This window comes from Pseudomonas sp. COR18, from assembly GCF_048568395.1.
In the GTDB taxonomy this organism is placed as follows: Bacteria; Pseudomonadota; Gammaproteobacteria; order Pseudomonadales; family Pseudomonadaceae; genus Aquipseudomonas; species Aquipseudomonas fuscovaginae_B.
Map to the genome: position 1 here is coordinate 1,481,796 of NZ_CP183808.1, position 113,889 is coordinate 1,595,684.

The 113,889-nt window shown below is 63.3% G+C and carries 96 protein-coding genes, 1 other RNA gene, 2 pseudogenes and 1 riboswitch (1 of these 100 cut by a window edge); of the genes and pseudogenes, 44 read left to right on the forward strand and 55 right to left on the reverse strand.

The window, feature by feature from the left end; genetic code table 11:
- The 6 genes from ACM62G_RS06895 to rsmI form a co-directional block, all read right to left on the reverse strand.
- On the reverse strand, window positions 1-171 hold the start of the coding sequence (locus ACM62G_RS06895; protein WP_192842759.1) for a peptidoglycan D,D-transpeptidase FtsI family protein. The gene continues 1,566 nt to the left of window position 1, outside the view; the window shows 171 of its 1,737 coding nt (coding positions 1-171); its start codon is at window positions 169-171; its stop codon lies off the left edge, out of view.
- Entirely contained in the window at window positions 171-464 is a 294-nt protein-coding gene (gene ftsL / locus ACM62G_RS06900) for a cell division protein FtsL (RefSeq protein WP_017904835.1), read from the reverse strand. Before ftsL ends, ACM62G_RS06895 begins: the two co-directional genes overlap by 1 nt.
- The gene (gene rsmH / locus ACM62G_RS06905) at window positions 461-1,408 is read right to left on the reverse strand and encodes a 16S rRNA (cytosine(1402)-N(4))-methyltransferase RsmH (protein WP_054059868.1); all 948 of its coding nucleotides are present in this window, start codon (window positions 1,406-1,408) and stop codon (window positions 461-463) included. The genes ftsL and rsmH overlap by 4 nt, the downstream gene beginning before the upstream one ends.
- Complete coding sequence (mraZ, locus tag ACM62G_RS06910; RefSeq protein ID WP_054059869.1) at window positions 1,405-1,860, reverse strand: division/cell wall cluster transcriptional repressor MraZ; 456 nt, start codon at window positions 1,858-1,860, stop codon at window positions 1,405-1,407. The genes rsmH and mraZ overlap by 4 nt, the downstream gene beginning before the upstream one ends.
- A gap of 310 nt (window positions 1,861-2,170) precedes the next feature.
- An RNA gene (gene rnpB / locus ACM62G_RS06915) (RNase P RNA component class A) lies at window positions 2,171-2,524 on the reverse strand.
- Window positions 2,525-2,657: 133 nt separating this feature from the next.
- Window positions 2,658-3,500, reverse strand: coding sequence for a 16S rRNA (cytidine(1402)-2'-O)-methyltransferase (gene rsmI, locus ACM62G_RS06920; protein ID WP_192842758.1), 843 nt, complete (start codon window positions 3,498-3,500; stop codon window positions 2,658-2,660).
- Between the two features lie 249 nt (window positions 3,501-3,749).
- Between rsmI and ACM62G_RS06925 the strand changes: the two genes are divergently transcribed.
- The 4 genes from ACM62G_RS06925 to ACM62G_RS06940 all read left to right on the forward strand — a co-directional run bounded on the left by ACM62G_RS06925 (window position 3,750) and on the right by ACM62G_RS06940 (window position 7,244).
- Window positions 3,750-5,561, forward strand: coding sequence for a penicillin-binding protein activator (locus ACM62G_RS06925; protein ID WP_419736920.1), 1,812 nt, complete (start codon window positions 3,750-3,752; stop codon window positions 5,559-5,561).
- Window positions 5,561-5,932, forward strand: coding sequence for a YraN family protein (locus ACM62G_RS06930; RefSeq protein ID WP_273825723.1), 372 nt, complete (start codon window positions 5,561-5,563; stop codon window positions 5,930-5,932). The genes ACM62G_RS06925 and ACM62G_RS06930 overlap by 1 nt, the downstream gene beginning before the upstream one ends.
- A gap of 143 nt (window positions 5,933-6,075) precedes the next feature.
- On the forward strand, window positions 6,076-6,669 hold the full coding sequence (locus ACM62G_RS06935; RefSeq protein ID WP_054059873.1) for a phosphoheptose isomerase: 594 nt from the start codon (window positions 6,076-6,078) through the stop codon (window positions 6,667-6,669).
- Window positions 6,666-7,244 carry a BON domain-containing protein gene (locus ACM62G_RS06940; RefSeq protein ID WP_054059874.1) on the forward strand — a complete coding sequence of 193 codons (579 nt, stop codon included), beginning with the start codon at window positions 6,666-6,668 and terminating at the stop codon, window positions 7,242-7,244. Before ACM62G_RS06935 ends, ACM62G_RS06940 begins: the two co-directional genes overlap by 4 nt.
- 76 nt (window positions 7,245-7,320) lie before the next feature.
- Here ACM62G_RS06940 and ACM62G_RS06945 read toward each other — a convergent pair whose 3' ends face one another.
- The 7 genes from ACM62G_RS06945 to rplM all read right to left on the reverse strand — a co-directional run bounded on the left by ACM62G_RS06945 (window position 7,321) and on the right by rplM (window position 12,216).
- Window positions 7,321-7,725, reverse strand: a complete 405-nt coding sequence (locus ACM62G_RS06945; RefSeq protein WP_054059875.1) for a ClpXP protease specificity-enhancing factor — start codon at window positions 7,723-7,725, stop codon at window positions 7,321-7,323.
- Complete coding sequence (locus ACM62G_RS06950) at window positions 7,725-8,354, reverse strand: glutathione S-transferase N-terminal domain-containing protein (RefSeq protein WP_054059876.1); 630 nt, start codon at window positions 8,352-8,354, stop codon at window positions 7,725-7,727. Before ACM62G_RS06950 ends, ACM62G_RS06945 begins: the two co-directional genes overlap by 1 nt.
- A gap of 189 nt (window positions 8,355-8,543) precedes the next feature.
- The gene (locus ACM62G_RS06955; RefSeq protein WP_054059877.1) at window positions 8,544-9,326 is read right to left on the reverse strand and encodes a cytochrome c1; all 783 of its coding nucleotides are present in this window, start codon (window positions 9,324-9,326) and stop codon (window positions 8,544-8,546) included.
- Entirely contained in the window at window positions 9,326-10,537 is a 1,212-nt protein-coding gene (locus ACM62G_RS06960) for a cytochrome b (protein ID WP_054059878.1), read from the reverse strand. The genes ACM62G_RS06955 and ACM62G_RS06960 overlap by 1 nt, the downstream gene beginning before the upstream one ends.
- Entirely contained in the window at window positions 10,537-11,130 is a 594-nt protein-coding gene (gene petA, locus ACM62G_RS06965; RefSeq protein WP_026145298.1) for a ubiquinol-cytochrome c reductase iron-sulfur subunit, read from the reverse strand. The genes ACM62G_RS06960 and petA overlap by 1 nt, the downstream gene beginning before the upstream one ends.
- A gap of 250 nt (window positions 11,131-11,380) precedes the next feature.
- Window positions 11,381-11,773 carry a 30S ribosomal protein S9 gene (gene rpsI / locus ACM62G_RS06970; RefSeq protein ID WP_054059879.1) on the reverse strand — a complete coding sequence of 131 codons (393 nt, stop codon included), beginning with the start codon at window positions 11,771-11,773 and terminating at the stop codon, window positions 11,381-11,383.
- Window positions 11,774-11,787: 14 nt separating this feature from the next.
- Window positions 11,788-12,216 (reverse strand): 50S ribosomal protein L13, encoded by a 429-nt coding sequence (gene rplM, locus ACM62G_RS06975; RefSeq protein WP_017904821.1) that lies wholly within the window; start codon window positions 12,214-12,216, stop codon window positions 11,788-11,790.
- A gap of 245 nt (window positions 12,217-12,461) precedes the next feature.
- Between rplM and ACM62G_RS06980 the strand changes: the two genes are divergently transcribed.
- Window positions 12,462-13,538, forward strand: coding sequence for an NADP(H)-dependent aldo-keto reductase (locus tag ACM62G_RS06980; RefSeq protein ID WP_419736921.1), 1,077 nt, complete (start codon window positions 12,462-12,464; stop codon window positions 13,536-13,538).
- Window positions 13,539-13,764: 226 nt separating this feature from the next.
- Here ACM62G_RS06980 and ACM62G_RS06985 read toward each other — a convergent pair whose 3' ends face one another.
- Window positions 13,765-14,901, reverse strand: a complete 1,137-nt coding sequence (locus ACM62G_RS06985; protein ID WP_054064176.1) for an acyl-CoA dehydrogenase family protein — start codon at window positions 14,899-14,901, stop codon at window positions 13,765-13,767.
- A gap of 221 nt (window positions 14,902-15,122) precedes the next feature.
- On the opposite strand from ACM62G_RS06985, the gene ACM62G_RS06990 reads away from it, so the two are divergent.
- From ACM62G_RS06990 to ACM62G_RS07010, 5 genes are all read left to right on the forward strand, one after another.
- On the forward strand, window positions 15,123-16,043 hold the full coding sequence (locus ACM62G_RS06990) for a GlxA family transcriptional regulator (RefSeq protein WP_419737492.1): 921 nt from the start codon (window positions 15,123-15,125) through the stop codon (window positions 16,041-16,043).
- 137 nt (window positions 16,044-16,180) lie between these two features.
- The gene (locus tag ACM62G_RS06995; RefSeq protein ID WP_419736922.1) at window positions 16,181-18,187 is read left to right on the forward strand and encodes a flavin monoamine oxidase family protein; all 2,007 of its coding nucleotides are present in this window, start codon (window positions 16,181-16,183) and stop codon (window positions 18,185-18,187) included.
- Window positions 18,188-18,258: 71 nt separating this feature from the next.
- A complete protein-coding gene (locus ACM62G_RS07000; RefSeq protein WP_054064174.1) occupies window positions 18,259-19,155 on the forward strand; it encodes a nitrilase family protein in 897 nt (298 codons plus the stop codon).
- 13 nt (window positions 19,156-19,168) lie between these two features.
- Window positions 19,169-20,353, forward strand: coding sequence for a hypothetical protein (locus ACM62G_RS07005; protein WP_054064173.1), 1,185 nt, complete (start codon window positions 19,169-19,171; stop codon window positions 20,351-20,353).
- Window positions 20,354-20,462: 109 nt separating this feature from the next.
- A complete protein-coding gene (locus ACM62G_RS07010; RefSeq protein WP_419736923.1) occupies window positions 20,463-21,449 on the forward strand; it encodes an asparaginase in 987 nt (328 codons plus the stop codon).
- Window positions 21,450-21,484: 35 nt separating this feature from the next.
- On the opposite strand, the gene zapE is transcribed toward ACM62G_RS07010, so the two are convergent.
- The 3 genes from zapE to ACM62G_RS07025 form a co-directional block, all read right to left on the reverse strand.
- A complete protein-coding gene (gene zapE, locus ACM62G_RS07015) occupies window positions 21,485-22,579 on the reverse strand; it encodes a cell division protein ZapE (RefSeq protein WP_026145296.1) in 1,095 nt (364 codons plus the stop codon).
- Between the two features lie 91 nt (window positions 22,580-22,670).
- Window positions 22,671-24,023, reverse strand: coding sequence for a tryptophan--tRNA ligase (locus ACM62G_RS07020; RefSeq protein WP_419736924.1), 1,353 nt, complete (start codon window positions 24,021-24,023; stop codon window positions 22,671-22,673).
- A 25-nt stretch (window positions 24,024-24,048) separates the two neighbouring features.
- A complete protein-coding gene (locus ACM62G_RS07025) occupies window positions 24,049-24,678 on the reverse strand; it encodes an alpha/beta hydrolase (RefSeq protein WP_273825721.1) in 630 nt (209 codons plus the stop codon).
- A gap of 148 nt (window positions 24,679-24,826) precedes the next feature.
- On the opposite strand from ACM62G_RS07025, the gene ACM62G_RS07030 reads away from it, so the two are divergent.
- Entirely contained in the window at window positions 24,827-25,264 is a 438-nt protein-coding gene (locus tag ACM62G_RS07030) for a YhcB family protein (RefSeq protein WP_054059888.1), read from the forward strand.
- Between the two features lie 84 nt (window positions 25,265-25,348).
- Here the strand turns inward: ACM62G_RS07030 and ACM62G_RS07035 are convergent, their stop codons facing one another.
- The 9 genes from ACM62G_RS07035 to ACM62G_RS07075 form a co-directional block, all read right to left on the reverse strand.
- Window positions 25,349-26,152: an OmpA family protein gene (locus ACM62G_RS07035; protein WP_054059889.1), complete on the reverse strand. Its 804-nt coding sequence runs from the start codon at window positions 26,150-26,152 to the stop codon at window positions 25,349-25,351.
- Window positions 26,153-26,249: 97 nt separating this feature from the next.
- Window positions 26,250-26,894 carry an MBL fold metallo-hydrolase gene (locus tag ACM62G_RS07040; RefSeq protein WP_273825720.1) on the reverse strand — a complete coding sequence of 215 codons (645 nt, stop codon included), beginning with the start codon at window positions 26,892-26,894 and terminating at the stop codon, window positions 26,250-26,252.
- A 108-nt stretch (window positions 26,895-27,002) separates the two neighbouring features.
- Complete coding sequence (locus tag ACM62G_RS07045) at window positions 27,003-31,328, reverse strand: PAS domain S-box protein (protein ID WP_419736925.1); 4,326 nt, start codon at window positions 31,326-31,328, stop codon at window positions 27,003-27,005.
- 55 nt (window positions 31,329-31,383) lie between these two features.
- Window positions 31,384-33,078: a putative bifunctional diguanylate cyclase/phosphodiesterase gene (locus ACM62G_RS07050; RefSeq protein WP_054059892.1), complete on the reverse strand. Its 1,695-nt coding sequence runs from the start codon at window positions 33,076-33,078 to the stop codon at window positions 31,384-31,386.
- Window positions 33,079-33,255: 177 nt separating this feature from the next.
- Window positions 33,256-35,979, reverse strand: a complete 2,724-nt coding sequence (locus ACM62G_RS07055) for a LuxR C-terminal-related transcriptional regulator (RefSeq protein ID WP_419736926.1) — start codon at window positions 35,977-35,979, stop codon at window positions 33,256-33,258.
- Window positions 35,980-36,184: 205 nt separating this feature from the next.
- Window positions 36,185-37,549 (reverse strand): DUF1329 domain-containing protein, encoded by a 1,365-nt coding sequence (locus ACM62G_RS07060; protein WP_419736927.1) that lies wholly within the window; start codon window positions 37,547-37,549, stop codon window positions 36,185-36,187.
- 29 nt (window positions 37,550-37,578) lie between these two features.
- Complete coding sequence (locus ACM62G_RS07065) at window positions 37,579-39,447, reverse strand: DUF1302 domain-containing protein (RefSeq protein ID WP_054061454.1); 1,869 nt, start codon at window positions 39,445-39,447, stop codon at window positions 37,579-37,581.
- A gap of 333 nt (window positions 39,448-39,780) precedes the next feature.
- Window positions 39,781-41,463: a fatty acid--CoA ligase gene (locus ACM62G_RS07070; RefSeq protein WP_054061453.1), complete on the reverse strand. Its 1,683-nt coding sequence runs from the start codon at window positions 41,461-41,463 to the stop codon at window positions 39,781-39,783.
- A 148-nt stretch (window positions 41,464-41,611) separates the two neighbouring features.
- Window positions 41,612-42,796 (reverse strand): MFS transporter, encoded by a 1,185-nt coding sequence (locus ACM62G_RS07075; protein WP_419736928.1) that lies wholly within the window; start codon window positions 42,794-42,796, stop codon window positions 41,612-41,614.
- 106 nt (window positions 42,797-42,902) lie between these two features.
- Between ACM62G_RS07075 and ACM62G_RS07080 the strand changes: the two genes are divergently transcribed.
- Window positions 42,903-43,676 carry an AraC family transcriptional regulator gene (locus ACM62G_RS07080; protein ID WP_419737493.1) on the forward strand — a complete coding sequence of 258 codons (774 nt, stop codon included), beginning with the start codon at window positions 42,903-42,905 and terminating at the stop codon, window positions 43,674-43,676.
- Here the strand turns inward: ACM62G_RS07080 and ACM62G_RS07085 are convergent.
- Complete coding sequence (locus ACM62G_RS07085) at window positions 43,660-44,289, reverse strand: LysE family translocator (protein WP_419737494.1); 630 nt, start codon at window positions 44,287-44,289, stop codon at window positions 43,660-43,662. The genes ACM62G_RS07080 and ACM62G_RS07085 overlap by 17 nt on opposite strands.
- Window positions 44,290-44,544: 255 nt before the next feature.
- Between ACM62G_RS07085 and ACM62G_RS07090 the strand changes: the two genes are divergently transcribed.
- The 3 genes from ACM62G_RS07090 (at window position 44,545) to ACM62G_RS07100 (ending at window position 47,376) form a co-directional block, all read left to right on the forward strand.
- Window positions 44,545-45,510 carry a 2-hydroxyacid dehydrogenase gene (locus tag ACM62G_RS07090; RefSeq protein WP_273825716.1) on the forward strand — a complete coding sequence of 322 codons (966 nt, stop codon included), beginning with the start codon at window positions 44,545-44,547 and terminating at the stop codon, window positions 45,508-45,510.
- 33 nt (window positions 45,511-45,543) lie between these two features.
- Entirely contained in the window at window positions 45,544-46,542 is a 999-nt protein-coding gene (locus tag ACM62G_RS07095) for a methyltransferase (protein ID WP_419736929.1), read from the forward strand.
- Between the two features lie 41 nt (window positions 46,543-46,583).
- Window positions 46,584-46,703: riboswitch (yybP-ykoY riboswitch) on the forward strand.
- Window positions 46,704-46,791: 88 nt separating this feature from the next.
- Complete coding sequence (locus ACM62G_RS07100) at window positions 46,792-47,376, forward strand: TMEM165/GDT1 family protein (RefSeq protein ID WP_273825715.1); 585 nt, start codon at window positions 46,792-46,794, stop codon at window positions 47,374-47,376.
- 63 nt (window positions 47,377-47,439) lie between these two features.
- On the opposite strand, the gene ACM62G_RS07105 is transcribed toward ACM62G_RS07100, so the two are convergent.
- Window positions 47,440-48,258: a M48 family metallopeptidase gene (locus tag ACM62G_RS07105; RefSeq protein ID WP_054058555.1), complete on the reverse strand. Its 819-nt coding sequence runs from the start codon at window positions 48,256-48,258 to the stop codon at window positions 47,440-47,442.
- Window positions 48,259-49,612: 1,354 nt separating this feature from the next.
- Here ACM62G_RS07105 and ACM62G_RS07110 point away from each other — a divergent pair.
- Both ACM62G_RS07110 and ACM62G_RS07115 read left to right on the forward strand, forming a co-directional pair.
- Window positions 49,613-49,813 (forward strand): annotated as a pseudogene (locus ACM62G_RS07110) (HAMP domain-containing protein); the annotation flags it as partial.
- A 114-nt stretch (window positions 49,814-49,927) separates the two neighbouring features.
- Window positions 49,928-50,671: a methyl-accepting chemotaxis protein gene (locus tag ACM62G_RS07115; RefSeq protein ID WP_419737495.1), complete on the forward strand. Its 744-nt coding sequence runs from the start codon at window positions 49,928-49,930 to the stop codon at window positions 50,669-50,671.
- A 150-nt stretch (window positions 50,672-50,821) separates the two neighbouring features.
- On the opposite strand, the gene ACM62G_RS07120 is transcribed toward ACM62G_RS07115, so the two are convergent.
- The 3 genes from ACM62G_RS07120 to ACM62G_RS07130 are packed head-to-tail and all read right to left on the reverse strand — an operon-like array spanning window position 50,822 to window position 51,938.
- Window positions 50,822-51,442 (reverse strand): SOS response-associated peptidase, encoded by a 621-nt coding sequence (locus tag ACM62G_RS07120; protein ID WP_054058553.1) that lies wholly within the window; start codon window positions 51,440-51,442, stop codon window positions 50,822-50,824.
- A gap of 38 nt (window positions 51,443-51,480) precedes the next feature.
- Window positions 51,481-51,741: a putative signal transducing protein gene (locus ACM62G_RS07125; RefSeq protein WP_054058560.1), complete on the reverse strand. Its 261-nt coding sequence runs from the start codon at window positions 51,739-51,741 to the stop codon at window positions 51,481-51,483.
- Between the two features lie 14 nt (window positions 51,742-51,755).
- Window positions 51,756-51,938, reverse strand: a complete 183-nt coding sequence (locus ACM62G_RS07130) for a CPXCG motif-containing cysteine-rich protein (protein WP_054064161.1) — start codon at window positions 51,936-51,938, stop codon at window positions 51,756-51,758.
- 142 nt (window positions 51,939-52,080) lie between these two features.
- On the opposite strand from ACM62G_RS07130, the gene ACM62G_RS07135 reads away from it, so the two are divergent.
- Entirely contained in the window at window positions 52,081-53,247 is a 1,167-nt protein-coding gene (locus ACM62G_RS07135) for a 1-acyl-sn-glycerol-3-phosphate acyltransferase (protein WP_419736930.1), read from the forward strand.
- Between the two features lie 177 nt (window positions 53,248-53,424).
- Here the strand turns inward: ACM62G_RS07135 and ACM62G_RS07140 are convergent, their stop codons facing one another.
- Window positions 53,425-53,712: a hypothetical protein gene (locus ACM62G_RS07140; protein ID WP_192842709.1), complete on the reverse strand. Its 288-nt coding sequence runs from the start codon at window positions 53,710-53,712 to the stop codon at window positions 53,425-53,427.
- A gap of 203 nt (window positions 53,713-53,915) precedes the next feature.
- On the opposite strand from ACM62G_RS07140, the gene ACM62G_RS07145 reads away from it, so the two are divergent.
- A complete protein-coding gene (locus tag ACM62G_RS07145) occupies window positions 53,916-54,122 on the forward strand; it encodes a hypothetical protein (protein WP_017904795.1) in 207 nt (68 codons plus the stop codon).
- A 76-nt stretch (window positions 54,123-54,198) separates the two neighbouring features.
- Here the strand turns inward: ACM62G_RS07145 and ACM62G_RS07150 are convergent, their stop codons facing one another.
- Window positions 54,199-54,783 carry a YajG family lipoprotein gene (locus tag ACM62G_RS07150; RefSeq protein WP_054058558.1) on the reverse strand — a complete coding sequence of 195 codons (585 nt, stop codon included), beginning with the start codon at window positions 54,781-54,783 and terminating at the stop codon, window positions 54,199-54,201.
- 202 nt (window positions 54,784-54,985) lie between these two features.
- Here ACM62G_RS07150 and ACM62G_RS07155 point away from each other — a divergent pair, with 202 nt between their 5' ends.
- Together ACM62G_RS07155 and mqo are read left to right on the forward strand one after the other, a co-directional pair.
- Window positions 54,986-55,219, forward strand: a complete 234-nt coding sequence (locus ACM62G_RS07155) for a hypothetical protein (RefSeq protein WP_054058550.1) — start codon at window positions 54,986-54,988, stop codon at window positions 55,217-55,219.
- A 731-nt stretch (window positions 55,220-55,950) separates the two neighbouring features.
- Window positions 55,951-57,459 carry a malate dehydrogenase (quinone) gene (mqo, locus tag ACM62G_RS07160; RefSeq protein WP_054058549.1) on the forward strand — a complete coding sequence of 503 codons (1,509 nt, stop codon included), beginning with the start codon at window positions 55,951-55,953 and terminating at the stop codon, window positions 57,457-57,459.
- Window positions 57,460-57,529: 70 nt separating this feature from the next.
- Here the strand turns inward: mqo and ACM62G_RS07165 are convergent, their stop codons facing one another.
- Together ACM62G_RS07165 and ACM62G_RS07170 are read right to left on the reverse strand one after the other, a co-directional pair.
- Window positions 57,530-57,817 carry a PA4642 family protein gene (locus ACM62G_RS07165; RefSeq protein WP_054058548.1) on the reverse strand — a complete coding sequence of 96 codons (288 nt, stop codon included), beginning with the start codon at window positions 57,815-57,817 and terminating at the stop codon, window positions 57,530-57,532.
- 62 nt (window positions 57,818-57,879) lie between these two features.
- Window positions 57,880-58,374 (reverse strand): hypothetical protein, encoded by a 495-nt coding sequence (locus ACM62G_RS07170; RefSeq protein ID WP_054058547.1) that lies wholly within the window; start codon window positions 58,372-58,374, stop codon window positions 57,880-57,882.
- A 145-nt stretch (window positions 58,375-58,519) separates the two neighbouring features.
- On the opposite strand from ACM62G_RS07170, the gene glsB reads away from it, so the two are divergent.
- The 3 genes from glsB to ACM62G_RS07185 all read left to right on the forward strand — a co-directional run bounded on the left by glsB (window position 58,520) and on the right by ACM62G_RS07185 (window position 61,481).
- Window positions 58,520-59,428, forward strand: a complete 909-nt coding sequence (glsB, locus tag ACM62G_RS07175) for a glutaminase B (protein ID WP_054058546.1) — start codon at window positions 58,520-58,522, stop codon at window positions 59,426-59,428.
- A gap of 188 nt (window positions 59,429-59,616) precedes the next feature.
- Window positions 59,617-61,266: a phospholipase gene (locus tag ACM62G_RS07180; protein WP_419736931.1), complete on the forward strand. Its 1,650-nt coding sequence runs from the start codon at window positions 59,617-59,619 to the stop codon at window positions 61,264-61,266.
- A 14-nt stretch (window positions 61,267-61,280) separates the two neighbouring features.
- The gene (locus tag ACM62G_RS07185) at window positions 61,281-61,481 is read left to right on the forward strand and encodes a hypothetical protein (protein WP_273826273.1); all 201 of its coding nucleotides are present in this window, start codon (window positions 61,281-61,283) and stop codon (window positions 61,479-61,481) included.
- Window positions 61,482-61,561: 80 nt separating this feature from the next.
- On the opposite strand, the gene ACM62G_RS07190 is transcribed toward ACM62G_RS07185, so the two are convergent.
- From ACM62G_RS07190 to ACM62G_RS07205, 4 genes are all read right to left on the reverse strand, one after another.
- Entirely contained in the window at window positions 61,562-62,311 is a 750-nt protein-coding gene (locus ACM62G_RS07190) for a FadR/GntR family transcriptional regulator (protein WP_054058543.1), read from the reverse strand.
- 71 nt (window positions 62,312-62,382) lie between these two features.
- Window positions 62,383-64,113, reverse strand: coding sequence for an ABC transporter ATP-binding protein/permease (locus ACM62G_RS07195; RefSeq protein ID WP_419736932.1), 1,731 nt, complete (start codon window positions 64,111-64,113; stop codon window positions 62,383-62,385).
- Window positions 64,114-64,209: 96 nt separating this feature from the next.
- Window positions 64,210-64,770 carry a response regulator transcription factor gene (locus tag ACM62G_RS07200; protein ID WP_017904783.1) on the reverse strand — a complete coding sequence of 187 codons (561 nt, stop codon included), beginning with the start codon at window positions 64,768-64,770 and terminating at the stop codon, window positions 64,210-64,212.
- Window positions 64,767-66,026: an ATP-binding protein gene (locus tag ACM62G_RS07205; protein WP_273826275.1), complete on the reverse strand. Its 1,260-nt coding sequence runs from the start codon at window positions 66,024-66,026 to the stop codon at window positions 64,767-64,769. Before ACM62G_RS07205 ends, ACM62G_RS07200 begins: the two co-directional genes overlap by 4 nt.
- A gap of 221 nt (window positions 66,027-66,247) precedes the next feature.
- Here ACM62G_RS07205 and ACM62G_RS07210 point away from each other — a divergent pair, with 221 nt between their 5' ends.
- From ACM62G_RS07210 to ACM62G_RS07255, 10 genes are all read left to right on the forward strand, one after another.
- Window positions 66,248-66,958 (forward strand): SIMPL domain-containing protein, encoded by a 711-nt coding sequence (locus ACM62G_RS07210; RefSeq protein ID WP_054058540.1) that lies wholly within the window; start codon window positions 66,248-66,250, stop codon window positions 66,956-66,958.
- 105 nt (window positions 66,959-67,063) lie between these two features.
- Complete coding sequence (locus ACM62G_RS07215; protein ID WP_054064154.1) at window positions 67,064-68,665, forward strand: ABC transporter substrate-binding protein; 1,602 nt, start codon at window positions 67,064-67,066, stop codon at window positions 68,663-68,665.
- A 259-nt stretch (window positions 68,666-68,924) separates the two neighbouring features.
- Window positions 68,925-70,550 (forward strand): ABC transporter substrate-binding protein, encoded by a 1,626-nt coding sequence (locus tag ACM62G_RS07220; protein ID WP_054064153.1) that lies wholly within the window; start codon window positions 68,925-68,927, stop codon window positions 70,548-70,550.
- A 298-nt stretch (window positions 70,551-70,848) separates the two neighbouring features.
- Window positions 70,849-72,447 (forward strand): ABC transporter substrate-binding protein, encoded by a 1,599-nt coding sequence (locus tag ACM62G_RS07225; RefSeq protein WP_054058537.1) that lies wholly within the window; start codon window positions 70,849-70,851, stop codon window positions 72,445-72,447.
- Between the two features lie 169 nt (window positions 72,448-72,616).
- Window positions 72,617-73,996, forward strand: a complete 1,380-nt coding sequence (locus tag ACM62G_RS07230; protein WP_054058536.1) for an OprD family porin — start codon at window positions 72,617-72,619, stop codon at window positions 73,994-73,996.
- A gap of 91 nt (window positions 73,997-74,087) precedes the next feature.
- Window positions 74,088-75,683, forward strand: a complete 1,596-nt coding sequence (locus ACM62G_RS07235; RefSeq protein WP_419736933.1) for an ABC transporter substrate-binding protein — start codon at window positions 74,088-74,090, stop codon at window positions 75,681-75,683.
- 73 nt (window positions 75,684-75,756) lie between these two features.
- Window positions 75,757-76,767, forward strand: a complete 1,011-nt coding sequence (locus ACM62G_RS07240; protein ID WP_054058534.1) for an ABC transporter permease subunit — start codon at window positions 75,757-75,759, stop codon at window positions 76,765-76,767.
- A gap of 10 nt (window positions 76,768-76,777) precedes the next feature.
- On the forward strand, window positions 76,778-77,689 hold the full coding sequence (locus ACM62G_RS07245; RefSeq protein ID WP_054058533.1) for an ABC transporter permease subunit: 912 nt from the start codon (window positions 76,778-76,780) through the stop codon (window positions 77,687-77,689).
- Window positions 77,690-77,699: 10 nt separating this feature from the next.
- Window positions 77,700-78,668, forward strand: a complete 969-nt coding sequence (locus ACM62G_RS07250; protein WP_273826277.1) for an ABC transporter ATP-binding protein — start codon at window positions 77,700-77,702, stop codon at window positions 78,666-78,668.
- Complete coding sequence (locus ACM62G_RS07255; protein ID WP_054058532.1) at window positions 78,668-79,636, forward strand: peptide ABC transporter ATP-binding protein; 969 nt, start codon at window positions 78,668-78,670, stop codon at window positions 79,634-79,636. Before ACM62G_RS07250 ends, ACM62G_RS07255 begins: the two co-directional genes overlap by 1 nt.
- Before the next feature lie 183 nt (window positions 79,637-79,819).
- On the opposite strand, the gene ACM62G_RS07260 is transcribed toward ACM62G_RS07255, so the two are convergent.
- Complete coding sequence (locus ACM62G_RS07260; RefSeq protein ID WP_273826278.1) at window positions 79,820-81,403, reverse strand: peptide chain release factor 3; 1,584 nt, start codon at window positions 81,401-81,403, stop codon at window positions 79,820-79,822.
- A gap of 378 nt (window positions 81,404-81,781) precedes the next feature.
- On the opposite strand from ACM62G_RS07260, the gene ACM62G_RS07265 reads away from it, so the two are divergent.
- From ACM62G_RS07265 to ACM62G_RS07285, 5 genes are all read left to right on the forward strand, one after another.
- Window positions 81,782-82,471, forward strand: a complete 690-nt coding sequence (locus tag ACM62G_RS07265) for an ABC transporter permease (protein ID WP_192842710.1) — start codon at window positions 81,782-81,784, stop codon at window positions 82,469-82,471.
- A gap of 14 nt (window positions 82,472-82,485) precedes the next feature.
- Window positions 82,486-83,379, forward strand: coding sequence for a glycine betaine ABC transporter substrate-binding protein (locus tag ACM62G_RS07270; RefSeq protein WP_419736934.1), 894 nt, complete (start codon window positions 82,486-82,488; stop codon window positions 83,377-83,379).
- A gap of 9 nt (window positions 83,380-83,388) precedes the next feature.
- Window positions 83,389-84,042 carry an ABC transporter permease gene (locus tag ACM62G_RS07275; RefSeq protein ID WP_054058525.1) on the forward strand — a complete coding sequence of 218 codons (654 nt, stop codon included), beginning with the start codon at window positions 83,389-83,391 and terminating at the stop codon, window positions 84,040-84,042.
- Entirely contained in the window at window positions 84,039-85,196 is a 1,158-nt protein-coding gene (locus ACM62G_RS07280; RefSeq protein ID WP_273826279.1) for a betaine/proline/choline family ABC transporter ATP-binding protein, read from the forward strand. Before ACM62G_RS07275 ends, ACM62G_RS07280 begins: the two co-directional genes overlap by 4 nt.
- A gap of 477 nt (window positions 85,197-85,673) precedes the next feature.
- Entirely contained in the window at window positions 85,674-86,837 is a 1,164-nt protein-coding gene (locus tag ACM62G_RS07285; RefSeq protein ID WP_054058523.1) for a type III PLP-dependent enzyme, read from the forward strand.
- A 191-nt stretch (window positions 86,838-87,028) separates the two neighbouring features.
- Here ACM62G_RS07285 and ACM62G_RS07290 read toward each other — a convergent pair whose 3' ends face one another.
- Window positions 87,029-87,817 (reverse strand): tetratricopeptide repeat protein, encoded by a 789-nt coding sequence (locus ACM62G_RS07290; protein WP_419736935.1) that lies wholly within the window; start codon window positions 87,815-87,817, stop codon window positions 87,029-87,031.
- A 3-nt stretch (window positions 87,818-87,820) separates the two neighbouring features.
- Complete coding sequence (locus ACM62G_RS07295; protein ID WP_054058521.1) at window positions 87,821-88,501, reverse strand: Fe2+-dependent dioxygenase; 681 nt, start codon at window positions 88,499-88,501, stop codon at window positions 87,821-87,823.
- 218 nt (window positions 88,502-88,719) lie between these two features.
- Between ACM62G_RS07295 and ACM62G_RS07300 the strand changes: the two genes are divergently transcribed.
- Both ACM62G_RS07300 and ACM62G_RS07305 read left to right on the forward strand, forming a co-directional pair.
- On the forward strand, window positions 88,720-90,999 hold the full coding sequence (locus tag ACM62G_RS07300; RefSeq protein ID WP_419736936.1) for a TonB-dependent receptor: 2,280 nt from the start codon (window positions 88,720-88,722) through the stop codon (window positions 90,997-90,999).
- A gap of 180 nt (window positions 91,000-91,179) precedes the next feature.
- Window positions 91,180-93,705, forward strand: coding sequence for a PepSY domain-containing protein (locus ACM62G_RS07305; RefSeq protein WP_419736937.1), 2,526 nt, complete (start codon window positions 91,180-91,182; stop codon window positions 93,703-93,705).
- A 41-nt stretch (window positions 93,706-93,746) separates the two neighbouring features.
- Here the strand turns inward: ACM62G_RS07305 and ACM62G_RS07310 are convergent, their stop codons facing one another.
- The 5 genes from ACM62G_RS07310 to ACM62G_RS07330 all read right to left on the reverse strand — a co-directional run bounded on the left by ACM62G_RS07310 (window position 93,747) and on the right by ACM62G_RS07330 (window position 101,860).
- Window positions 93,747-95,288: an alkaline phosphatase D family protein gene (locus ACM62G_RS07310; protein ID WP_419736938.1), complete on the reverse strand. Its 1,542-nt coding sequence runs from the start codon at window positions 95,286-95,288 to the stop codon at window positions 93,747-93,749.
- Window positions 95,289-95,409: 121 nt separating this feature from the next.
- The gene (locus tag ACM62G_RS07315) at window positions 95,410-97,152 is read right to left on the reverse strand and encodes a PTS fructose-like transporter subunit IIB (RefSeq protein ID WP_419736939.1); all 1,743 of its coding nucleotides are present in this window, start codon (window positions 97,150-97,152) and stop codon (window positions 95,410-95,412) included.
- Between the two features lie 11 nt (window positions 97,153-97,163).
- Window positions 97,164-98,105, reverse strand: coding sequence for a 1-phosphofructokinase (pfkB, locus tag ACM62G_RS07320; protein WP_416771806.1), 942 nt, complete (start codon window positions 98,103-98,105; stop codon window positions 97,164-97,166).
- The gene (gene ptsP, locus ACM62G_RS07325) at window positions 98,105-100,969 is read right to left on the reverse strand and encodes a phosphoenolpyruvate--protein phosphotransferase (protein ID WP_416771804.1); all 2,865 of its coding nucleotides are present in this window, start codon (window positions 100,967-100,969) and stop codon (window positions 98,105-98,107) included. The genes pfkB and ptsP overlap by 1 nt, the downstream gene beginning before the upstream one ends.
- Before the next feature lie 549 nt (window positions 100,970-101,518).
- Window positions 101,519-101,860: a hypothetical protein gene (locus tag ACM62G_RS07330; RefSeq protein WP_419736940.1), complete on the reverse strand. Its 342-nt coding sequence runs from the start codon at window positions 101,858-101,860 to the stop codon at window positions 101,519-101,521.
- Window positions 101,861-102,353: 493 nt separating this feature from the next.
- Here ACM62G_RS07330 and cra point away from each other — a divergent pair, with 493 nt between their 5' ends.
- Window positions 102,354-103,349: a catabolite repressor/activator gene (gene cra, locus ACM62G_RS07335; RefSeq protein ID WP_054058034.1), complete on the forward strand. Its 996-nt coding sequence runs from the start codon at window positions 102,354-102,356 to the stop codon at window positions 103,347-103,349.
- Between the two features lie 2 nt (window positions 103,350-103,351).
- Window positions 103,352-104,143 (forward strand): TatD family hydrolase, encoded by a 792-nt coding sequence (locus ACM62G_RS07340; RefSeq protein ID WP_419736941.1) that lies wholly within the window; start codon window positions 103,352-103,354, stop codon window positions 104,141-104,143.
- Here ACM62G_RS07340 and ACM62G_RS07345 read toward each other — a convergent pair.
- The 6 genes and pseudogenes from ACM62G_RS07345 to ACM62G_RS07370 form a co-directional block, all read right to left on the reverse strand.
- Window positions 104,118-104,501 (reverse strand): hypothetical protein, encoded by a 384-nt coding sequence (locus ACM62G_RS07345; RefSeq protein ID WP_419736942.1) that lies wholly within the window; start codon window positions 104,499-104,501, stop codon window positions 104,118-104,120. The genes ACM62G_RS07340 and ACM62G_RS07345 overlap by 26 nt on opposite strands.
- Before the next feature lie 150 nt (window positions 104,502-104,651).
- A complete protein-coding gene (locus ACM62G_RS07350; protein WP_419737496.1) occupies window positions 104,652-105,365 on the reverse strand; it encodes a methyl-accepting chemotaxis protein in 714 nt (237 codons plus the stop codon).
- Window positions 105,366-105,509: 144 nt separating this feature from the next.
- A pseudogene (locus ACM62G_RS07355) lies at window positions 105,510-106,649 on the reverse strand (HAMP domain-containing protein); the annotation flags it as partial.
- Between the two features lie 194 nt (window positions 106,650-106,843).
- Complete coding sequence (gene ampE, locus ACM62G_RS07360) at window positions 106,844-107,686, reverse strand: regulatory signaling modulator protein AmpE (protein WP_273824759.1); 843 nt, start codon at window positions 107,684-107,686, stop codon at window positions 106,844-106,846.
- The gene (gene ampD / locus ACM62G_RS07365) at window positions 107,683-108,246 is read right to left on the reverse strand and encodes a 1,6-anhydro-N-acetylmuramyl-L-alanine amidase AmpD (RefSeq protein WP_054058029.1); all 564 of its coding nucleotides are present in this window, start codon (window positions 108,244-108,246) and stop codon (window positions 107,683-107,685) included. Before ampD ends, ampE begins: the two co-directional genes overlap by 4 nt.
- A gap of 82 nt (window positions 108,247-108,328) precedes the next feature.
- Window positions 108,329-110,551 carry a DUF1631 domain-containing protein gene (locus ACM62G_RS07370; RefSeq protein WP_419736943.1) on the reverse strand — a complete coding sequence of 741 codons (2,223 nt, stop codon included), beginning with the start codon at window positions 110,549-110,551 and terminating at the stop codon, window positions 108,329-108,331.
- A 369-nt stretch (window positions 110,552-110,920) separates the two neighbouring features.
- Here ACM62G_RS07370 and nadC point away from each other — a divergent pair, with 369 nt between their 5' ends.
- Complete coding sequence (gene nadC / locus ACM62G_RS07375) at window positions 110,921-111,769, forward strand: carboxylating nicotinate-nucleotide diphosphorylase (RefSeq protein ID WP_054058027.1); 849 nt, start codon at window positions 110,921-110,923, stop codon at window positions 111,767-111,769.
- A 104-nt stretch (window positions 111,770-111,873) separates the two neighbouring features.
- Here nadC and ACM62G_RS07380 read toward each other — a convergent pair whose 3' ends face one another.
- Entirely contained in the window at window positions 111,874-112,371 is a 498-nt protein-coding gene (locus ACM62G_RS07380; RefSeq protein WP_054058026.1) for a methylated-DNA--[protein]-cysteine S-methyltransferase, read from the reverse strand.
- Window positions 112,368-113,864 carry an AlkA N-terminal domain-containing protein gene (locus tag ACM62G_RS07385; protein ID WP_419736944.1) on the reverse strand — a complete coding sequence of 499 codons (1,497 nt, stop codon included), beginning with the start codon at window positions 113,862-113,864 and terminating at the stop codon, window positions 112,368-112,370. The genes ACM62G_RS07380 and ACM62G_RS07385 overlap by 4 nt, the downstream gene beginning before the upstream one ends.
- Window positions 113,865-113,889 lie beyond the last annotated feature (25 nt).

A 113,889-nucleotide genomic window follows, 5' to 3' on the forward strand; every position in this document is an offset into this window, starting at 1 on the left:
GGCGGGAATCGGAATGTGCCGCATGCTGCGCGCGTCGCCCTGGCCGATCAGGAACGCACGATCGATGACCTGCAGGTCGACGATCTTCCAGCTGATATAGCCGACCATGAGCGCCAGCGCGCCGAGCACGACGCGGAAACGCCACGGATAGAGCGCGCCTTCGAGCTTCATCATGGCGCCACCATCCTGACCTCGGACGGGCTGGGAATGCGCATCTTCAGTTGCTCGGTGGCCAGGGTCTCGATACGGCTATGGGCGGTCCAGGTGCTCTGCTCGAGGATCAGTCGCCCCCACTCGGCCTGGGCCTTGTCCCGCACGCTCAGCTCGTTGTAGAGCGAGTTGAGCAGTTGGCGGTTCCAGTGCGCGCTATAGGACACGCCGATGGCGGACACCAGTACGGCGACAAATAGCAGGAACATGAAAAAGCTTCCGCCCGGAAGTGGCTTGGCGTAGAGCTTGCTCACCGCAATTTCTCCGCGACACGCATGACGGCACTACGGGCACGCGGGTTGGCCTTGAGCTCGGCATCGGAGGCGAACCGGGCCTTGCCGTGCACCTTGATGCGCGGTTCGAATGCCTGGTGGCGGACCGGCAGGTTACGCGGCAGGTTGTCTTCCTCGCCCTTGACCAGGCGGCGCATGAACAGCTTGACGATGCGGTCTTCCAGCGAGTGGAAGCTGATCACCACCAGGCGACCGCCGACTTCGAGGGCGTCCAGCGCTGCTTCGAGGCCGGCTTCGAGATCGCCCAGCTCATTGTTGACGTGAATGCGCAGGCCCTGGAACGCCCGGGTCGCCGGGTTCTTGCCCTTCTCCCAGGCCGGGTTGGCGACCTTGAGCACCTCGGCCAGATCGGCCGTGCGCTCGAAAGGCCTGATTTCACGACGCTCGACCACGGCACGGGCCATGCGACCGGCGAAACGCTCCTCGCCGTACTCCTTGAAGACCCGGGCAATTTCCTCCACCGGCGCGGTGGCGATGAACTCGGCGGCACTGATCCCCCGCGAAGGGTCCATGCGCATGTCCAGCGGACCGTCATTCATGAAGCTGAAGCCGCGCTGCGGGTCATCCAGCTGTGGCGAGGAAACGCCCAGGTCGAGCAGGATGCCATTGACCTTGCCCGCCATCTGCCGCTCGGCGACCTCCGCCCCCAGCTCGGCAAAGCTGCGCTGCACAACGACAAAGCGGCCGTCTTCGGCCGCTAGCGCTTGCCCGGTGGCAATCGCCTGGGGATCCTTGTCGAAACCCAGAAGTCGGCCATCAGGTCCGAGTCGGCTGAGAATCAGGCGGCTATGCCCGCCCCGACCGAAGGTGCCATCCAGATAGCAGCCATCAGGGCGTACGGCGAGAGCCTCGACGGCTTCGTCAAGCAGTACGGTGATGTGGTTAAAGCCGCTATCAATAGTCACAGGATCAGATCACGCAGTTCATCAGGCATCGCGCCCGGTTGTTGAATGGCCGCCAGGTCCGCTGCAGCAACAGCATTCCAGGCGTCCTCGTCCCACAGTTGAAACTTGTTCAGTTGGCCCACCAGCATCGCGCGCTTGTCCAGCTTCGCGTACTCACGCAGGCGCGGCGGCACCAGAAAACGACCACTGCCATCGAGTTCGAGATCGACGGCATTACCAATCAGCAAACGCTGCAGACGGCGGTTCTCTTCCCGCAACGACGGCAGCGCACGCAACTTGGTCTCAATCAGTTCCCACTCGTCGAGTGGATATACACATAAGCAGGGATCGACCGCATCGATGGTGACGATCAGTTGTCCGGAACTACGCGAATCGAGCTCGTCACGGTACCGACTCGGCATGGCGAGACGGCCCTTGGCATCGAGACTGATAGCGTTGGCTCCGCGAAACACAGCTGCGTTTCTCCAAATATTAGCGTTTTACGTCCAAAAAACCCACTTCATGCCACTTTCCTCCACTTGCGCACACTATAGGAATGCGCCCACCACACCGTCAAGGCACGGTCTTAAGGAAAACCCTTACAGAACGGAGATTTAGGAGCGTAAAAGGAGACTTTGCGAGAATTTGGAGAGGTTTCTTCCGGGCAAACTCGACTCGCCTCAGAAACTTGAGGTCAGAAGTTAAAGTAGTTTGTTAAGACTAAGATTTTTTCGATATTACAAATGCGCTTCTGCCAGCGATTGCGGGCAGGGAGGGGAAAAAGTGGAGAGTCGATCTGTAAGCCGGGTTCTGTCGAGGACAGTCATTCCTCTACGATGGCCATCACTGGACATCTTTAGCAACCTACCCGGTTCCAGCGCGGGCCACGCCTTGGAACCCTATTTGGTCTTGCTCCGAGTGGGGTTTACCTAGCCACGAACTGTTACCAGACGTGCGGTGCGCTCTTACCGCACCTTTTCACCCTTACCGGCACCGAAGTGCTTAGGCGGTTGTTTTCTGTGGCACTTTCCGTAGGCTCACGCCCCCCAGGCATTACCTGGCACTCCGCCCTATGGAGCCCGGACTTTCCTCCCCCCTCCAATTTTCATGAAGGGCAGCGACTGTCCAATCGACTCTCCGCCGCGCAGGTTACCGGCACATGGCCAGAAGGACAAGCATTAAAGCCGTCATCGCCCCGGCATGCCGGGACAAGATGCGCCGCCCAGGACCATTCCGACATCAATAGCCGAATGGCCCCACGAAAAAATCGTCAGTCATTTTTCTGCTTATCCAGCGCCACCTGATACAGCAGGTTCTTGCGTACACCGGTGATTTCCGCCGCCAGGGCGGCGGCGCGCTTGAGCGGCATTTCCTTGAGCAGCAGGTCGAGAATGCGCATGGCCTCGGCGCCGACTGCCTCATCGCCTTCCGGGGCACTCCAGCCGGCGACCAGCACCACGCACTCGCCACGCTGCTGATTGCTGTCGGCTTCGACGAAGCTGCGCAATTCAGCCAGCGGCAGCCCCTTGAGCGTCTCGAAGGTCTTGGTCAGCTCACGTGCCAGCAGCGCCGGGCGCTCGGCACCGAACACCGCTTCCATGTCCTGCAGACATTCGAGGATGCGGTGAGGCGCCTCATAGAAGATCAGCGTCCGAGGTTCTTCGCGCAGTTGTTCCAGACGCGAACGACGCCCCGCCGCCTTGGCCGGCAGGAAGCCCTCGAAGATGAATCGGTCGGATGGCAGACCCGCCGCCGACAGCGCCGCGATCAGCGCACAGGCGCCCGGGACCGGCACCACCTTGATCCCCGCGGCACGCGCCTGGCGCACCAGGTGATAGCCCGGATCGGAAATCAGCGGCGTGCCAGCATCGGAGATCAGGGCAACATCCTCGCCCGCCTGCAGCTTGGCGATGAAACGGCTGCCCTCGTCACGCTCGTTATGCTCATGGCAGGCCGCCAGTGGCGTGTTGATGCCGAAGTGCTGCAAGAGCCGCAGCGAATGCCGGGTGTCCTCCGCCGCGATCAGCGCCACCTCGCGCAGCACCTTCATCGCTCGCGCACTGATGTCATCCAGGTTGCCGATGGGCGTCGCCACCACATAAAGCGAGCCCATCGCGGAATTCAAAGCACCTGGAGCAGTCAAAGCGCACACCTCAAGAAGAACGAAAAACCCATTGTAGCGCGTAGAAGCCCTGCCGATATGCTCCACGACGGCGCGATGACCCCGCCCAGGCGCAAAGAGCCGGGTCTCTGACACGCCTTGTACGACCAAAATTGACGGTTTCACGCCAGCGACATCGCGCCCCGGCCAGTGCTTGGGTACAATTCCACGCTAATTTGATCGAGTATCAGGAACACTTACATGATCGCTTGCCTGCGGCTGTTCTCTGCCCTCTGCCTCGCTGCCTTGCTGGCGGCCTGCGCCAGCTCGCCCTCTTCCAGCCTTGGCGAACTCCCACGGACCCCGGACGCCAGCATCGAGCAACTGCTCGAACAGGCCTCCGCCAGCAAGACACCGGACAAGGCCGCCCTGCTGCGCCTGACCGCCGCGGACCTGGCCTACCGCCAGAAGGACACCGGTCGCGCCGCGCAGATCCTTGCCCAGGTGCAGCTGGACCAGCTCAAGCCGGGCCAACAGGTTTTCGCCAGCACACTGGCCGCCGAACTGGCGATGACCCGCAATCAGCCGAAGGCGGCCCTCACCGCCCTGAGCCACCCGAGCCTGGAGCACCTGGGTGAATTGCCGGTGGACCAGCAGATCCGCACCCAGACCGTTCGCGCCCGCGCCCTCGAAGCCGACGGCCAGACCCTGGCAGCCGCTCGCGAGCGCATCTTCATCGCCCCGCTGCTCAGTGGCGATGCCGCTCGCGCCAACCACGAAGCGATCTGGGCACTGATCGCCGCACTGCCGACCGATCAGTTGCAACCCAGCGGTAACGACGACCTCAGCGGCTGGCTCGGCCTGGCCCTGGCGGTGAAGACTTCCGGCACGCTGGAACAGCAACAGGCGGCGATCGACACCTGGCGGGCACAGAACCCCAAGCACCCGGCAGCCCAGCAACTGCCGCAGGCGCTGGTGAAACTCAAGGAACTGGCCAGCCAGCCGCTGAACAAGATCGCCCTGCTGCTGCCTAACGAAGGCCAGCTGGCCTCGGTCGGCAAGGCTCTGCGCGAGGGTTTCATGGCGGCCCAGTACCAGGCCCAGCAAGCCGGACAGAAGCCACCGGCCATCGAGTTCTACGACAGCTCGCGCCTGACCTCCCTCGACGATTTCTATCGCAAGGCCCAGGCCGCCGGCGTGCAACTGGTCGTCGGACCGCTGGAAAAACCCCTGGTGAAGCAGCTCAGCGCTCGTACGCAACTGCCGATCACCACCCTGGCGCTGAACTACAGCGAAAGCGCGCAGAATCCGCCGCAACTGTTCCAGTTCGGCCTCGCCGCCGAAGACGAAGCCCGCGAAGTTTCGCGTCGCGCCCGTGCCGACGGCCTGCACCGCGCTGCCGCCATGGTGCCGAAAGGTGAATGGGGCGACCGCGTACTCAAGGCCTTCCGCCAGGACTGGGAAGCCAACGGCGGCACCGTGATCGGTGTCGAGCGTGTCGACCAGCCGGTAGCCCTGGCCCAACAGATCGCCGACCTGTTCCAGTTGCGTCAGAGCGAAGGTCGCGCCAAGAGCCTGCAAAGCACCGTGGGTGGCCAGGTTGTCGCCCAACCTTCGCGTCGCCAGGACATCGAGTTCATCTTCCTTGCCGCCACACCGCAGCAGGCCCAGCAGATCAAACCGACCCTGAACTTCCAGTACGCCGGTGACGTACCGGTGTACGGCACCTCCCACCTGTTCAGTGCAACCGGCGACATCAACCAGTACAACGACATGAACGGCATTCGCTTCTGCGAAACCCCGTGGCTGCTGGACGCCAACGATCCGCTGCGCAAGCAGGTGACCGCGCAATGGCCACAAGCCGCCGGCAGCCTGGGCCGCCTGTACGCCATGGGTGTCGACGCCTTTCGCCTGGCGCCACGCCTGGGCCAGCTCAAGGCACTGCCAGACAGCCGCATCGAGGGCCTCTCCGGCAGCCTGAGCATGGACCAGGGTCAGCGGGTCGAGCGCCAACTGCCCTGGGCACAGTTCGTCAGCGGTCAGGTCCAGCGCCTGCCGGATACCTCACGCTGATGCCGCAAGGCTCACACCTGGAAAGCGGCAAGGATGCCGAGAGCCTCGCGCTCCGGCATCTCGAACGACAGGGACTGCGCCTGCTGGCGCAGAACTGGTCATGTAAACGCGGCGAGCTTGATCTGGTCATGCTCGACGGCGATACAGTAGTATTCGTCGAAGTTCGTTATAGAAAAAACACCCAATGGGGTGGTGCCGCGGGCAGTATCGATGCCCGCAAGCGCAAGAAGTTAATATTCGCGGCGCAGTATTTCCTGCAACGCGAATCGCGCTGGTCCAGCAGCCCCTGCCGTTTCGACGTGGTTGCCATAGAAGGCGCCCTCGACATGGCACCCCGATTGAACTGGCTACGGAATGCCTTCGACAGCTGAACCCGACTGTCGACCCGGTTACTTTCATTCACCGATTTTGCTCTTTGCTTTACGGGCCGCACACGACTTGCGCCGAACGGCTCCGGAACCATCCGGGCAGTATTCGAGCCAGGCAACCGCCCCACTTAAGGTCACCTACATTGATGGACATGCAATCCCGAATTCGCCAGCTTTTCCAGGCCAGTATCGACACCAAGCAACAGGCGATGGACGTTCTTGCACCTCACATCGAGCAAGCCAGCCAGATCATGGTCAATGCCCTGCTCAACGAAGGCAAAATGCTCTCCTGCGGCAATGGTGGCTCGGCGGGCGACGCCCAGCATTTTTCCTCGGAACTGCTCAACCGCTTCGAACGCGAACGACCGAGCCTGCCGGCCATCGCCCTGACCACCGACAGCTCGACCATCACCTCGATCGCCAACGACTACAGCTACAACGAAGTCTTCTCCAAACAGATCCGCGCCCTCGGCCAGCCTGGCGATGTTTTGCTGGCCATTTCCACCAGCGGCAACTCGGCCAACATTATTCAGGCAATCCAGGCCGCACATGATCGCGAAATGGTTGTCGTAGCCTTGACGGGACGTGATGGTGGCGGCATGGCCTCGCTGCTGTTGCCCGAGGACGTGGAGATCCGCGTTCCCAGCCATGTCACCGCACGTATCCAGGAAGTCCACTTGCTGGCGATCCACTGCCTGTGCGATCTGATCGACAGCCAACTGTTCGGGAGTGAAGAATGACCGTTAATCGCCTTAGCCTGCTGGCTTTGACTCTGTGCCTGGGCCTCAGTGGCTGCAGCTCGGTGCTGACCGCAACCCGCGATGGTCCGATCAATGACGACCAGGGCACCCGCACCCTGGGCAGCAAGATCGACGACTCGGTGATCGAAACCAAGGTCGCGGTCAACGTCGCCAAGGCCGACCCGGATCTGGACGCTGCCTCGCACATCGTCGTGAGCAGCTACAACGGCATCGTCCTGCTCGCCGGCCAGACGCCACGCGAAGACCTCAAGGCCAAGGCCGAACAGGCTGCGTCGAGCGTCCAGCGCGTGAAGAAGGTCAACAACGAACTGCAGATCCTGCAGCCCTCCTCGTTCGCCGCACGCAGCAACGACACCTGGCTGACCAGCAAGATCAAGACCCAGATGCTGACTGACAACACCATCCCCGGCTCGCGCATCAAGGTGATCACCGAGAACGGTATCGTCTACCTGATGGGCCTGGTCACCCAGCAGGAAGCCGCACGCGCAACCAACCTGGTACAAGGCGTCGGTGGCGTGCAGAAGATCGTCAAACTGTTCGAGTACATCGACTGAGGGCCTTGACCCCACACACGAAAAAGCCCCTGTCACCGAAAGATGACAGGGGCTTTTTCATGCCCATCCGCTGCTGTTACTTCACCACCTTCAGGCTAGGACGCCCACTCGGACGCGGCGGCTCCGGCCCATCGTCATCCGGCTCGACTTCATTGTCGTCGTCTTCCAGTGGCGACTCGAGATCGAAGACCATGCCCTGGCCGTTTTCCCGGGCATAGATCCCGAGAATCGCGCCAATGGGCACATACAGCGTATGGGCCACACCACCGAAACGCCCCTCGAAACTGACCGCTTCGTTATCCATGTGCAGGTGACGCACGGCACTTGGAGAAATATTCAGGACGATCTGCCCGTCGCTGGCAAAACCTTGCGGCACCTGGACCGAGGGGGCCTCGGAATTGACCAGGATGTGCGGCGTACAATCGTTATCCACTATCCATTCGTACAGGGCACGAACCAAATAAGGACGGCTGGAGTTCATTAAGCAGCTCCTTGGCGCATATCGCGTTCGACACCAGACAGGCTTGCCTGGAAAGCCTCACGCGCAAACTGGCGCTCCATATAATCGAGCAGCGGCTTGGCTTGCCGCGGCAGTTCAATACCCAGAATTGGCAAACGCCAGAGTATCGGTAATAGACAGCAATCGACCAGACTTTGCTCCTCACTCAGGAAGAAAGGCTTGTCGGCGAACAACGGAGATACCCCGGTGAGGCTCTCGCGCAGTTCCTTGCGCGCCTGCACACGCGCCGGCTCCTTGGTCCGTGAGTCCAGGATCAGGTCAACCAGCCCGCACCAGTCACGCTGGATGCGATGCATCAGCAGCCGGCTGTTGGCCCGCGCCACGGGATAAACCGGCAGCAGCGGTGGATGCGGGTAACGCTCATCCAGGTATTCCATCACCACAGTCGACTCCCACAACGCCAGGTCACGATCGACCAGGGTGGGCAGGCTGCCGTAAGGGTTCACTTCAGTCAGCTTCGCTGGCTGACGTCCCGCCTCGACACTGATGATCTCGGCACTGACACCCTTTTCCGCCAACACAATACGCACTCGGTGGGAATAGTGGTCGGCGGGGTCGGAGTAACAGGCCAACCGATTGGTCACGCCCATGGCGGTCCTCCTCGCTTGTTTGAAATGGTCGAAACGCAAAAACGAGCGCGCCCAAGGGAAGCCTCCCGTAACGAGTGGAGAAGACGGCCGGCAAAGCCTTTTCGGCTCCGCCTCCTCCATACCAGCTCGTTACGTCTCAGAGGCACCCTTGGGCGCGCACGATTGACTGACAGCTATATTACAACGTTATCAGTGCACATCCTTCCAGTATTCGCGCTTGAGCAGATAAGCGAATACGAAGAGGAAGGCCAGGTACAGCAGAACGTAAGTACCGATGCGCTGATGCTGCAGCTTCACCGGGTTGGCCGAGTAGGCCAGGAAGGTCACCAGGTTCTTGACCTTCTCGTCGAACTGCTCTTCCGTCAAGGCACCGGTTTTCGGCACGATGGTCAGTTGGTCGCACGCTTCATGAGTCAACGGCGTGCCGGTCAGCGGATCATACTGCTTCTTGCCATTTTCGACGATTTGCACCTGCTTGCAACCGACGACCTGACGACCCTGCAGGCCCACCAGCACGTTCGGCATGCCGACGTTCGGGAAGACCTTGTTGTTCACGCCCCATGGACGTGCCGGATCCTCGTAGAAAGAACGCAGGTAACCGTACAGCCAGTCGGTACCACGCACCCGCGCCACCAGGGTCAGGTCGGGCGGAGCCGCACCGAACCAGGCCTTGGCATCCGCCGGCTGCATGCCGATGTTCATGTGGTCGCCGATCTTGGCGCCGGTGAACACCAGGTTCTTGAGCATCAGGTCATGGGGAATGCCCAGGTCATCCGCGACCCGCTCGTAACGCTGGAACTTGGCACTGTGGCAACCCATGCAGTAGTTGGCGAAGGTCCGCGCACCATCCTGCATGGCCGCCTTGTCGGAAACGTCGATGTCGACCTTTTCAAGCTCGGGACCACCATGCTCGGCAGCGAAGGACAGAACCGGCAGGGCCGCGAGCAGCAAAACAGCAAATAGTTTTTTCATCAGCCAGTCACCCTTTCCGGAACCGGTTTGGTCTTCTCGAGCCGGGTATAGAACGGCATCAGAATGAAGTAGGCGAAATACAGCACGGTGCACACCTGCGACAGCAGCGTACGCTCCGGCGTCGGCGCCATGACGCCCAGCCAGCCAAGGATCAGGAAGGACACACAGAAGATCACCAGCCAGATCCGGCTCAGCCAGCCCTTGTAGCGCATCGACTTGACCGGACTGCGATCCAGCCACGGCAGCACGAACAGCAGGGCAATCGAGGCGCCCATGGCGAGAACCCCCATGAGCTTGTCCGGCACCGCCCGCAGGATCGCGTAGAACGGTGTGAAGTACCAGACAGGGGCGATGTGCTCCGGCGTCTTGAAGGCGTTGGCCACCTCAAAGTTCGGTTTTTCCAGGAAATAACCGCCCATTTCCGGGAAGAAGAACACTACGGAACAGAAGACGAACAGGAACACCACCACGCCGACGATGTCTTTCACGGTGTAGTACGGGTGGAACGGAATGCCGTCCAGCGGTACGCCGTTTTCGTCCTTTTTCTTCTTGATGTCGACACCATCGGGGTTGTTCGATCCCACTTCGTGCAGCGCCAGGATGTGCAGCACCACCAGGCCGAGAATCACGATCGGCAGGGCCACCACATGCAGGGCGAAGAAGCGGTTCAGGGTGATCCCGGAAATCAGGTAGTCACCGCGGATCCACTGGGTCAGGTCGTTACCGATGACCGGGATCGCGCCGAACAGCGAGATGATCACCTGCGCGCCCCAGTAGGACATCTGCCCCCACGGCAGCAGGTAGCCCATGAAGGCCTCGGCCATCAGCGCCAGGTAGATCAGCATGCCGAACAGCCAGACCAGCTCGCGCGGCTTCTGGTACGAACCGTAGAGCAGGCCACGGAACATGTGCAGATAGACCACGATGAAGAACGCCGAAGCGCCGGTGGAGTGCAGCAGACGCAGGATCGCGCCGTACTCGACATCACGCATGATGTATTCGACGGAGGCGAAGGCCTCTTCCGCCGAAGGGGTGTAGCTCATCGTCAGCCAGACACCGGTGACGATCTGGTTGACCAGCACCAGCAGCGCCAGGGAGCCGAAGAAGTAGAGGAAGTTGAAGTTTTTCGGTGCGTAGTACTTGCTGAGATGGTCTTCCCACATCTTGGTGGCGGGGAAGCGCGCATCAACCCAATCCATGAACTTGCTCATCACGCTTTCTCCTGATCGACGCCAACGACAATGATCGTGTCGGACTCATAGGAATGCGGCGGAACCGGCAGGTTCAAAGGCGCGGGCTGGGCCTTGTAGACACGACCGGCGAGATCGTAGTGGGAACCGTGGCAAGGGCAGAAATAGCCGCCTACCCAGTCCTTGCCGAGGTCGGCGGGCGCCACTTCCGGACGGAAGGTGGGAGAGCAACCCAGGTGGGTGCAGATACCGATCAGCAGCAGGACTTCCGGCTTGATCGAACGCGTCTTCGGATCGACGTAGGGGGGTTGTACCGAGTTCTTGGAGGTTGGATCGGAGAGCTGCCCCTCGATCTTCGTCAGATTCCCCAGGATCTCTTCGGTGCGGCGAACGATGAAGACCGGCTGGCCACGCCACTCGGCAATCATCTGCTGCCCCGGGTCGATCTTGGCGATATTCACTTTCACCGGTGCACCGGCGGCTTTCGCCTTGGCACTGGGAAACCATGACCCCACGAACGGGACCGCAGCCCCTACCGCTCCTGCAGCTCCTACCACGGATGTGGCTGCTACGAGAAAGCGACGCCGGCCTGCATTCACGCCGTCATTGCTCATTCAGTCCTCTCCCATCAGCTTTGTGGCCTGTTAAATCAGGCGTCTAAGTAAAAATCTATCGTTATAAAAATTTTGCCGAATGGTAATGAAAAGCCCCACCTCTGACAAGGTAATTACCCGGCACACAGTGCCCCAGGCCTTGTAGTATAGGGGGTCTACGGATGTGGCAAGTTGTCACAGCAAATATTTCGCCCATAAAAAAAGCCCGGTTCCACATGGGAACCGGGCTTCTTTTGAAGCGGGTAGCGAATTAACGCTTCGAGTACTGCGGACGCTTACGCGCTTTACGCAGACCCACTTTCTTACGCTCAACTTCACGAGCGTCGCGGGTAACGTAACCAGCTTTACGCAGGGTGCTGCGCAGGGTTTCGTCGTAATCCATCAGGGCACGAGTGATGCCGTGGCGGATTGCGCCAGCCTGGCCACTCACGCCGCCACCGATGACGGTGACGTAGACGTCGAACTTCTCGACGGTCTCGGTCAGTTCCAGCGGCTGACGAACTACCATGCGGGCAGTTTCGCGACCGAAGAACGTGTCCAGGGAGCGGTTGTTGATGGAGATGTTACCGGTACCTGGACGCAGGAAAACGCGTGCGGTTGCGGTCTTGCGACGGCCAGTGCCGTAGTTTTGAGTCGCCGACATAATGAACTATTCCGTTAAATCTTCAGTTCTTGGGGCTGCTGAGCAGTATGAGGGTGTACAGCGCCCGCATAGACTTTCAGCTTACGGTACATGTCGCGACCCAGCGGGTTCTTAGGCAGCATGCCTTTTACCGCGGTCTCGATCACGCGCTCAGGGGCCTTTGCGATCAGCTTTTCGAAGTTGATCGACTTGATGCCGCCCGGGAAACCGGAGTGGGAGTAGTACATCTTGTCGGAGGTTTTAGCACCGGTCACACGAACCTGCTCGGCGTTGATGACGACGATGTAGTCACCGGTATCGACGTGCGGGGTGTATTCGGCTTTGTGCTTGCCACGCAGACGGCTCGCGATTTCGGTGGCCAGACGACCCAGGGTCTGACCAGCAGCGTCGACGACAAACCAGTCGCGCTTAACTGTTTCCGGTTTAGCAGTAAAAGTTTTCATTCTTTATAGCCTCAGGGGCCGCCTGTAAATAAGACGGCGGATCTTACTGAATAGTGCGTACTTTGACAAGGTCAAAGGCAGCCGGATACAGACGCTATCGGGGGCTCGGGTCGGCGCGTCCGTTCAACGGCAAGATTCTTTGGCGGCGGCGCATCACTTCCACTGCATAAAGAGGTGCGCAATTATCCAGATTGCCAAAAAAAATTCAACCTGCTTTTATGGGTGTTTTCCCACGGGAGCAGCCAATGGAATACCGTCAGCTAGGCCGAACCGACCTGAACGTGAGCGCAATTTGCCTGGGGACCATGACCTGGGGCGAGCAGAACACCGAGTCCGAAGCCTTTGCCCAGATCGAGCGCGCCAAGGCCGCCGGCATCAACTTCATGGACACCGCCGAGATGTACCCGGTGCCGCCCAGGGCCGAAACCTATGCCAGCACCGAACGCATCATCGGCAACTGGTTCAAGCAGCGTGGCGATCGCGACCAGTGGGTCCTGGCGAGCAAGATCGCCGGCCCCGGCAACGGCATCGGCTATATTCGCGACGGCAACCTCAAGCACAACCGCCGGCATATCGTCGAAGCCCTGGATGCCAGCCTCAAGCGCCTGCAGACCGACTGGATCGACCTCTACCAACTGCACTGGCCGGAGCGCAGCACCAATTTCTTCGGGCAGTTGGGCTACAAGCACAAGGCCGACGAGGCCTTCACGCCGATCGAGGAGATCCTCGAAGCGCTGGACGAGCAGGTCAAGGCCGGCAAGATCCGCCACATCGGCCTGTCCAACGAAACGCCATGGGGCACCATGAAATTCCTGCTCGAAGCCGAGCGCCGCGGCTGGCCGCGGGCGGTGTCGATCCAGAACCCCTACAACCTGCTCAACCGCAGTTTCGAGGTCGGTCTGGCGGAAGTCGCCCTGCGCGAGCAATGCGGCCTGCTGGCCTATTCGCCGATGGCGTTCGGCTTCCTCTCGGGTAAGTACGAAGGTGGTGCGCGCCCGGAAAAGGCCCGCCTGAGCCTCTACAGCCGCTTCAGCCGCTACTTCAACCCGCAATCGGAAGCCGCCTGCAGCCGCTACTTCAACCCGCAATCGGAAGCCGCCTGCAGCCGCTACGTCGCCCTGGCCCGCGAACATGGCCTGGACCCGGCACAGATGGCCCTGGCGTTCGTCACCGGGCAGCCGTTCGTGACCAGCAACATCATTGGCGCCACGACCCTGGAACAGCTGGACAGCAACATTGCCAGTGCCGAACTGAAGCTGTCGGAGGAAGTGCTGGCGGGGATCGAGGCGATCCACAAGGATCAGCCGAACCCGGCGCCGTAAACCGGGAACAGGGTCTGCCATGAGATCCTGTTCGCGGATGAATCCGGCTCCCAGGAAGCGCGACGCATATCAGCCAGGTTCTGCAGCTTATCGGCAGTAAGCTGAAGACCGTTGGCCCCCACACGGCGTCGCGTAGATCACAGGTTCCGTGAGCGCCGAAAAACTGTGGGAGCCGGACTCATCCGCGAACGGGCCATCCCGGGCTGCGCTGCCTCAGCTCCCGCCCTCACAGCGACCGCGCAATGATCTCCTTCATGATCTCGTTGGTCCCCGCATAGATCCGCTGCACCCGCGCATCCGCCCAGGCCCGGGCCACCGGGTATTCCCACATGAAACCGTAGCCACCATGCAGTTGAACGCACTCGTCGAGCACCTTGCACTGCAGGTCCGTGCCCGAGTACTTGGCCATCGCCGCGGTCGGCACATCAAGCCTGCCCTCCAGATGCAACTCCAGGCAGCGGTCGACGAACACCCGGCCGATCTGGATCTCGGTGGCCATCTCCGCCAGCTTGAAGCGGGTGTTCTGGAAGTCGGCGATCGCCTTGCCGAAGGCCTTGCGTTCGCGGGTGTAGTCCAGCGTCCACTGCAACGCCGCCTCGGCCGACGCCAGCGCGCCCACCGCCACGGTCAGGCGCTCCTGGGGCAGTTCCTGCATCAGGTAGGCGAAGCCCATGCCGGCCTGTCCCAGCAGGTTCTCCTTCGGCACGCGGACATCCTGGAAGAACAGCTCCGAGGTGTCCTGGGCCTTCATCCCGACCTTCTCCAGCCGCTTGCCCTTGGCAAAGCCCGGCGTATCGGCCTCGACCAGAAACAGGCTGGTGCCCTTGGCCCCGGCCTTCGGATCGGTCTTGGCGACCACGATCACCAGGTCGGCGAGAAAGCCATTGGTGATGAAGGTCTTCGAACCATTGAGGACATACTCGTCGCCATCGAGCACCGCCGTGGTCTTGACCCCCTGCAGATCGGAACCGGCCCCCGGCTCGGTCATCGCGATGGCCGTGACCATTTCGCCACTGACCAGGCGCGGCAGGTACTTGAGCTTCAGCGCTTCACTGCCGTAATGCAGGATGTACGGCGCGACGATGTCCGAATGCAGCGAGAAGCCGATGCCGCTCAGGCCCAGCCGGCTGATCTCCTCGATCACCACCGCGCTGTAGAGAAAGTCCGCCGCCATGCCGCCGTAGGCCTCCGGCAGATGGGAGCAGAGCATCCCCGCCTGCCCCGCCTTGCGCCACAGCTCGCGATCGACATAACCACGCTTTTCCCACTGGGCATGAAAGGGCAACGCCTCCTGCTCGAGGAACTTGCGTACGCTGCCGCGGAATAGCTCGTGCTCGGAACTGAACAGGGTTCTGGGAATCATGCGGGCACCTTGCAGACACACTGAAGCCGGGAGTGGCCCAGTGAGCCTATGCCAGCGTTTTACCTCGAACCACTGGACACATGCGACAAAAAATAAGACGATCCAGCCGTTTGTTGACCACTATCCCTTATAAGAATAATCGAATCATGGCTAACACTTCCTCGACGTCCTTGCGGCGCGTCAGCATCCTGGCTACCGACCGGGTCTTCGCCTCGACCCTCATGCAAGCCAAGGACTTCTTCCATCTCGCCAGCCTGCGCCATGGCAAGCAGCTCGGCCAGGGGCTCACACCCGCCTTCGAGACACGCCTGGTCAGCCCGGACGGCAACCCCGTGGGCAGCTTCAGCGACGTGATCATGCCGGTGGACGGCGGCCTGACCGATACCGATGTGATCATCCTGCCGGCGTTCTGGGACGACTTCGACAACCTCTGCCAACGCTACCCGCAGGTCCTGCCCTGGCTGCGCGAACAGCACGCCCGTGGCGCCGTGCTCTGCGGCGAGGCGACCGGGGTCTTCTGGCTGGCCGAAGCCGGCCTGCTCGACGGCAAGGAGGCCACCACCTACTGGCGCTTCTTCAACACCTTCAGTGAACGCTTCCCCAACGTCCACCTGAACCAGGACAAGCACCTGACCGACGCCGACAACCTGTACTGCGCCGGCGGCACCACCTCGGCCTGCGACCTCTACATCTACCTGATCGAGCGATTCTGCGGGGCCAACATCGCCCAGGCCGTGGCCCGCGACATTCTCTACGAAGTGCAGCGCAGCTACGCGCCGGGACGCATCGGCTTCGGCGGCCAGAAGCTGCACCAGGACGTGATCATCCTGCAGATCCAGCAGTGGCTCGAAGAACACTTCGCCGACAAGTTCCGCTTCGAGGATGTGGCCCGCGACCACGGCATGAGCATCCGCAACTTCATGCGCCGCTTCCAGACCGCCACCGGCGACAAGCCGCTGCACTACCTGCAGCGCCTGCGCATCGAGACCGCCAAGGGCCTGTTGTCCGGCACCCGCAAGAGCATCAAGACCATCAGCTACGAGGTCGGCTACGACGATGCCAGTTTCTTTGCGCGACTGTTCCGCCAGCACACCGAACTGTCACCGAACCAGTATCGACAACAGTTCCAGCAGGCGGCCTGAACCACGGCGCTGCTGTCCGACTGCATAGGCAGGAGCGCCCTGAACCTCCATACCAGAATACCGCGCAGTCCCCACCTCGAAACTCCAGACTCGTTCGGCAACCCTCTCCCAACGGCCAATGACAAGGAATTTCAAGGATGCCGTCCGAATCGCCCGCAACACCCATACACGGTACGCCTCAACCGGACAACAATCGTTGGCGCCCCCCTTTCCCCAACCCACCCGACTTGTGTTTCGACTATCGAAAACTGGTTGAACAACCCGGCGGCATTGCCGATGCCAGCGGTATCAATCACAAGGTCGCCATCGTTGGCGCCGGGATAACCGGGCTGACCACGGCCAGGGAGTTGCTGCGCTGCGGCTTGCGCGACATAACCCTGTTCGAACAATCGAGCCGGGTCGGTGGGCGCCATCTGACAGTGGTGGACCGAAGCCTGCCCGCCGGCGCCGGCTCCACCCCCTTCGAAATGGGCGCCATGCGCCTGCCCTTCTTCAATCGACGCGGTGAACCGCCACTCGAAGGGCGATCCCTGCAGGCCTACTACACGAAGCTGTTCCAGTTGAAGATTTCCGACTTTGCCAACCCCGGCAGCGCCCATGTGAACGGCACCGGGATTTTCCTGCGCGACGGCCTGCTGGACACGCAAACCACTCCACAGATGCTCATCTGGAACAACCATGACGAGCAAACGCCGCCACCCGGTGAATCGCTGCAGCGGGTATATGGCAAATGGAGGGCCTTCGTTGCACGCCTGGACAAGCAGATACAGACACACTATGCCGGCCCGGGTTGGGAAAGCCTTTGGGCAGCCATCGCCCAGCGTTATGAAAGCCTGTCGTTTCGCAGTCTGCTGGCTCTGGCACCGCTGGAGAACTGGAATCCATCCAACCCCGGTGACTTCGGCGGGGTGGGTATGAACGCAGAGGAATCGGCGATCTTCTACGCGATCGGTATCGGCGACGGCAGTTGGGGAGCATTTTACGACGCGTGCTGCCTGTATCCGATACGAACCGCACTCTTCGGGTTCAGCGACCAGTTGCAACTGATCCACGGTCGCGTCGACGATCGAGGCAAGCCTCTACCAGCACCTCATCTGCACCAGTACGAACTGCTCGACTCCCACGGGCTGGCTTTCGATGGCCCCCGATACCTGGGAGTTGCAGCGCTGGACGAGTGCATGCTGTTCCTGGATATCGACAAGCCAGGCAGTTCCTTTTTCGACCATTGCAAACAACGCGGAGCGGGATTCTCCAGCCAATCCAGGGTCACGGGCCTGAGCAAACTGACCAACCAGAAGATCCGCGTGCACTACGAACGGCAATGGAGCGACCCACAGCGACGCCTGTCCTGCCACGAAGACTTCGACTCGGTTGTACTCACCCTGCCATCCTGGCTGATCGAAACCACGATCCAGCTCGTTGGCTTCACCGAGCAGATGCTGCCATTTCAAATCCGCAACGCCTACCAGACAGCGCACTGGGAAACCAGTTGCAAGGTATTCGCGCCCTTGCAGAAGCGCTTCTTCAGCGACGCCCATGGCATTCCCCAGGCGATGGTCACGGACAGCCTGATTCACGACGTCTACACCTACCGCTACAACGAGAGCTACCCCAACGACTGCATTCTGCTGAGCTACACCTGGGAGGACGATGCGACCAAGCTGGCGATATTCAGCGACCGGGAACTGGTCGCCAAGTGCATCGCCGAGCTGGACCGGATCCTGCTGCGCGCCAGCAATATCAACCGACGTATTTCTCCCTACATCGATGCCGACAAGGCCCGGGTCCATCGCTGGATCACTGATCGCAACGCTCTCGGCGCGGCACGGCTGTATCGCCCCGGGACCTACTACGATGTCATCGACCTGATGAGCTACAACCGCAACTACTCGGCCGGCAGTGGCCTTTACCTCTGCGGGGAGTCGTTCTGCGTCGACGCCGGCTGGACCGAACCCTGCCTGCGCGGAGCGGTGGACACCGTCATCCACCTCTGCGACAGGATTGGAGCCCGTTTCAACGGCGGGTTCAGATTGAATGATTACCCCATCTACGCCAGCCGCCCGAAAACGCCTGGGAACGTTCAAAATACCTCGCCGACATCAGGAAATACCCCGCAGAACTCAGAGGAAAAAGCCGACAGATAAATTTCGTTTGATGGCATCTCATAAACCCACCAATTCAATCGGATTGGGTAATAAGAATGAGAGCACATCAAATGAATGACTCCAGACACGCCATCAGCCCCGCCCGCATTGCCGTCGTACAGTTCGACCCCCAAGTCGGTATCACCCGACGCAAGCACAACCTGCAGCGCACTCTCGAGCTTGCAACCCAGGCGGCGAGCGCCGGAGCCAATCTCATCGTGCTGCCAGAACTGGCCAACACCGGCTACATGTTCCGCGACCGCGAGGAAGCTTTCGCCCACGCCGAGGAGATTCCGGCCGGAGACAGCGTACAGGCCTGGATCGACCTGGCCTGCAAGCACCAGGTCTATCTGGTCGCGGGTCTTGCCGAGCGTGATGGCATACAACTGTTCGACTCGGCGGTACTGATCGGCCCGCAAGGATTCATCGGCAAATACCGCAAGGCGCACCTATGGAACGCCGAGAAGCTCTGGTTCACTCCCGGTGATCTTGGCTTCCCGGTGTTCGATACCCCTATCGGGCGCATCGGCCTGCTGATCTGCTGGGACATCTGGTTCCCCGAAGTCCCGCGGCTACTTGGCCAACAGGGCGCAGACATCATCTGCAGCCTGAACAACTGGGTCTGGACCCCACCTCCACTGTTCGACCAAAGCGGCCGCTGCATGGCGTCCTACCTGACCATCACCGCCGCACATGTCAACAACGTCTTCATCGCCGCTGCGAACCGCATTGGCAGTGACCGTGGCGAGCGCTTTCTAGGTTGCTCGTTGATTGCCGGCACCAACGGTTGGCCGATTGGCGAAGTGGCAAGCGCCGAGGAGGAGGTCATCCTGTATGCCGACATCGATCTCTCCCAGGCTCGCAGCGCACCGATCTGGAACAGCCTGAACGACCTGCCACGTGACCGTCGCGCCGATCTCTATGACAGCATGCTCGGCTATACCCGCCATCCTGCCCTACCACGCTGACAAGGAGGCGGTCATGAACAAGCGGTCCTTTGAGAACCAACGTGACTACCTGCCTGCCTACCTGCTCACGCTCTACCTGGTGATTCCCTGCCTGCTGATTGCCTGGATGATGCTGTCGGGCAGCCTGCCGCCATGGCCGGACTACCAGCACATGATGGACAGCCTGCCAGCGCCGGGCGCCTGGCTGCGCTGGTGGGTCGGCGATATCAGCGAAGTGGCTTTCTACAAACACGAATTGGCTTCACTGGGGCTGCTGGCCGGCGCCGCCCTCGGCCACTGGGCCTACCGCCAGGGCAAGTCCTGGCAGGGCTTCGCCATCGCGTATGGCAGCGGACTGTGGCCCTGGTTGATCAGCAGTTCGCTGCTCGGCCTGCTGCTGAGCAACCTGCTGTGGGGCTGGACTGTTCCACGCTTCGGCTGGCAACCAACGTTCGCCGCTTTCGTCTCAGTGCCAGCGGCGACGGTGCTGCTGTTCGGTGCAGGCTGGAGAATCGCCGTTACCGGTGCGGTGATGGGCGCGCTGCTGGTCACACCACTGTGCCTGTTACTGGTCAATTTCCTGTGCACGCCACTGGAACTGCCCGCGGTCATTGGCAACGTGTCAGGCATGGCATTGGGTAGCGTGCTGGCCTTTCTCATCTGCCGGAGTTGGCCGATGCTGGTACGGCCTCTGCCGCCAGCCCGCGAAACATCGGCATCCCCCCAGCCAGCCCAAACGCACAAGTATGGCTTGGGCTGGGGCATGCGCCGGGTGCTGGCGGACTTCTCCGAAGCACCGTTCTTCGGCAACGAATGGGCAAGTCTCGGCCTGCTGCTCGGCGTGCTGCTGGCCTATGTGCTGAACCCGCTCGCGCCGGCCTATGGCTCGGGCCTGCTACTGTCGATACTTGCAGCTCAGGCACTGTCCTCGGTCATTGGCGTCACGCTCTGGCGCCAACAATGGATCGAACTCGGCTGGTATCCCACCTACATACCGATCGTATCGGTGGCTCCCGCTGCGGTCCTCAGCCACGGCGGCAGTCCCCTGGTGGTACTCGCCAGTGCGATGTTTGGTGCCCTGCTTGCACCGCCCCTGGCCGTGGCACTGTCAAGACGTCTGCCCACTTACCTGCACCCGTACATCGGCAACGTGTTGTCGATGGCCATCAGCACCCTGCTGATCGTCCCGCTGGTGGGGGTAATGCTGCGCCTGACTTGATCCTCGCAGGCTCGCCAACGGAATTGCCCCATTGCGACCACTCCCCTGAACCGGCACTCCCCTTGGGTTGCCGGCCAGGTTCTTTCAGTCCTCAACCAGCGAGTACACCATGTCCCTTCCCTTGCTTTCCATCGCTGCCCTCGGCGGCACTGTCAGCATGCAGGCAGCCCGCCCGAACGGCGGAGTCATGCCCAGCCTGGACGGCCAGACTCTGCTGTCTCAGGTCCCGCAACTCAACGCAAGCGCCCGGGTCATCGTCGAAACCTTGTGCCTGCAAGCCAGCGCCTCGCTGGATTTCGAACGGCTGCTCGATGTCCTGGCCTGGGCTCGGGAACAGGTTGCCCAGGGGGCCAGCGGGGTACTGATCACCCAGGGGACTGATACCCTGGAGGAATCCGCATTCTTCCTCGACCTGCTCTGGCCGTTCGATACGCCACTGGTGTTGACCGGAGCCATGCGCCCGTCCTCGCAACTCGGCGCCGACGGCCCGGCCAACCTGCTGCAGGCCGGTCTGGTGGCGCTGGCTGCCGAGAGTCGAAAGCGGGGCGTCCAGGTGGTACTCAACGGCCAGGTTCACGCCGCTGCCCGGGTACGCAAGATCGACGCGCTGGCACTGGAGGCGTTCAGCTCGCCGCTGTTCGGTCCGGCCGGGCTGATAATCGAGAACAACGTCCGCTACCTGCACCCACCGGCAGAGCGCAGGACCCTGCCACTGCCGCAGCGTCTCGACCAGCGAGTCGCCATGCTCGAGGCGACCCTGTCAGCCGACACCCTGCTGCTGGAGCAGCTCCCGGGGTTGGGTTACGAGGGGCTGGTCATCGCCGGCTTCGGCGCCGGCCATGTCAGCGAGCACTGGGCCAACATTGCCGCTGGTCTGGCGCGACATATCCCGGTGGTGGTGGCAACACGCACAGGGGCGGGCCCGACGGCGACCAGATCGTATGGCTTCATCGGCAGCGAGATGGATCTGCTCAAGCGCGGAGTGCAGATGGCTGGCGCCCTCTGCCCGCGCAAGACGCGAATACTGCTGTGGCTACTGCTCGGCTGCCAATGCATGGAGGAGTTGCCCGACTGGCTCGGGCATTTCGACCTGTAGTCGAGGGGGCGTCGAGCGACGCCCCGGACGCTGTCCTAGGGCTTGTGCGCCCGCGACAGGAATTCGTGGGACTGCATTTCCAGCAGACGGCTGAGGGTCCGCTGGAATTCGAAGGTCAGGCGACCACCAGTGTAGAGATCCTTGAGCTCGACTTCCGCCGAGATGATCAGCTTGACGTTGCGGTCGTAGAACTCGTCGACCATGTTGATGAAGCGACGGGCGATGTCGTCGGTGGTGACGCTCATCTGCTCGACGCCGCTGAGCAGCACGGCGTGGAAGATCTTGCCCAGCTCGATGTAGTCGTTCTGGCTGCGCGGACCGTCGCACAGTTCGCGGAAGTCGAACCAGGCCACGTCATCACAGGTGCGCAAGGCGCGAATCTCGCGGTTCTCGATGATCAGCACATCGTTTTCCACCGCCTGGGTGCATTCCGGCGTCAGCGCGCGGAAGCTCTGGCGCAGGCTTTCGTGGGCGGCTTCATCGAGCGGGAAGTGATACAGCTCGGCCTGTTCGAGGTGACGCAGGCGATAGTCGACACCGCTGTCGACGTTGACGATCTCGGTGTTCTGCTTGATCAGGGCGATCGCCGGGAGGAAACGCGCGCGCTGCAGACCGTCCTTGTACAGGCCGTCCGGGACGATGTTCGAGGTGGCGACCAGGGTCACGCCGTTCTTGAACAGCTCTTCCATCAGGGTGCCGAGGATCATCGCGTCGGTGATGTCGGAGACGAAGAATTCATCGAAGCAGATCACCCGGGTCTCGGCGGCGAAGCGCTTGGCGATGATCGTCAGCGGGTTCTTCTCGCCGCCCAGGGTCTTCATTTCCTCGTGCACGCGCTTCATGAAGCGGTGGAAGTGCGTACGGGTCTTTTCCTTGAAGGGCAGCGCTTCGAAGAAGGTATCCACCAGGTAGGTCTTGCCGCGACCCACGCCACCCCAGAAATACAGGCCCTTGACCGGCGCCTGGTCTTTCTTGCCGAACAGCTTGCCGAGCAGGCCCGGTTTGTTCTGCGAGGCCGCGACCAGGTCGTCGTACAGGCGCTGCAAATGGCGCACAGCCGTTTCCTGGGCCGCGTCATGAAAGAACTCGGGACGTTTCAGATCAGCTTGATATCGTTCTAGGGGCGTCATAATTTCGTTAGCGAGGTAACAAAAACGGGCCGTCACTTTAGCGATGGCCCGTAGGAATGGCAATCGGCCCTTGGTCGGGTCGAACGCTGGGTCAGTCCTGAACCGGCGTCAGAGCCACGCGCAGAGCCTCGATGGCCGCGTCACGGGCCGCTTCGTCGGCGAATTCGGGACTGTCGGCGACACAGGCGCCTTCCAACCACACGCTGAAGCTGCGAGCCTCGCTGCGGATATCCAGGGGCTGGCCCGACTGCAGTTGCCTGGTCACCGCCCCCGCCGTCTTGCCGTCGGCAAAATTGCGCGACAGCAGCAACTGCTCGCCATCGGCCGCCAGCAGGCGGAAACGGAAGCTGTCGTCCTCGCGGAAGCTGACAAAACGTGCGGCCTTGACGGCTTTTTTCTTGCTCGTCTCGGCCACCTGTACCGGGTTGACGAACGAACGCAGGCCGACCGCTTCGCGCAGTTGCGCGAGGAATGGCGTGGCCACCTTGCGGGCTTTCTGCGCACCGGCCCGGAGAATGTCCTCCAGGTCCGCCGGGCGGGAAATCAGCTCGTGATAACGCTCGCGCTTCTCGCCCAGTTCGGCATCGAGCAACTGGAACAGCCGATTCTTCGCTTCGCCCCAACCCAGGCCACCCAGCAGGTCGGCGCGGAAAGCGGCAGCCTGGTCGAGCGTGGCGAACGCCTGGTACAGGGTGAACAGGTGCGAGTTGTCCGGATCCTTGGCTTCGCCCGGCGCGCGGGAATCGGTGACGATCCGCGAAATGGCGTCCTTCATGTCCTTGGCACTGGTGAACAACGGAATGGTGTTGTCGTAACTCTTGGACATTTTCCGGCCATCCAGGCCCGGCAGGGTCGCCACGCTTTCCTCGATCAGTGCCTCGGGCATGACGAAGAACTCCTTGCCCTGGCCGAACAGGTGGTTGAAGCGCTGACCGATGTCGCGGGCCATTTCCACGTGCTGGATCTGGTCGCGACCGACCGGCACCTTGTGCGCGTTGAACATCAGGATGTCCGCCGCCATCAGCACCGGGTAGCTGTACAGGCCCATGCTGATCCCGGCATCCGGGTCCTCGCCCGCCTCGACGTTCTTGTCCACCGAGGCCTTGTAGGCGTGGGCACGGTTGAGCAGGCCCTTGGCCGCGACGCAGGTCAGCAGCCAGGTCAGCTCGGGGATTTCCGGGATGTCCGACTGGCGATAGAAGGTCACGCGGTCCACATCCAGTCCACCGGCCAGCCAGGTCGCGGCGATTTCCAGGCGCGAACGCTGGATGCGCAGCGGGTCGTCGCACTTGATCAGCGCGTGGTAGTCGGCCAGGAAATAGAAGGAGTCGGCATTGCTGTCGCGGCTGGCCAGGATCGCCGGGCGGATGGCGCCGGCGTAGTTGCCCAGATGCGGCGTGCCGGTGGTGGTGATGCCGGTGAGGATACGCGTACGAGTCGTCATGGGTAATCGCTTAGTCAGACTGCTATCAATTCGAGAGGCGCGGCAGAAGCAGATCCTTCAGATCGGTCAACTTGCCATGAAAAAAGTGTCCGCATTCTGCCACTTTCAGCAGCTCATGGGGACGATCCAGCGCAGCGGACCAGTCATAGACCACCTGTGGATCGATCACTTCGTCGGCTTCCGGCTGGATCAGGGTCAGCGGGCAGCCCACTGGCAGGCGGTCCTCGGCACGCAGACGCATCACCGCCGCGGCCACCATGAACAGGTGCCTGAGCGACTGGCCACGGGCTTCCAGACGACCGCCGAGGGTGGCCGCGACGAAACCGCCGAAGGAGAAACCGAACAGCGTCAGCGGCAGGTCCGGATGTTTCGCCAGCAACCACTGTGCGGCGGCCTCGGCATCATCGACTTCGCCACTACCCATATCGTGGCTGCCGGCACTGGCCCCGACACCGCGGTAGTTGAAACGCAGGGTGATCAGCCCGGCATCGCGGGCGGTGCGTTGCAGGGTCGAGACGACCTTGTTGAGCATGGTCCCCCCCTGCACCGGGTTTGGGTGGCAGATCAACGCCAGACCGCGGGGCTCGGGGTTGTCCAGGTACAAGGCTTCCAGTTGACCGACCGGGCCGTCGATGAAAAAAGCGGTTTCACGCATAAGCAAGGAATGAACTCCGTGACCTCTCTAGGGGTCGACTCGTCTAGCTAAAAGTCTGTGCCTGACAGCTTGCGACCAGAAGATCGCGGTATACAGCGCAGGTCCGAGCCGTTAACGTAAAGCAAAGCCGTTTATAGAGGAAGGACTCGTGGAACACTCGCTCTTAGTTTGGTTGTTGCCGACTCTTGCCCTGGTTGCCGGTGTCGCCATCGGTTTCCTGGTCGCCCGTCTGGTCCCGAGTGCCGCTCCCAGCAGCACGCAGCGTCAGCTGGACGATATCCAGGAACGTTTCGATACCTATCAGAATGAGGTGGTCACCCACTTCAACAGCACCGCTGCCCTGGTCAAGAAACTCACCCAGAGCTACCAGGAAGTGCAGGACCATCTCGCCGAGGGCGCCAACCGCCTGGCCCTTGACGAACTGACCCGCCAACGCCTGCTGGCCGCCCTGCATTCCGAAGCGCCCCAGGCGCCACGGGAACGCCTGACCCCGCCCCGGGAAAACCAGGAGCCGCCGCGTGACTACGCGCCCAAGGCGCCGAATGCGCCCGGCATGCTCGACGAGCATTACGGCCTGAAGAAATAAACCGACTTCAGCCCCACGAAAAAGCCCGCCCGATCAGTGATCAGGCGGGCTTTTTCATTTCACATCCGGCCTTCAGTCAGGCACTCAAGGATACTGCTGCACCGGCTGACCGTATTGCTGGCCCTGCGGATACTGCTGGTACTGACCCTGTTGCTGGTATTGGCCCTGCTGCTGGTACTGCCCTTGCGGCTGACCATACTGCTGGCCAGGAATGGCACGCAGGTTGACTTCCACCCGGCGGTTCTGCGCCCGGCCATTGACGTCGGCGTTGCTGGCAATCGGGTTGTCCGGGCCGGCACCACGGGCCGACAGGTTGGCACCGTTGACGCCCTGCGAGGTCAGGTAGTTGGCCACGCTCTGCGCGCGACGCTGGGACAGGTCCATGTTCAGCTGGCGGCTGCCGGTGCTGTCGGTGTAGCCGACGATCTCGATCTGGTTCTGGTTGAACTCCTTGAGCGAGTTGGCCAGGTTGTTCAGCGGCTGGTAGAAGCTGCTGGCGATGGCATCGGAGTTGGTGGCGAAGGTGATGTTGCCCGGCATGATCAGCTTGATCTGGTCACCCTGACGCTGCACCTGGACGCCGGTGTTGGCCATGCTTTCACGCAGTTTCTTTTCCTGCTGGTCGGCGTAGTAACCGTAGCCGGCGGCACCCGCGCCAGCGACCAGGGCACCGATCAGTGCGCCCTTGCCACGGTTGTTGTGGTCGATGGCGGCACCGGCGACGGCACCGGCCAGGGCGCCCAGGCCACCATACTTGACGGTTCTGCTCATGCCCGAGGAGCCACCCTGCTCCACCTGTCCCTGGTTGTCATACGGGTTTTGCGTTGCACAGCCGGACAGCATGGCAACGGTGGTTGCGACGAGAATCAAACGACGCGAGGTGAACATGGATCTAGCTCCTACTCATTGAAAGTGCAGAGGCCGTTGGCGATGGACCTGTGCCGGCGTTTGAACACGACCGACGGCAAAAATTCCATGAAACCTTTCAACCGCGCACAAAAGGGTTTTCACGCATCTCATCGCCCAGCCGGGTGTCGGGCCCGTGACCGGTGACCACCGTCGCCTCCTCGTCCAGCGTATACAGGCGCTGCCTGATCGAACGGACGATGGTGGCTTGGTCTCCACCCCACAGGTCGGTCCGGCCGATGCCACGGCGAAACAGCGTGTCCCCGGCAATCAACAGTCTAGCCTCGGAAAACCAGAAGCTCATGGAGCCCGGCGTATGTCCCGGCGTATGCAGGGCCACGCCACAGCCACAGGCCAGTTCCTCGTCATCGGCCAGCCACCGGTCCGGCGACGGTACCGGCGTGTAGGGCACGCCGAACAGGTTGCACTGCATCTCCAGGTTGTCCCAGAGGAACTGGTCGTCCTTGTGCAGATGCAGGGTGGCCCCGGTTTTTTCCTTCAATTGGCCGGAAGCCAGGAAATGATCCAGGTGCGCATGGGTGTGGATGATGCTGACCACCTTCAGGCCCAGGGCATCGAGCCGGGCCAGGATCAACTCATGGTTGCCCCCCGGATCGACGACGATGGCTTTTTTCGTCAGCGGATCACCGATGATGGTGCAGTTGCACTGCAACGGGCCGACGGGGAAGGTTTCGCGGATCAGCGCGGGTTTTGCGGCGTCCATGGGCTGCTCCTGCAACAGGCTCGAAAGACCATAAAAAAGCCCCTGGCGATTGAGGTGCCGAACCAGGGACCCTGTTGCGAAAAGTATAAGGAGTCGCCTCCACCGGCTTCAAGAACGCGACCCGGCGGCCATGTCCCGGGCTGAGTCGCCCCGATAGCCGTTGCCGAACGTCGCCTGCAACTCCTCGACGCTGCGTGCCAGCAGTTGCCTGAGTTCCGGCAGCCATTGCGGGTCGTCGAGCACCCGGGCAATCGCGGCGGCATCGCCATACATCAGTTCACGCTCAAGCGCCCCGGCACGCTGTGACAGGGCCTGGGCCCCCATGGTCCCGGAACTGCCCTTGATCGCATGCAACACCGCGGCCAGCGCCGGCCCGTCACGGTCCTGCAGATGGGTGGGCAGCAGCGACAGTTGCTTCTCCAGTTCCGCCCCGAAACCGTAGAGGACCGTAGAGATAAGTTCGAGATTGCCGCCAAAGCGGGCCATGATCGACTGGCGCGCTTCCAGCACCGTGTCCGCCGCGCCGCCGGCGGCTTCGAGCACTTTCGGTTGCGACGCTTCACGACCGGTCTGGAGACGCAGGGTCAGTACCAGTTCCTCCAGGTCGATGGGCTTGCTCACATGGTCGTTCATCCCTGCCGCCAGACAGGCCTCACGATCGCTGCTGGAGGCATTGGCGGTCATCGCCAGGATTGGCAGCGAGGCGAAATCGGCCTGCCGGCGAATCCGCCGGGTCGCCTCCATACCGTCGATATCCGGCATCTGGATATCCATCAATACCGCATCGAAAGGAGTCGAAGCGCAAAACACCTGGCTCACACCTTCCAGGCCACCTTCGGCCAGGACCACTTGCGCACCCTCGCCCCTGAGCAGTTCGTCGGCGACCTGGCGATTGAGCGCATTGTCCTCCACCACCAGCAGGCGCATGCCGGCCAGACGCCGCTGGCGCACAGGCCCCGGCCGTACCTCGGGAACCGCTTCGCTGCTGCTGAAAGCCCGCTGCACGGCATCGGCCAACTGCAGGGGCGTCACGGGTTTGGTGAGGAAGCCGACGAAGGGGGCATCACCTTCATGATGCACATCCGCCAACACCTCCCGGCCGTAGGCAGTGATCATGATCACCATCGGCGGTGGCGCGCTCTGTTCCTGCAGGCTGATCAATCGCGCAGCACTGAGCCCGTCCATGTCCGGCATGCGCCAATCCATCAGCACCACATCGTAGGGTTCGCCACGCATCTGGGCATTGCGCACGCTCTCCACCGCCCGCGTGCCGCCATCCACCGTGTCCGCCGTCCAGCCCAGGGAGCGCACGGTACGTAGCAGCAGCTCGCAGGCCATGGAGTTGTCGTCGGCCACCAGCAGGCGCATCTGCGAATCCACACCGGGGCAGGACAACCGCAGCGGCTCGGTGCGGGCCACGTCCAGGGTGATGTCGAACCAGAATCGGCTGCCGCTGCCCTCCTCGCTTTCGACCAGCAACTCGCCGCCCATCAGGCCGACCAGGCGCTTGCAGATCACCAGGCCCAGCCCGGTACCGCCAAAGCGGCGGGTGGTCGAGGCCTCCGCCTGGGTGAAGCCCTCGAAAATCCGCTGCTGCTGTTCGGCGCTGATGCCGATGCCGGTATCGCAGACCTCGACCCGCAGTTCTACCTGGCCCTCCAGGCGCTGCAACTGGCGGAGGCTGACCACCACCTGGCCCTGCTGGGTGAACTTCAGGGCATTGCCCGCCAGGTTGATCAGCACCTGCTGCAGACGCATGCTGTCGCCGACCAGGCTGCCCGGCAGCTCGGAATCGAGGTCGAACATCACCTCGACCTCCTTGCTGCCCTGGTTGCCCGCCAGCACCACGGCCAGGTCGCGCATCAGTGCCTCGAGTTCGAAGGTGTGCAGGTCCAGGCGCAGCTTGCCGGCCTCGATCTTGGAGTAGTCGAGAATGTCGTTGAGCAGCCCGAGCAAGGACTTGGCCGCAGTCTGGGCCTTGACCACATAGTCGCGCTGACGGGCATTGAGCTCGGTGTGCTGCACCAGTTGCAGCATCCCCAGCACCGCATTCATCGGCGTGCGGATTTCATGGCTCATGTTCGCCAGGAAGAACGACTTGGCCGCACTGGCGCTGTCGGCGCGGTCCCGGGCCTGGAGCAGGTGCGCCTCCAGCTCGCGCTGGGTGGTGATATCCCGATTGATACCGGTCACCCGGAGCGGCTGCCCCTGGGCATCGCGTTCGATCTGCGCACCGGCCTGGATGATACGGATCCGGCCATCCGGCGCGAGTACCCGGAACACCGGGTCGTAGACCCCCTCGCCAGCCACCGCCGCCGCCAGTTGCGCAGCGACCGCCTCGGCATCATCCGGATGCACGCGTTCGTACCAGTGCGCGTAAGTCAGGCCATTGTCCTTCAGGCTCAATGGCTGGCTGTAGAACTCGAACATCCGCTCGTTCCACTGCAGCGTGCCGTCGGCCAGGGTCCAGGTCCAGATACCCAGTTCCGCCACGTCGGCGGCCATCAGCAGTTGGTCGCGAATCAGCCGCACCGATTGCAGGCTCAGGTCCAGCTGGTGTTCGGCCACCTTGCGTTCGGTGATATCGATCGCGATGCTCAGGTACCCGGTCAACGTGCCTTGCTCATCACGCAGCGAAGTCACCACCAGGTTCACCGGCACGTGCCTGCCATCCTTGTGCACATAAGTCCATTCGCGGATTTCCGAGTGCTCGAACTCCGGCTTGTGGGCAAACACCCGGAAGCCCTCGATGGCTTGCCCATATTCCCGGCTCAGCTCGGCACTGCGCTCGGCGATTTCCTGCTCCAGATGCAGGATCGTCGGCGTGGCCTTGCCCACCAGTTCCGTGGCACGGTAACCGAGCATCTGTTCGGCGCCTTCGTTGAAGAGGCTGATAACGCCCTCCAGGTCGGTGGCGATGATCGCTACCCTGGAAGCCGAACGCAGCACGCTGCTGAACAACAGGTTGATACGCCGCAATTCCGAGGTCCGCTCGGCCACCTGCTCTTCCAGATTGGCATTGAGTTCGAGAATTCGCGCCTCGGCGGCCTTGTGCGCGGTGATGTCCCGCAGAATCTTCGAGGAACCGATCACCGCACCGCTTTCATCGCAGATCGGCGAGACATTCGCCGAGACATTGATACTGCGCCCGTCCTTGCTGTGACGCACGGTGTCGAGGTTGACGATCGTCTCGCCGAGCGCGATGCGCCTGAGGATCTCGGCCTCTTCCGCCGCCAGCCCGGGCGGCACGATCAGCTTCAGCAACGGCTGGCCGACCGCTTCCTGGGCGGTGTAGCCGAGCAGTTTTCGCGCTCCCCGGTTCCAGTTGGTCACGACACCGTCCAGGGTCGTGCCGATGATCGCATCCGCCGAGCTTTCGACGATCAGGGCCAGCCGCCGCTGCTCGGACAGCACCTGCAGGCGCCGCCGGGAACTGACTCCGGCGATGGCCACCAGTGCCGCCACCAGCACGCTGGCCAGGGTTCCAAGCACAAACACCACCAGCGGCGAAACCTGGTGCAGGCGCTCGATGAACAACGGCAGTGCCTGCAGCTCGATCTGCCAGCGGCGCCCGTAGATGTCGCGTTCCAGGGTCCGGCTCGGCAATCCTGTCGTCGCCGCCTCCGCGCCCTGAGCCGTCTGGTAGAACTCCACCGCCGGCCCCGGCCCGGTGATATCGCGCAGACGCAGGTTGATCGCCTCGCTTTGCGGCACCAGGCCAGCCAGGACACTCTCGATCATCAGCGGGGCATAGCTCCAGCCGACGACTTCCGCCTCCCGCTCCGACTCGGTCTTGGGCACGATGCCGCTCCTGTAGATCGGCAGCAGGATCAGGAAGGACTGCTTCGGCTTGCCCACCGCCTGCACCAGCGTGATCGGCGAAGTGAGCCGCACCTCCCCGGTACGCGCGGCCATCCGCGCCGCTTCGGCACGATCAGGCTGCGAAGCGATATCCAGGCCGATGGCCACCGCCTGATCGCGGTTGGGCTCCAGGTACTGGATCACATACAGATCGCCCTCATGGGGAGCGAACTGGCGAATGCTGAAACTGGGCGAGCTGTCGTCGCGCGCCCGTTGCAGAAACTGCTCTAGGTCCTGGGCCGGTACCCGCCGGATGAAGCCGAAGCCGCGGGCCCCAGGGAACTCGACCGGCACGTCACGGGTGAGGCTGTAACGGTGAAACGTCTCGCGCGTCAGGTTCTCTTCACCACTGGCGACGATGGCGCCCCGCGCCCCGCGCAACCCGTACTGATACTTCTGCAGCCGGCCAACTACCGCCTCCACCGCGCTGTCGGCCGCGTTGGCCAGTGCTTCGCGGGCGCGCTGCTCGTTGGTGTTCTGCAGGATCTGACAACCCACGAAAGTCGCAACCAGGCCGATGACCAGAAGCGTGATGGCGCGCCCGTTCAGGGCGTACAGATGAAATCGGTTCAACTCAGGCTCCCTCGGGCAGTGGGGTTGTGCCGGTGACGGCGTGCCGATCAACGGCTCATGTCGCCTGTGACCAGGAGGCCAGCAGGGTACGTATCTGGGCAAACGGAACCGGCCGGCAGTACAGGTACCCCTGCATCACCCGACATCCCAGTTCCAGCAGCAACTCGGCCTGCTGCCAGGTCTCCACGCCCTCGGCCACCAGCTCGAGCCCCAGTGCCTGGCCCAGCTTGATGATCGCCTCGACGATGGCCAGGTCGCTCTTGTCGGTGAGCATGTCGCGCACGAAGCTCTGGTCGATCTTCAGCACATCGATGGGAAAACGCTTGAGGTAGGCCAGGCTCGAATAGCCGGTGCCGAAATCGTCGATGGCCACGTGCACACCCAGCGCCTTGAGCGCCATCAGGGTTTCGCGGGCGTTGTCGGTGTCACGGGCCAGCACCCCTTCGGTGATTTCCAGCTCCAGCCACTGCGGGGCGAGCCCGGAATCGAGCAGGATGTCCTTGACCATCCCCAGGAACGACGACTCGCGGAACTGCACGGCACTGATGTTGACGCTGACGCAAACCGGAAAACCCTGCTCGTGCAGTTTGCGCGTCTCCTTGCACGCCTGGAGCATCACGTATTTGCCGATGGGGATGATCAGCCCGGTTTCCTCGGCCAGCGGGATGAAGTCCGAGGGCGAAACCAGATTGCCGCCACCATCGCGCCAGCGGATCAGTGCCTCCATGCCGACCACCCGATGCTCGCGGACATCGACCTTGGCCTGGTAGAAAACCTCGAACACCCCATCGTCGATGGCGGCGCGCATGTGCCGCTCCAGCAGGTGCCGGGCGCGCATGCCGCTCTCGATAGCCGGCGAGAAGAACTGGTAGCGATTGCGTCCGGCCTGCTTGGCCTGGTACATCGCGGAGTCGGCATGGCGGTAGAGCGACTCCAGGTCTTCGCTGTCCTCTGGAAACACGCCGATGCCGATACTGGCGCTGAGGTCGTAGCGGTTGCCTTGCAGCGAGAAGGGGTTGGAAATGGTAGTCAGCACCTGCTCGGCAAAATCGCCCACCGCCTCGAAACTGTCGACCTCCGACAGCAGGATGATGAACTCGTCCCCACCCTGCCGGCTGAGGGTGTCCATGCTGCCGAGGATCAGCGACAACCGCGTGGCCACGTACTTGAGCATCTGATCACCGACCGAATGCCCCATGGAGTCGTTGATGGCCTTGAAGTTGTCCAGGTCCAGCAACAGCATCGCCAGCCGACCGTGATTGCGCCGGGCCATTTTCAGCGCCTGTTCCGCCCGGTCCTGCAGCAGCATGCGGTTGGGCAGGCCGGTGAGGGCGTCATGATTGGCCAGGCGCTTGGCCTCGTTGCGCAGGGTCAGGTGGGCGTTGATATGGGCCCTGGCCACCGGCAGGTTGAGGGGTTTCTGGATGAAATCGATCCCCCCGTAGCCTAACGCCTGCAGCTCGTAGTCGGCCTGGGCATGGGAGGTGACGAAAATCACCGCGGCGTCGGACAGCTTGGGGTCGGCCTTGAGTGCCCGACAGACTTCGAAGCCGCTCATGTCGGGCATTTCTATGTCCAGCAGAACCACATCCGGACGAAACTGGCGAGCCACGCGCAAGGCTTCCTCACCACTGCTGGCGACATACACCTGTGCCAGGTCCCGCACCGACTCACTGAGAATAAGCGCATCGGTTGTCTGGTCATCGACTATCAGCACAACCGGAGCGGGATTGAAGGAGGTTTCACGCATTCCTTGCTCCCAGACATTCCTTGGTAACTCATGATCGAAGGGCGCCGGAGGTTTCCCGCCCTCTGGGCCACCACAGGACGTGCGGCGCGGCAGGCGTCGCAAAGGAAATCACACGTCTATTGGTTATAGCGCAGACAAGGCGTATAGCCACCCCCTGGACGGGGATTACGCCGCAAACTACTGCAGCAGCCCCAGGTCCTGGGCCCGCGCCACGGCCTGAGTGCGCCGCTCTACGCCCAACTTGCTGTTGATGTGGCTGGCGTGGGTTTTCACGGTGTGCAGCGAGATGAACAACTGGTCGCTGATTTCCTGGTTCGAGCAGCCCTGGGCGATCAATTGCAGAACCGCCAGCTCGCGGGCGCTCAATTGTTCGCTCGGATGGCTGGGCTCACGTACCACCTGGGCCGGCAACAGCCCCAGCAGACTCTGGCGCAGGGGCGTGTCCGGCCCCGCCAGCAACTGCTCGCGCATCCACTCCGGATGGCTGCCGCTCAGGGCCTGGAACGGCAGCAGGGCTCCGCCGGTTCCGGCCTCCATGGCCCGGGCGAACAGCGAACGGGCCTGGGCGTCCCGCGACTCGGCGAGCGCCAGCACCACCAGTTGATTCCAGGCCAGGATGCTGAGCAGTTGCCCCCCGCTGGCCTGCCCCTGGGCCACCAGCCTGCCCAGGCGCTGCCGGGCCGCCTCGGGTCGGCCCTGGCGCACATCGAGTTGCGCCTGCTGCAACTCGATGTGCGCCGGCAGTTGGGGATGAAACTCCGGCGCGGCGGCCGGCTGCTCGCCGGTATAGGTCTGCCCCAGGCGACCGAGCCAGGCTTCGGCCAGGTCGACACGCCCTTGGGCCAGCCACAGCTCGCATTTGACCAGGGTGATCATCGCCAGGTAGTAGATCGGCGGCACATCCCAGACATGCATCAGCCGCTCGGCTTCAGCCAGTTCGGCAAAGGCCCTGGCAAAGTCGCCGCCCTGGCCTTCCTGGCAGGCGATCACGCAATAGCCGATCAGCACGCTGACATCACGACAGGCCCGTGCTTCGTGCAGTCCGGCCAGCAGGCGCTGGCGCGATGCCTGCGGTTGCAGGCGCAGGTTCAGCAGGTAGCCCTCGTATATCGTCAGCCGCGCCCGTGCCGCATAGACCCGTTGCGCGGGCAGGCCCTGCAGGCGCTGCAAGCCTTGCCGCACCTCCTCCAGTGCTCGCAGCACTTCGCCGCGCGCCTGCAGCACCCGCGCCCGGTCATAGTGGGCCAGCGCCTCGAACAGCGGGTTGCCGACCCGCTGGGCCAGTTCCAGGGACTCCCGGTTCAGGCTCCGGGCGCGCCACAGGTCGCCCTCGGCAATCGCCAGGTTGGACAGCGTCGACAGGCACAGCAGGCGCTGCCCATAACGCTTGTGGGGCAGGCTGAGCAAGGCCTCGCCGCAATAGGCCAGGGTCCGCTCACGATCACCGCGACCGCGGGCGATGATGCCACTCAGGGCCAGCCACTGGGCCAGCATGGACTGCTGCGCGGTGGCCGACGGTGCTGGCAGGAAGTTGCTCAGGTTGCTGGCCAGTTCCTGCGCCGCATCCAGCTGACAGGCCAGCCCCAATGCCCAGGCGTACAACACGATCAAGCGTGGCGAACTGGTCAGCAGGCTGTCGGGCAGGTCCATTTTCCAGCGCAGCAGCATGCCGACGTTCTGCTCGGCCAGCAGTTGCTCCTCGGAAAGGTTCTGCACCAGGTTGGCCGCCACATCCAGGTGACCGGCGCGCAAGGCCTGCTCCACCGCTTCATCCAGCAACCCCTGGGAGCTGAACCAGCGGCAGGCGCGCAGATGCAGGCTGGCGGGTGGGACCAGGCCGTTGGCGGCGGGGCGGCTGCGCAGCAGGTCGGAAAACAGATGGTGGTAGCGGAACCAGTGGCCATGCTCGTCCAGCGGCACGAGAAAGACCTGATGCGATTGCAGGTAATCGAGAATCTGCCCGCTGTCATGGGACTCGCGGATCGCATCGCACAGCTCGCGGCAAAAACGCTCCTGGGAAGCGGTGTCGTAGAGAAAGGCCTGGACGTGCGCCGGCAGGAAGTCGATCACCTCCTCCAGCAGGTAGTCGCGAATCAGACCCTCGCCGCCATGCAGGACCTGGGGCAGTTCCTCATCGTTGGCCTGTGCCGCCAGCAACCAGAAGCGCAGACCGGCGACCCAGCCCTCGCTGCGCTCGATCAGGGTCTGCAGGGCTTCGCCGCTCAAGGCGTTGCGGTGCCGGTCGAACAACGCCATGGACTCGTCGAGCGTCAGCCGCAGGTCCTGTTCGCTCAGTTCCAGCAATTGGCGCGACAGGCGCAGACGCGCCAGGTGCCATTCCGGTCGCTGGCGACTGGTGACCAGCACCAGCAGCCCCGGCGGCAGGTGGTTGAGAAAGAATTGCAGGCAACGGTCGAGCACCGGTCCCTGGGCCAGGTGATAGTCATCGAGCACCAGCAGCAGGGGCGTATTGTTCGAAAGCTGTACCGCCAACTCATCGAGCAGCCCGTCCAGCCACTCCTCGAAGGCGAACGGCTGATGACGCTGGCGCATTTTCAACAGGCCCAGCGCCCGGCCACCCAGGTCGGGAAAATACTGTTGCAGGCCATCGAGCAGACGCTCCAGGAAACGTCCCGGATCGCTGTCGCGTGGACTGAGCCCCAGCCACAGGCTTTGCCAGTGGCCGGGCAGGCTCTGGCAGAACTCCACCGCCAGCGAACTCTTGCCAAAACCGGCCGGGGCACTGATCAACAGCAGACGGCCATTGAGCCCCTCGCCCAGACGTTCGCACAGACGAGGTCGCAGCACATGCCCTTCTGGCAACGGCGGTCGGTAGAAGCGTCCTTCCAGTGCGGGTATGGCCGGGACCACGGGGTCTGGCATACGGAACAGATCAGTCATGGCCGGCTCTTGTCAAAGGCGGTTATCGGCAAGGCACATCAGCGCAGACTAGCGGGAATGGTCAGCGCAATGAAGGTTTTTTAGCGTAAATGTGTCGAAATGCCTGCATATTGAAATATCTAGCCACAGTTTTGCCGGGCAAAAAAACGCCCCGAACCTGTCGGGGCGTTCTGACAGAGGATGCGCCTCTGTCCTACGAAAAACCTCAGCGAACGCCGTCCTGGCGCAATGCTGCGGGGGTGAAGTCACTGGTGCTGGCGGTGAAGCCGAAGTCATACGCCTGCTTCTCTTCGTTCTTCATGCCCAGCGCCAGGTAACGGCCGGACTGCAGGTCGTAGAGGGTTTCCAGGGCGTACCACGGCACCTGCTTGTCGTAGTAGTTCTCGGCATGGGCCTCGGCCACGCGCCACAGTTGGCCACGACCGTCGTAGTGGTCGATCACCGCCGCCTGCCAGGTGTCCTCGTCGATGTAGAAGTCACGCTTGGCATAGATGTGGCGCTGGCCTTCCTTCAGGGTCGCGACCACATGCCAGACCCGGCGCAGCTCGTAGCGGGCCAGGTCCTGGTTGATATGGCCGGCCTTGATGATGTCGGTGTACTTGAGTTTCGGATCGTCGAGCTTGTAGCTGTCGGAGGCGATGTACATCTCCTTCTTGCCTTCGAGCTTCCAGTCGTAGCGGTCCGGTGCGCCGTTGTACATGTCGAGGTTGTCGGAAGTGCGCAGGCCGTCGGCCGCGGTACCCGGGCCGTCATAGGACACCTGCGGGGCACGCCGCACGCGACGCTGGCCGGCGTTGTAGACCCACGCCGAACGCGGCTCCTTGACCTGGTCGAGGGTTTCGTGAACCAGCAGCACGCCACCGGCCAGACGCGCCGGCGCGGTCACCTTCTGCTTGAAGTAGAACAGGATGTTGCCCGGGTTGGCCGGATCGTAGTCCTTCATCTTGTCGCGGAAAACGAACTGGTCCTGGAAGTACACCAGGCTGAACGAACCGTTGGCCTGGGGCGTGGCCTGGGTCACCAGGCGAGTCACGCTGCCGCCGCGATAGCGGGTGATGTGGTTCCAGATCACTTCCACACCGCTTTTCGGGATCGGGAACGGGATCGCCGTCTTGAAGTTCTCCAGGCCGTTGCCGCCGCTGACCAGGTTGGTCTTGGTGGCGTTCTCCCTGATCGCGGCAAACACGTCATCCGGTACCGTGGCACCGCGGTGGGACGGATACACCGGCATCTTGAAGGTGTCCGGGTAGCGCTTGATCATCGCGTACTGGCCGGGCGCCAACTGGTTCTTGTACTGCTCGACGTTCTGCGCGGTGATGGTGAACAGCGGTTTCTCGCCGGCATACGGGTCGGAGAGGAAACCCTTGCTGTCGACGCTGCCGATGTTCTTCGGCATCGGTTTCCAGGCCGGGATGGTGCCGGCCGCGTTACCGGCCATTTCCGCACCCATCGGGGTCAGGCTGGTGCCGAGCTTGGCGGCTTCGTCGGCCGACACCGCCGCCATCACGCTGCTCGCCAGCATGGACAGCCCGAGTACGCCGACCTGCAACAGATTCTTGGTCATTTTCATGTTCTTGTTCTTCCTGAAATCCAGCCCGCTTAGAAGTTCACACCGACGCTCAGCGCCACGAAGTCACGGTCATCCACCGTGCTGTAGTCGCCGCCGAAGAAGTTGGTGTAGGCCAGGCTCGCGGTGTAGGTGTTCTGGTACTCGGCATCGAGGCCCAGGCTGACCGCCTTGCGACCTTCCTCGAAGTTGCCGCCAGGACCTGGCGAGTAGCCTTTCACGTCGTGGGACCAGGCCACGTTCGGCTTGAGGTTGACCCCGGCGAAAACGTCCGGGTATTCCCAGATCGCCCGGGCGCGGTAGCCCCAGGAGGTGGCGGTGGTGAAGCCGTCGTTGTCGCAGTTGGAGGTACGGTTGCTGCCATCCGCGCCAGCGCCAGCGCCCGCAATCGTCGAAGTATTGAGGGCTGCGCAGAAACCATTCGGCAGTCGGCCAGGGCCGAATACCGGATCGCGACCGTAACGAGCCTTGGACTTGCTCTCAAGCCCGCCTACATGGGTCACACCCACCTCTCCTACCAGGGTCAAGCGACTCGCGCCCATGACCTGGTCAAGAAAATGTGTGAACGTGGTCTGGAATTGAGTGATTTCCTTGCGGTTGTAGCCGTGCATGTCCTGACCGATCACCCCCTTCAGCGGGGAGGCATTGCCAAAACCGGTGAGCGGGGTAACGCCGGCATACAGGATGTCCGTGGTATTCAATTGAACCGGAGCGTTTGGACGATAGCTCAGTTCGCCGCTCCAGGCGGTGCCTGTAGGCAGCGTGGTGGAGAAGCTCAGGCCATATAGACGAATGTCCTCCGGATACTCGACGAAATAACTGGAGTTACCCGCAATATAGACCGGAGCAAGTGAACCGAATGCGGGTGCGGTGAGAAACGCCGCACGGTTTGCCGCCGTAGCGCTGAAGATCGGCGCACGGCTGTGGTAATTCATGAAGTACGCGCCGAACTCCGTATCCAGCGGCTCATAGTTATAGTGGAACGCGACACCGAATTGACCGCCGTCGCGTGCATCGCGATCGCCGGCACGACGAACCAGCGTCCCCTCTTCGTTGATGTCCAGGCCCCTGGCAGTCAAACCCGCGAGGGCAGCTGGACTGGCCGCACCGATGGTCGAGCGCTTGGCCAGCAGGCGCAGGTTGTCTTTGCAACCATCGGAAATCACATCGGGCTGCGAGAAGAACGTCCCACAGTTATCCGTCACCGTCTGGTCCCATTCCAACTGATAGAACGCCTCGGCTGACAGGTTGTCGGTGAGCGTCTGGGACACATAGAACATGTTGACCGGAATCAGGCCTTCCTTGATCTCGGCCCCCGGACGACGGAACGCCGACACGTCGATCGGGTTGATGGAGTTGATACCGCCACCAATGAAGGTGCTCTCACCCCAGCTCACCACCTGCTTGCCGAAACGCACGGAGCCCGGCAGGTCGGCAATGGAATAGTTGTGGTAGACGAAGGCATCGAGAATCTGCCCGCCGGACGACTTGGCGCCTTCCTTGCGGTTGTCGTTGCTGACGTTCTTGAATCTCAGGTCCTCGTCTTCCAGCTTGAAGTCGTACCAGTACTTGCCGCGCACGAACACACCGGTGTCGCCGTACTTAAGTTCCAGGTCATGGATACCCTTGAAGATCTTCGAGAAGGTATCCCCGGCCTTGAAGTTCAGGTGTCCGTCATCGGAGGTCTGCGACAGGCCCTTGCCGCCGTTGTTGACGCCAATCAGGTTCTTGTTGGGGTTCTGGGTCGACCAACTGGCCCCCAGCGACAGCGACGAGTCGAAACTGCCCTCGATTTCACCGATGTTGAAACTGACACCGAATGCGGGGCCAGCGAGCGTAGAGGCGAGGCTGACGGCCAGGGGCAACTTCGCCCGGCGCCAGAACTGGTTTACTGAGATCATCGACACTACTCCATGTACTTTATTGTTATGGCAGTGAGCACTTTCAAGAACGCCCCGTCACATGGAAATCCCGCTTTCCTGTCTCGTTCGAGGTGGCACGTTCATAGCGCGTGCCTGCTCCGTTATTGAAAATCCCTGGGCGGACTATAGCCAGCAGGTAGTACTGCTTGATCCCTCTAAAGTGTGATTTGCAGTCGCAACCACTCTGGCACAGCCTTTTGACCCGCCTCGCCACAATCGGCTCGGCAAGCATGGCCGAAAAAAATCATTTGGCAAGGCAAGCGCTTGCTTGGTCGGGGATTGCCACGCCCGGACGGGCGTGGCGAGAAGGAATTACAAGGTGGAAAGGAAGGCGCTGTTGCTCTCCTGCCATTCGACGATATCGAGGCGGATACGCTTCTTGTCGAGCTTGCCGACGCTGGTCTTGGGAATTTCAGTAACAACGGCGATCTGGCTTGGGATCGCCCACTTGCTCAGGTGGCCCAGCTCGACGAACGGCTTGAGATGTTCCTTGAGTTCCCGCGCATCGAGCTGATGGCCCTCGCGCAGTACCAGCAAGGCAAACGGACGCTCACCCCATTGCGGATCGGCGATACCCACCACCGCCACTTCGCGGACGCCCGGATGGCGGCTGACCAGATCCTCCAGGGCCAGGGACGACACCCATTCACCGCCGGTCTTGATCACATCCTTGATCCGGTCGCGGATGTCGATCACGCCCATGCTGTCCAGGGTCGCGACATCGCCAGTGTGCTGCCAGCCCCCGGCCCAGAGCTGGGCGCCCTTCTCCGGCTCGTTGAAGTAGCCTTCGCTCAGCCACGGTGCACGCAATACCAGCTCACCCTGGCTTTCGCCGTCGGCGGGGAGGAAGTTGCCGTCATCGTCGATGATCGCCGCCTCGACCAGCGGCCCCGGCACACCGGCCTTGATCCGGTAGGTGGTGCGCTCGTCCTCGCTGCCGGCCATCAATTCCTCGTTGAGGTGGGCGCAGGACACCAGCGGCCCGGTCTCCGACATGCCGTAGGCGGCCGTCAACTGGATGCCGCGGCTCTTGGCCGTCTCGTACAGCGTGCGATTCAATGCGCTGCCGCCGATGACCATCTTCCAGCCCTTGAAATCGACGCCCTGCGCGGCTTTGGCGTTGAGCACCATCTGCAGAATGGTCGGCACGCAGTGGGAAAAGGTAACCTTCTCCCGGCGCCACAACTCCACCAGGTACTCCGGATCGTAGCGCCCGGGATAGACCTGCTTGAGCCCGAGCATGGTCGCCACATAGGGCAGGCCCCAGGCGTGCACATGGAACATCGGGGTGATCGGCATGTACACATCGTTGGTGCCCAGCAGCCGCACGCTGTCGACACTGCCCATGACCGTCGCAACGCCCATGGTGTGTAGTACCAGTTGCCGATGGCTGAAGTACACCCCCTTGGGGTTGCCGGTGGTGCCGGTGGTGTAGAAGGTGGTGGCGACGGAGTTCTCGTCGAAGTCCTGGAAATCGTAGACCGGACTGGCCGCCGCCAGCAGTTGCTCGTACTCGCCGACCAGGTTCGGCAGATCGGCCGTGGTCGAGTCGGTATCGGTGAGCAGCAGGGTCTTCTCCACGGTGGTCAGTTGCCCGGCGATCGCCTGGTACAACCCGACGAACTCGCTGTTGACCAGCACGAAGCGGTCATCGGCGTGGTTCATGGTGTAGAGGATCTGCTCCGGCGACAGACGCACATTGATCGTGTGGATCACTGCACCCAGCATCGGAATGGCGAACATGCACTCCAGGTAGCGATGGCTGTCCCAGTCCATCACCGCCACGGTGTCGCCGGCCTTGACCCCGGCCTGTGTCAGCACGTTGGCCAGGCGGGCGACCCGTTCGGCCAGGGTCGGATAGCTGTAGCGCACCTTGTCGCGGTAGACGATTTCGCGGGTCTTTTCATAGCGGCTGCCGGACATCAGCAGCCGCTTGATCAGCAGCGGGTATCGATAAGCGCCTTCGGCGGGCGGAATTACGCGTGTCTGCAACATGGAGTTCCCTTTCTCTGACTGCACGGTCGTGGCTAAAGATAGGCACTCTAGAGGCGCCGCGCACTCTCTAAATCAGCCAAAGGGATGATTTGCAGACGGACGCGAATAATGGCCAGGGGACATTATTCACGCCGAAACAGCCCGAACCTCAGGCCACCTGCCCCGCCGGCAACTGTGCCGGGGTCCTGGGAAACACCAGTGCGGCGATGAAGGTCAGGGCAGCGAACCCGGCCAGGACCAGGTACAACCCGGTCAATCCCTGGCGCGGCTCGAGGTAGGCGATCAGCGGAATCGCCGTGGCGCTGGCACCGAAGGACAGGCAGTAGCGCAGGGCAAATACCCGCGCCTGCCACTGCGGCGCGACGAAGTTGGCGACCATCGCGTCGTTCACCGTGACCTGGCCGAACACCACGAACATCAGCGCCGCCCCCAGCACCAGCACCGACAAGCCATCGACCTGGGCCAGACCGAACAGCAGCGGCGCCTGGCACAGCGTCAGCAGCACGAAGGGCCATTTGAGGCTGACGCGGTCGATCACCCGGCCGATGCTCAACTGCGCGACCGCGCCGAAGGCATAGGCCAGGCTGACCACCAGGCCGAGAGTCTGCGGCGAGGCGAACAGCTCATGCAGGCGCTCCTGGAACAGCTTCGGGTAGGTCATGGTGGTAGCGTTGAACACCACCCCACCGGTGGCGGTGACCAGCGCCAGCACGCTGAACACCATGACCATCGAGATCTGCCGGCCATTTTCACCCTTGGGGCGGGTGTGGGCGGTCAACGGAATCGGCTCCTCGCGAACCTGCAAGGCAAAGCCCACGCCCAGCAGGATCGAGATCGCTCCGGGCAGGATGAATGCGGCGCGCCAGCCGAAGTACGCCACCAGCAGACCGGTGATCAACGCCGAGAATGCCACGCCGAGGTTGCCCCACATGCCGTTGATGCCGATTTCACGGCCGCGGTTGCGTGCGTAGCTGACCAGCATCGCCGTGCCGACCGGGTGATAGATCGCGGCGAAGACGCCGATCAGCGTCAGCCCCAGGGTCAGCATCGGCGCCGTGCGGGTGAGGCCGGTGAACACCACCGCGGCACCGATGCCGAAAAAGAACAGCAGCATCATGCTGCGTCGACTCCAGCGATCGCCCAGCCAGCCGGCCGGCAGCGAACAGGCGCCAAAAGCGATGAAACCACCAAGGGACAGGCCGATCATCGCGGCAAAATCCAGGCCGAAGGTCTCGCCCATACCCAGCACGGCGGCGGGAAAGATCAGCATGAACATGTGATCGATCACATGGGCGGCATTGATGTAACGGATCACGTTTCTGGCTTGGTGCATGAAGGCACGCCTCACGAAAGTCGGGGGGGAGCCTTATGCTAGGTTGGCAATAAAACGCATTTCTGCCATATAAGTCATCGAATCGGACAGAGTGAGTCTGACGCACATGCTGATCAGCCATTTTCTCCACGCCCCCGTCAGTGCCTACCCGCGGGACTACCCCGATGGTGCTCACCAGGAGCGGCACCGGCATGCCGAAGCGCAGTTGCTGTACGCGGTCTGCGGCGTGATGCGCCTGGTGACGGACCAGGGGGCCTGGATCATACCGCCGACCCGGGCGGTGTGGATTCCACCGCAGGTGGAACACGAAATCTTCATGAGCGGCGAGGTGCGCATGCGCTCGCTGTTCGTCGCTGCCGAGCTGTCACCGGCCAACCTCCAGGGCTGCTGCGTGCTGGCGGTCACCCCGTTGCTGCGCGAACTGATCATGCGTGCGGTGCAGGGGCCGAAACAGGCCGGCAACCCGCTGATCCAGCAACTCATGCTGGAGGAACTCGCCACCCTGGAAAACCTGCCGCTGCACATTCCCATGCCCAGCGACCGTCGGCTGCAGCGGATCTGCCTGGCCCTGCTGCAGACCCCGACCCACCCCAACACCCTGGAGGACTGGGCCCTGCAGGTCGGGGCCAGCACCCGGACCCTGGCCCGGCTGTTCCAGCAGCAACTGGGGATGAACTTCAACACCTGGCGCCAGCAGTTGCGCCTGATGGAAGCCTTGCCCCGACTGCTGGCCGGAGACAGCGTGCAGCAGGTGGCCAAGGCCTGTGGCTACGGCAGTGCCCGGGCATTCAGCTCGATGTTTCGCCGCCTGCTCGGGGAGAATCCGCGGGAGTACGTCGCCAATCTGAACCAGTTCAGCGCACTCAGCGCATCTCGCTGAACGCCAGCTTCACGCCAATGGCAATCAGCACCGCGCCCATGGTCCGGTCGAACCAGTGGCCCATGCGGGCGAAGCCGGCGCGAACCCGCGGCTGGCTGAACAGCCGCGCCACCAGGCAGAACCACAGCGCGGTGGCGGCAGCCAGGTAGACGCCATAGCCGGCCTGGATCGCCAGTGGGGTATGGGGGTTGATCACCACGGTGAACAACGACAGGAAGAACAGCGTCGCCTTCGGGTTCAGGCCATTGGTCACGAAGCCCGCCACGTAGGCCCCACGCGCCGTGCGCTGGCCAGCCTCCCTGGCCAGCGCCTCGGTGGCCGCTGCCGCCGGCCTGGCGCGAAGGGCCTTGAAGCCGATGTACAGCAGGTACGCTGCTGCCAGCCATTTCAGCACGTTGAACAGCACGATCGACTGCGACACGATCAGGCCGATGCCCAGCAGCGAATAACCGACATGCAGGAAGATCGCGCTGCCGACCCCCAGGGCGCTCCAGGTGCCGGCACGGCGCCCGTGGGTCACGCTTTCCCTTACCACCACGGCAAAGTCGGGCCCCGGACTGGCCACCGCCAGCAGGTGGATCAGCGCAACGGTCAAGAATTCGGTCAGGTACATGGACACGTCGGTGGACTCCTCGGTAACGAGTGGCCTGTACGGTTAATTCGAACACTCAAATTCGGGTCCAGGGGTTTGCCAGACAAGGCGCCATGACGAGTCGTAGCAGGGCTACGGCGAGGAGTGGCAGCGCAGTCTGGCGAAGCCCTGGGCCCGGAGTGGGGTATGCGAATTTAGCCACACAGGCCACTGGGCAGGTCATCTGTTAGGCTGGCTACCTTACGCGTTCACCCGACAGCAAAAAAGGTACAGTTGATGAGCCACCCTCGCCGCGCGGTATTTCTCGATCACCCGTCCCTGGACCTCGGCGATCTCGACCTCGCCCCCCTGCGCAGTTGCTTCGATGAATTGCGCCTGTGCAGCCGGACCACGGCGCAGAACCTGCTGGAAAACCTGGAGGGCGCGACCGTCGCCATCAGCAACAAGGTGCCGCTGGATGCCGCGACACTGGCCGCCTGCCCCGACCTGAAACTGATCCTGGTGTCCGCCACCGGTACCAACAACGTCGACCTGGTGGCTGCCCGCAAACAGGGGATCACCGTCAGCAACTGCCAGGCCTATGGCACGCCGTCGGTGGCCCAGCACACGCTGATGTTGCTGCTGGCCCTGGCGACCCGCCTGAACGACTACCAGAGGGCCGTGGGCGAAGGCCGCTGGCAGCAGGCGACGCAGTTCTGCCTGCTGGACTTCCCGATCGTCGAGTTGCAGGGCAAGACCCTCGGCCTGCTCGGCCATGGCGAACTGGGCGGAGCGGTGGCCAGGCTGGCCGAAGCCTTCGGCATGCGCGTGCTGCTGGGGCAGATTCCCGGCCGGCCGCAGCGTGACGACCGCATCCCCCTGGCGCAGTTGCTGCCACAGGTCGATGCCCTGACCCTGCACTGCCCGTTGAACGAACACACCCGCCACTTCATCGGCGCCACCGAGCTGGCCCAGCTCAAGCCGGGCGCCTTCGTGGTGAATACCGCCCGTGGCGGCCTGATCGACGAGCAGGCGCTGGCCGATGCCCTGCGCAACGGTCATCTCGGCGGTGCCGCGACCGATGTGCTCAGCGTCGAGCCGCCCAGCGCCGGCAACCCGCTGCTGGCCGGCGACGTTCCAAGGCTGATCGTCACCCCGCACAACGCCTGGGGCAGCCGCGAAGCCCGGCAGCGCATCGTCGGCCAACTGGCGGAAAACGCCCGGGGCTTTTTCGCCGGGGCAGCGCTGCGGGTCGTCAATTGATAGACTGCCGGACTTTTTTTCAGGGAGCAGACCATGGATCCGCGCAGTGAAGTACTGCTTCGTCAGGCCGAATATTTCCAGGGCAACCTGCTGCTGGTGGGCCTGCCCGCCGACGACCTGCTCGGCCACTTGCCCAATGCCCGCGGCTGGTGCTGGCATGCCGGTGACCAGGCGGCGCTCGACGCGCGTTTCGCCGGACGCAGCCACTTTGGCGTAACCCCACCCGAGGCGGCGTTCGACGCCGCCGTGGTATTCCTGCCCAAGTCCCGCGAATTGGCCGACTACCTGCTCAATGCCGTCGCCGCCCGACTGCCTGGCGGCGAGCTGTTCCTGGTCGGCGAAAAACGCGGCGGCATCGAAGGCGCGGCCAAACAGCTGTCGGTACTCGGCAAACCGCGCAAGCTCGACAGCGCGCGGCATTGCCAGCTGTGGCAGGTCACCGTCGCCGAGGCCCCGCAGGCCAAACCGCTGGAAAGCCTGGCCAGGCATTACCGGCTGGACCTGACGGACGGCCCACTGACCGTGGTCAGCCTGCCGGGAGTATTCAGCCATGGCCGGCTCGACCGTGGCACGGCCCTGTTGCTCGAACACCTGGACAATCTGCCTGGCGGCCCCCTGCTGGATTTCGGCTGCGGTGCCGGCGTGCTCGGGGCCGTGGTCAAACGTCGCTACCCGGACAACCAGGTGATCCTGCTCGACGTCGATGCGTTCGCCGCCGCCAGCAGTCGCCTGACCCTGGCGACCAACGGTCTGGAGGGCGAAGTGCTGACCGGGGACGGCATCGAAGCCGCCCCCCTCGGTTTCAGTACGATCCTGAGCAATCCACCGTTCCACACCGGGGTTCACACCGACTATCAGGCCAGCGAGAACCTGCTGAAAAAAGCCGGTAAACATCTGCAAAATGGCGGCGAACTTCGCTTGGTCGCCAACAGCTTCCTACGCTATCAGCCGCTGATCGAAGAACACGTGGGCCCCTGCGTGACCCAGGCCGAAGGCGACGGTTTCCGAATCTACAGCGCCCGGCGTCGCTGAAAAATAAACGCTTGCGCAATGGGTTTTGCCTAGGCAGAATCCGCTCCGTCCTAGGGGAGTAGTCTCCCACGAGCGCCACGCTCGTCCGGCATGCGTCAACATACTTGGTCCTCAGACCATGGCGCATGCGACCCACGGTTCGCACAGACGAGCCCGGGGTTTGACAAGACCTATGACACGCACACCTTACCCGGGGCGGGAAGGCTGTACGTGTCATAGCCGCGTCGACCCGCCCCTTAGGAAAACCTGATGCTGGATTCCCTTCTCGTTCCCACCGCAATCGTTGCCTTGGCCGAAATCGGCGACAAGACGCAATTGCTCGCGCTCATCCTGGCAGCTCGTTTTCGCAAACCCTGGCCGATCATCGCCGGTATCGTCGCCGCGACCCTGGCCAACCATGCCGCAGCCGGTGCGGTAGGCGCCTGGTTCGGCAGTTTCTTCTCGGATGCGGTTCTGCACTGGATTCTCGCCGCGAGCTTCACCGCCACCGCGTTGTGGACCCTGGTACCGGACAAGATGGACGATGACGAAGCCAGCACCAGCCGCCGGTTCGGCCCGTTCCTGACCACGCTTATTGCCTTCTTCCTCGCGGAGATCGGCGACAAGACCCAGGTCGCCACGGTCATGCTGGCGGCCCAGTACCCGGAACTGTGGCTGGTGATCATCGGCACCACCCTGGGCATGCTGATTGCCAACGTGCCGGTGGTGCTGGCCGGCAACTTCGCCGCCGACAAGCTGCCGCTGACCCTGATCCGTCGCCTGGCCGCCTCGGCGTTCTTCATCCTGGCGATCGTCGCGGTGTACAAGGCACTGCAGAGCAGCGGCTGGATCTGATGGGAACCACGGTGGCGAGGGGCAGCCCCCGCCACCGTGGGCAATGGACAGGCTCTGCGGTCCTCAGGACTTGCGGGCCTGCTGGTACAGCGGCATGACCTTCGGAATGGCCGCCTGCAACGAGGCGATCCGGCTGCTGGACGCCGGGTGAGTGCTCATGAACTCCGGCGGCGCGCCTTCAGAAGCCTTGCTCATCTTGTTCCACAGACTGATGGCCGCATTCGGGTTGTAGCCGGCGCGAGCCGCCAGTTCAAGACCGATCAGGTCGGCCTCGTTTTCGTTTTCGCGGCTGTTGGGCAGGGTCATGCCATAGTTCGCCACGGTATCGGCCAACGCCAGGCTGTCCTTGCCCAGGCCGAACAGGGCACCCGCACCCTGCTTGGCCATTTCCAGCCCGTAGGCCTTGGACATCGCTTCGCGCCCATGCTCACGCAGGGCGTGGGCGATTTCATGGCCCATCACCGCAGCGATCTCGTCGTCGGTCAGCTTGAGCTGGTCGATCAGGCCGCTGTAAAAGATGATCTTGCCGCCAGGGCCGCAGTTGGCGTTCAGTTCATCGCTCTTGATCAGATTGACTTCCCACTGCCACTGGGCCGAATCCGGACGGAATGTCGGCGCCTGGGCGATCAGCCGGTTGGCGATGGCCTGAACCCGCTTGGCATTGGTGCTGGTCTTGTCCAGCACCCCCGACCCCTTCGCCTCACCCAGCGTCTTCTGATACGACTGGGCGTACATCTGATCGACTTCCTGGCTCGACAACATGCTGAACATATATTGTTGGCGCTGGACACCCACGGCACCACCACTGGTGGTATTCACCGCCTGGCACCCGGCCAGCAGCAGCCCTGTCGTCAACGCACACAAAACCAATCGTTTAGTCATGAACACTCTCCCTGAAAACTGCCGGCTATCCTAGGCGGTGATGTGTATCGACGCCAGATACAAAGCATCTGTAGTCCTGGATTTCAGACGAGCTTCAACATTTGTAGGAAAAAATTCACGATCAGCGCCACAGCGCGATCCATCAGAGCTGGGGACTTACTCATTTACGACATGGGCACACTCAAAACAGTCATTTCCTGCCCGCCCCCTCATGCCCGGCCGATGCCCTGCCGATATAACCGTACAGACGTCACCTACCGCGTCCGGAGCCTCCATGAAATTCAAGTCGATTCAGTTTTCCGTCGCGGCCCTGGCCGGCGCCATCGTTCTCAGCGTGGTTGCCGCCCTGGTGATCTATGCCCTGGTGTCCGGTGCCAAGACCCAGGACATGGTGCAACAACGTACCCAGGAACAGTTCGAACAAGTCATCGAACAACGTCTCAATGCCCTGGCCAGAACCCAGGTCAGCCAGATCCAGCGCGAGCTCGAGGCGCCTCTGCTGATCGCCTCCGGCCTGGTGCATGTCAACGCCCTGATCGGCACTCCGGACGCCGACGGCAAGCCGGTCCTGAGCATCAGCCGCGAACAGCTGATCAGCCTGATCAAGGAAAATGTCGAGCGCAATCCCAAGGTGCTCGGCGCCTATATCGCCTGGGAAAAGAACGCCCTGGATCACAACGACGCGGCCTATGCCGGCAACGCCACGGCCGGCGCGGCCAAGGACGGGCGTTTCCTGCCCTGGTGGTTCCGCAACGACGACGGCAGCCTGGGCTTCTCGACCCTGGTGGACGTGGACGACCAGAAGTTGCTGTCCACCGGCGTGCGGGCGAGCGAGTACTACCTGTGCTCCAAGGAAACCGGCAAGACCTGTGTGATCGACCCGGCGCCCTACAAGGTCGGCGACAAGATGGTGATGCTCGCCTCCTTCATCCAGCCGATCATGCTGGGCGGCGCCTTCCAGGGCATCGTCGGTGCCGACCTGTCGGTGAACTTCATCCAGGACATGCTGCTGGCGGCCAACCAGAAGCTGTACAACGGCGCCGGTAACATGGCCCTGGTCGGTACCAACGGCCGCCTGGTGGCCTACACCAAGGACCCGAGCAAGTTCGGCGAAAAGGTCAGCGATATCCTCGATGCCGATAAAGTCGCGAGCATGGGCAAGCTCAATCGCGGCGAAGTGACCTACAACGTCGACAAGAGCAAAGGGCTGATCGAGCTGTACCTGCCCTTCGGCATCGGCCAGAGCGATGCACGCTGGACCCTGATGATGCAACTGCCGCTGAACGCGGTGATGGCCGACCTGCAGAAACTCCAGGGCGAACTGGACGAACAGCGCAAGGCCGACGTGTTCGGCATGGCGGTGGTCGGCCTGGTCATCGCCGCGCTCGGCCTGCTGGTGATCTGGCTGGTCGGCCACGGCATCGCCCGGCCACTGCGGCAGATGGTGGCGATGCTCGACGATATCGCCCAGGGCGAAGGCGACCTGACCCGCCGCCTGAGCAGCGACCGCGCCGACGAACTGGGCTCGATCGCCAAGGGTTTCAACACCTTCCTGATCAAGTTGCAGGCGATGATCAGCCAGGTGGTGACCTCGGTGCAGAGCGTCAGCGACTCCTCGGAACACACGGCCGACATCGCCATCCGCACCAACCTGGGCGTGCACAAGCAAATGGCCGAGATCGATCAGGTGGCCACCGCCGTGCAGGAAATGACCGCCACCGCCCAGGACGTGGCCCGCAACGCCACCCAGGCGGCACAGGCCGCCAGCCACGCGGACATGGCCGCCAGCGATGGCATGCGCATCGTGCGCGATACCTCCGCCGCCATCGGCGACCTGGCCGTGGAAATCGGCCGCGCCGTGGGCGTGGTGCAGACCCTGGCCAAGGACAGCGAGAACATCAACGCGATCCTCACCGCCATTCGCGGCATTGCCGAGCAGACCAACCTGCTGGCGCTCAACGCGGCGATCGAGGCGGCCCGCGCCGGCGAACAGGGGCGTGGTTTTGCCGTGGTCGCCGACGAGGTGCGCAACCTGGCCCAGAAGACCCAGCAGGCCACCGAAGAAATCCAGTCGATGATCCAGCAGTTGCAGCAGGGCACCCGCGAAGTGGTCAGGGTCATGGAGGACAGCCAGCACAAGACCGACGAAAGCGTGCAGCACGCGGCCAAGGCCGCCGAGGCGCTGGAAACCATTACCCAGGCGGTGTCGGTGATCAACGACATGAACACCCAGATCGCCAGCGCGGCCGAGGAACAGAGCGCGGTGGCCGACGACATCAACCGCAACGTGATCAACATCGGCCAGGTGGCGAACGAGGTGGCCGGCGGGGCCGACGAGTCGAGCACGGCCAGTGCGCAACTGACCAAGCTGGCGGAGCAGCAGCGGCGCCTGATCAATCAGTTCAAGGTCTAGCCTGAAAAAGCCCACCCCCTGTAGGGGCCGGGCTTGCCCGCGAAAGGGACCTCCAGACCGTTAAAAGCTTCGCGGGCAAGCCCGGCTCCTACAGGGTTTCCGGTTCAACACCCAGCCCGGCCCCGACAGGAGCCCACTCATTGCCGGGCCTCAACCCGGCGTCAGGCACTCCGGCGCATTGAGCTTCGGATCATTCACCAGGTTGGCCAGCAGGCGCTCGCGCAACGGCATCTGCGGGCTGGCCAGCAACCCCTGCAACACATGCAGCGGGGTGTCTTCGGCCAACCAGGCGGCCTGCCCCGCCTCATCGAGAATCAGCGGCCGGCGCTGACTGGCCGCCGATTGCGTGACCACCGCCGTACTCAGCCAGACCTGCTCCTGCACCGGATAGGCCTCCCAGATCGCCGCAAAAAACAGGCTGGAGCCCTCGGCCGGCGTCAGCCAGTACGGCCGCTTGCGCTGGGTGCCGCGCCACTCGTAGAAACCGTTGGCCGGCAACAGGCAACGCCGCTCGCGAAACGCCTGGCGGAACATCGGCTGCTCGGCCAGGGTTTCGGCCCGGGCATGGGCCGGCGTGCGCGACAGGTCGGTCAGCCAGGCCGGCGTCAGCCCCCAGCGGGCCCTGGCCAGTTCACGCCGGCCGGCGTTGGCACGCAGGATCAGCACCGAATCGTTGGGCGAAATGTTCCATTGCGCCTGCTGATCGGCGGGAAAACCGGGCAAGGCTGCAAAGGCGGGGTTCCAGCGAAACAGGGCAAAACGTCCACACATGGGGCAATACGACTCGTTCTGTAAACTCGATCAGGGTGCTAGCAAAGCAGCACCCCGGCAACCTGCTCCGGCTCATCGCCAGGCAGCGGCAGTGCGGCATTGTACGCGGCGATCAGCTCGCGTGCGTACTGCGCCTGCTCATCCTCCACCGCCAGGGCCAGCAGGCCGAACACCGGCAACTCGCCGACGCCCCCCAGCAAGTCGCGCCCGACCAGGTGCGCCTCCACGCCTTCGCTGGCGAGCATGCCCAGCAGCAGCTCGCCCTCCATCAGGTTTTCCGGCTCATAGATGCGCTGCATCGGGATGCCCCCAATCACTCGTTTTCCGTGTGAACGTCGAGCATCCACTCGTGACCGTCGGTCTGCAGAGTGAACACGATCGGTCGACAACACACCGGGCAGTCCTCGATATAGGTCTGGTCGCCACCGGAAAGATCCAGCACGGCCTCGGCTTCTTCACCACAGTAGGGACAGGAGTAGTACTCAGTTTCCAGCATCGCGGCCTCCGAAGGTGACTTGTGCGTATAATTGCCGGTCTATTTGCAAGGCTGATTTTTGTCCGAGCCTTATTTTTCCAATCGGGCTTTGTTATTTATCACTCAACCCTCTACTTACCCTAGCCGTTTCCAACAAGAGAGCATGATGGGCGAATTCGATGCCATCCGACCTTACGACGACTCCGAGGTGCCAGCCGTGCTGGCCCGGTTGCTCGGTGACAAGGCTTTTCTGGATATTCTCACGCACTTCCGTTTCCCCCGCCTGGTCGGAACCTTTGGCTGGCTGCTACGGCCACTGATCGCCTATCGGCTGCGTCGTGAATTCGCCGACGTGAAATGCGTGGCAACCCTGCAGGACAAGATCGAGGTCTACGTCGACAACACCATCGAACGGGCCACCGATGGCGTGACCTATACCGGCGTCGAGCAGTTCAAGTCCGGCACCGCCTATCTGTTCCTGGCCAACCATCGCGATATCGTCATGGACCCGGCGTTCGTCAACTATGCCGTCTACCATGCCGGCCTGCCGACGCCACGCATCGCCATCGGCGACAACCTGCTGCAGAAGCCGTTCGTCAGCGACCTGATGCGCCTGAACAAGAGCTTCATCGTGCACCGTTCGATCAGCGGGCGGCGGGAAAAAATGGCGGCCTACCAGTTGCTGTCGGCCTACATCAACCACTCGATCCGCCACGACTGCCAGTCGATCTGGATCGCCCAGGCCGAAGGCCGGGCCAAGGACGGTGACGACCGCACCGAGTCGGCCATCCTGAAAATGTTCCACATGAGCCGCAAGGACGAGCCGTTCGCCGAGGTCATCCAGTCGCTGAACCTGACCCCGGTGTCGATCAGCTACGAATACGACCCTTGCGACCTGGCCAAGGCCCGCGAGCTGTACATCCGCGCCACCACCGGCACCTACAGCAAGGCACCGGGCGAGGATGACGTGAGCATCGCCAAGGGCATCACCGGCTACAAGGGCCGGGTGCACGTGAACTTTGCCGCGCCGTTGAGCGGGGCCTTCGAGGACACCAAGGTGCTGGCCCAGGAGATGGATCGGCAGATCCTCGGTGGCTACCGGCTGTTCCCGGTGCATTACCTGGCCTATGCGCAGTGGAGCGACGCCGATCCGCAGCTACAGGTGCCCAAGGCTGCCGAGCTGTTCCCGGCCGAAGAACTGAACAAGGCCAGGGAGCAATGGCAAAGCCGCCTGGACGCCTGCCCGGCCGAACACCAGCCCTACCTGGTGCAGCAATACGCGACCCCGGTGCGCAACCAGTATCGGGTCAAGGCGGGGCTACCGCTGTAAGAACGTAGTCGCAGGGTGGGGGCAGGGCTTGCCGGCCTATTCGCGGGCAAGCCCTGCTCTTGCCGGGAACGCGTTCGACGCTGTCCATGTGGGAGCCGGCTTGCTGCGGGCGTTGCTCCGACGATCCGCCAAAAGCGGCCACCCACCGGCAAGCCGCGCCCAGGCAAGGGGTAGGCTCTACAGCCTGGTACTGATCCAGGACACCAGCAGCGCCACCCCCAGGCAGGCGAACCCGAACCGGTAGAAAAACCGGTTCGCCCGCACCACCCGCGAGTCGAGCAGCAGCAACGGCTGATCGATCGACCGCCCTTCGCTCTGCATCTCCAGCTTTTCCAGCGCCCGTAGCTCACGGCGGCGCGTGAGCTGCAACAGCCATGCACCGGGGCAGGCCACCAGCAGGGCGAACAGGTTGAGCCATTTGCCCGGATGCCCGGCGAATACGCTCCAGATCAATTGCAACGACATCATGAACCCTCGGATGAACCAGCGCCTGTCCAACACCCGGACGAACGGCAGATAGCCGTCGCCGCGCACGCTGGTATGGGAACACCCGTGCGTTACAGTTTCCTGTGTCCGGCTCCGTACAATTTACGGATTAATTTGCGCTGTCACCTGAACGTCACCTTAACAGGCCACCCTGTCGCCCTCGAACATTCACGGAGCTTGTCATGCTGCACGCCAACAACCAGGACCGCCTTTACCTGATCGCCCCCAGCGATGAACAGGAAGCCCTGGTGGACGCCATGTCGTTCAACGTCCAGGACCGCCACTGGCTGGTCTATTGCGCCCTCGGCGGCCATCAGCACGCCGACCTGCCCGAAGCCGACCTGACCACCGGCGTGAGCCTGCTGGACTTCCACATCGAAGCCGCTTGACCCCAAGCGGGCAGTCAACAGACAGGCAATAAAAAGCCCGGCCTCCAGAGCCGGGCTTTTCCATTGCTGCGCCGGGTTACTGGCTCAGCAGGCGGCCGATGCTGGGGTCCTTGAAGACCCGGGTCAGCGCGTCGCTCAACACGTCACTGATCAGCTTGGTGTTGGTCTGCTCGTTGGGCGCCATGCCGAAGCGCTGGTTCAGCGATGCACCGTACTGGCCGCTGTAGCGCTGGTTGGCGTTGGTCACGTCGGAGCGGAAGTTGGCCCCGATGGTGGCCTCGGTCACGTAGGTGGTGTCCTTCGGCGACTGGTAGGTCAGGTCGGACAGGGTCACGGTCAGGGTCGGTGCGTTCATCGCATTCGGCGTTGGGGTGAAGCCCAGCAGACGGACGGCGGCTTCAGCCTGGGCCTGCAGCCTTGGCACCAGGTCGGCGCCCTGGACGGTGATGGAGCTGGTTTCAGGGTAGAGGCCGCCACGAGTGCCCAGTACCGGCGAGCGACGACCGTCGACAACCCGGACCACCACTTGCTGGCCATGTCCAACCGGGGCGAGCTGGGTAGTGAGCGTGGGTTGCGGGCTAAGCTGCTGAGGACTGTTGGCACAGCCGACCAGGGTCAGGCTGGTCACAGTGATCAAACCGAACAACAGGCGTTGCAACATGCGCATCTCTCCAAGGACTAGGCACAATCAGGCCGTCAGTATAGCCGTGCACGTGCGCCGCTCACCAGACATCGCCCCGCAGGCGGCTGCGGATACCGCGAACCGGGGGAGTCATGTCACATTTAATTCACCGCCCCTACATGCGCACGTAACAGCCCCGATACAACATCGATACCACAACGGGACAAGAGGTAACGTGACGATGGAATTGCTCTGGCAACTGTTCTTCCCTCGCAAGCCCATACGCAGCTTCGCCCGGCTCGGTGCCGACGGCCGCTGCCAGGCCTTCAAGCAGTGCGACCTGCCGCCAGCGGGCGATGGCTGGGTCGAAATCGAGGAGATTCGCCTGGCCTGGATGCACCAGCCACTGCCTGCCAGTGCCCGTGTCAGCCCACGGACGTCACATCCGCGTCGGGCGCTGCCGTTGACCATCTGACCAAACGGCTAATAAAAGTCATTCAACAGGGTCATTTCTGCGCATTTCTTGGTTACAATCTCCCCCCGATTATAAGGACGTCTCCTGATCGGGCCTCGCAGTATCGCTGATGCACCTGCATCGGTCCCCCGCACCGCCCACAGAGAGCCGCCCACACAGATCGAGTGAAGTCGGCGTGCTTGCTGCTGCACCTGCAACCCACCGTTTTACCGAATCTGCCAGAGCTGCCTTTGTGCTCGTTCACTGAGCTGTTTGCCCGTACGCCAGCCTTGCTTCCCGGCCGGCATTTGCTTCGCGGGCCCGGTGACAGGCCGCGGCAGCCCTTTTTTGAGGTTCACGTCTTCAAAAGAGCGTGAAAAAACGGGTATTCACTACTTCACGAGAGTGTGGCGAGCAAATGAAAAGTTTTGCCTCTGGAAATGCACCATTAACGTCCTTGACGACTCGATCACACAGGACCCGATATTCCCAGGCAGGTGCTTGAAGCCTGTCCGCCTACGGATTTGGTTGCACGATCGGATGCTCTCGACCATAAGTCGAATTGCCGGAAGTCGCCTGAAATGCGTTCATACGCACCTCAAGCCCACCGACAGCGTCCGCTGAAGTTGCAAAAAATTGCGAAAAATCGGACATGGCGAACCTGGCCATGAGTGACACCGGGCTGACGTTGCCCTGTCAATTCCTGGCGGCCATGCCGTCAATGTGGTGCTGCAGATTTTGGAGACGCGTTAATGGCGCATAACGAAGCAGTCGATGTGGTCCTGGTAGGGGCCGGCATCATGAGTGCGACCCTCGCGGTGCTGCTCAAGGAGCTCGACCCCGCGATCAAGCTGGAAGTCGTCGAGCTGATGGACTCCGGTGCCGCGGAGAGTTCCAACCCATGGAACAACGCCGGTACCGGCCACGCCGGGCTGTGCGAGCTGAACTACACGCCACAGGCTGCCGACGGTTCCGTCGACATCAAGAAAGCCGTGCACATCAACAGCCAGTTCGAAGTGTCCAAGCAGTTCTGGGCCTACCTGTCGAAAAAAGGCACCTTCGGCTCGTGCAAGTCGTTCATCAGCCCAGTGCCGCACCTGAGCTTCGTGCAGGGTGAAAAGGACATCGGCTTCCTGAAGAAGCGGTTCGAAGTGCTGCACCAGCACCACGCCTTCGCCGAGATGGAATACACCGAAGACCGGGCGAAGATGGCCGAGTGGATGCCCTTGATGATGCCGGGCCGTCCGGTCGATCAGCCGATCGCCGCCACCCGTGTGCTCAAGGGCACCGACGTGAACTTCGGCGCGCTGACCAACCAGTTGCTCAACCACCTGACCAGCGCCCCGGACACCCAGGTCAAGTACTGCAAGCGCGTGACCGGCCTCAAGCGCAACGGCAGCGGCTGGACCGTGAGCATCAAGGACGTCAACAGTGGCAGCAGCCGTGAAGTCGACGCCAAGTTCGTCTTCCTTGGTGCCGGCGGTGCCGCCCTGCCCCTGCTGCAGGCCTCGGGCATCGAGGAAGGCAAGGGCTTCGGCGGCTTCCCGGTCAGCGGCCAGTGGTTGCGTTGCGACAACCCGGAAGTGGTCAAGCACCACCAGGCGAAGGTCTACAGCCAGGCGGCCGTGGGCTCGCCACCGATGTCCGTGCCGCACCTGGACACCCGTGTGGTCGATGGCAAGAAGTCCCTGCTGTTCGGTCCCTACGCCGGCTTCACCACCAAGTTCCTCAAGCACGGCTCGCTGTTCGACCTGCCGAGCTCGATCCGTCCCGGCAACATCGGTCCGATGCTGGCCGTGGCCCGCGACAACATGGACCTAACCAAGTACCTGATCAGCGAAGTGCGTCAGTCGATGGAGCAGCGCCTGGAATCCCTGCGCCGCTTCTACCCCGAGGCGAAAGCCGAGGACTGGCGCCTGGAAGTGGCCGGCCAGCGGGTACAGATCATCAAGAAGGACCCGAAGAAAGGCGGCGTGCTGCAGTTCGGTACCGAACTGGTCGCGGCTGCGGACGGTTCGCTGGCCGCCCTGCTCGGTGCCTCGCCAGGCGCCTCGGTGACCGTGTCGATCATGCTGGAACTGATCGAACGCTGCTTCGCCGACAAGGCCAAGGGTGAATGGGCCGCCAAGCTGCAGGAAATCTTCCCGGCGCGGGAGAAGGCCCTGGCCACCGACGCGGCGCTGTATCGCCGGATCAACGCCCAGAACAACATCAGCCTGGAGCTGGTGGAGCCGAGCAGCGAGACCGAAAGCTACGCCTGAGGTACTCGCGCCATGAAAAACGCCCCGGCCTGTTGAGGTCCGGGGCGTTTTTTTTCAGGCTGTGGAAAACTCAGCCGCGAGCGTTGTTGATCAGCTCGATATAGTCCGACGCGTTGCGCTGGTCCTGGATCAGGGTCACGAAGTCCTGGCCATGCTCGTTCTTGCCGTCGAGGTCGTAGCCGGCTTCCTTGAAGAACACCAGGAAACGCTCGAAGTCGTCGATACGCAGGCCACGATAGGCCTTGATCAGCTTGTGCAGGGACGGCGAGGTTGCATCGGCCGGCTCGAAGTCGAGGAACGACTTGACCTGCGCATCGCCGATCTCGTCACCAATCACCTGTTTCTTGTCTTTGCGCATTACCGGCTCCAGCCACAGATATTACACGGGGCGGGCAGTTTACCCCCGCATCTGCTCCGCTCTCAACGAGTACGAACTGATCCGGTATGCAGGTCGGCCCAGATATGGCCGTTGGCGTAGCTCAGGAACTGGCAATACACCGTGTCGTTGCGCAAAAGGTCCATGACCACCCGGTACTGGGTCAGCGGGTAATACAGGTTCAGGGTCTTGCTCGCCTCGTCGAACGTCGGTTTTTTCAGGCTCTTGCTCTCGCCGTCGAAGCTGACCAGCACCTGGTTGACGGTCGCGCCCTTGCTCAACGGCTTGCCCTTGAGGCGCACCAGCAGCGACGAGGTCACCGGAATCGGCTGCTGGTTGGACTGGCGCTGGCTGCCGATCACCACCGAATACTCGGTGACCTGCAACAGTTGCTGCTGCTCCGGCTCGGCGCGGCGCAGGGACAGGTCGTCCGGAGGCAGGTATTGCCCGTGCAGGGGCGCCCCCGGCGCGGCGTCGACGGTCAGGGGCAGTCCGGCGAACATCAACAGCGTCGCGGCATGGCGGATCGAAACGGGCATGACAGGCTCCAGGGCGCTTGGCAGGGCACTCTAGCACAGAGCAACACGGCGCTTGCTCGCAATAAAAACTGTGCTTCAAAGCCTGCGCCCGGCGTCTAGCAGCTTGTAGTCCCGCAACCCGCGGGAAGTGACTGCGAGTTCGAGCATGCAAGCGCTGTTGAACGAAATCCTCGATGAAGTGCGTCCCCTGATCGGCCAGGGCAAGGTGGCCAATTACATCCCGGCGCTGGCCGATGTGCCGGCCAACCAGTTGGGCATCGCCGTGTACGGCAACGATGGCGAGCTGTACTACGCTGGCGATGCACAGACGCCCTTCTCGATCCAGAGTATTTCCAAGGTATTCAGCCTGGTCCAGGCGATCAACCATTCCGGCGAAGCGATCTGGGAGCGCCTGGGTCACGAGCCGTCCGGCCAGCCGTTCAACTCGCTGGTGCAGCTGGAGTTCGAACGCGGACGCCCGCGCAACCCGTTCATCAATGCCGGCGCCCTGGTGATCTGCGACATCAACCAGTCGCGCTTCGCCGCCCCGGCCCTGTCGATGCGCGACTTCGTGCGACGGCTGTCCGGCAACCTGCAGGTGATGGTCGACGGCAAGGTCGCCGACTCGGAATACCAGCATCGCGCCCGCAACGCGGCGATGGCCTACCTGATGCAGTCGTTCGGCAATTTTCACAACGATGTGGAAACGGTGCTGCGCAGCTACTTCAGCCATTGCGCCCTGCGCATGAACTGCATCGACCTGGCCCGCGCCTTCGGCTTCCTGGCCAACGACGGCTTCTGCAAGCACAGCGGCGAGCAGGTCCTGACGGCGCGCCAGACCCAACAGGTCAACTCGATCATGGCCACCAGCGGGCTGTACGACGAGGCCGGCAACTTTGCCTACCGGGTCGGCCTGCCGGGCAAGAGCGGCGTGGGTGGCGGGATCGTCGCGGTGGTACCGGGACGGTTCACCATCTGCGTCTGGTCGCCGGAGCTCAACACCGCCGGCAACTCGCTGGCGGGCATGGCGGCGCTGGAGCTGCTGAGCCAACGGATCGGCTGGTCGGTGTTCTGACCAAGGCCGTGCGCAATGCACGGCCTCATCAGCATCCGTATGTCATCGCACAAACTCAATCGCAAAGATCAGCAGGTCCCACAGACTTTTCCGCCCTTGACGTAGGAAATATTCCATCTATGCTCCCGTTTAACTGTATATCCATACAGTTAAATTGAACAAAACGATGACATATCAAGGAGCTAGAAATGTCAGCCATTGAACGCACACCGCAGCGAAACCTGCTGCACGACGGCAAACTCATTGCCGAACTGGACAGCCTCTTCAGCCAACAGGGCATTGCAATCCCCGGCGATGGCAGCACCATCGTCCTGCTCGCCGAAGGGCATCACACCCTCAAGTATCACCGGCCCGAACACCTGCCGAACGGACCCGCCAGCCAACTCAAGGGGTCGCCCCAGGTCCGCTTCGAAGGCGGCGAGCACACCGCCATCGGCGATGCCACCCTGCTGCGCTTCGCCGAAAACGCACCGGCCATTCCCGCCTGGCAGGTGGAGCTGCACCTGAATAACGGCCTGGCCCTGACCTACGGGCAGATCATCGCCCTGGGCGGCGACTTCTACGGCATCCCAGACCGGCCGATCGCCGACGGCAACACCGCGCAGGACCGCCAGACGCGCTTTCGCGCAGCCTTCGACTCGCTGGCCGTGCTGCCCGCCTCCCGCGAGGAAGCGCAGAATATCCTGCAGGTGATGAAAACCGAGATCAATGCCGCCAACCAGGCGATCCGCGATGGCCGGCAACCGCACGAGGCCTATGACGAACTGGGCGATACCCTGTCGGGCGAATGGAACAGGATCACCGGCGGCGGCAGCATCGCCTCGCCGCTCTTCCCCCTCGGCCGCTACCTGAAACTGGCCGCCAGCAACTGGGACCACTTCGGCCCATGGGCCCTGCTCGCCTACCAGGCCGGTCACGCCGTGGCCTTGCAACAGGCGCTGGTGGCCCGCCAGAGCGGCAAGGACCAGGATCTGGAACTGGCCTATGCAATGAACGCTTTTGCCGACCACTTCCTCACCGACCTGTTTTCCGCCGGCCACTTGCGCGTCCCCCGCAAGCAACTGGCCGACAGCGTCACCCCCAGCGACGTCGGCTCGCTGATCTCGCGCTTCATGCACGACGAGGACAGCCAGTACGGTTTGAAAGTCCGCAACGCCCGCGGTGAACAGTGGAACTGCTACGGCGACAAGCGTTACTTCGACAGCATCGACGACAGTAACCGGCGCCAGGTCAGGCAAGCGGTGCAGCAGTCGGCGGACGAGGTGTTCGCCGCCTACCTCAGCGGTGTTGTGGTGCCGGCCGAACGTTACGCCGCCCTGGGCTCGGTGCCCGACCTGGCAAAAGTCGAAGACCGCCAGGACCGCCTGAATTTCGCCCCGCTGTTCGCCCTCAAGGGCGGGAACGTGCTGCGCCGCAAGGACGTCAACGACCTCAATGACCGCAACCAGAGCGACAACTGGTGGGGCTGGAGCACCTACCTGCTGCTCAAGGACTATCAGCCGAACAAGCCCTCGGGCTACCTGAACCCGCCCGGCGTCGCCCCGACCATCAGCGCCGATGGCTGGCAGAGCCGCACCGCCAGCGAACCCAACTGGCTGCCGGGAAATGCCGTGCGCTATGCCTTCAGCTACAGCAAGGGGCTGGACGAATCCTACATCGGACCCTGGACGACCTATGCCGAACTGACCGACCGCTTCCAGCCGACCCTCAACGTACCGATCACTGCCGCCTCCGGCGCGACCGGACGCAACGTGTTCCGCCAGTTCCGCGGTGGCTCACCGGAACGGATCGGCACGCTGGACAACCAGGCAACGACCTTTATCGACAACCATCAATGACAGGGAGATCAACGATGACCTTTACCGTAAGACTCGCACTGGCTAGCGGCCAGTCGCTCAGGGATATGCCCCTGGAACTGCTGGCCGATGGCGTGGCAGTGGCCCGGGCGAAGGCGGATGACACCGGGAAAGTGGTGTTCGATGTATCGGCGAAAGCCGTGCAGTGGGCCATACGCGTGGATCGCACGATCCTGGCAGGGGGAGCGGTCATCTGAACCGCTATCCGCGGGCAAGCCACGCGCCTGCAGGCTGCCTGCAGGCGCGGCGCTTGCCCGCGAAGAACGCTGACGCAAGCCTACTCAGTCTGCGCCTCGGCCTCTTCATGGGCCTGGCGCAACCGCTCGCGGCTGTTGGTCAGGTGCAGGCGCATCGCCGCCCGCGCCGCGTCGGAGTCCTGACGGGCGATGGCCTCGTAGATCTCCTCGTGCTCGCGCCCCAGCCGATTCATGTAGTGCTGCTGGTCATCATGGGCCAGGCGTGCGGAATTCAGGCGCGTGCGCGGAATGATGCTGGTGCCCAGGTGGGTCATGATGTCGGTGAAGTAGCGGTTGCCGGTGGCCAGGGCGATCTGCAGGTGGAACTGGAAATCGGAGGCCACCGCATCGCTGGCATGGGCCACGCTGTCGTTCAGCGCATCCAGTGCCGCGCGCATCGCCGCCAGTTGCTCGGGCGAGCGCCGTTGCGCCGCCAGGCCGGCCGATTCCACTTCCAGACTGATACGCAATTCGAGGATCGCCAGCACATCACGCAGGGTCACCACCGTCGCCGGGTCGATACGGAAACCGCTCGGGCTCGGCGTGTCCAGCACGAAGGTGCCGATGCCGTGGCGGGTCTCCACCTGCCCTGCCGCCTGCAGGCGGGAAATCGCCTCGCGCACCACCGTGCGGCTGACGCCGTGGGCGTCCATGATCGCCGACTCGGTGGGCAGCTTGTCGCCGCGCTTGAGCTGGCCATCACGAATCTGCTCGGTCAGGACCGTGACCAATTCCTGGGCAAGACTGCGGCGCTTGCGAGGTGCGCGGAGCGCGGCGCTCTGGTTTTCCATATCGAACATCTATCTCGGCTGAACGGCTGAGCCCCATGATAGCTCAACGCGGTTGTACGATCACCGTCCGACTATGCGCCGACCGGCTCCTGAGTGACCAGATGTCCCTGTTCGATACGCAGATGCCGCGGATGGAACTTGTTCAGGCTGCTGCGGTGGCCAACGCTGACGATACTCAGGCCGGGGATCTGGTCGATCAGTGCCTGGTACAGCGCCGCTTCATCCTCCTCGTCCATCGCTGCCGTGGCCTCATCGAGGAACAGCCATTGCGGGGCATACAGCAGTGCCCGGGCGAAGGCCAGGCGTTGCTGCTCACCCGGCGACAACATGCGCTGCCAATGATTGCTCTCCTCGAGGCGGCCGGCAAGATGTCCAAGGCGGCAGGTGTGCAGGACCTCCTGGTAACGCGGGTCCGGATAGGCATCGCCCGGCTGTGGATAACTCATCACCTCGCGCAGGCTGCCGATCGGCAGATAAGGCTTCTGTGGCAGGAACAACGAACGCGCAGCCGGTAGCCGAATGCTGCCGCGCCCCCGTGGCCAGAGCTTGCCCATGGCCCGCAACAGGGTGCTCTTGCCGCTGCCGGAACGCCCGCTGAGCATTACCCGCTCGCCCGCCGCCACCGCCATGTTCGCCCCGGCCAGCAGGTGCCGACCATCCGCCAGGTCCAGGCTCAGGTCGCTCACCTGCAAGCTGTCGCCCTGGTTCTGCACGTCGATGGCCGCGGCACGCTCCTCGTTATCGAGCATGGCCTGGCGAAAACTCAGCAGACGGTCGCAGGTGGCCTTCCATACCGCGATGTTCGAGTAGGCATCGATGAACCAGCTGAAGTTCTCCTGCACATTGCCAAACGCCGAGTTGATCTGCATCAGTTCGCCGAGCTGAATCTTGCCGGCGAAGTAGCGTGGCGCGGCGACGATGAAGGGGAAGATGATCGCGATCTGGGCATAACCGGAGGTGAAAAAGGTCAGGCGCTTGGTGACCCGCATCAGCGCCCAGTAGTTGGACCAGACCTTGCCGAAACGGCTGCTCAGGCGCTGGTTCTCGTTCGGCTCGCCATCGTACAGGGCGATGCTTTCGGCATTCTCGCGCACCCGCACCAGGGAGAAACGCAGGTCGGCTTCGAAGCGCTGCTGCTGGTTGTTCAGCGGGATCAGGCTGCTGCCGATCACCCGGGTCAGCCAACTGCCGACGGCCGCGTAGAGGAAGGCACACCAGAACATGTAGCCGGGGATGGTGATGCCGAAGACCTCGATGCTCCCCGAAACGCCCCAGAGGATGATCGAGAACGACACCAGGCTGACGACCGTGCGAAACAGCCCGAGGCTCAGGGTCAGGGTGTCGCTGGTGAAACTGTTGAGGTCTTCGCTCAACCGCTGGTCGGGGTTGTCGGTGTGCCCGCCCGACTCCATCTGGTAGTAGTTCTTGTGCTCTAGCCAGCGCTTGAAGTGCTGCTCGGTCAGCCAGCGCCGCCAACTGATGGTCAGCATCTGAGTCAGGTAGAGCCGATACACCGCCCCCAGGATGGCGACGGCGGCGATCGCGCCGAAATACAGGATCAGGTGCCAGAAGGCCTCGCTGTTCTTTTCCTGCAGGGCGTTGTAAAAGTCCTTGTACCAACTGTTGAGCCAGACCGAGATGCCGACGCTGAACAGCGAAAGTGCCACCACGCTGATCAGCAGCAACCAGGCCTTGCCCTTCTCCTCACTGCGCCAGTAAGGCGAGGCCAACTGCCAGACCCTACGAAAAAACTGACCTTTTACTGCATCGTTGACCGCGGAATATTCAGCGTTCTTAGTCATTCTAAGGCTCGGTTGGCGTAAGAAATTTCACCAACCGATCATAGATGATTCGCCTGGGCAGGCGTGCAGCTTGAAAGGATTCCGTTCAGCGCCGGTTCAGCGGCGCACCGGCCGTTTCTGCAATTTGCGCTGCAGGGTCCGCCGGTGCATACCCAGGGCACGGGCCGTCGCGGAGATGTTGCCCTCGTGCTCGGTGAGCACCCGCTGGATGTGTTCCCACTGCAGGCGGTCCACCGACATCGGGTTTTCCGGTACCAGGGTGTCGAGGTCGGCATGCTCGGAAAGCAGGGCCGCCAGCACGTCGTCGGCATCCGCCGGCTTGCACAGGTAGTTGCAGGCACCGCGCTTGATCGCCTCCACCGCGGTGGCGATGCTGGAATAGCCGGTCAGGATCAGCACACGCATCTCCGGATCCAGTTCCAGCAGCTTGGGCAGCAGCACCAGGCCGGAGTCGCCCTCCATCTTCAGGTCCAGCGCGGCATAGTCCGGCAGGTCCTGCTGGGCCAGGATCAGCCCCTCTTCGGCGGAACCGGCGATGCTGACGCGGAAACCGCGGCGGCTCATGGCCCGTGCCATCACACGGGTAAAGGTGGCGTCGTCATCCACCAGCAACAGGTGCGGCAGTTCCTCGCCTTCGACCTGGATCTCGTCACTCATGCTTCGTCTCCTCGGGCAACACGGGGCAGGCGCAGCTCGGTGAGCGTGCCACCTTCCTCATGACTGTAGAGTTTCACCGAGCCGCCAGCGCGTGTCACGCTGGCCTTGCTCAAGAACAGGCCGAGGCCGAAGCCCTTGCCCTTGGTGGTAAAGAACGGCTTGCCGATCTGCTCGGCGATGGCCAGCGGCACACCGGCGCCGTGGTCGCGAATACTGATGGTGAAGTTCTCCTCATCCCAGTCGAGTCGCACTTCCAGGCCTTCGGGGCAGGCATCGGCGGCGTTGTTCAACAGGTTGAGCAGGGCCTGGGTCAGGTCCGGCGGCGGGGCCAGGCGCGGCACCTCGCCCTGCCCCAGGCGCTGGAAGCGGTAGCTGGCTTCCGGGCGCATCAGGTGCCAGCGGTTCAGCGCCTCGTCGAGCCAGACGGTGACGTCCTGCATCTGCACCGCCAGCCGGCGATTGGCCTCGGCGGCGCGCACCAGTTGCTGCAGGGTCTCCTTGCACAGCTTGACCTGGTCCTGGAGCACGCTCAGGTCGTCCTGGAGCAGGGGGTCCGGATGGTCCTGGCGCATTTCCTTGAGCAGCACGCTCATGGTTGCCAGCGGCGTACCCAGTTCATGGGCGGCACCGGCAGCCTGGGTCGCCACGGCCAGCAGTTGCTGGTCACGCAGGCCCTCTTCACGGCGCAGCGCGCGCAGTTCTTCCTGGCGGCGCAGCTCCTCGGCCATCTTCGCGGCAAAGAAGGTGATCACCGCGGCGGCCAGGGCGAAGCTCAGCCACATGCCGTAAATCTGCAGTTTTTCCCGCGAGATCGGCAAGGTTTCCAAGGGGTAGAACTGCACCAGCAGCAGGGTGTACAGCGCCAGCGCGACGCCGGAAAGCACCAGCGAGAAACGCCAGGGCAAGGTCACCGCGGCGATGGTCAGCGGCACCAGGTAATAGGACACGAAGGGGTTGGTCGAACCACCGGAGAAATACAGCAGCGCACTGTGGATGAACAGGTCGCAGGCCAGTTGCACGGCATACTCGAGTTCGGTGACCGGCCAGGTGGTGCGCAGGCGCACGACGGTGAAGGCGCACAGCACCGCGGAGCAGGCCAGTGTGGTCCACAGTTGCAACCAGGGCAGCGGCAGCAGTTCGAAGCCGTAGGCAATGCCTACCGAGCCGGCCTGGGCAGCCAGCACCAGGATACGGATGAACGTCAGGCGCCAGAGATTCTGGCGAGTCGCGGACAGCAATTGAAAGGGGGCGAGCATGAGCTCTCCTGATGAGCGCTCCAGGCGGACCCTCACGAGTATACCCAAGCCGGGCGCCCGTCTGGCAAAAGTGCGGCAAACGGCCACAGCTCTCCCGACAACAGTTCCTTACATATGTATAGAAGTTGTAATTGGGTGAAACCGACGATAACCGCTAGAGTCTGATGGATTCACGCGACATCGCCCGACGACCGTCGCGTCCCGTATCTCAAGGAGTCTCTATGCAACGGTTCACTCGCAGCGCCACCCTGATCGCCCTCAGCACCGCCACACTGGCCAGCCTGCCGGCGTTGGCTGCCGATGAGCTTCATTACAACCAGGTCTCCCTGCGGGCCGAAGCCAGCCAGGAAGTGGCGCGCGACCTGATGATCGTCACCCTCTACACCGAGGCGCAGAATGCCGACCCGGCCAAGCTCGCCGCACAGATCACCACCACCATGAACAAGGCCCTTGGCGAGGCCCGTGAAGTGAAGGCCGTGACCCTGCGCCAGGGCTCGCGCAACAGCTACCCGATCTACGACAGCAAGACCCAGAAGATCACCGGCTGGCAGGAGCGCGCCGAACTGCGCCTGGAAAGCCCGGACTTCGCCGCCCTGTCCAAGCTCACCGGCGACCTGATGCAGACCCTGAAGATGGACAGCATGAACTTCGCCATCTCCACCGCAGCGCGCAAGACCAGCGAGGACGCCCTGCTCAAGGACGCGGTCAACGCCTTCAAGGCCCGCGCCCAGATCGCCACCGAAGCTCTCGGCGGCAAGAGCTACAAGATCGTCAACCTGAACCTCAACAGCGGCGGTTATCCACAGCCCTACGCCCGCGCTCCGATGATGATGAAGGCGGCCGCGATGGATTCGGCACCGGCACCGGAAGTCGAGGCCGGTACCAGCGAAGTGAAGATGAGTGCCGACGGCGTGATCGAAGTCCTGCAATAAGCCCGGCCAAAGCCCCACAAGTGCTTTCTAAGCGGCCCGCAACGGCGGTAACCTCGGTGACCGCCGTTTTTTTTTCGCTCGCTAAAGGCACTCCCAGGGGATTCCATGGAAAGAACCGTATTCAAACCGCTGCTCCTTGCCGCCGGCCTGTTGGCCTGCGCTCCGCTGGCCCAGGCCGCCAGCACCCTGGTCTACTGCTCGGAGGCCAGCCCGGCCGGCTTCGACCCCAGCCAGTACACCAGCGGCACCGACTTCGATGCCTCGGCGGAAACCGTGTTCAACCGCCTGACCCAGTTCAAGCGTGGCGGCACCGAGGTCGAGCCCGGCCTGGCCACCCGTTGGGAAGTGTCCCCGGACGGCCTGGCCTACACCTTCCACCTGCGCCAGGGCGTGAAGTTCCACACCACCGACTATTTCACCCCGAGCCGCGACTTCAACGCCGACGACGTGCTGTTCACCTTCAACCGTCTGCTCGACAAGAACATGCCGTTCCGCAAGGCCTACCCTTCCGAGTCGCCGTACTTCACCGACATGGGCCTGGACACCACGATCAGGAACATCGAGAAACTCGACGAACAGACCGTGCGCTTCAACCTGAACAATGTCGATGCGGCCTTCGTGCAGAACCTGGCGATGAGCTTCGCCTCGATCCAGTCCGCCGAATACGCCGACAAGCTGCTCAAGGAGGGCAAGGCCGAGGAACTCAACCAGAAACCGGTGGGCACCGGGCCATTCGTGTTCAAGCGCTACCAGAAGGATGCGCAGATCCGCTACAGCGCCAACAAGGCCTACTGGAAACCCGAGGACGTCAAGCTCGACAACCTGGTCTTCGCCATCACCCCGGATGCCGCCGCCCGCCTGCAGAAGCTCAAGGCCGGTGAATGCCAGGTCAGCGGCTACCCGCGCCCGGCCGACATCGAAGTGATGAAGCAGGACCCGAACCTGCAGGTGCTGCAACAGGCCGGCTTCAACCTGGGCTTTCTGGCCTACAACGTCACCCACAAGCCACTCGACCAGCTAAAGGTCCGCCAGGCGCTGGACATGGCCATCGACAAGCCGGCGATCATCAAGGCGGTGTACCAGGGCGCCGGGCAACTGGCGCAGAACGCCCTGCCACCGGCGCAGTGGTCGTTCGACCCGAACATCAAGGATGCGCCCTACGATCCGACCAGGGCCAAGGCGCTGCTCAAGGAGGCCGGTGTCGCGCCCGGCACCCGCATCGACCTGTGGGCAATGACCGTGCAGCGCGCGTCGAACCCCAATGCGCGGATGTCGGCGCAAATGATCCAACAGGACTGGGCCAAGGTCGGGATCAAGGCCAACATCGTCAGCTATGAGTGGGGCGAGTACATCAAGCGCGCCAAGAATGGCGAGCATGACGCGATGATCTATGGCTGGACCGGCGACAACGGCGACCCGGACAACTGGCTGGGCGTGCTGTACAGCTGCGCCGCGGTCAAGGGCAGCAACTACGCCAAGTGGTGCGACCCGGACTATGACAAGCTGGTCCAGAAGGCCAAGCTGTCCAGCAACCGCGATGAGCGGGTGAAGCTCTATCAACAGGCGCAGAAAATCCTCAAGGAACAGGTGCCGATCACACCGATCGCCAACTCGACGGTATTCCAGCCGCTGCGCAAGGAAGTCCGTGATTTCAGGATCAGTCCATTCGGCCTGACCCCCTTCTACGGCGTGAGTCTGGATAAGTAACACCAACGCCCCAACCGGGTGCGCCAGACGCCCCGCTTGCCCACTCGCAGTGCGCCGTTTGCACCGGAAAAACCCGATGCAAACGGTCAAATGCGTCAGTATTTATACATTTGCGACATTCCTGTACGTTCGTGCCACACTTTGAGACTTGCAGCCTATCTGCATCTTGCAATGGGTACAGGGCCTGCATAAGTATCCGCAGGTCGACTCACGAGGTCGTCCTCACAACCAAAAATGACAACAAATCATGAGGCCACCAATGCTTAAAAAAGCAGTCATTCCGTTTTTTGTTGGCGCAGGCCTCCTGGCCTGCGCACCGTTCGCCCTCGCAGCGACAAACCTGGTGTACTGCTCCGAAGGGAGCCCGGCCGGTTTCGATCCTGGCCAATACACCGCCGGAACCGACTTCGATGCCTCTGCCGAAACCGTCTTCAACCGTCTGAGCCAGTTTGAACGTGGCGGCACCGCCGTGGTTCCTGGCCTGGCGACCAGTTGGGACATTTCGCCCGACGGCCTGACCTACACCTTCCACCTGCGCGAAGGGGTCAAGTTCCACACCACCGATTACTTCAAGCCGACGCGCAATTTCAACGCCGACGACGTGCTCTTCACCTTCAACCGCATGCTCGACAAGGACATGCCGTTCCGCAAGGCCTACCCGACCGAGTTCCCGTACTTCACCGACATGGGGATGGACACCAACATCGCGAAGGTCGAGAAGCTCGACGACCACACCGTCAAGTTCACTCTGAAAGCCGTCGATGCCGCCTTCATCCAGAACCTGGCGATGAGCTTCGCCTCCATCCAGTCCGCCGAGTACGCCGACAAGCTGCTCAAGGAAGGCAAGGCCAGCGACATCAACCAGAAGCCGGTCGGCACCGGTCCGTTCGTGTTCAAGAGCTACCAGAAAGACTCCAACATCCGCTACACCGGGAACAAGGAGTACTGGAAGCCTGAAGACGTGAAGATCGACAACCTGATCTTCGCCATCACCACCGATGCCTCGGTGCGGATGCAGAAACTCAAGAAGAACGAGTGCCAGGTCAGCGTCTATCCGCGCCCGGCCGACCTCGCGCCGCTCAAGGCCGACCCGAAACTGCAGATGCCAAGCCAGGCCGGTTTCAACCTGGGCTACATCGCCTATAACGTGATGCCGGTGCTCAAGGGCGAAACCGCCGCCAACCCGCTGGCCGACCTGCGCGTTCGCCAGGCGCTGGACATGGCCGTGAACAAGCCGCAGATCATCGAATCGGTGTACCAGGGCGCCGGCCAGCTGGCCGTCAACGCCATGCCGCCGACCCAGTGGTCCTACGACACCACCATCAAGGATGCCAAGTACGATCCCGAGAAAGCCAAGCAACTGCTCAAGGAAGCGGGCATCAAGGAAGGCACCGAGATCAAGCTGTGGGCCATGCCGGTCCAGCGTCCGTACAACCCCAACGCCAAGCTGATGGCGGAAATGCTCCAGTCCGACTGGAAGAACATCGGCCTGAACGTGAAGATCGTCAGCTATGAGTGGGGTGAATACCTCAAGCGCGCCAAGGCCGGCGAGCAGCAGGCGATGATCATCGGCTGGAGCGGTGACAACGGTGACCCGGACAACTGGCTGAACGTACTGTTCGGTTGCGATGCCATCAACGGCAACAACTTCTCGAAGTACTGCACGCCGAAATACGACAGCCTGATGAAGGAAGCCAAGTCGACCTCCGACCAGGCCAAGCGCACCGAGCTGTACAAGCAGGCCCAGCACATTCTCAAGGATGATGTCCCGTACACACCGATCGCGCACTCGACGGTGTATCAACCCATGAGCGCTACCGTGAAAGACTTCAAGATCAGCCCGTTCGGCTTGAACTCGTTCTACGGCGTCAGCGTCAGCAAGTAAGGTCCCGCAAAGGCGACGTCGCAACACGTCGCCTTTGCGCTACCCGCCAGAATTGCAGGAATTGCCCTCTCCCTGACCGTCCGACTTAGGAAAGATGAGTCAGAAGCGCAGTTTTTTCCTACAACTCTCTCAGGCTCTACGCATTTACGGCATTGACTTGGCGCCATAACGTCAGGACATCACCGACACATGCTGATGAGCGGCACTGCTGTATTCGACTGACTGGGTTGGTGATGTTTCCATGTAGCACGACATGGCAATTGCTCACCAACGACAATAAAAATGGATTGAGATCGTCATGCGCCATACCTTCGTTTTATCCGCTTTGATCAGTACCGCCCTGCTGGCGGGCACTGCTTGCGCCCAGGCTGCCGGTAGCCTGGTGTTCTGCTCCGAGGGCAGCCCGGCCGGGTTTGACACCGCGCAGTACACCGCCGCGACCGACAACGATGCCGCCGAGCCGATCTACAACCGGCTGGTGGAATTCGTCCGAGGCGAGACCACCGTCGCACCGGCGCTGGCCAAGAGCTGGGATATCTCGCCGGATGGCCTGGTGTATACCTTCCACCTGCGCGAAGGCGTGAAGTTCCACACCACCAAGTACTTCACCCCCCATCGCGACTTCAATGCCGACGACGTGCTGTTCACCTTCAACCGCATGCTCGATCCCGAACACCCGTTCCGCAAGGCCTACCCCACCGAGTTCCCCTACTTCACCGGGATGAGCCTGAACAAGAATATCGCCAAGGTCGAAAAGACCGGGCCGCTGACCGTGGTCATGACCCTCAACAGCGTCGACGCCGCGTTCATCCAGAACCTCGCCATGAGCTTCGCCTCGATCCTCTCCGCCGAGTACGCCGAACAGTTGCTCAAGGCCGGCAACCCGAGCGAGATCAACCAGCAGCCCATCGGCACCGGGCCCTACGTGTTCCAGCGTTACCAGAAGGACACGCAGATCCGCTACGCCGCCAACAACCACTACTGGGACCCGGAGAAGGTCAAGCTCGACCAGCTGATCTTCTCGATCAACACCGATGCCTCGGTACGCGTACAGAAACTCAAGCGCAATGAATGCCAGGTGACCTTGCACCCACGCCCGGCCGACGTCCCGGCGCTCAAGAGCGATCCCAAGCTGCAGGTGATCGAAAAACCGGGGTTCAACCTCGGCTACATCGCCTACAACGTCCGCCACAAGCCGTTCGACCAGCCTGAAGTGCGCCGGGCCCTGGACATGGCGGTGAACAAGCCGAGCATCCTCAACGCGGTCTACCAGGGCGCCGGTCAACTGGCGGTCAACGCCATGCCGCCGACCCAGTGGTCCTATGACGACACCATCAGGGACGCCGCCTACGACCCGGAAAAGGCCAAGGAACTGCTCAAGGCCGCCGGCGTCAAGGAAGGTACCGAGATCACCCTGTGGGCCATGCCGGTCCAGCGTCCGTACAACCCCAACGCCAAGCTGATGGCCGAAATGCTCCAGGCCGACTGGGCGAAGATCGGCCTCAAGGTGAAGATCGTCAGCTACGAATGGGGCGAATACATCAAGCGCACCAAGAATGGCGAGCACGACATCAGCCTGATCGGCTGGACCGGTGACAACGGCGACCCGGACAACTGGCTCGGCACGCTCTACAGCTGTGACGCGATCGGCGGCAACAACTACTCCATGTGGTGCGACCCGCAATACGACAAGCTGATCAAGCAAGCCAAGATCGTCACTGACCGTGACCAGCGGACAGTGCTTTACAAGCAGGCCCAGCAGTTGCTCAAGCAGCAGGTGCCCATCACCCCGATCGCCCACTCGACGGTGAACCAGCCGTTAAGCGCCAAGGTGCATGACTTCAAGGTCAGCCCCTTCGGTCGCAACTCGTTCTCGGGCGTCAGTATCGAACAATAAAAACCATGACCCACGCGTTGGGGGCGAATTTCGCCCTCACGCAATCTTGCAGCCGAAATTCGGCGAATCACTGCCAAGCAAACGTTTGCGACAAGAAAAAGAGTTCACCCCAAACAACCGGCATACCTAAAAGGCCGGTAACCAAAAAAGAAAATAAAGGAGCTTTACGTTGAAACTCTCTCAGAAAGCGTTGTTAGCCTTAGCAATCAGTAGTGCCAGCCTGATGGCCCATGCGGAATCGCAAAGCCAGGAATTCATTCCGACCGGCCTCAACACCAGCAATGCCCAGAGTGAAGCCAAGGGCTTCATCGACGGCCAGAGCCTGGGCGGTACGACCCGTAACTGGTACGCCAACGAACTGAAACGCCGTGATGACCGTTTCTCCTACAAGAAAGGCGGCGACACCCCGACTCCGACCCCACGTCGTATCAACTGGGTCCAGGGCACCATCCTGAACTACACCTCGGGCTTCACCCAGGGTACCGTCGGCGTCAGCACCGAAGTCGCCGCCTACAACGCCATCGCCCTGGACCGTGACCGCAAGGACCTGGCCGGCGGTGGCAACCGGACCCTGACCCACAGCGACGGCGACGCCGTCGGCCAGTGGAGCAAGCTGGGCCTGGCCAACGTCAAGTTCCGCGTGTCGAACACCACCCTGACCGCCGGCCGCCAGAACTTCAGCACCCCGATCGTCGACACCATCGGCAACCGTGCGCTGCCTTCCAGCTTCGAAGGTGTGAGCCTGCACAGCGAAGAGCTGAACAACCTGTCCTTCGACGTCGCCACCTTCGATCGCGTCTCGCCACGGACCGAGCAGAGCCTGTCGAAATTCCGTTCCGAGTACACCAACAACGGTGCCGAGACCGACCACGTCAACACCGCCGGCATCAACTACCAGCCATTCAAGAGCCTGAAGACCAGTCTCTACGGCGCCCACGTCGAAGATTTCTGGAACCAGTACTACTTCGGTGCCACCCACGACCTGGGCGACAGCTCGGTGCTGAGCCTGACCACCGGCCTGAACTACTACAAGACCGTCGACACCGGCAAAAAGAAGATGGGTGAGATCGACAACGACACCTACTCGCTGTCCTTCGGCCTGACCCACCAGGCCCACAGCCTGACCTTCTCCTACCAGGAGATCAACGGCAACGAGTACTTCGACTACCTGCACGAAACCAACGGCATCTACCTGGCCAACTCCCTGCTGTCGGACTTCAACGGCCCGAACGAGAAATCTTTCCAGATCGCCTACGGTCTGAACATGGCCGAATACGGTGTGCCAGGCCTGAAGTTCAACATCTACCAGGCTCGCGGCTGGGGCATCGACGGTACCCACTACACCGGCACCGCCTATGACGTGCGCAACATGAACGGTGAGCACCACTACGAATACGGCATCGGCGCCTCCTACGCGGTGCAGAGCGGTCCGCTGAAGGCCACCGCCATTCGCGCCACCTACACCACTCACCGTGCCTCGGAAAACCAGGCCGACGGCAACCTCAACGAGTTCCGTCTGGTCACCACCATCCCGTTCAAGATTCTTTGATCCCGGGATCCCGATAGGCAACGACGCCGGGGCCGGCTCGACGAATCGGCCCCAGCGACTAATCTGGCTCATTTGATTACGGAGGGTTTATATGAAGATGCTTTCCCTGCGGGCGGCCGTCGCAGCCAGCCTGCTGACCATAGCCGTCGGCGTTTCGGCAAAACCCTTGGTGGTTTGCACCGAAGCCAGCCCGGAAGGTTTCGACCCGGTGCTGTACACCACCGCCGTCACTTCCGACGCCGCGGCCGAGACCCTGTTCAACCGCCTGGTGGACTTCAAGCCGGGCACCGCCGAGATCCAGCCGGCCCTGGCCGAAAGCTGGGAAATCAGCCCCGACGGCCTGCAGTACACGTTCCATCTGCGCAAGGGCGTCAAGTTCCACACCACCGATTACTTCAAGCCGACCCGCGAGCTCAATGCCGACGATGTGCTCTGGAGCTTCCAGCGCCAGCTGGACCCGAACCACCCCTGGCACAAGCAGTCCACGGTGGGCTTCCCCTATTTTGAAAGCATGGGCTTCCAGGACCTGTTGAAGAACGTCGAGAAAGTCGACGACATGACCGTGCGTTTCACCTTGTCCCGTCCCGAAGCGCCCTTCCTGCTCGACCTGGGCATGGCCTTCACCTCGATCCACTCCGCCGAATACGCAGGCCAGTTGCTCAAGGCCGGCAAGCAGGACGATCTGAACGCCAAGCCGATCGGCACCGGCCCGTTCGTGTTCCAGCGTTATGCCAAGGATGCCCAGGTGCGCTACAAGGCCAACCCGGACTATTTCCGTGGCAAGCCGCCGGCCGAGGTCCTGGTCTTCGCCATCACCCCGGACAACAACACCCGCCTGCAGAAGCTGCGGGCCAACGAGTGCCAGGTGGCGCTGTATCCGAAACCGGATGACGTGCCGAGCATCCAGGCCGATCCGAACCTGCAGGTGGTCAGCATGGCGGCCATGGCCACCGGCTACACCGCCATCAACACCGAGCACAAGTACCTGAGCGACGTGCGGGTGCGCCGGGCCATCGAACTGGCCCTGGACAAGCAGACCTACGTCGACACCCTGTACGGCAAGGGCAACGCCATCGCCGCGGTCAACCCCTACCCGTCAACCCTGCTGGGCTACAACGACAAGCTGAAGAACCCGCCGCAGGACCTGGAAAAAGCCCGCGCCCTGCTCAAGGAAGCCGGCGTGCCCGAAGGCACGGTCTTCACCCTTTACACCCGCAACGGCGGCGGCCCGACCAACCCGAACCCGCAACTGGGTGCGCAACTGATCCAGTCGGACCTGGCCAAGGTCGGTATCAAGATCGACATCCGCGTCATGGAATGGGCCGAAATGCTCAAGCGCGCGAAAAAGGGCGAACACGACCTGGTGTCCGCCGGCTGGAGCGGCGACAACGGTGATCCGGACAACTTCCTCAGCCCGCTGATGAGTTGCGAAGCCGCCAAAAACGGCGAAAACTACAGCCGCTGGTGCAACCCGCAATTCCAGACGCTGATCGACCAGGCCCGGGCCAGGACGGAACCGGCCGAACGCGCCGCGCTCTACGAAAAAGCCCTGGATATCCTGCACGACCAGGTACTCTGGGTCGACCAGGCGCATCCCAAGATGTTCACCGCCATGCGCAAGAACGTAGAGGGTTATCACATTAACCCGCTGTCCACCAATAACTTCGCCACGACCCAGGTGAAGTAGAAAACACGCAGGGAGCGGCCCTACCCGGGGCCGCGACCGGCACGCCTAACCGGCTGATGAGGTACACAACAAGATGTTTAGTTTTATTGCCCGCCGACTGGGGTTATTGATCCCCACGTTTTTCGGCATCACGCTGTTGACCTTCGCGCTGATTCGCATGATCCCTGGCGACCCCGTGGAAGTCATGATGGGCGAGCGTCGGGTCGACCCGCAGATGCACGCACAGGCGATGGAACGCCTTGGCCTGAACAAGCCGCTCTACGAACAATACATCGACTACGTGGGCAAGCTGGCCCACGGCGATCTCGGTGAATCCCTGCGCACCCGCACCGGTGTCTGGACCGAATTCACCGCGCTGTTCCCCGCCACCCTGGAACTGTCGATCTCCGCCCTGCTGTTCGCCGGCGTCTTCGGCCTGCTGGCCGGGGTGATCGCCGCCCTCAAGCGAGGATCGCTGTTCGACCACGGGGTCATGGGCATCTCCCTTGCCGGATATTCGATGCCGATCTTCTGGTGGGGCCTGATCCTGATCATGTTCTTCTCGGTCGCCCTGGGCTGGACCCCGGTTTCCGGGCGGATCGACCTGCTCTACGACATCGAGCCGAAGACCGGCTTCATGCTGATCGACACCCTGCTCAGCGGCGAGCCGGATGCGTTCTGGGACGCCCTGCACCACATGATCCTGCCGTCCATCGTACTGGGCACCATCCCGCTGGCGGTGATCGCCCGGATGACCCGCTCGTCGATGCTCGAAGTCCTACGCGAGGACTACATCCGCACCGCCCGCGCCAAGGGCATGTCGCCGGCCCGCGTGGTGTTCGTCCACGGCCTGCGCAACGCGCTGATCCCGGTACTGACCGTGATGGGCCTGCAGGTCGGCACACTGCTGGCCGGCGCGGTCCTGACCGAAACCATCTTCTCCTGGCCCGGCATCGGCAAGTGGCTGATCGAAGCCATCGGCGCCCGGGACTATCCGGTGGTGCAGAACGGCATCCTGCTGATCGCCTGCATCGTGATCCTGGTCAACTTCGTGGTGGACATCCTCTACGGCCTTGCCAACCCACGTATCCGTCACCAGCGCTGAGAGCCTATTCATGAGTACTCCAATCTCCTCAGCAGCAGTCGACCAGAGCCTGCTGTACCCATCACCCTACAAGGAATTCTGGCAGGCCTTCGCCCGCAACAAGGGCGCCGTCGCCGGCCTGCTGTTCATGCTGCTGGTGATCTTCTGCGCAATCTTCGCCCCCTGGGTATCGCCACACGACCCAAGCGAGCAGTTCCGCGACTTCCTGCTCACCCCACCGGCCTGGCTCGAAGGTGGCCAGGCCCAGTTCCTGCTGGGCACCGACGAACTGGGTCGTGACCTGCTGTCGCGGCTGATCCAGGGCTCGCGCCTGTCGCTGCTGATCGGCCTGTCCTCGGTGGTGATGTCGCTGATCCCCGGGATCCTGATGGGCCTGCTGGCCGGCTTCTTCCCGCGCGTCCTCGGGCCGACCATCATGCGTCTGATGGACATCATGCTCGCCCTGCCGTCGCTGCTGCTGGCCGTGGCGATCGTCGCCATCCTCGGCCCTGGCCTGATCAACACCGTGATCGCCATCGCCATCGTGTCGCTGCCGTCCTACGTGCGCCTGACCCGCGCCGCGGTGATGGGCGAACTGAACCGCGACTACGTGACCGCCGCCCGCCTCGCCGGTGCCGGCCTGCCACGCCTGATGTTCATCACCGTGCTGCCCAACTGCATGGCACCGCTGATCGTCCAGGCGACCCTGAGCTTCTCCTCGGCCATCCTCGACGCGGCCGCCCTGGGCTTTCTCGGCCTCGGCGTACAACCGCCGACCCCGGAATGGGGCACCATGCTGGCCTCGGCCCGCGACTACATCGAACGCGCCTGGTGGGTGGTGAGCCTGCCCGGCCTGACCATTTTGCTCAGCGTGCTGGCAATCAACCTGATGGGCGACGGCCTGCGCGACGCGCTGGACCCGAAACTCAAGAATGCCGCCTGAGGAGATTCCCATGTCACTGCTAGAAATCAAGAATCTCAACGTCCGCTTCGGCGACAAGAACGCCGTTCCGGTGGTCGACGGCCTCGACCTGAGCGTGAACAAGGGCGAGGTCCTGGCGATCGTCGGCGAGTCGGGTTCCGGTAAATCCGTGACCATGATGGCGCTGATGGGCCTGATCGAGCACCCCGGTATCGTCACCGCCGACGCCCTGCGCTTCGACGGCAAGGACATGCTCACCCTCAACGCCCGCCAGCGCCGGCAGATCGTCGGCAAGGACCTGGCGATGGTCTTCCAGGACCCGATGACCGCGTTGAACCCCAGTTACACCGTGGGCTTCCAGATCGAGGAAGTCCTGCGCCTGCACCTGAAGATGTCCGGCAAGCAGGCGCGCAAGCGGGCCATCGAGCTGCTGGAGAAAGTCGAGATCCCGGGCGCCGCGAGCCGCATGGACGCCTACCCGCACCAACTGTCCGGCGGCATGAGCCAACGCGTGGCGATTGCCATGGCGATTGCCGGCGAGCCGAAACTGCTGATCGCCGACGAACCGACCACCGCCCTCGACGTGACCATCCAGGCGCAGATCATGGACCTGCTGATCAGCCTGCAGCAGGAGCAGAACATGGGCCTGGTACTGATCACCCACGACCTCGCGGTGGTGGCGGAAACCGCCCAGCGGGTCTGCGTGATGTACGCCGGGCAAGCGGTGGAAGTCGGGCAGGTCCCCGGTCTGTTCGACATCCCGGCACACCCCTACAGCGAAGCGCTGCTCAAGGCGATCCCGGAGCACAGCCTGGGAGCCGAGCGCCTGTCGACCCTGCCGGGCATCGTGCCCGGCCGCTACGACCGGCCGCAGGGTTGCCTGCTGTCGCCACGCTGCCCGTACGTGCAGGAAAACTGCCGGCAGCAGCGTCCGGCCCTGGACCCGAAAACCAATAGCCTTGCCCGTTGCTTCTACCCGCTGAACCAGGAGGTGGCGTAATGGCCGTCGTTCTTACCGCCCGCGACCTCACCCGTCACTACGAAGTGTCCCGTGGCCTGTTCAAGGGCCACGCCACCGTGCGCGCCCTCAACGGTGTGTCCTTCGAGCTGGAGGCCGGCAAGACCCTGGCCGTGGTCGGCGAATCGGGCTGTGGCAAGTCCACCCTGGCCCGCGCCCTGACCCTGATCGAGGAACCGTCCTCCGGCTCGCTGAAGATCGCCGGCCAGGAAGTCGCCGGCGCCGACAAGGCCCAGCGCAAGCAACTGCGCAAGGACGTGCAGATGGTGTTCCAGAGCCCGTACGCCTCGCTCAACCCACGGCAGAAGATCGGTGACCAGCTCGGCGAGCCGCTGCTGATCAACACCAGGCTGTCGGCCGCCGAACGCCGCGAGAAAGTCCAGGCGATGATGAAGCAGGTGGGCCTGCGCCCTGAGCATTACCAGCGCTACCCGCACATGTTCTCCGGTGGTCAGCGCCAGCGGATCGCCCTGGCCCGCGCCATGATGCTGCAGCCCAAGGTGCTGGTGGCGGACGAGCCGACCTCGGCGCTCGACGTGTCGATCCAGGCCCAGGTGCTGAACCTGTTCATGGACCTGCAGCAGGAGTTCAACACCGCCTACGTGTTCATCTCCCACAACCTGGCGGTGGTGCGCCACGTCGCCGACCAGGTGCTGGTGATGTACCTCGGGCGTCCTGCGGAAATGGGCCCCAAGGAAGACATCTACGAGCGTCCGTTGCACCCCTACACCCAGGCGCTGCTGTCGGCGACCCCGGCGATTCACCCAGACCCGCTGAAGCCGAAGATCAAGATCGCCGGCGAATTGCCCAACCCGCTCAACCCGCCGAGTGGCTGTGCATTCCACAAGCGCTGCCCGTACGCCACCGAGCGCTGCGCGACCGAACTGCCGGAACTGCGCCAGGTGGATACCCGCCAGGTTGCCTGCCACTACGCCGAGCAGTTCCTGTAGGGCAGTAAAAAGCGCTCTCCAGAACCTGCGAGAGCGCTGAAACCCCAAACCCAGCCCCTTCCGTCAGGTTGCGCATCGACCTGGCAGTAGGGGCTTTTTCATGGCTGACACGCTTGATCGTAATAAAAAAAACCCGCTGCCAGGCAGCGGGGTTTTCGGGGCTTCACATCCGCCAATGGCGAATCAATGATGTTCGCGAGTGGCGCGGAATTTCACATCCGGCCAGCGCTCTTCCATCAGCGCCAGGTTGACCCGGGTCGGGGCCAGGTAGGTCAGGTGACCGCCGCCGTCCAGCGCCAGGTTTTCCACCGCCTTGTTGCTGAATTCCTCGAGCTTCTTCTTGTCGCTGCATTCGATCCAGCGCGCGGACCACACGGTGATCGGCTCGTAGGAGCACTCGACCTTGTATTCCTCCTTCAGGCGGCTGGCGACCACATCGAACTGCAGCACACCGACGGCGCCCAGAATGATGTCGTTGCTGCGCTCGGGGAAGAACACCTGGGTCGCACCCTCTTCCGCCAGTTGCTGCAGGCCCTGGCGCAGTTGCTTGGACTTGAGCGGGTCACGCAGGCGCACACGGCGGAACAGTTCCGGGGCGAAGTGCGGGATACCGGTGAAGCCCAGCGCCTCGCCTTCGGTGAAGGTATCGCCGATCTGGATGGTGCCGTGGTTGTGCAGGCCGATGATGTCGCCGGCGTAGGCCTCTTCCAGTTGCTCACGCTCGGAGGAGAAGAAGGTCAGCGCGTCGCCGATGCGCACGTCCTTGCCGGTGCGCACGTGACGCATCTTCATGCCCTTGTCGTACTTGCCGGAGCAGATACGCATGAAGGCGATACGGTCGCGGTGCTTGGGGTCCATGTTTGCCTGGATCTTGAACACGAAACCTGTGAACTTCTCCTCCACCGGCTCCACCGAACGCTCGTTGGCCACACGGGCCAGCGGCATCGGCGCCCAGTCGACCACCGCGTCGAGCACATGGTCGACACCGAAGTTGCCCAGCGCGGTACCGAAGAACACCGGGGTCATCTGGCCAGTGAGGAATTCCTCCTGGTTGAACTCGTGGCAGGCGCCCTGCACCAGTTCCAACTGTTCGAGGAAGCGCTCGTACTCGTCACCCAGGTGGGCGCGAGCCTCCGGCGAGTCGAGCTTCTCGATGATCTTCACCTCGGTGCGCTCATGGCCGTGACCCGGGGTGTAGACGATGATGTAGTCGCCCGCCAGGTGGTACACGCCCTTGAAGTCGCGGTAGCAGCCGATCGGCCAGGTGATCGGCGCGGCCTTGATCTTCAGCACCGCCTCGATTTCGTCGAGCAGTTCGATCGGGTCGCGGATATCGCGGTCGAGCTTGTTGATGAAGCTGACGATCGGCGTATCGCGCAGGCGGCAGACGTCCATCAGGGCGATGGTCCGCGGCTCGACGCCCTTACCGCCGTCGAGCACCATCAGCGCCGAGTCCACGGCGGTCAGGGTCCGGTAGGTGTCTTCCGAGAAGTCTTCGTGGCCAGGGGTGTCGAGCAGGTTGATCATGTGCTCGCGATACGGGAACTGCATGACCGAGGTGGTAATGGAAATACCGCGCTGCTTCTCCATCTCCATCCAGTCGGAGGTGGCGTGGCGGTCGGACTTGCGCGACTTCACCGTACCGGCCACGGAAATCGCCTTGCCCATCAGCAAGAGCTTTTCGGTGATGGTGGTCTTACCCGCATCCGGGTGGGAAATGATGGCGAAGGTGCGGCGTTTCGCGACTTCGGCGGCCTGGTTGGTCATGGGAAATCGCCTGACAGGTGATTCAAAAAAAGGGCGCAGATTATAGACCAGACTGCACTCCAGCGGCCACCGCCAGCCCGACCGACGCCCTCCGGCTGCCCCCGGCGAGATGGCCAAATGCTGCCAATTGCGGAACCTTTTAAACATCACAGACGTCCACTCCCCTGTCATGACCTTTCGTCAGGTGTAGAAAAATCAGTCAGTTAGCCTGACGAGGGCGGCGCTCATGGCCTTTCCCATGGCCGTTTATCGGCCGGGACAAGGCTGCTCTTCGCGAACATCTTTTCCGCCAGCCAGGAATGGTTTTGCCTCACGGGGAAGTGTTCGCCGACCGAAAAAAGGAGTCCATCTGTGGCTAATCGCTATGGCAAGGGGCTTATGGGAGGCGTGACAGTGATCGCGCTCCTGGCCCTGTTGATCCACTGGATCGGCATCAGCACGATCGAGCACTACCAGGCCGATCTGTGGTTCTACCTGCAAGCGCATCTCTACCTGGTGCTCGCCTCGATGTTCGCGGCGCTCGTCGTCGGCATTCCCGCCGGCATCCTGCTCAGTCGCCCGGCCATGGCCGCGCGGGCCGAACGCTTCATGCAGGTCTTCAACATCGGCAATACCGTGCCCCCGCTGGCGGTGTTGGCCATCGCCCTGGGGATTCTCGGCATCGGCGCCGGGCCGGCGATCCTGGCCTTGTTCCTCGCCTCGCTGCTGCCGATCGTGCGCAACACCTACGAAGGCCTGAAGAACGTCGAGGCTTCGCTGAAGGAGGCCGCCACCGGCATCGGCATGACCCCGCGCCAGGTGCTGTGGAAAGTCGAATTGCCCAACGCCGTGCCGATCATCATCGGCGGCGTGCGGGTGGCCCTGGCGCTCAACGTCGGCACCGCGCCACTGGCGTTCCTGATCGGTGCCAACAGCCTGGGCAGCCTGATCTTCCCCGGCATCGCCCTGAACAACCAGCCGCAACTGATCCTCGGTGCCGCCTGCACCGCCCTGCTGGCGCTGCTGCTCGACGCCCTGGTGACCCTGGCCAGCCGCCTCTGGCTGGAGCGCGGGCTGCGCCCGGCCTGAGCAAAGGAAACGACATGAAAAGACTCTGCATTCTCCTCGCCTGCGCCCTGCTGTTCGCGGGCACGGCCCAGGCCGCCGACAAGCCGCTGATCCGTATCGGCGCCCGGGTGTTCACCGAGCAGACCCTGCTCGCCGAGATCACCTCGCAATACCTGCGCAGCAAGGGCTACGACACACAGGTCACCGGCGGCCTGGGCAGCAACCTGGCCCGCAGCGCCCACGAAAGCGGGCAACTGGATCTGCTCTGGGAATACACCGGCGTATCGCTGGTGGCCTACAACCATGTGACGGAAAAGCTCGACAGCGAACAGTCCTACGCCCGGGTCAAGGAACTCGACGCGAAAAAGGGCCTGGTCTGGCTCACTCCGTCGAAGTTCAGCAACACCTACGCCCTGGCCCTGCCGCAGAAAGTGGCGCAGCAGTATCCGCAGATCAACAGCATCAGCCAGTTGACCGAGGTGCTGCGCAATGAGGCCGACGCGCATCACCTGGTGGCTCTGGACACCGAGTTCGCCAACCGCTCCGACGGCCTGGCCGGCATGGTCAAGCTGTACGGCATGAACCTCGACCGCCGCACCATCCGCCAGATGGACGCCGGGCTGGTCTATACCGCCCTGCGCAACAGCCAGGTGTTCGCCGGCCTGGTCTACACCACCGACGGGCGGCTGAACGCCTTCAAGCTCAAGCTGCTGGAAGACGACAGGCATTATTTCCCGGACTACACCGCCGCACCGGTGGTACGCCAGGCCGTCCTCGACGCCAACCCGCAGTTGGCCGCCGTCCTCAAGCCGCTGGCCGAGCTGTTCGACGACGAAACCATGCGCCAACTCAACGCCCGGGTCGACGTCGGCCATGAGAGCCCCTCCGCCGTGGCCGCCGACTTCCTGCGCCAACACCCCATCCACTGAGGAGAAGACATGGACTTTCTCAACGCCTTTTCCCATCTGGACTGGTCACAGGTGCTGCACCTGACCGGGCAGCACATCACCCTGGTCGGCATCGCGGTGAGCCTGGCCATCGTCTTCGGCGTGCCGCTGGGCGTGCTGATGACCCGCTTCCCGACCCTGGCCGGCCCCCTGCAGGCCAGCGCCACGGTGCTGCTGACCATTCCGTCGATCGCGCTGTTCGGCCTGCTGCTGCCGTTCTACTCGAAATTCGGCCAGGGCCTCGGCCCGCTGCCGGCGATCACCGCGGTGTTCCTCTATTCCCTGTTGCCGATCATGCGCAACACCTACCTGGCGCTGACCGGCGTCGAACCGGGTATCCGCGAGGCGGCCCGCGGCATCGGCATGACCTTCGGCCAGCGCCTGCGCATGGTCGAGCTGCCGATCGCCGTGCCGGTGATCCTCGCCGGCGTGCGCACCGCCGTGGTCATGAACATCGGCGTCATGACCATCGCCGCCACCATCGGCGCCGGCGGCCTCGGCGTACTCATCCTGGCGGCCATCAGCCGCAGCGACATGTCGATGCTGCTGGTCGGCGCGGTGCTGGTCAGCGTCCTGGCCATCGTCGCCGACCTGCTGCTGCAGCGCCTGCAACGCACATTGACTCCAAAAGGACTCCTGAAATGATCGAACTTCAAGACCTGAGCAAGACCTTTCAAAGCAATGGCAAGGCGGTCAAGGCCGTCGACTCCGTCAGCCTGACCGTCAACGAAGGCGAGATCTGCGTCTTTCTCGGCCCGTCCGGTTGCGGCAAGAGCACCACGCTGAAAATGATCAACCGGCTGATCGTGCCGACCTCGGGCAAGGTACTGATCAACGGCGAGGACACCACCGCCCTGGACGAAGTGACCTTGCGCCGCAACATCGGCTACGTGATCCAGCAGATCGGTCTGTTCCCGAACATGACCATCGAGGAAAACATCACCGTGGTCCCACGCCTGCTCGGCTGGGACAAGCACAAATGCCACGAGCGGGCCCGCGAGCTGATGAACATGATCAAGCTCGAACCCAAGCAGTACCTGCATCGTTATCCACGGGAACTGTCCGGCGGCCAGCAGCAGCGCATCGGCGTGATCCGCGCGCTGGCGGCGGAGGCACCGCTGCTGCTGATGGACGAGCCGTTCGGCGCGGTCGACCCGATCAACCGGGAAATGATCCAGAACGAGTTCTTCGAAATGCAGCGGGCGCTGAACAAGACCGTGATCATGGTCAGCCACGACATCGACGAAGCCCTCAAGCTCGGCGACAAGATCGCCATCTTCCGTGGCGGCAAGCTGATTCAGATCGACCATCCCGACACCCTGCTGGCGCACCCGGCGGACGAGTTCGTCAGCCACTTCGTCGGCCAGGACAGCACCCTCAAGCGCCTGCTGCTGGTCAAGGCCGAAGATGCCGCGGACAACGCGCCGTCGGTCAGCCCGCAAACGCCGGTGGCCGAGGCCCTGGACCTGATGGACGAGCATGACCGTCGCTACGTGGTGGTCACCGACGCCGACAACAAGGCCCTGGGCTACGTGCGCCGCCGCGACCTGCACCGCCAGAGTGGCGACTGCGGGCAGTTCCTGCGCGAGTTCAACGCCACCGCCGCCTACGACGAACACCTGCGCATCCTGCTGTCGCGCATGTACGAGTTCAACCGGGCGTGGCTGCCGGTGCTGGATGCCGAGCGGGCATTCCTCGGCGAAGTGACCCAGGAATCGATCGCCGCCTACCTGAGTTCCGGGCGTTCGCGCGGGGCCAAGACCAGCATCGTCTCGCCGGCGGAACTGGTCGAGGCCTGAGCACGCCCCCTGCTTCACCGCCGCCCCCTGTAGGAGCCGTGCTTGCCCGCGAAGCCTTTGGCGATCTTGAGGGCTCATTCGCGGGCAAGCCCGGCTCCTACCTGACCTGCGTGGTGATACAGGCGGGGCTAGACGTAAACCATCGGTCACTGAAGAGGAACATCAGACTGTCATCCGGGTCGGTTAAATAGATGGCTGATCCGGGTCACGCGACGAACGCATGCAAAAACGCGACATTTTTAGTTGATCTAAAGCCCCTCAAGTCCTAAAGTTCGCGCCGAACGTCCATGCTGGAAACGATCCATCCGGCTCAAGTACTGACGACGAGACAGCGAGGCCAAGGGAAGCGGTTGATCCCATGGCCTTTTTGCTTTCGGCGGCAATGCCTTGGGAAGTAGGCGAACCAAAGTGGGGATACGGAGGACGTTCATTTGCACCCATTGATAACTCACGTTTGCCACTAGGAGTCCCCCACGTATGTCGATCCAGGTCGAAGACTATTTCGCGCGCGATACTTTCAAGAAAATGAAGGCATTCGCCGACAAGCAGGAAACCCCGTTCGTGGTCATCGATACCCAGATGATCGCCCAGGCCTATGATGACCTGCGGGCCGGTTTCGAATTCGCCAAGGTCTACTACGCGGTCAAGGCCAACCCGGCGGTCGAGATCATCGACCTCCTGAACCAGAAGGGTTCGAGCTTCGACATCGCCTCGATCTACGAACTGGACAAAGTGATGGGTCAGGGCGTCAGCGCCGACCGCATCAGCTACGGCAACACCATCAAGAAATCCAGGGACATCCGCTACTTCTACGAGAAGGGCGTGCGCCTGTACGCCACCGACTCGGAAGCCGACCTGCGCAACATCGCCAAGGCCGCTCCGGGCTCGAAAGTCTACGTGCGGATCCTCACCGAAGGCTCGACCACGGCCGACTGGCCGCTGTCGCGCAAGTTCGGCTGCCAGACCGACATGGCCATGGACCTGCTGATCCTCGCCCGCGACCTGGGCCTGGTGCCTTACGGCGTGTCCTTCCACGTCGGTTCGCAACAGCGCGACATCAGCGTGTGGGATGCGGCGATCGCCAAGGTCAAGGTGATCTTCGAACGGCTGAAGGAAGAAGACGGCATCGAACTCAAGCTGATCAACATGGGTGGCGGCTTCCCGGCCAACTACATCACCCGTACCAACAGCCTGGAAACCTATGCCGAGGAGATCATCCGTTTCCTCAAGGAAGACTTCGGTGACGACCTGCCGGAAATCATCCTGGAGCCGGGCCGTTCGCTGATCGCCAACGCCGGTATCCTGGTCAGTGAAGTGGTGCTGGTGGCGCGCAAGTCGCGTACTGCCGTGGAGCGTTGGGTCTACACCGACGTGGGCAAGTTCTCCGGCCTGATCGAAACCACCGACGAGTCGATCAAGTTCCCGATCTGGACCGAGAAAAACGGTGAAGTGGAAGAAGTGGTGATCGCCGGTCCGACCTGCGACAGCGCCGACATCATGTACGAGAACTACAAGTACGGCCTGCCCCTGAACCTGGCTGCCGGCGACCGCCTGTACTGGCTGTCCACCGGTGCCTACACCACCAGCTACAGCGCTGTCGAATTCAACGGTTTCCCACCGCTGAAATCGTTCTACGTGTAACTGCCCGCCCCTGCGAAACCAAAAGGCCCGTGCTCGTCACGGGCTTTTTTGTTTGTGGACATCCATGGCCATGTGCAAGGACCGACTGGCCTCTTCGCGGGCAAGCCCGCTCCCACAGGTTGTGTAACTTGTAGGAGCGGGCTTGCCCGCGAAGAGGCCCTCAAGCCTTGCTCACAAACAGGGAAACAGTGCTATCCCTGAAAGGCCTGCAAGGCGGCGCGGTCGTTTTCATCACCCAGCTCAGCCGCCCGCTGGTGATAGGCCAGGGCCATGTCCCGGATCGCCGGATCACTCGCGGCCTTTAGCGCCTGGCGACTGACCCGGAGAAACTTCAGGTTGCCACCCTCCAGCGCCCGTTCCAACCACTGCCGGGCCGCATCGACCTGCCCCTGCTCAGCCAGCACCGCCGCATGGCTGAACTGCCCGCGAAAATCCCCCGCCTCTGCAGAACGTCGATACCATTCATGGGCCGCCGCCAGGTCAGCCGGGCAGAACCGCCCATCTTCGAGGTAACGCCCCAGCAGGTTCATCGACTTGGCATGCCCCATCTCCGCTGCCTGCCGATACCCCGCCAGCGCCTGCACCTGATCCTCGGCCACCCCACGCCCGGTCGCCAGCAGGTTGGCATAGTTGTACAGGCCCCAATCCAGACCGGCCTGGGCAGCCATCCGATAATGCCGTGCCGCCTGCCGGGCGTCGGCCTCGCAACCCCAGCCATGCTCATGACAACGTCCAAGCATGTTGCGCGCCATCGCGTGACCGGCGTTGGCGGCGATGCCGAACCAGCGCACGGCCAGCGCCGGGTCCTGCTCGATGCCCTGCCCCTGCAGGAGAATCTGCCCCAGCAGCGCCTGGGCCTCGACGATCCCCTCGCCGGCCGCCAGCAGAATGGCCTGCGCGGCGCGGGCCGGATTCTCCTCCAGCATGGCCTTCAACGACTCGCCATCGAGCACTTCTTCGCGGCGCAACTGAAAGCCCATCGCCTACACCTCGACCCAGCGACGCAGCAGGTTGTGATAGGTACCGGTCAGCTGGATCAGGGCCGGGTGATCGGGCACGTCACGGGTCAGGCTCTGGATCGCATTGTCCATGTCAAACAGCAGGGTGCGCTGGCTGTCCTCGCGGACCAGGCTCTGGGTCCAGAAGAACGCCGCATACCGTGCCCCACGCGTTACCGCGTTGACCTTGTGCAGGCTGGTGCCCGGGTAGAGCACCAGGTCACCGGCCGGTAACTTGACCTGCCGCGTGCCGTAGGTGTCCTGGATCTCCAGCTCGCCACCGTCGTACTCGTCCGGGTCACTGAAGAACAGCGTGGACGACAGGTCGGTACGCACCCGCTCCGGATTGCCTCTGGGCTGGCGTACCGCATTGTCGATATGAAAGTCGAAACTGCCGCCCGCCGTGTAGCAGTTCAGTAGTGGCGGGAACACCTTGTGCGGCAGCGCCGCGGACATGAACTGCGGGTTTTTCCACAGCCGTTCCAGCATCGCCGCACCGATCTCCTTGGCCAGCGGATGCCCTTCGGACAGTTGCAGGTTGTGCTTGGCCTTGGCCGACTGATACCCGGCGGTGACCTTGCCATCGGCCCAATCGGCCTGTTCCAGCGCCTCGCGAATGCGCAGCACCTCTTCGCGGGAGAACACGCCAGGGATGTGCAACAGCATGAGGGAGATACCTTAAAGAGAAATTATCGCAATGGTATTTGATTCTTATTGGACCTGTAAAACGCCGTTCGGCAACGCCGACGAACGAGAGCGTAAAAACCGTAAGGAAAATTTGTAAAGAATGTAAATTATCTGCGAATAGCAATTTATCGCAATTGATACAAATACTTGTTTACCCTATATTCCGCCGCCTCAAAACCCTGGGGAGGGCACTTCCGATGTCACGCCAACAACGACAAATACCGACCGGTTCACCACGTCTGCTCGCCTCGGCGATCGGCATGGCCATCACCGCCACCTCGGCTGCGCACCTGGCCCAGGCGGCCGAGGAAACCGACAGCAAGACTCAGCGCAACGTGCTCTCGCTCGGTGCCACCAACGTGACAGGCGAAGCCCAGGAGTCGACTGCCTACCAGGTCGAGAAAGCCTCCTCGCAGAAGTACACCGCTCCTCTGGTCGACACCCCGCGCTCGGTCACCGTGGTGCCGCAGCAGGTGTTGAAGGACACCGCCGCGACCTCGCTGCAGGATGCCCTGCGCACCGTCCCGGGCATCACCTTCGGCGCCGGCGAAGGCGGCAACCCGCAGGGCGATCGGCCGTTCATCCGTGGCTTCGATGCCCAGGGTGATACCTACGTCGATGGCGTGCGCGACACCGGCGCGCAATCGCGGGAAATCTTCGATATCGAATCGATCGAGGTGAGCAAAGGCCCCAACTCCTCCTTCGGTGGCCGCGGCTCCGCCGGCGGCAGCCTGAACCTGGTCAGCAAGCAGCCCAAGCAGGCCGATTTCACCAACGGCGGCTTCACCTACGGCTCCGATCAGACCCGCCGCTACGTCCTCGACGTCAACCGTCAGTTCCTCGACAGCGCCGCGTTCCGCCTGAACCTGATGAGCCACGAGCAGAACGTCGCCGGCCGCGACTCGATCAACTACGACCGCTGGGGCGTCGCCCCCTCGCTGAGCTTCGGCCTGGGCACCGACACCCGCGTGAACCTCAGCTACTACCACATGCAGAGCGACGACCTGCCGGACTCGGGCATTCCCTACGGCTACGGTTCGGCGACCGCCACCGCCCACGTCCACGACAAACCGAACGACGGCGGCGACAGCAGCAACTTCTACGGCCTGAAGGACCGCGACTTCCGCAAGACCCGCACCGACATCAGCACTTTCGCCTTCGAGCACGACCTGAACGATGCGATGACCCTCAAGAACACCCTGCGTCACGGCAACACCGGCCAGGACTACATCCTGACCCAGCCGGACGACAGCAAATTCAACGTGAACCGCTACGGCACCGTCTGGCGCCGCGCCAACACCATGGTGTCGAACACCGAGACCACCACCAACCAGACCGACCTGTTCGGCAACTTCCAACTGCTGGGCATGAAGCACAGCTACTCCACCGGTGTCGAATTCAGCCGCGAGGAAAGCCAGGTCAGCAGCTACAACGTGGCAGGCAACACCGCCAAGGTCTGCAACCCGGGCACGACACCGAGCTGTACTTCGCTGAGCAACCCGAATCCGAACGATGCCTGGACCGGCGCCATCACCCGCAACTACGCGGGCACCGACACCACCGGCGACACCCGCGCGGCCTACGCCTTCGACACCATCGAGCTGGACCCGAAATGGCAGCTCAACGTCGGCCTGCGCTATGACTCGTTCAAGACCGAGGCCAAAAACACCACGACCGGCAAGACCAGTAACGACAGCCATTTCTGGAACTGGCAGAGCGGCCTGGTGTGGAAACCGGTGGAAAACGGCAGCATCTATGTGTCCTACGCCACCTCGGCCACGCCACCAGGCGCAATGCTCGGCCAGGGCAGCGACGGCAACCCGCTGACCGCCGGCAACAACCTTGTGCTCAAAAGCGACCTGGAACCGGAAACCACCACCAACTACGAGCTGGGCACCAAGTGGGACGTGTTCCACGACCGACTGTCCCTGACCGCGGCGATCTTCCGCACCGAGAAGGAAAACACCCGGATCCTGGTCGCCCAGAACATCTACCAGAACGCCGGCGAATCCCGGGTTGACGGCGTGGAGCTGTCGGCCAGCGGCAAGATCACCGACAAGTGGCAGGTGTTCGCCGGCTACAGCTACCTCAAGAGCGAACTGGTCGACGCCGGCCTGACCGGTCGCAACGGTGCGGTCACCGCCGGTGCCGCCCAGGCCAGCGGCAACCAGATGCCGAACACGCCGAAGAACAGCTTCAGCCTGTGGACCACCTACGAGGTCATGCCCAAGCTGACCCTCGGCGGCGGCGCCTTCTATGTCGACCAGGTCTACGGCGATGCCGGCAACACCGTCTACGTGCCGTCCTACACCCGTTACGACGCCATGGCCGCGTACAAGCTGACCCGGAACATCGACCTGCAACTCAACGTGCAGAACCTGACCAACGAGACCTATTACGACAAGGCCTTCTCGACCCACTTCGCCAACCAGGCGCCCGGTCGTACCGCCCTGTTGACCACCAGCTTCCACTTCTAGGTGGATGCGTAGCCGCAAGCCCCGCCCATGCCCGTGAGCGGGGCTTTCGTGCGTCAGGTCCGTTGTAGCGCTGTGTAGCGCAATATTTGTAAAAAGCTAACCAATATGAATTTGTCGCATTCGCACACACGGCATAATGCGCGCCGTGAAGAATCGGTTTGATTGAGCAAGGCGGTCATCGTGTTGAAAAAAACACTGTTCCAACTGCATTGGCTGTTCGGCATCACCGCCGGGCTGGTGCTGGCCTTCATGGGCATCACCGGTGCCGTGGTGTCCTTCCAGGACGAACTGCTGCGCCTGCTCAACCCCTCGGTGCTGCAGGTCGAGGTCCCCGACCATGAGGCCCTGCCCCCTGCCGAGCTGGTACGCAAGCTCGAGGCCACCGAGGGCAAGCGTGTTGCGATGCTGTGGGTCGAGCCCCACGGTGACGAGGCCGCACGGGTGTTCTTCACCGCCCCGCCGGGGGAACGTCGCGGGCAACTGCGCTACTTCGACCCCTATACCGGCGACTACCTGGGCGACGCCGTCGGCCAGGACTTCTTCAACCTGATGCTGCAACTGCACCGGTTCCTCGCCATGGGCGATACCGGCCGCCAGATCACCGGGGCCTGCACCCTGATGCTGGTGTTCTTCTGCCTGTCCGGCCTGTACCTGCGCTGGCCGCGCCAGGCCCTCGACTGGCGCGCCTGGCTGACCCTCGACTGGGCGAAAAAAGGCCGTGCCTTCAACTGGGACCTGCACTCGGTGGCCGGCACCTGGTGCCTGGTGTTCTACCTGCTGTCGGCACTGACCGGCCTGTACTGGTCCTACGAGTGGTACGCCAACGGCCTGAACAAACTGATGTCCGACTCCCCGGCCCAGCAGCGCCGGGGCGGCCGTGGCCCGGCACCGGCAGGCCCGGCGCCCAGCGCCGACTACGACGCGATCTGGGCCAGCATCCGCCAGGCTGCCGGCCCCGGCCTCAGCGCCTACAACATCCGCATGCCACCGGTGGCCGGCCAGCCGGCCACCGTGTACTACATGCTGCAGGACTCGCCCCACGATCGCGCCCTCAACCAGATCAACCTGGATCCGGCCACCGGCACCATCCGCGAGCACTTCCGCTACGCCGACAAAAGCCTCAAGGCGCAACTGCTGACCAGCATCTACGCGCTGCATGTCGGCAGCTATTTCGGTGTCACCGGACGGATCCTGCTGACGGTATCCAGCCTGACCATGCCCCTGTTCTTCGTCACCGGCTGGCTGCTGTACCTGGATCGACGGCGCAAGAAACAGGCGGTGAAAAAGGCCCGCGAAGGACTCGGCCAGAACGGCGACAACGCCTGCGACTGGCTGGTGGGTTTCGCCAGCCAGAGCGGTTTCGCCGAACAGTTGGCCTGGCAGACCGCCGGCCAGTTGCAGGGGGCCGGCCTGTCGGTACGGGTCCAGCCTCTGGCCGAAGTCGGCGAACGGCAACTGTGCGAGTCACGCCATGCCTTGTTCGTCGTCAGCACCTTTGGCGACGGCGAAGCGCCGGACAGCGCCCGCGGCTTCGAGCGCAAGGTGCTCGGCCAGGCCCTGGCCCTCGATGACCTGAACTATGCGGTCCTGGCACTCGGGGACCGCCAGTACCCGAACTTCTGCGGCTTCGCCCGGCGCCTGCACCACTGGCTCGACGCCCGTGGCGGCCAGACGCTGTTCGCTCCGGTGGAGGTCGACAGCGGCGACCCGTACGCGCTGCGCTACTGGCAACAACAGCTCAGCCAGGTCACCGGTGCTGCGCCCGTGGCGGCCTGGCAGGCGCCGCGCTTCGACAACTGGACCCTCAGCCGGCGCGAACTGCTCAACCCGGGCAGCAGCGGCTCCGGGGTCTACCTGCTCGGCCTGACCGCGCCCACACCAAGCACCTGGCAAGCCGGTGACCTGGTGGAAGTCCTGCCACGCCAGAGCAGCGCCGCGGTCGCGCATTTCCTCGGTGGCCTGGGCCTCGATGCCGCCAGCCCGGTGCAGCTCGACGGCCTCTCGGAAACCCTCGCCCAGGCCCTGGCCAGCCGCCAGCTCCCGGACCATCGCGGGCACCTGGTCGGCCTGCATGCCCAGGCGCTGGTCGATGCGCTGGTGCCACTGGCGCAACGCGAGTATTCGATTGCCTCCATCGCCAGCGACGGCGAACTGCAACTGCTGGTACGCCAGGAGCGGCACGCCGATGGCAGCCTTGGCCTGGGTTCCGGCTGGCTGACCGAACATGCGGCCCTGGGCGCCGCCATCAGCCTGCGGCTGCGGCGCAACAGCGGCTTCCATCTGCCGGAGGCACCGTGCCCGCTGATCCTGCTGGGCAATGGCACCGGCCTGGCCGGACTGCGCAGCCTGCTCAAGGCACGCATCGCCGACGGTGAACAACGCAACTGGCTGCTGTTCGGCGAACGCAACGAAGCCCATGACTTCTACTGTCGGGAAGAGTTGCAGGGCTGGCTGGCCAACGGTGATCTTGCCCGCCTGGACCTGGCGTTCTCGCGCGACCAGCCGGAAAAGATCTACGTGCAGGATCGCCTGCGGGAAGCCAAGGATGAGCTGCATCGCTGGCTCGCCGACGGCGCGGCGATCTACATCTGCGGCAGCCTGCAGGGGATGGCGGCCGGCGTCGACCAGACGTTGCTCGAGCTGCTCGGGGCCGAACAGGTCGAACAACTGATCGAGCAAGGCCGCTATCGCCGCGACGTCTACTGAGCCCCGGAATCGCGCCCAACCCCATGGGCGCGATCCTTCCTTCAGACCGGCTGCAGCTTCTGCTCGAACACCGCCACCCCCTCCAGATCCCGCAGCACCACACTCATCTCGCCGCTCTGGCCGTCGATATTCACCTCGCCGAAAAACTGAAAACCGGCGAACGGTGAACTGTTCTGCACCGCTGGCGCCTTCTGGAACACCACCCGTGGGCCGAAGGTCTTGTCCAGCACGTTGGGCCCGAAGCTGCCGGCGTTCAGCGGCCCGGCGACGAACTCCCAGAACGGCTCGAAATCCTGGAACGCGGCACGGTCCGGGTGGTAGTGATGCGCGGCGCAATAGTGCACATCCGCGGTCAACCAGACCGTGTTGTGGACCTTTTGCGCACGCAGGTAGCCGAGCAGTTCGGCGACCTCCAGTTCACGCCCCTGGGCCGGGCCCGGGTCACCGTTGGCAATCGCCTCCCAGCGCGGCACCCCGGGGCTGACCTCGCCATCCGGCACGCCCAGGCCGATGGGCATGTCGGCGGCGATGACCTTCCACTGCGCCCGGGATCCCTTGAGTTCACGCTTGAGCCATTCCAGTTGTTCACGACCGAGAAAGGCCTTTTCCCCGCCGAGGTTGTCGTCGTTCGGTCCACGGTAGCTGCGCATGTCGAGCACGAACACATCGAGCATCGGCCCATAGCCGAGCCTGCGGTAGATCCGCCCACCGCCGTCGGCCAGTTGCCGGCGCAGCGGCGCGTATTCCAGCCAGGCCTGGCGCGCGGGCCCGACCAGGCTGTGGATAGCCTTGTTCTTGTAGCGCTCGTCCAGTTGCTTGCTCGGCGACCAGTTATTGGTCACCTCATGGTCGTCCCATTGCCAGATCTGCGGCACCTCGGCGTTGAACCGCCGCAGGTTGTCGTCCATCAGGTTGTAGCGGTAGTTGCCGCGAAACTCGTCGAGGGTTTCGGCGACCTTGCTCTTGGCCTCGGTGGTGATGTTGCGCCAGATGCGTCCGCTTTCCGTGGTGATCTGCGCCGGGATCGGACCGTCGGCATAGATGGTGTCGCCGCTGTGGATAAAGAAGTCCGGCAGACGCAGGCGCATGGCTTCATAGATGCGCATGCCGCCGATGTCGGGGTTGATGCCGAAGCCCTGGCCGACGGTGTCGCCACTCCAGACGAAACGGATGTCGCGGCGTTGTTGCGGCACGCTGCGCAGGTGACCGAACCACGGCTCGCTGGAGACGCCGGTCTGGGCGTCTTCGAAACGTACCCGGTAGAAGATCGCCTGGTCGACCGGCAAGCCGCTGAGCTCGACCCGGGCGGTGAAGTCGGTACGGGCGTCGGCCAGCGCCGAGACGAAACGCCGCGGGTTGCTGAACACGCTGCGGGTGTCCCACTCCACCACCATCCGCGCCGGGCGGTCGGTGCGGCTCCAGACGATCGCCTTGTCGCCCTGCAGGTCGCCGGACTGCACGCCATCGGTCAGTTGCGGACGATCCTTGACCGAAGCGATCACCGCCGGGGCCAGGCCCGGCAGGAGAATGCCGGCACCCACGGCCTGCATGACACGACGGCGTCCGAGATTGAAATCGCTCATGGTGCACTCCCTGAAAAAAGCCAAACGCTGAACTTAGCTGCAGGGAATGAAAGAGGTGTGACAGCCGGCTCCTGATCGTTCCCACGCAGAGCGTGGGAACGATCGGTGATACCGATGTGGATCAGGCCTGCGCCGGCTCCGCGACCAGCTCCACCGCTTCCGGCCGCTTCAGCACGGCATAGACCACTGCCGTCAGCAGGCTGCCGGCAATGATCGCCAGCAGGTAGGGCAAGGCGTGGTTGATCGCATTCGGAATCAGCATCACGAACAGCCCGCCATGGGGCGCCATCAGCTTGCAGCCGAAGTACATCGACAGGGCACCGGTCAGTGCCCCACCGGCGATGCTCGCCGGAATCACCCGCAGCGGGTCCTTGGCGGCAAACGGGATCGCCCCCTCGGAGATGAAGCACAGGCCAAGCACGAACGCCGCCTTGCCCGCTTCGCGCTCGCTCTGGGCGAACTTGCGTCGGGCGATCAGCGTGGCGATGCCCAGGCCGATCGGCGGCACCATGCCGGCGGCCATGGTCGCGGCCATCGGTGCATAACTCTGCGATGCCAGCAACCCGACCGAGAACGCGTAGGCCGCCTTGTTGATCGGCCCGCCGAGGTCGACGCACATCATCCCGCCCAGCAGCACGCCGAGCAGAATGGCATTGGTGGTGCCCATGCTGTCGAGGAAATGCGTCAGCCCTTCGAGCATCCCGGCCACCGGCTTGCCGACCACATAGATCATCACCAGCCCGGTGAACAGACTCGCCAGCAACGGAATGATCAGGATCGGCTTCAACGCCTCCAGGCTGACAGGCAGCCGGGCATAACGACTGATCGCCTTGGCGCTGTAGCCCGCCAGGAAACCGGCGACGATACCGCCAATGAAACCGGCTCCCAGGGTGCTCGCCAGCAGGCCGCCGATCATGCCCGGCGCCAGGCCCGGACGGTCGGCAATCGAGTAGGCGATGTAGCCCGCCAGCAGCGGCACCATCAGTTTGAACGCGCTCTCCCCGCCGATCTGCATCAGCGCCGCGGCGAGGGTGCCGGGCTCCTTGAAGGCGGTGATGCCGAATACGAACGACAGGGCGATCAGCAGGCCACCCGCCACCACCATCGGCAGCATGAACGAAACACCGGTCAGCAGGTGCTTGTAGACACCCGTCTTCTCCTGCTTGGCCGGCGCCTGGCTGGCACCCACCGCCGCGGTCTCCGGCTTGCCTTCGGCCAGGGCCCGGTTCAGCGTGGCATCCGGCTGCTTGAGGGCGATACCGGTACCGCAGCGGTAGATCTTCTTGCCGGCGAAGCGCTCGGTGGCCACTTCGATATCGGCCGCCAGCAACACCACGTCGGCCTCGGCAATGGCCTGGGCACTCAGCGGGTTGCGCGCACCGACCGAGCCCTGGGTTTCCACCTGCAGTTCATAGCCCAGGCGCTTGGCCGACTGTTGCAGCGCTTCGGCCGCCATGAAGGTGTGGGCCACGCCGGTCGGGCAGGCGGTCACCGCCACCAGGCGCGCGGCCCGTTGGCCGGTCGCCGTGCTGTCCAGCGTCGGCTCGGGGGCGACATGCACCCTGGCCTCTGCGGCGCCGCGGCTGAGAACACCGTCGACATCCTGCAGAGCCTGGGCTGGCGCGACCTGATAGACGCGCTTGCCGACGAACCGCGACATCTCCACCGGCACGCTGCTGACCAGCAGCACCCATTGCGCCGCCGCGAGGGTGGCCGCCGTCAACTGGCGCTCGGGGTGACGGGGATCGTGCACTTCGACGCTGGTGCTCCAACCCAGGCGCAAGGCCGCCGCTTCCAGCAGGCGGGCGCAGAGCACGCTGGTGACCATGCCATTCGGGCATGCGGTAACAATGGCTACGTTCATCACAAACCCTCTTATTGTTCTGTCAGGGCGTGCACGCTGACGCCTCGTTCAAGCTGTACCAATTGCGCCCGGTCGCCGATACCGAAACCGATCTGGGTCACCGCCTGGGCGGCGACCGCGGTGGCGGTGCGCAGGGTCTGCCGGGCCGGGTGGCCGCTGAGCAGCCCGTGGAGCATGCCCGCCAGCAACGAATCGCCGGCACCGACAGTGCTCGCCACGTCGACCTTCGGTGGCTGGGCATGCCAGGCCTCGGCCGCATGGAACCAGTTGACCCCATCGGCCCCCTGGGACACCACCACGTGTTCGATGCCCTGGGCCAGCAGGCTGGCAGCCGCCTCGGCCTGCGCCTGCGCCGTCTCCACCGGACGCTGCAGCACCTCGGCCAACTCCTCGGTGTTGGGCTTGACCAGCCACGGCGCCGCGGCCAGCCCGGCCTGCAAGGCCGCGCCACTGGTGTCCAGGGCGACTTTCAGCCCCAGTTGCTTCAAACGCAGCAACAGCGCCTGCAGCCATTGCGGGCTGAGGCCCCGGGGCAGGCTGCCGGCGACCACCACGGCGTCATGGCCGGGGGCGATCCGCTCCAGGGTGTCCAGCAAGGCCTGCTGGGACTGCCCGTCGACCTCCGGGCCCGGCCCGTTCAGATCGGTGATACGTCCGTCCTGCTCAGCCAGCTTGATATTGCTGCGGGTTTCCCCCGGCACACGAACGAATGCATCGACAAAGCCACGCCGGGCAAACAGCGCCTCGAACGCTTGCGGGTTGTCGACGCCGAGAAAGCCGCTCACGGTCAGTTGATGGCCGAGGTCCGCCAGCACCTGGGCGACGTTGACGCCCTTGCCGGCGGCGTGGGTCAGCAATGACAAGGTGCGATTGACCTCCCCGGGCTCCAGCCGTGCCAGTTGCACGGTCAGGTCCAGTGCCGGGTTCAGGGTCAGGGTCAGAATCCGCGCCATTACACCGCCTCCACGAGCGCACGCACTTCATCGGCGCTGCCTACTGCCAGGGCCGAGCGGGCCAGGGCCTGGGCCGCCGGCAGGGCCAGCTCGCGTACCCGCGCCTTGACCTCGGGAATGCTGCGCGCGGCCACACTCAATTCGTCGACGCCGAGCCCCACGAGCACCGGCACCGCCAGCGGGTCGGCCGCCAGCTCGCCGCACACACCGACCCACTTGCCATGGGCATGGGCCGCACGCACGGTGATGTCGATCAGTTGCAGCACCGCCGGGTGTAGGCCATCAGCCTGGGCCGAAAGCGTCGGGTGACCACGGTCGATGGCCAGGGTGTACTGGGTCAGGTCGTTGGTACCGACGCTGAAGAAGTCCACCTCGGCTGCCAGCACCGGCGCCAGCAGCGCGGCCGATGGCACTTCGATCATGATCCCCAGTTGCAGGTCGGCCACCGGGATTTCCCGGCGCAGGCGCTCGGTCATGTCCCGGGCCTGGCGCCACTCGGCGACACTGCCGACCATCGGGAACATGATCCGCAGCGGCCGGTTGTCGGCGGCACGCAGCAGCGCGCGCAACTGGCTCTCCATGATCTGCGGCCGTTGCAGGGTCAGGCGGATGCCGCGCACGCCGAGGAACGGGTTTTCCTCTTTGGCGATCGGCCAGTAGGGCAGCGGTTTGTCGCCGCCGACATCGAGGGTACGCACCACCAGTGGCCGCCCGCCCAGGCCGTCGAGCACGCGACGGTACTCGGCTTCCTGGGTCGCCTCGTCCGGTGCCTGTGGATGGGCCATGAAGATCAGTTCGGTGCGCAGCAGGCCGATACCCTCGGCGCCCTGCTCCACCGCCCCGGCAACCCCGGCGCTCTCGCCGATATTGGCGAAGACTTCCACGGCGTGACCGTCACCGGTCAGCGCCGGTTCGTGACGTTGTTCGGCGGCCAGGCGCAGGCGCTGCTCGCGGGTGTCGCGCTCCTGGAGGGCGCGTTGCAGGGCGGCTTCATCCGGCGCGACATGCAGGCGGCCTCTCAGGGCATCGAGCAGCAGTGTGGTGCCCGGTGCCAGCAGCAGGACCTGCGCCCCGGCACCGACCAGCGCCGGAATGCCCAGGGCCCGGGCAACGATCGCACTGTGGGCGGTGGCGCCGCCACGGGCGGTGAGAATGCCGGCGACCCGTGCCGGATCCAGGCGCGCCACGTCCGATGGGCCGACCTCCTCCATCACCAGCACATAGGGTTCGTCCGGCTCGGCCAGGGTTTGCACGCCGCACAACTGCGCCAGCACCCGTCGGCCGATATCGCGCAGGTCCGCCGCACGTTCGGCCAGCAAGGCGTCCTGCAGCGACTCCTGTTGCCGGGCCGCCGCCTCGATCACCGCCATCCAGCCGGCCTCGGCGCTTTCACCGAGCTTGAGCCGGGAATCGACCTCGTCGGTCAGTTCCGGGTCGTCGAGCATTTCCTGGTGGGTCACGAAGATCTCGCGAATCGCCTTGGCCTTGCTGCGCTGGACGAGCCCTTCGATATCCTTGCGGACCTCGCCCAGGGCCTGCTGCAGACGCTGACGCTCGACGGCGGCGGACTGGCCGCGCAGCGGGTAGTCGAATGCCTGGGCGACCTGGACATGGGCCGGGCCGATGGCAATCCCCGGTGCGGCGGCAATCGCCGGGAGCTGGCTGTTGGCCGCCGGCGCCGTCACGACCACGGCCGGCTCATCCTCCACCGGAGCGCTGACGACAGCCACCTCCGGCAGTGGCTCGACCTCTTCGCCCAGGCCCTCCTCCACTGCGGCCAGCAGGGCCGGCAGCGCATCGGCGGCAATGGTCGGCTCGGCAATGAACTCCAGCACCTGGCCACGCCGGGCACCGAGGCTGAGCAGCTTGCTCAGGCTTTTCACCGAGACGGCGCTGCCCGGCGCATCGACGATGCGCACGCGGATGTCGCCCTCGAAGCTCTTCGCCAGTTGCGCCAGGACTTTCGCCGGGCGGGCATGCAGGCCGTGGGCGTTGGCCAGGCCGATGCGCGCGCTCGGCCAGTCGGCCGGCAGTTCGCCACCGAGCACTTCCAGTACCGCACGGCTGCTGGTGGCACGGCCCAGCTCATGACCGCGGCCTTCGATCAGCAGCGCGCAAAGCCGTTCGAGCAGGGCCTGGTGGGCTTCGCCGAGGCTGGCGAGGCAGAACAGGCCGTGCAACGGCTGGCCGAGGTAGCGGATCGGCTTTTCCGGGGTGACGAAGGCCAGGCCGGGGCGCTTGACCGTCTGCTCGCTGTGCAGCCACCACAGGCCATCGCCCAGCGGCAGGGCCTCGACCTGCTGCAGCACCGCGGCGAAGCCGTTGCTCACGCAGTCGGCCTGGCGCAGCAGACGGGCGCCGCGCCAGACCAGCTCCTCGAAGTCCTCCGCGACCACACCGAGGCCGATCATCTGCGCATCCAGCGCCAGCTCCTGGGGGGCGCCCTGCAGCAGCTTCAACAGCGCCTCGGCACTGCTGGCACGGCGCAGGGCCTGGCCCAAGTCGGTTTCGCCGAGGGCGCGGGTAAGCAGTTGCAGCAGGCGCAGGTGCTCGTCGGATTTTGCCGCGATACCGATGGCCAGGTAGACGATCTGCCCGTCGCCCCAGTCCACGCCCTCGGGGAATTGCAGCAGGCGCACGCCGGTGGTGTGCACCAGCTCGCGGGTTTGCGGCGTACCGTGGGGAATGGCGATGCCCTGGCCGAGAAAGGTCGAGCCTTGCGCTTCGCGGGCCTGCAGCCCGTAGAGATAGCCCTCGGCGACCAGGCCGTCGGCAACCAGTGAATCGGCGAGCAGTTGCAGGGCGGCAGATTTGTCCACGGCCGACTGGCCCATGGAAATCTGCTCTACGGTGAGCTCGAGCATGCCTTTCTCCTATTCAGCCCCCACGACTGGGCGCTAGGTATTGTTTTAGATAAATCAGCTTAGGCGGACGGGCCGGATAAAGGTGCAACAGTCTTTTGGCAGAACCGTGGCACGGACCGTCATCGCCTGGAAATACGCTTGCTGAATCGTTTAACCAGAATGTAGGACACGTTACTCGATTATTGTCCGACGTAGAAGCCCTGGCAGTGGGTGATGTTGTATGAGGGGATAGGAGGATGGGCGGGCGCCTTCGCGGCGGTGCGGCCACTAAACAGCTTCGCGGATAAATCCGGCTCCCACAGGATAGGCGGCGCCCACAGGATTTGCGTTCAGCACGATCATTGTGGGAGCCGGCGCCCCGGTTCATCCGCGAAGAGGCCGGCACATTCACCGCCGACCCCATGGGCTTGTTTGACCACTCATCGGCGGCGAGCTAAAGACAGTTGGCTCCCACAAGGTATCGCGGTAGCCACAAATCTTGTGAACGCCGCCTATCCTGTGGGAGCCGGATTTATCCGCGAAGCTTTTAGGGCCGCAAGGGCTTAACCGCTAAGCCGCCCCCTCCAGCAACGCATCCACCACCGCCCTCGCCATTTCCACCGAGTGCAGCATGCCCCAGAACAGGGTACGTTCCACCGGGTTGGCATGCAGGCCGATTTCGTCACCGTTCAGTTCGGCGACCTCCAGCAATTTCGATACGTAGCTCAGCGCGTCGTGGGCCGTGACGCCGGGCTGAATGGCAAACAGCGTGGGTTTGAGTGGGTCGGCGGGTTCGACGGTTCTGGCCAGGGTCAACGCGAGGGTATCAAGCAAGCGGGCCGCATCGGGCCGCTGGGGTTTCACGGGATCGTCGAAAACGGGAGGCGGATCGGGGGTGATTTTCTTGGCCACGGTGAATCTCCTGACTGTTGTAGGGGATCTCCACGCTCGCTGCGACACAAGGGTGGCGAACTGTACGCAGGTTCGCAGACCGGTCAGTCAGGAAAAAACCGGCAGGCATAAGCCTCCTGCGCACAGCCCGCCATAAAGCAGACATGAAAAAGCCGCATTACGCGGCGCTGTGCGCCCGACTGAAATACCGGGCTGCGAAACCCGTATCGCTGATTTGGCAGCGACACCGGGAATGTAGACACGGCACTGAGCGCACTCAATATTCTCCCACGCCAAAAACACGTAGGAAATATAAGTTCTTTTTGAAAGCTATTTCTTCGCATTACAAACGGCCAGAACCCCTGCCCCAGCGGCCCCGCCCGGACGACGACGCCCCAGGTCCAATTCCCGAGCCGCCCCACAGCAGGCACCCTTCCCACTGCCACCTGCCGAAAATAGGATAGGATCAGCCAACATGCAGCCAGCGAGCTACAGCTAACAAGGAATCATCCGCTTGAAACTCAGTGATATTGCCCAACTGGCCGGGGTGTCGGTTACCACCGCCAGTTACGTCATCAACGGCAAGGCCGAGCAACAGCGCATCAGCAGCAGTACCGTGGAACGGGTACGGGCAGTGGTCGAGCAATATGGCTTCACCCCCAACCCCCAGGCTGCCGGGCTGCGCAGTCGCAAGACGCGCACCCTCGGCTTCATCCTGCCGGACCTGGAGAACCCCAGCTACGCGCGCATCGCCAAGCTGCTGGAGCAAGGTGCGCGGGCCCGCGGCTATCAACTGCTGATCGCCAGTTCCGACGATGACCCGCAGAGCGAACGCGAGCTGCTGCAACTGTTCCGCGCCCGGCGTTGCGATGGGCTGTTCGTCGCCAGTTGCCTGCCCGAGGAGGACGACAGCTATCGCCAGTTGCAGGAGCTGGGCCTGCCGATCATCGCTATCGACCGGGAAATGCAGCCGACGCATTTCTGCTCGGTCGTCAGCGATGACCATCAGGCCAGCCTGCAACTGACCCGCAGCCTGCTGCAACCCAAGCCCCGACATATCGCCCTGATCGGTGCCCGCGCCGAATTGAGCATCAGCCAGCAGCGGGCCGCCGGCTTCCAGGACGCCCTGGGCGGTTTCGCCGGCGAGGTGCTGATCGAGCATGGCGAAGCCTTCAGCCGCGAGTGCGGCCGCGAGTTGATGCAGGCGCTGGTCGAGCGCCTCGGCCACCTGCCCGATGCGCTGGTCACCACCTCCTACGTACTGCTGCAGGGCGTGTTCGATGCCCTGCAGGCCCAGCCGCTCAACCCGCAACCGCTGCGCCTGGGTACCTTCGGTGACACGCAGTTGCTGGACTTCCTGCCGCTGCCGGTAAACGCCATGGCCCAGCAGCATCAACTGATCGCGGAAAAAGCCCTGCAACTGGCCCTGGCCGCCATCGAGGAGAAGAACTACCAACCCGGCGTCCAGGCCATCGCCCGGACCTTCAAGCAGCGCATCCGCGAGGCTTGAGCATGGAACTGATCGACACCCACACCCACCTCGATTTTCCGGACTTCGACGCCGACCGCGACGCGTTGCTCGAACGCAGCCGCGCCCTCGGCGTCGGGCGGATGGTGGTGCTGGGGGTCTACCGGGACAACTGGCAGCGGGTCTGGGAGCTGGTACAGGGTGACCGGCAACTGCATGCGGCGCTCGGCCTGCATCCGGTGTATCTGGACGATCATCGCCCGGATGACGTGAGCGCTCTGCGCGACTGGCTGGGCCGCCTGGCCGGTCACCCGCAACTGTGCGCAGTGGGTGAGTTCGGCCTGGACTACTTTCTCCCGCAGCTCGACCGCGAGCGCCAGCAGGCGCTGTTCGAGGCGCAACTGCAGCTGGCCGCGGAGTTCAACCTGCCGGCATTGCTGCATGTGCGGCGCAGCCACGCCGCGACCATCGCCACGCTCAAGCGCTTTCGCCTGGCCCGGGGCGGCATCATCCATGCCTTTGCCGGCAGCCGCGAGGAGGCCCGGGAATACCTCAGGCTGGGCTTCAGGCTCGGCCTCGGCGGTGCCGGAACCTGGCCGCAGGCCCGGCGCCTGAGCAAGGTCATCGCCGACCTGCCGCTGGAGGCCGTGGTGCTGGAAACCGATTCGCCGGACATGGCCCCGGTGATGTACCCCGGGCTGCGCAACAGCCCGGAACACCTGCCGGCCATTTGCGCCGCCCTCGCCGAACTCATGGGCATCAGCCCGCAGGCATTGGCGGCCGCCAGTACCGCCAATGCCTGCGCGGTATTCAACTGGTCGACGAATCCGGCCTGAGCGCGGGCTGCAGGATCAGGGTCATCCGTTGCCGGGCGTGGGCGTAGCGCAGGGTCGCGAAGTACAACAGCAGCGCCAGCAAGGAAAAGTTGAGCTGCTCCACCAGGCTGATCAGCCCGATCCACTCACAGACCAGAGCCACCAGCAGCGAAGCCCCGATCAGCACGACCATGCTGGCCTTGAGCACCGACAGGGCATCGAGCGCCTTGAAGCGCTTGAACTGTTGCGGGCAATCGAGTTGCAGCGGCCTGTTGCAGCAACGGCAGGCAAAGCTCTCATTGATGGCAATTGCATTCAGGTGCCATGCACTGAGGGGGAAGGTGCCATTACAGTGGGCACACACCCCGTTGATGCCCATGCGCGTCTCCTTCAAAGCGGTTCCTCCCGAGCGGTCGGTGAAACTGGATCAGCGAATTTTCGCTCATCCTGCGCAGAAAGGTCGGCCGCTAAAGAAAACAGGATTTTGCCTACAAGACAAGCAATCAAGTACTACAGCCTGTTCCAAGCCTCACACCCGGAAGGCACCGATCAGTTGCTTCAGCTCGACCACCTGGGCCGACAATTGCCGGCTGGCGCTTTCGGTCTGGTGGGCCCCCTCGGCAGTGCGCTCGCCGGCCCGGTTGATCTCGACGATGTTCAGGTCGATGTCGTGGGCCACGGCGGTCTGCTGCTCGACGGCGGCGGCGATCTGCTGGTTCTGGTCGACGATCATGCCGACGGCGCCAAGGATGTTTTCCAGGGCGAGCTGGACCTTTTCCGACTGTCCCACCGTGCCATCGGCCATCTGGTGGCTGACGCCCATGGCCTTGACCGCCGCGCCGACGCCGCCGTGCAGCTTGCCGATCATCTGCTCGATTTCCTCGGTGGATTGCTGGGTGCGCCTGGCCAAGGTGCGGACCTCGTCGGCCACCACGGCAAAACCACGGCCCTGCTCGCCCGCGCGCGCGGCCTCGATGGCGGCGTTCAAGGCCAACAGGTTGGTCTGTTCGGCAATGCTCTTGATCACTTCCAGGATCTGGCTGATGGACTGGCTGTCGATCGCCAATTGGTTGATCACCTGCACCGACTGATCGATCTCGCCGGCCAACTGGGCGATGCAGCTCTGCTGGGACTCCACCAGCGCCCGACCGTTGAGGGTTTCGTCATTGACACTATGGGCACTGCTGACCGCTGCCGCGGCGCTGCGCGCCACCTCCTGGGCGGTCGCCGACATCTGGTTCATGGCCGTAGCGACCTGTTCGATCTGGCTGCGCTGGCCGGCCACCGCCTGGTTGCTGCGGGCCGACACCGACTCCACCTGCCCGGCCTGGCGTTCGACCTCGCCGACAGTCTGCCCGACCCGCTCGATCAGGTCATGGATCTTCGCCACGGTACCGTTGAACACCGCGCCCAACTCCCCCAGTTCATCACGACTGTGGGCGACGAAATTGACCGTCATGTCCCCGGCCGCGACCTTGTCCATCATCTGGCCCAGGCGCCGCAGGGTCGTGCGGGTCGAGGCGTAGAAACCGCCGTAGAGGTAGACGATCGACAGAAACACCACCGCCAGTGCCGCGACCAGCAGGAGCATCTGCAGGCGTTTGTGCTCCAGCCGTTGCTGCAGTTCCTGGGCGAAATACGCCAGTGTCGCGTCATTGAGCTGATAGGTCCGGGTCATCAGCGTGCTGACCTGCTCGTAGAACGGCGGCCAGGGCGCTTCCAGGGTTTCGGCCATCACCACCTGCTCCTCGAACAGTTCGCTGGCCTTTTTCAGCGAGGCCTGGCTGGCGTTGGCCAATGCATCCAGAGCGGCATGGGCGTTGCGGCTACCGCCCAGGGCATCCTGCAGCTTGAGCGCATATTCGGCTTGCAGCTTCTCGATCTGTTGCAGCAGTTCGTCGAAACGGGTGCTCGAGGATGAATTGAGGAAGCCCTGGCCGAGGGAATAGGCCCCCATGGCGCGCCCCTCGCCGAGGGTCTGGGTGACTTGCGGGGTAACACCGGTGACCAGTTCGCTCAACTGGCGCAGGTCGCCCTGGGCATCGCGGCTGAGCCCGGACTGACTGGCGACGATCTTGCTGAAGATCTGCGCCTTACCCAGCAGCTTTTCGATCAGCGCACTTTTGCTCTGCAGGGAGGTTTCCCCTTGCTGGGCCTTGAACGCGGCGATCAGTTCGTCGCGCTTGGCGGTGAACAGCGCCAGTTGTTCCGGGTCGCCGGTCACCGCCGTCAGGCCTTGCAGGCGGCCGAGCACGCTCTGTTCGAGCTGGCTGATGCGCCCTTCCAGATCCCCGGCCTTGCCGGACTGGCCGAGCACGGCATTGATCTGCACCTGGTTGTTCAGGGTTTCCAGGTCGCGCAGCAGGGTCAGGCTGTTGCCAAGCAGATCCAGGCTTTGCAGTTCGACCTGGGTGGCGGAGAACTCGCGGTAGGAATCGCGTACCAGATAGAAGTTGGTCACCAGCATCGGCACGAAGAACAGCACACTGATCAGGCTGAACTTCTTCCCGAAGCTCAGGCGGTTCATCAGGGCGACGGCGGGAAATAGCAGACTCTTCACTAGAACGCTCCCTTTCCTATTATTTTTATAGTGGCGGCAGCGGCACAGGCATATAGCCAGTATCCGCAGCTACTGCCTGTATAACGTAATTTGAAAGGGAGTTTTGTAACTTAAGGTTAACCAGGCCCGGTAGGTGAGCCTGGGGTGGACGACACCGACCGCTAGCGAATCAATACCGTCCACAGGGCAAACCCGGCATACCAGAGCACCGCCGCCCGCAGCAGCAATTCCCACAGGCTGTCCAGGCTGGAAACGCCATCCGGGCCCTCCGCCGAGGTCGGTACTTCCCCGGCGACCCGTCCGACCTTCTCGATCAGTTGCCGGGCGCTGATGTCCCAGTTGAGCAGTTCGTGCAACATGATCCGGCTGACCGCCACGAAGTTGCCGACCAGCGCCAGGCTCGCCGCCAGCAGGCGCACCGGCAGCCAGTCGAAGGCATGGCGCAGCAGGGTGGCACGTTCGGCCAGCGCCGGGTTCTGGCTGTGCTCCGCCGCCAGGGCCAGCAGGCGATAGCTCAGGGCAGCGACCGGCCCGAGCAGGAAGTACCAGAAGATCACCGCGAAGAAGCTCTGGTAGGCCTGCCACAGCAGATAGCCCTGGACCTTCTCCAGCAACTCTTCGCCGTTTTCGGCACAGGTAAGGTTCATGTCGCGGCGGGCCACATGCACACCGGCCTGCAGGTCGCCGCGCCGCCAGGCATCGCGGAACGGTCCCAGCGCCGCCAGCAGGTCACCACGACCCAGGCTGTAGACCACCACCAGCAGATGGACCGGCAGCGCCAGCAGACCATAGGCCACCGGCTGCAGCACCATCAGCAGCAGGCCGAGCAGGACCACCGGCAACAGCACCAGCAGGCTGAGGATCACCCAGGGTCGTTTCGCCCAGCGCGGGCTGGACTCGAGCCGGGCCAGTTCGGCCAGCCAGGCACCGTCACGCTGGACACGCTGGCGCAAGGCCGAGAACTTCTCGATCCACACCGCCAGCAGCAGCACCAGAAAACTCATTGCGACTCTCCTTTTTCCAGCAGGGCGGCGCGAAAACGCCCCCAGTCAAAGCCTTCGCCCGGATCGGTCTTGCGCCCCGGGGCAATGTCGCTGTGGCCGCAGATCCGTTGCGGCGTGATGGCCGGGTACGTCGCCATGAGCTGGCGAGTCAGGGCAATCAGCGAATGGTACTGCGCCTCGGTGAAAGGCAGATCATCGGTGCCCTCCAGCTCGATGCCCAGGGAAAAATCATTGCAGGTCTCGCGCCCCTCGAAACTCGACACGCCGGCATGCCAGGCCCGTTCCAGACAGGAGACAAACTGCGTGACCTTGCCGTCACGTTCAATCAGAAAATGCGCAGACACCCGTAGGTGGGCGATACCGTCGAAGTAAGGGTGTTCCGTAATATCCAGGCGATTCTGAAAGAACTCCTGCACCTTGCCGGTACCGAACTGCCCCGGCGGCAGGCTGATGTTGTGGATCACCAACAGGGAAACCTCCCCTTCGGGACGCTCATTGAAGTTGGGCGACGGGCAGTGAACGACTGCCTGGCACCAACCCGTGGCGGGATCCAGCTGCATACAGATTCCTTCGAGGATGAAAGCGACCGCCTCAGTATGCCGTGAGAGCGGCCTTGATGGGCAGCGCCCGCGCAGAAAAACCTCAGCGCGTCTTCAGCCGCCGCAGATTGCCGATGACCGAGGCCAGGGCCCGGTCGAACAGCAGCGTGTCGTCCAGCAGGCGGACCGCACCGCGGCGGAACTCGACGGCCAGCCCCCGGGCCGTACGCTCCAGCACCTTCATGCCGGTACGGTTGACGAAAATGTACTTGCCGGTCGGCTCGACGATCGCCGCCAGCTTGCAACGCTGGCCATTCTCTTCGTCTTCGCGGAACTCGACCCAGTTGCCGATGCGCAATTGCCGCACCCACAGCAGGCCGGCATCGTCTTCCGGCAGCTCCATCGTACGCTCTTCACGATGACCGCCATCGGCGGCACTGAGGACGATTTCCTCGAGCACCTCGACCATCGCCGGTTGCTCCGCCTCGTTCCTGGCCGGCTCGACGCTCTGCCTGGCCAGGCGCTGGAAAACCTGGACATGCAGGCTCTCCAGCTGGCTGAAGAATTCGCTGGTGGCGAACGGATCGAACGCCGCACTGGCCAGGCCGTCCCGCAGCGCCTTGAGCAGGCCGGGCACCAGATCCAGCAGGCGTAGCCGCGCATCGGCCACCCCTTGCGGATCGGCGCTCCAGATCAGTTCATCCATGGTCTGCAGGCCGGCCCGCCACTCGACGGACTGCTCGCCGTGCTTGAGCCAGACCAGCAACAGCACCTTGCTCCAGGCTTCCTGCAGCAGGCGCACCACGACTTCGGGCAGGGTCTTGCCCAACAGTCGCTCGTTCAATACTTCCTGGACCCGTTGGCGCGCCAGTTCGGCCTTGGCCCGGCCCTCCTCGGCATCACGGGTGCGCTGCTCGAGCAGTTCGCTGCGGCGGCGCTCGTCACTGGTGAAGGCGAGGAAGTCGGTCAGCAGCTCGGCGAAGATCGCCGGATCGTCGACGAAGTCGTTCAACAGCCGCTGCACGATCTGCTCGATGCGCAGGTACAGGGCATCACGCTGGTAGTCGTCGCGGGCGCCCCAGCCCAGGGATGCCGAGGCGATTTCATTCAGCAGGCGGCGCGCCGGATGACTGCCGCGGCTGAAAAAGCTCTTGTCCAGCACCGCCACCTTCAGCATCGGGATCTGCAGGCGGCCGATCAGCGCCTTGAGGCAGTCCGGCAGGTTGCGGTCATCGAGGATGAATTCGAAGAGCATCGCGATCAGGTTGATCACGTCCTCGTCCATCCCGCCGACCACCCGCGACTTGCCGCTTTTGACGCTGACCCGGGTCAGCAGTTGCTCCAGCTGGTTGCGCAGGTCGAAGTCATCCGTCGCGGCCTGGGCCGGCACGTACTGCTGCAGATGCGAAAGCAGCCGCAACAGGTCGCGGGTGGAAATCGGCTGGATCTCGGACCCCGCATCCAGTTTGGGCGCGACACTGCCGCGCACATGCTGCAACAGGTCCTGCAGGGCCGAGAACACTTCCTGGACGCTGGCGTCGAGGGACGAGGTACCCGGGCGGGCCGACTCGGCCTCGGCGTCGCGGGCCCGCGCATTCGCCGCCGTACGATCGGAGGCGCGCCGGGCCGGGGCGGCCTTGAGTTCGGGCAACACACCGGTGGCGATCAGCAGTTGGTTGGCGTCGGCATACAGGTGATCGGTGTCGCTGAGGACATATTTCTCGAACAGCTTGAGGATGATCAGCTTGACCTTGATCTCCACCCCCAGGTCGCGCCCGGCCTCGAGGAAATACTCGCAGAGCATCGCCGGCCCCATGGGGTTGCTCTGGTCGTCGAGACGCCGGGTGATCAGTACGTTCAGGCGCGCGGTCAACTGTCCGAGGGCCAGGCCGTCCCGACTGAGGACCTTGGCGACCATCGCATCCAGTGCAACGGTTTTCTCCAGTTCGTCATTCGGCACCAGCGCCAGCTTGTCGTAGGACATCGGCGCGGCCAGGGCCACCTCGTGGACGTCGTACTGGCCAAGGGCGGCGAAAGCGTCGGCAAAACGCTCGTGAAAGCCGCGCTCGATGTGCTTGCGCTTGAGCCGCAGGTCGCGCATGGCTTCGAAGAAGGTGTTCTGGTCAACGTTGTTCAGGGCCTTGTCGGCCATTTCGAACAGCGTGTCGTCGGCATTGTCGAACAGCGCCTGCAAGCCCTGCCGGAGTTGCTGGGCCGCCTTGTCGCGCACCTGGAGCAGAACCACGGGCAAACGGGCGAGCGGCGACGGCGTCGCTCGTTCGTCGGTGGCCTTGTGCAAAGGCACTACCTTCCCGTCGTTGTGCATCCAAGCCTCCCTCTGCGGTTCTTTGATCCAGCGTAAACAATCGTTGGGTACGCGGTCGCGGCGCTATCGCCGGCGACCCGCTCCGACACCAGCCCAAGACCACTGTCGGCTATCGATAATCGGGGAATCACAGAGACGTCAAAGCTATGACGTCAATTACAAGTCATATTATCTTGCAAAAGATGTCACTTTTGCCAGCGAACTCTGCAACTCGTTTTTCACCCTGTCGCTGTGTAGACCGCCGGAGACGTAAAAACGCTCACGCAAAACGACAAAATGTCGGTTCAACGGGCGGCGTTCGATGGGCGCGCCTTGGGTTGGCCGGCGCCTGGGCCCTATAATCGGGAGACTTTGTTTGTGGAGCCCGTTATGCCGAATCTACGTCTCGCCGACCTGACCGCCGAAATCGAAGCCAACGTGCGCCGTGCGTTGCTCGAAGACATCGGCAGCGGCGACATCACCGCGCAACTGATCCCCGCCGAACGGCTGGCCAAGGCCACCATCATCACCCGTGACGAGGCGACCATCGCCGGCACCGCCTGGGTCGATGCCGTGTTTCGCCAGCTCGACCCGCGGGTCGCGGTGCATTGGCAGGTACGCGACGGCGAGCGGGTCAAGCCGAACCAGGCACTGTTCCACCTCGAAGGGCCGGCGCGCTCGCTGCTCAGCGGTGAACGCAGCGCACTGAACTTCCTGCAGATGCTCTCGGGCGTCGCCAGCCATGCGCGCTACTACGCCGACCTGGTGGCCGACACTTCGGTGAAACTGCTCGACACCCGCAAGACCCTGCCCGGCCTGCGCCTGGCGCAGAAGTACGCGGTGACCTGCGGCGGCTGCCACAACCACCGCATCGGCCTCTACGATGCGTTCCTGATCAAGGAAAACCACATTGCCGCCTGTGGTGGCATCGCCCAGGCCATCAGCGCGGCGCACAAGATCGCTCCGGGCAAGCCGGTGGAGGTCGAGGTGGAGAGCCTGGACGAACTGAAGGAAGCCCTGGCGGCCGGTGCCGATATCATCATGCTCGACGAACTGAGCCTGGACGACATGCGCGAGGCCGTGCGCCTGAACGCCGGCAAGGCCAAGCTGGAGGCCAGCGGCGGCATCAACGAAAGCACCCTGCGGCCGATCGCCGAGACCGGCGTGGACTACATCTCGATCGGCGCGATGACCAAGGATGTGAAGGCGGTGGACCTATCGATGCGCTTGAGTCTCTGAGCCGATCCAGCCTTGGGAGCCGCCCATCCCTGTAGGAGCGCGGCTTGCCCGCGAATAGGGCCCCAAGCCTCGCCCGGGACCACAGGTACAGAACCCATCGGCCCTCAATGCAACTGAAAGTGCCGTGCCTCGTGCTCCAGCAGCCACTGCTTGGCCGCCAGCCCACCGCCAAAGCCGGTGAGCGTACCGTTGCTGCCGATCACCCGATGACAGGGCACGATCACCGGCACCGGATTGCGCCCATTGGCCGCGCCCACCGCCCGTGAGGCCCTGGGCCGGTTGATCTGCTGGCAGATCTGCCCATAGCTGGTGACGCCACCGTAGGGAATCGTCACTAACGCGTCCCACACCTCGCGCTGGAACTCGGTGCCGAGCATGTTGAGCTTGAGATCGAACGCCAGGCGCTCACCGGCGAAGTACTCCTCCAGTTGCCGGCGTACCGGCGCCAGCTTCTGCGGCGAATGCAGCCAGCCTTCCAGCGGCGTCTGCGGCCGGTAGTCCAGCTCGAAGCGCAGCTCGCGCAGCCCGTCGTCATCGGCAACCAGCATCATCGGCCCGATGGGTGAAGCAATCACGTCGTAGTAGATCCGGCTTGTGGTCATTTTTGGCTCCTGCGTATCAATTCCGACTCCACGGCCTGGCGCCACAGGTACATGACCGAATAGGCGCGCCAGGGGCGCCAGTCCTCGGCCAGGGCTTCCAGGGCCCGGGTACTCAGTGGCGGGCCGTCCGTCACCACTTCCCGGCGCAGGATCAGGTCCGCGGCGGGAAACGCATCCGGGTGGTGGAGCACCCGCATGGCAATGTAATGGGCCGTCCATTCACCGATCCCCGGCAAGGCGACCCAGCGCCTGACGAAATCCTCAAGGCGCTGCTCGGTGCGAAAATCCACCCGCCCCTCGAGCAGGGCCCGGGCGATGCCCTGGATGGTCGCGGTACGGGCGCGAATGACGCCGATCGCGCCCAGGTCGGCGTCTAACAATTGCTCCGGCGTCGGGAACAGCCGGTCCAGCCCAGGCGCCGGTGGTGCTTCAAGGACGCTGCCGAAACGGCTCAGCAGGCGCGCGGCCAACGTGCGTGCCGCCGCGACGCTGACCTGCTGCCCCAGGACCGCCCGCACCGACACCTCGAAACCCTCCCAGCCGCCAGGCAGGCGTTGCCCGGGGAAACGCTCGACCAACGGCGCCAGCACCGAACTGGCGCCCAGGGTGGCGGCAATCGCCTGCGGGTCGGCATCCAGGTCGAACATCCGCCGAATCCGCATCACCACCGGCAGCATCTGCGCCGGCGGTACGTTGAACAACTCCAGCTTCAAGGCATGCGCGTCACCGGCCCAGGGACTGACCTGCAACCAGCTGGGCGATTCGACGCTGCCGAATACCCGGCGATAACGGTCGCCCTCGACCACCTCGATACCCGGCAAGGCGCGGCCGGCGAGAAAGGCGAGCAGCGCCTGGAAGTCGTACGGCGGCCGATAGCCGAGGCGCAGGACCAGCGCGTTGCCGGCGGCGACTGGCGGCTTGCGTCGCAACTCCCGTGGTGCCACATGGTTGGCCTCGGCAAACGCCGAATTGAATCGACGCAGACTCTGGAAGCCCGAAGCCAACGCCACCTCGGTGATCGGCAGGGCGGTTTCGGTCAGCAGTTGCTTGGCGAACAGCAGACGCTGGGTCGCATGCACCGCCATCGGCGAAGCGCCGAGGTGCTGGACGAACAGCCGACGCAATTGCCGCGCACCGACGTCCAGGCGCGCGGCCAGTTCGTCGAGGGAATGCTCGGCGAGAAAGCCTTCGTTGATCAGCTTGAGCGCCCGCGCCACGCGGTGCTCGCCGTGCAGCCAGACGCTGTTGCCCGGCGCCAGCTCCGGCCGGCAGCGCAGGCAGGGCCTGAAGCCCAGGGCCTCGGCAGCCGCCGCGCTGGGATAGTACTGCACGTTCTCGACCTTGGGCGGTCGCGCCGGACAGACCGGCCGGCAATAGATCCGGGTACTGAGCACGGCGGTGAAAAACACCCCGTCGAACCGCGCATCGCGGCTCAGGCGAGCCTTCTCGCAGATATCGGCAGTGGGAAATGGCGCAGCGGTTGTCCTGTTCATGGGCGCAGGTTAGCACCGGGCATGG

What these genes read in the sequence shown, in the direction of transcription:
- ACM62G_RS07205 (WP_273826275.1), bottom strand. Translation starts at nt 66,026, where the DNA reads ATGCTCGCCCCCTTTCAATTGCTGTCCGCGACTCGCCAGAATCTCTGG.
- mqo (WP_054058549.1), top strand. Translation starts at nt 55,951, where the DNA reads ATGGCGCATAACGAAGCAGTCGATGTGGTCCTGGTAGGGGCCGGCATC.
- ACM62G_RS06955 (WP_054059877.1), bottom strand. Translation starts at nt 9,326, where the DNA reads ATGAAAAAACTATTTGCTGTTTTGCTGCTCGCGGCCCTGCCGGTTCTG.
- ptsP (WP_416771804.1), bottom strand. Translation starts at nt 100,969, where the DNA reads ATGCTCGAGCTCACCGTAGAGCAGATTTCCATGGGCCAGTCGGCCGTG.
- ACM62G_RS07280 (WP_273826279.1), top strand. Translation starts at nt 84,039, where the DNA reads ATGATCGAACTTCAAGACCTGAGCAAGACCTTTCAAAGCAATGGCAAG.
- rsmI (WP_192842758.1), bottom strand. Translation starts at nt 3,500, where the DNA reads ATGGGCTCGCTTTATGTGGTGGCGACGCCCATCGGCAACCTGGATGAC.
- ACM62G_RS07310 (WP_419736938.1), bottom strand. Translation starts at nt 95,288, where the DNA reads ATGAGCGATTTCAATCTCGGACGCCGTCGTGTCATGCAGGCCGTGGGT.
- ACM62G_RS07050 (WP_054059892.1), bottom strand. Translation starts at nt 33,078, where the DNA reads ATGCGTGAAACCTCCTTCAATCCCGCTCCGGTTGTGCTGATAGTCGAT.
- ACM62G_RS07185 (WP_273826273.1), top strand. Translation starts at nt 61,281, where the DNA reads ATGACCTTTACCGTAAGACTCGCACTGGCTAGCGGCCAGTCGCTCAGG.
- ACM62G_RS07195 (WP_419736932.1), bottom strand. Translation starts at nt 64,113, where the DNA reads ATGACTAAGAACGCTGAATATTCCGCGGTCAACGATGCAGTAAAAGGT.
- ACM62G_RS07085 (WP_419737494.1), bottom strand. Translation starts at nt 44,289, where the DNA reads ATGTACCTGACCGAATTCTTGACCGTTGCGCTGATCCACCTGCTGGCG.
- zapE (WP_026145296.1), bottom strand. Translation starts at nt 22,579, where the DNA reads ATGACGCCCCTAGAACGATATCAAGCTGATCTGAAACGTCCCGAGTTC.
- ACM62G_RS07020 (WP_419736924.1), bottom strand. Translation starts at nt 24,023, where the DNA reads ATGACGACTCGTACGCGTATCCTCACCGGCATCACCACCACCGGCACG.
- ACM62G_RS07070 (WP_054061453.1), bottom strand. Translation starts at nt 41,463, where the DNA reads ATGTTGCAGACACGCGTAATTCCGCCCGCCGAAGGCGCTTATCGATAC.
- ACM62G_RS07350 (WP_419737496.1), bottom strand. Translation starts at nt 105,365, where the DNA reads ATGAACCAGATGTCGGCGACCGCCCAGGAGGTGGCGCGCAGCGCCGCG.
- ACM62G_RS07255 (WP_054058532.1), top strand. Translation starts at nt 78,668, where the DNA reads ATGGCCGTCGTTCTTACCGCCCGCGACCTCACCCGTCACTACGAAGTG.
- ACM62G_RS06940 (WP_054059874.1), top strand. Translation starts at nt 6,666, where the DNA reads ATGACCGTTAATCGCCTTAGCCTGCTGGCTTTGACTCTGTGCCTGGGC.
- ACM62G_RS07010 (WP_419736923.1), top strand. Translation starts at nt 20,463, where the DNA reads ATGTCCCTTCCCTTGCTTTCCATCGCTGCCCTCGGCGGCACTGTCAGC.
- ACM62G_RS07170 (WP_054058547.1), bottom strand. Translation starts at nt 58,374, where the DNA reads ATGCCCGTTTCGATCCGCCATGCCGCGACGCTGTTGATGTTCGCCGGA.
- ACM62G_RS07005 (WP_054064173.1), top strand. Translation starts at nt 19,169, where the DNA reads ATGAACAAGCGGTCCTTTGAGAACCAACGTGACTACCTGCCTGCCTAC.
- ACM62G_RS07300 (WP_419736936.1), top strand. Translation starts at nt 88,720, where the DNA reads ATGTCACGCCAACAACGACAAATACCGACCGGTTCACCACGTCTGCTC.
- ACM62G_RS07245 (WP_054058533.1), top strand. Translation starts at nt 76,778, where the DNA reads ATGAGTACTCCAATCTCCTCAGCAGCAGTCGACCAGAGCCTGCTGTAC.
- ACM62G_RS07385 (WP_419736944.1), bottom strand. Translation starts at nt 113,864, where the DNA reads ATGAACAGGACAACCGCTGCGCCATTTCCCACTGCCGATATCTGCGAG.
- ACM62G_RS07115 (WP_419737495.1), top strand. Translation starts at nt 49,928, where the DNA reads ATGGCCGAGATCGATCAGGTGGCCACCGCCGTGCAGGAAATGACCGCC.
- petA (WP_026145298.1), bottom strand. Translation starts at nt 11,130, where the DNA reads ATGAGCAATGACGGCGTGAATGCAGGCCGGCGTCGCTTTCTCGTAGCA.
- ACM62G_RS07065 (WP_054061454.1), bottom strand. Translation starts at nt 39,447, where the DNA reads ATGATCTCAGTAAACCAGTTCTGGCGCCGGGCGAAGTTGCCCCTGGCC.
- ACM62G_RS07150 (WP_054058558.1), bottom strand. Translation starts at nt 54,783, where the DNA reads ATGTTGCAACGCCTGTTGTTCGGTTTGATCACTGTGACCAGCCTGACC.
- ACM62G_RS06960 (WP_054059878.1), bottom strand. Translation starts at nt 10,537, where the DNA reads ATGAGCAAGTTCATGGATTGGGTTGATGCGCGCTTCCCCGCCACCAAG.
- ACM62G_RS07035 (WP_054059889.1), bottom strand. Translation starts at nt 26,152, where the DNA reads ATGTTCACCTCGCGTCGTTTGATTCTCGTCGCAACCACCGTTGCCATG.
- ACM62G_RS07075 (WP_419736928.1), bottom strand. Translation starts at nt 42,796, where the DNA reads ATGCACCAAGCCAGAAACGTGATCCGTTACATCAATGCCGCCCATGTG.
- ACM62G_RS07095 (WP_419736929.1), top strand. Translation starts at nt 45,544, where the DNA reads ATGGATCCGCGCAGTGAAGTACTGCTTCGTCAGGCCGAATATTTCCAG.
- ACM62G_RS07100 (WP_273825715.1), top strand. Translation starts at nt 46,792, where the DNA reads ATGCTGGATTCCCTTCTCGTTCCCACCGCAATCGTTGCCTTGGCCGAA.
- ACM62G_RS07130 (WP_054064161.1), bottom strand. Translation starts at nt 51,938, where the DNA reads ATGCTGGAAACTGAGTACTACTCCTGTCCCTACTGTGGTGAAGAAGCC.
- ACM62G_RS07155 (WP_054058550.1), top strand. Translation starts at nt 54,986, where the DNA reads ATGGAATTGCTCTGGCAACTGTTCTTCCCTCGCAAGCCCATACGCAGC.
- ACM62G_RS06925 (WP_419736920.1), top strand. Translation starts at nt 3,750, where the DNA reads ATGATCGCTTGCCTGCGGCTGTTCTCTGCCCTCTGCCTCGCTGCCTTG.
- ACM62G_RS07235 (WP_419736933.1), top strand. Translation starts at nt 74,088, where the DNA reads ATGAAGATGCTTTCCCTGCGGGCGGCCGTCGCAGCCAGCCTGCTGACC.
- ACM62G_RS07275 (WP_054058525.1), top strand. Translation starts at nt 83,389, where the DNA reads ATGGACTTTCTCAACGCCTTTTCCCATCTGGACTGGTCACAGGTGCTG.
- ACM62G_RS07210 (WP_054058540.1), top strand. Translation starts at nt 66,248, where the DNA reads ATGCAACGGTTCACTCGCAGCGCCACCCTGATCGCCCTCAGCACCGCC.
- rplM (WP_017904821.1), bottom strand. Translation starts at nt 12,216, where the DNA reads ATGAAAACTTTTACTGCTAAACCGGAAACAGTTAAGCGCGACTGGTTT.
- ACM62G_RS06930 (WP_273825723.1), top strand. Translation starts at nt 5,561, where the DNA reads ATGCCGCAAGGCTCACACCTGGAAAGCGGCAAGGATGCCGAGAGCCTC.
- ACM62G_RS07040 (WP_273825720.1), bottom strand. Translation starts at nt 26,894, where the DNA reads ATGGACGCCGCAAAACCCGCGCTGATCCGCGAAACCTTCCCCGTCGGC.
- ACM62G_RS07105 (WP_054058555.1), bottom strand. Translation starts at nt 48,258, where the DNA reads ATGACTAAACGATTGGTTTTGTGTGCGTTGACGACAGGGCTGCTGCTG.
- rpsI (WP_054059879.1), bottom strand. Translation starts at nt 11,773, where the DNA reads ATGTCGGCGACTCAAAACTACGGCACTGGCCGTCGCAAGACCGCAACC.
- ACM62G_RS07090 (WP_273825716.1), top strand. Translation starts at nt 44,545, where the DNA reads ATGAGCCACCCTCGCCGCGCGGTATTTCTCGATCACCCGTCCCTGGAC.
- ACM62G_RS07380 (WP_054058026.1), bottom strand. Translation starts at nt 112,371, where the DNA reads ATGACCACAAGCCGGATCTACTACGACGTGATTGCTTCACCCATCGGG.
- ACM62G_RS07345 (WP_419736942.1), bottom strand. Translation starts at nt 104,501, where the DNA reads ATGGGCATCAACGGGGTGTGTGCCCACTGTAATGGCACCTTCCCCCTC.
- ACM62G_RS07265 (WP_192842710.1), top strand. Translation starts at nt 81,782, where the DNA reads ATGGGAGGCGTGACAGTGATCGCGCTCCTGGCCCTGTTGATCCACTGG.
- ACM62G_RS07240 (WP_054058534.1), top strand. Translation starts at nt 75,757, where the DNA reads ATGTTTAGTTTTATTGCCCGCCGACTGGGGTTATTGATCCCCACGTTT.
- ACM62G_RS07135 (WP_419736930.1), top strand. Translation starts at nt 52,081, where the DNA reads ATGATGGGCGAATTCGATGCCATCCGACCTTACGACGACTCCGAGGTG.
- ACM62G_RS06950 (WP_054059876.1), bottom strand. Translation starts at nt 8,354, where the DNA reads ATGGGCGTGACCAATCGGTTGGCCTGTTACTCCGACCCCGCCGACCAC.
- ACM62G_RS06995 (WP_419736922.1), top strand. Translation starts at nt 16,181, where the DNA reads ATGCCGTCCGAATCGCCCGCAACACCCATACACGGTACGCCTCAACCG.
- ACM62G_RS07165 (WP_054058548.1), bottom strand. Translation starts at nt 57,817, where the DNA reads ATGCGCAAAGACAAGAAACAGGTGATTGGTGACGAGATCGGCGATGCG.
- ACM62G_RS07190 (WP_054058543.1), bottom strand. Translation starts at nt 62,311, where the DNA reads ATGGAAAACCAGAGCGCCGCGCTCCGCGCACCTCGCAAGCGCCGCAGT.
- ACM62G_RS07000 (WP_054064174.1), top strand. Translation starts at nt 18,259, where the DNA reads ATGAATGACTCCAGACACGCCATCAGCCCCGCCCGCATTGCCGTCGTA.
- ACM62G_RS07215 (WP_054064154.1), top strand. Translation starts at nt 67,064, where the DNA reads ATGGAAAGAACCGTATTCAAACCGCTGCTCCTTGCCGCCGGCCTGTTG.
- ACM62G_RS07370 (WP_419736943.1), bottom strand. Translation starts at nt 110,551, where the DNA reads ATGCACAACGACGGGAAGGTAGTGCCTTTGCACAAGGCCACCGACGAA.
- ACM62G_RS07295 (WP_054058521.1), bottom strand. Translation starts at nt 88,501, where the DNA reads ATGCTGTTGCACATCCCTGGCGTGTTCTCCCGCGAAGAGGTGCTGCGC.
- ACM62G_RS07260 (WP_273826278.1), bottom strand. Translation starts at nt 81,403, where the DNA reads ATGACCAACCAGGCCGCCGAAGTCGCGAAACGCCGCACCTTCGCCATC.
- ampD (WP_054058029.1), bottom strand. Translation starts at nt 108,246, where the DNA reads ATGCAGCTGGATCCCGCCACGGGTTGGTGCCAGGCAGTCGTTCACTGC.
- ACM62G_RS07140 (WP_192842709.1), bottom strand. Translation starts at nt 53,712, where the DNA reads ATGTCGTTGCAATTGATCTGGAGCGTATTCGCCGGGCATCCGGGCAAA.
- ACM62G_RS06990 (WP_419737492.1), top strand. Translation starts at nt 15,123, where the DNA reads ATGCAAGCCAAGGACTTCTTCCATCTCGCCAGCCTGCGCCATGGCAAG.
- ACM62G_RS07225 (WP_054058537.1), top strand. Translation starts at nt 70,849, where the DNA reads ATGCGCCATACCTTCGTTTTATCCGCTTTGATCAGTACCGCCCTGCTG.
- ACM62G_RS07200 (WP_017904783.1), bottom strand. Translation starts at nt 64,770, where the DNA reads ATGAGTGACGAGATCCAGGTCGAAGGCGAGGAACTGCCGCACCTGTTG.
- ACM62G_RS07080 (WP_419737493.1), top strand. Translation starts at nt 42,903, where the DNA reads ATGCTGATCAGCCATTTTCTCCACGCCCCCGTCAGTGCCTACCCGCGG.
- nadC (WP_054058027.1), top strand. Translation starts at nt 110,921, where the DNA reads ATGCCGAATCTACGTCTCGCCGACCTGACCGCCGAAATCGAAGCCAAC.
- ACM62G_RS07250 (WP_273826277.1), top strand. Translation starts at nt 77,700, where the DNA reads ATGTCACTGCTAGAAATCAAGAATCTCAACGTCCGCTTCGGCGACAAG.
- ACM62G_RS07270 (WP_419736934.1), top strand. Translation starts at nt 82,486, where the DNA reads ATGAAAAGACTCTGCATTCTCCTCGCCTGCGCCCTGCTGTTCGCGGGC.
- ACM62G_RS07285 (WP_054058523.1), top strand. Translation starts at nt 85,674, where the DNA reads ATGTCGATCCAGGTCGAAGACTATTTCGCGCGCGATACTTTCAAGAAA.
- ACM62G_RS07340 (WP_419736941.1), top strand. Translation starts at nt 103,352, where the DNA reads ATGGAACTGATCGACACCCACACCCACCTCGATTTTCCGGACTTCGAC.
- ACM62G_RS07060 (WP_419736927.1), bottom strand. Translation starts at nt 37,549, where the DNA reads ATGAAAATGACCAAGAATCTGTTGCAGGTCGGCGTACTCGGGCTGTCC.
- glsB (WP_054058546.1), top strand. Translation starts at nt 58,520, where the DNA reads ATGCAAGCGCTGTTGAACGAAATCCTCGATGAAGTGCGTCCCCTGATC.
- ACM62G_RS07220 (WP_054064153.1), top strand. Translation starts at nt 68,925, where the DNA reads ATGCTTAAAAAAGCAGTCATTCCGTTTTTTGTTGGCGCAGGCCTCCTG.
- ACM62G_RS07315 (WP_419736939.1), bottom strand. Translation starts at nt 97,152, where the DNA reads ATGAACGTAGCCATTGTTACCGCATGCCCGAATGGCATGGTCACCAGC.
- ACM62G_RS07120 (WP_054058553.1), bottom strand. Translation starts at nt 51,442, where the DNA reads ATGTGTGGACGTTTTGCCCTGTTTCGCTGGAACCCCGCCTTTGCAGCC.
- ACM62G_RS07055 (WP_419736926.1), bottom strand. Translation starts at nt 35,979, where the DNA reads ATGACTGATCTGTTCCGTATGCCAGACCCCGTGGTCCCGGCCATACCC.
- pfkB (WP_416771806.1), bottom strand. Translation starts at nt 98,105, where the DNA reads ATGGCGCGGATTCTGACCCTGACCCTGAACCCGGCACTGGACCTGACC.
- ACM62G_RS07025 (WP_273825721.1), bottom strand. Translation starts at nt 24,678, where the DNA reads ATGCGTGAAACCGCTTTTTTCATCGACGGCCCGGTCGGTCAACTGGAA.
- ACM62G_RS07145 (WP_017904795.1), top strand. Translation starts at nt 53,916, where the DNA reads ATGCTGCACGCCAACAACCAGGACCGCCTTTACCTGATCGCCCCCAGC.
- ampE (WP_273824759.1), bottom strand. Translation starts at nt 107,686, where the DNA reads ATGAGTTTTCTGGTGCTGCTGCTGGCGGTGTGGATCGAGAAGTTCTCG.
- ACM62G_RS06945 (WP_054059875.1), bottom strand. Translation starts at nt 7,725, where the DNA reads ATGAACTCCAGCCGTCCTTATTTGGTTCGTGCCCTGTACGAATGGATA.
- ACM62G_RS07180 (WP_419736931.1), top strand. Translation starts at nt 59,617, where the DNA reads ATGTCAGCCATTGAACGCACACCGCAGCGAAACCTGCTGCACGACGGC.
- ACM62G_RS07125 (WP_054058560.1), bottom strand. Translation starts at nt 51,741, where the DNA reads ATGCAGCGCATCTATGAGCCGGAAAACCTGATGGAGGGCGAGCTGCTG.
- ACM62G_RS06980 (WP_419736921.1), top strand. Translation starts at nt 12,462, where the DNA reads ATGGAATACCGTCAGCTAGGCCGAACCGACCTGAACGTGAGCGCAATT.
- ACM62G_RS06935 (WP_054059873.1), top strand. Translation starts at nt 6,076, where the DNA reads ATGGACATGCAATCCCGAATTCGCCAGCTTTTCCAGGCCAGTATCGAC.
- ACM62G_RS06985 (WP_054064176.1), bottom strand. Translation starts at nt 14,901, where the DNA reads ATGATTCCCAGAACCCTGTTCAGTTCCGAGCACGAGCTATTCCGCGGC.
- ACM62G_RS07290 (WP_419736935.1), bottom strand. Translation starts at nt 87,817, where the DNA reads ATGGGCTTTCAGTTGCGCCGCGAAGAAGTGCTCGATGGCGAGTCGTTG.